Origin of the sequence: Microbispora catharanthi (genome assembly GCF_006334915.2) — a bacterium.
In the GTDB taxonomy this organism is placed as follows: Bacteria; Actinomycetota; Actinomycetes; order Streptosporangiales; family Streptosporangiaceae; genus Microbispora; species Microbispora catharanthi.
Genome location: NZ_VDMA02000004.1, coordinates 226897 through 342239, shown reverse-complemented (window position 1 = coordinate 342239; position 115343 = coordinate 226897). Strand labels below are relative to the sequence as shown.

Sequence of the window (115343 nt, the reverse complement as noted above, 5' to 3'; positions counted from 1 at the left end):
TTCTCGTAAAGGCGCACATCATCCAGATCGCCGTTGAATCTCGCTCCCATGCTGAACGGACCTTGGGCTGACCAGGCCGGCGGAACTGAGATGGCGCCAAGCAGTTGGCCGTTCATGTACAGAGAGAGCTGAGCCGCATCTTGGTTATAAACACCGGCAAGGTGGAACCATTCCCCCACAGGAGCCGTTGTCTCGGAGGTTACTCCGACAGGCGCGGCATCAGTGGCGTCCGCAGGGAATACCTTGAAAGTTGGCCGGTTACTAGAGTCTGTTCCGAAGTAGAACGCTGACTGGTTGAGGCCCTTCTGTTGAACTACTTGATATGCATTGGAAGAGTCCTTGAGACGAACCCAAGCAGCGATCGTGTAGTTGCTGTCGGTCACAACCACCGGTTCGTCAGATTGGGCGCCATCGGAATTACCGGTTGTCGAAAGTGCCTGACCAGAATGACCTGTAGTCCAACCGGCACCCTCTCGTAATGTCGCAATCCGCCCGTAACCCGACGAATCCTCCGCCTCGGCTCCTTGCCCTTCGTCGAACTTCCAGCGAGCTAGAAGGCAGCCATCTGGTCCATCCTCTGGAGGGGCTACGTCTGCTACCGCTTCATCTATCTCTTCTTGAGTCGCCCATGGGGGAGGCGCGGCGTCCGCAATACTTGCTGCCACGGTTGTATCGGTTTCAGCTTCGCCCTCCTCAAACGCCTGCTCTGCCGTCACGGGATCTGGGTCTGGGCCCGGGGTGGGACTGGCATCGTTCACATGGGCGAGCACTTCTTGCAGCGTGGGCTCGGTCCCGTCGTCATCACGGAACCAGAAAGCCCGCACCTGCTGGGCCGGCTCGTACTCGATCATCAGTGTGGGAGGGTGACGGTAGCCCGGGTATGGGTTGCCGCCGCCGTACTCGCTGGAGTAGTACTGGCGCCAGTTGGTCGTCGCGGTCTCGCTGTAGGCCCGCAGTACCAACCCTTCGTTGGCCACCCCCTGCTCGACCCAGCCGCGGACCATGGTGGTCACCCGGTGCACCAGCGCCTCGTCCTTGGCACACCAGGTGCCGGAGTCGTCGTAGTTGTAGCCGGCCTTGTTGAGCCCCTCGGTGGCGCTGGCTCTGGTCGGCTGATGGTCCCAGTCCAGATCCCAGGTGTCCCAGTAGGAGGTCACTTGCTGGGCGACGATGCCGGACCCCAGCGTGTCGCCGCACAGCACTCCGCCGGGACCGCTGGACTTGTAGTTCCACATGTACAGGTCGGCGTCTTTGACGGTGGCGCCCTCCAGCACCGGGTCGTCAAGGTTGTACCACAGGTACACCCGGGCGATGTCCGCGCTGGATTGGGTCGTCCCCGCGCGCAGCCAACCGTCCGCGGCGTGGTTGCTCCAGGGGTCGTTCTTGTTGACCCAGGCGTCATCGGGTAGTCCGCCGCCGAACCACTCGGAGGAGGCGGCGACCGTCACCGGGTAGGTCACAGCCGGGTCGGCCAGGAACTTCTCATCCGGGGTGAACACCAGCTCCGAGGCTGTGCCGGAGGTCTCCACCCGGGCCTCGACGCGGGAGGTCTTGCCCTGCTCGGGCGAGGCCTCCACCTTTGCGTCCATCGCGGTCAGCACGACCGGCGCCGCCGCCGCCTTGCCCTTCGCGTCCTTCAGCTGCGGCAACCCCTCGGGCGTCTTACCAAACGTCCTGCCCTTGGGCAGGGTGAGGGGCAGGCGTACAGTCACCGGCCCGTCCGGCTTGCGCCGGAAAACCACCTGGGAGACGAAACCTTCGGCCTGGGCGATCACCACCAAGTCCGCCCCCGGCGCCACGGCGTCGGGATAGGTCACCGTGCTTCCGGAGACCTTCGGCTCCGGCAGCGTCCGGGTCACCTCCAGGCCGCTGGTGCCCTGCTCCCCCTTCGCAGATACCAGGTGCTTTGACCCGCGCCCGCCGAAGGTCAGCGGCGACTTGACCCGCGCCGCCTGCAGCTTGCCATCGCGCGCCACGATCTTGGTGTCGATGGGCTCCCATGCGCCGCTGGCCGGGTTCTTCAGCTGTACGGGCCGGGTGGACAACTCGGCGCGCAGATGCTTGCCGTCGGGCTGCGCCCAGACCTTCATCCTCTCGGTGAATTTGCCGGGGACCTCGACGGGTTTACCGGATTTGGCTGCCTTATCCCACGCGGCCTTCAGGGCCGGATCCGAAGATGCCTTCGGTTGGGTTGCCGAAGCGGAGGTCGGGGCCGGAGATGGTGTTGGGTCTGGGGCCTGGGCGACCGCGGGCGCGCTCAAAAGCGAGAGCGGCAGCATCAGAGTCCCAATCAGGGCAGCACGGCGGCGCGTCCGGACGGATAAACCGGACGCTGATCGGCGTCTGTTCACTCACAGCCTTTCGAACAGTGTGGGCAAAACGCCGTTGATCATCACATAAAGTGAAGATAAAAGTAAAGATCGTTTCTAGTAACGGGAAAGTCGTGCTCCGTTACAGCGGCCAAGTAGGGCAGGTCTTCGGCATGGAGCGGCGACGACACGAGCGCTTCAGGCGGGCCGGCGAGTGGCGGTGAGCTGACGGTAGAGCGCTATGGTTTCGGGGTGGGGGTCGCCGTCGGCGCTGACTTCGGCGACCGCTTTCAGGCAGGCTTTCCACGCCTCGTGGACGCGGCTCATGTTCCCGGCTTCGTACTCGGCTCGCATGAGCGCCCGCCAGAGCTGTTCGGCGTAGGGGTCGGAGGCGAGTCCTTGGCGGGCGGCGCGTGCGGAGCGGTCGGGGCGGTCGGCGTCGAGTTCGAGTTCGGCGAGCAGGTCGGCGGCGTCGACGATTTCGGCGCGGATGTTCTCGATCACGGGGGTTTCCAGCCACCAGTGGTAGCACCCGTCCAGCACGGGCCCTCGAACGGCCGAAACAGGAAAGCGGAAGGCGTCCGAAGCGAGACCGCGCCGACGATCTTGTACCCCTGCGAAGGCGCAATCGCCGACGTCAACGGTGCCAGCCAAACGATCAGCTCCGCACACCACCGTCACCATGGCTGCCAAGAGACGCGAGGCCGCGATGCGGCTCATGGAGCGTCTGGCCACCGAGCGTACGGTGGTGATCAGTAAGCCGAGCGAGGATGAAATCGGCGAATGGCGACGCGTGGTGGACTTCGCGAAGCGGCATGGGATGGTCCCGGACGGCCATTACCTCGAGAAGCAGAAGCAGTGGAACGGCGACCTCCGTATCCAGCTCATGCCCGGTACGCACAGCAATTCGAGGCCCCGGATTGAGGAACTCCCCGCCGTACCAGTGCCGAACCAACTGCGGTCGCCTCACCCGGTGGTGGCCAGCCTGCGAGACGACGAGCGCTGGCTCCGGATGCCCAAGGATTTGCGTCGCCGTTCGCTCCTGATTCTTCAAGCCCTCGTGGCCGAGGCGGTCCGGAGAGGACATACGGTTCGCGAGCGTCCCATCTCCCAGGAGGCGAACAGCGGGTACTACTACCAGGGGCGTTACCACGAGAGGCACTACTCGCGTCGCGATGGCGAGATTCAGATCGGCATCGAGGGCTACTCCTACGTGGTCACCATCCGGGAGGAGTCCCCTCAGTCAACCAATGACGAGCGATACGGGCGTCTGGCCATTGAGTTGAACTACCACTTCCAGAGACGGCAACGGCGTTGGGCCGACCGCAAGCGGTGGAAGCTGGAAGACGTCCTCGGCGCTGTCCTGGAGGAACTTGAGACCCGCGCCCGCGACGACGAGCAGCGCAAGATCGACGAAGAGATCGCCAAGGCCCAGCGCAAGGCGCGCTGGGAGGAAGCCATGGCCGTGGCACGGGTCGCGGCTACCGAGGCCTACTACGCCACGTACCTGACTGAGCAGGCTGCGAACTGGAGGAGGGTGCGAGAGCTCCAGGAGTACTGCGAAGAGTTGGAGCAACGGATCAACCAGGCGAGGTCGAACGGCAGCGGAGTCTCCGATGCCGAGCAGTGGCTGACATGGGCTCAACAGCACATCGAGCGAATCAACCCCTTCAAGGAGTTGCCTACCATGCCCACACCGCCCGAACTCACCCCTAAAGATCTCGAATCACACCTGGAGGGTTGGAGCCCATACGGCCCCGAGGAGTACCGCTCCAGATGGGGGTGAGTACCCCAGGGTGATCTTTGCGTTGGGCACGTGGCAGATGCCATGACAGCCGCTGCTCGTAGCCTCGCAATCATGGAGGGCCCCGTCTGTTGAGCGACGGGGCCCTCATAGGCTGCGGACTTTCAAGCGTTGGAGCCAAAGGTGCTGTGTACGTTCTCTTTGTCGGCTCCGATCAGGACGAGCAACTCGATGGTCGGCACGCGATAGGTGTCGCCGACCTTGATGACGCGACAGGGGAACTCGTCCCGCTGGACCAGGCGATAGGCGGTATTCCTGCTCAGGCCCAGAGCGCGAGCCGCCAGAAGGAGCGGTATGACGGCGGGCAGGGCCTGCACCTCTGCCAGGGTCAGCGGCTTCATGGAGTGTCCTTCTTGGCTCCGCCGTCGGGGATCGCGCACCTGTCCGCAGGACAAGGCTGCGTGCTGAAACGAGACGTGATCACCGGACTTGTCGGTCCCCATGCGTACGGTTCCGTCGGTGGTACCACCCCGATGAGGGGGATTCGCGACCCGTCGATAAGTGAGGACCCGGCATGATGGACGATCTCTTGCTCCCTGCGGAACTCCCCCGGCTGTTTCCCGACGGCGGCCCAGGTCGCAGCTTGGCGGTCCCTCTCCCGGATGGACGTCTTATGACGGCGGATCCGCCCTTTCAGGGCGAGGAAGCCGAAGCCCTGTCGCACACGCCGGTCTTCTGGATGAGCAACCACCCGGTCGACGGTGAGATCTGGGCCGCCTTCCACGCCGAGCACCCTCGGTCGGGACTGTGGCCATTGCTCCTGCTGCACGACCTGAGCGGCGGCGATGACCGGCCGTGGGAACAGGGCGAGCTGACGCCGATGCCTGTGTCTGAGATCGACGAGCACGACGCCGCCGGCTTCATGGCGGAGGCATGGGCGGAATGGGCGGAGGATGACGACGAAAACGACTACGACTTCGAAGATCTCGAACCGTTCCGCCGCGACTGCCCCGGCCTCGCACCGCCCGGCGAACCCACCGCGGATCCGGCCGAGGCCGCTGACTGGTATGCCAAACAGCTCGACGACCAATGCGGTCATCTGGGCCTGGTGCCGGCCGCCTGCGGCGCGGACGCCCTGACTGCGATCGGCTGGACAGGACCGTGCAACTACAGCGATACACCGCCGCTGTCTGCGATGCTGCGCAGTTGGGAGAGCCGATTCGGCGCGCGCGTGGTCGCGGTCGGATTCGACACCCTCTACCTCAGCGTGGCCGCGCCGCCCCGCACGCTGGAGCACGCCTTGCACGTGGCTGCGGAGCATTTCGCGTTCTGCCCGGACAACATCCAGCAGGGGCACAGTCCGTGCACACTGCGGTCCTATGCAGAGGAGTTGATCGGCATCAACACCTGGACCTTCTGGTGGGACTGACGTCCAACGGACGGCGCACCAAGCAGCACCGAGCACCGTAGAGCGAGCGTCGCGTGAGCCCTCGCCGATAGGACGGACGGCCTCTCCGATCCCCCTGCCTCCGGTAGCAGCGCGGACAAGCCCTGCAGCGTACGCCTGCGAACGGAGCTCTGAACAGGTCCTTTGCAATCGTTCAGTCATCCTGGCCTCCTGCTGGGAGTGCTGCCTCCGCGGCAACGAAGAGCCGGGTTCGGGCGAGTTCGCAGTAGTCGGCGTTGAGCTCGATGCCGGCGAACTTCCGGCCGAGTTGCCGGGCGGCAATGCCGGTGGTGCCGCTGCCGGTGAACGGGTCCAGGACGGTGCCGCCGGGGCGGCAGCCGGCGGCAATGGCCCTGAGCGGGATGTCGACCGGGAACGCCGCGAAGTGAGCCGCCCGCAGCGGTCGAGTGGGGATTGACCAGACGTCCCCAGGATTCCTGCCGTTAGGGTGCGCGGCGGCATGCCGCGCACCCGTGGGCCGCATCGCCGCGCCGTGCCGTGGGCCAAGCGAGTCCTCCCCATACTTGCCGCTCGGAGGCCAGGCCGTCGTGATGCTGTTCGGCTTGTTGCCCCCGGCTCGTGCCCGCCTGGAAATCGGGCGGTCGCCGGTGTAGGGCTGGCGGACCGGGTCGAGATCGAACCAGTACCGCTGCTGTTTGACGAACAGGAAGATCAGCTCGTACCGGTTGGACATCCGGTCCCGGACCGACTGCGGCATCGCGTTCGGCTTGCTCCACACGATGGCATTGCGGAGGATCCAGCCGTCCTCTTGGAGGGCGAAGGCGACCCGCCACGGCATGCCGAGCAGGTTCTTCGGCGGCACGGCCAGCCGCGCCTTGGGCCGCGCCTCAGGCTGGCGCCCGTTGTAGTGCTTGCCGCGGGCCCAGCCGTCCGAGTTGGCCGCGTAGCAGTCCCCGAGGTTCAGCCAGCAGGTGCCGTCGTCGGCGAGCACCCTTCGGGCCTCAGCGAAGGTGACCCGAAGGTTCTCCACGTACGCCTCCGGCGTGGCCTCCTGCCCGGACTGGCCCTCGCAGTAGTTCCGAAGCCCCCAGTACGGCGGACTGGTGACGATGCAGTCCACCGAGCCCTCGTCCATCTCGGTCAGCACCTCGCGCGCGTCCCCGTGGTAGATCGCCGCGTGCTCGTCGCGCCAGTACGGCGCGCGCAGTTTCCTCATGCGCGACCTCCGGCGACCCGGATCTCCCACAGAACGCGGGCGACCTCGCCGGTACGGCTGGTGTCCCATCCGAGCGGGCTGGGGACCAGCCGGAAGCCGGCCGCGCACAGGCTGGTGCCGGGCTCGTCGAAACGGGTGTAGGCGATCAGGCGCCGGTAGCCCTCAGCCTGGGCGGCCCGCCAGGCGGCACCCAGCAGGGCCGAGCAGGCGTTGAGCGTGCCGTCAGTGGACAGGCAGACGACCTCAGCCGTACTGCCGACGTCGAAGGCCCAGAAGGCGGGCCTGTCGACAAAGGCGACGCCGACCAGGGTTGTGTCGCTGGTCTGGACGCCGATGACGAACTCCGCTGCGGCCGGTGGGGCGAGGTAGCGGTGCGTCCAAGCGGTGAACGCCCTCGCGGTTTGAAGCGCGACCGGCGAAATCAGCAGACGCGGCCTTTTCGTTGCGGCTAGGCCGCCGCTGCCGGCGTTCTTCTGGATGCCATTCCTTTTCTCCATTGATCTGTCGGGACACGTTTTCCGGATGCGGGCCGCCGAGGCCGTGAGCACGGCTCCTGTGGCGTGCTACCAGGCAAGCAGCAGGCTCAGAGTCTGCTCAGAAGCCGGGCGACTGAGCTCAGAAGGTCGCTCTCAGAAGCCGTCGAGCTACTCAGAATGCCGAGGCTCTGAGAAATTTCTGAGCGACTACCCGGCTTTTCTCTGAGCCGTTTCTGAGGCGGCGCGTACACCGGTTTCGAGACCACGAACTCCTTCTCGACCCGGAGCACGACATGAGCGCGCATCGCCTCACCGAATCACCATTGGACACCGCGGAGACGTCATTCCGGTTGCTGACGACCGGCCCGGGCGCCCTGTCACTGGACTGCACGGCACTCGCCCCCGGTCTGCCCCGGGGAGCGGTCTGCCTACGGGAGCTGCGCGTGCTGCTCACCAGCCGGACCGTCACCGACGAAGCGCGGGATGCCGTCTGGCGGGAGTTGGTCGCACGCGCCCAACAGGCCAACTCGAGCTGGACGGTCGCGGCCGTCGGCATGGCCATGCCGGCCCTGCACACGATCGCGATATCGCTGACCCGCGACTTGGTCCGCGGGGACCCCGTGGACGTCGACATCGCGATCATGGCGGCCTTCCTGCGGGCCCTGCACCGTGTGGACACTGGCCTGCCCCACATACGTGCTCGGCTGTGCGAGGCAGCCCGATTCGCGGGTGAGCGCACCCGGCGTCACATCGCGGCCACGGCTGAGCGCCGCTGTGCGGCCGGCGAGCCGATGCCTCCCCCGCGTCCCTGGTACCACCCCGATCTGGTGCTCATCGACGCAGTGGCCCAAGGCGTACTCAGCGAGCTCGACGCCGAGCTGATCAGTCTGACGCGGCTTGAGAACGTGCCGCTGCGGGACCGCGGCCCGGTGAGTGGGCAGCAGAACCGCCGGGAGCTGCCGCTGATCAACGCCCTGCGGCGGGAGGAATGCGAACCCGCCACCCTTCCCCTGACCGCTTCTCCGATCCCGGGAGAAGCGCACTCGGCTTCCGCGCGGAGCCAGGGAACTCCGGATGCGCAAACAGCAACCGACCCGAAGGGAGGCAGGGACACAACCCCTGGCTCCGCGCGGTTCTCTCCCAACCACCCCTCTGTCGTGGCCCGCTGTCACCGCGCCGCCCGGCAGCGGCATCCGGTACGGCATGCCAGCGGCAGCCGTCCCTGCCGCAGAAGACCGTCCTCGCCGGGAATCGCCGTCTGGGGCCTGGCCACTGCGGCAATCGCCATCCTCGTTATTGCCGCAGTGGCAACCGGTGCCTTCGCTGCTTCCCCGGTGGCCGCCGCTCCCTCGGATCTCAACGCGGTCTTCACAAACCTGCGGAACTGGCTGATCGGCCTGCTGGCGACGCTGGCCACGCTGATGCTGACCATCGGCGGGCTTCGCTACCTCGTCGCCGGCGGTGATCCCGGCGAGGTCCAGAAGGCCAAGGCGGCTTTAAAGGCGGCAGCCTTCGGCTACGCCCTGGCCGTGCTGGCTCCGCTCTTCGTGAGCATCCTCAAGCGCGTCGTCGGGTGAGAACGATGACCTCCTCACCCCGGCCCCGGGTCACCGGCTCAGCCAACGTCAGTCGGCTCGACGCCTCGTTCCGCGCTGCCGCGATTCCCCGGCCCGCTGCCACGGCGGCAGTCGTTCGCCTCTCATTTCCACGTACGGCCGTGCTACTGATCATCACGGCGGCCGTCGTCACGGTGTCGATTGCCGCCATGACGGCAACCGCGAGCGCCATGCCAGTGCCGTCTCCTTCGCCCTCACCGTCAATGCCCGGACCAGTCGACATCCCGGTCGACAGTCCCGGGTCCGGATTCGGTATCGGCGACTGGATCAACGGCCAGATCAATTCCTGGTTCGCCAATCTGGTCGCGCTCGCGATCAAACCGCTGCTGGACGTGCTGGCCGCGACACTGCTGTCGACCCCGGACGTGTCCGGCAGCGGCAGGGTCTTCGACCTTTGGAAGGCAACCGCGGCCATCGCGAACACCGGGTTCGTCCTGCTGGCCACGATCGGTGCGATCACCGCGATGGGGCATGAGACGGTCCAGACCCGATACGCGGTCAAAGAGGTCCTGCCGCGCCTGTTCGTCGCGGTCTTGGCCGTCAACGTCAGCTTCGGCATCTGCGGTAAGGCCATCGAACTCGCCAACCCCCTGTCACACGCGCTGCTCGGCCAGGACTTCGACGAGAGGCGCGCAGCGGCGACCCTGCGCCTCCTGGTTGTCGTCCCCGGCCAGCAGGAGATCTTCTACATTCTGCTCGCGCTGGTCGCGGTCATCTTGCTGATCCTGTTGCTGATCGCGTTCGTCATGCGGGCCGCGTTGATAGTGCTGCTGGTGGTCGCCGCGCCGCTCGCGCTGGCCTGCCTTGCGCTGCCGTACACCGACGGGCTGACCCGGTTCTGGTGGCGAGCCTTCACCGGGCTGTTGATCGTGCAGGTCGCTCAGTCGCTCACGCTGGTCATGGCGGTGAGGATCTTCTTTAACCAAGACGGCCGTCTCCTGCTCGGGCTCATGCCGACCGGGCAGCTCGTCAACCTGGTCCTCGTCCTGTGCCTGCTGATCATCTTGGTACGCATCCCGGGCTGGGTGTCCCGCCGCGTGTTTGCCCAGACCGCCGGCCGCGGCTCAACGGTCACACGGATCGTCAAATACGCCTTGGCCTACAAGCTCACCTCTCCGGTCGTGAACGCTCTGCACCTCGGCAGAGGTGCACGCGGCGGCAGGGGTTCAGGCAGGGCCAGGGGTGCGCCCGTCGCCATGGCGAGCAGGGCGCAGCCCGCACTCGCCGCAGGTCCCGCCGGTACGGCTGCCGCCACGACAGCGACCACCGCCTCCACGGCCAGGGGCGGCACCGGCCAGCCCCACCACGCGCCCGGGGCAGTTCGCCGCCCCGGCAATCCTGGCAACTCGCAGCCCGGCCCGGTCAAGCATCCTTCGTCCGGTCCGCCGGCCCAGGGCAAGTACCCGACGCCGCTGCGGCCATCGGTCCCGATTCGCCCCACCACGCCGGTGTACGGCTACCCGCGCGACACCTACTACGCCAACGGCCCAGCAGGGCTCGCGCAGATGTACTGGCTCCGCGCCCAATCCACTCCATCGACGTCCAGATGGCCAGTCCAGTCGCCTGGTGCACCGGCTCCCGGCGGCATAGACCGGCCTCAGAACCCTGGCCGTCGTGGGCCGCAGCGGCATGGCCGCCCCTCCGGCGGAGGTGACAACCGATGAGCTGGGCGCAGCCGGTACGCATCCCCGCCGATGTGGACCAGGAGGACCGAATCGTCGGCGGCTTCACCGCCCGGCAGGTGGCCATCCTCGGCGGCACCGCGGGCCTGCTGTACGCCGCCTACATGCTCCTCGGAGAGCACGTGCCGCTAATGGCGTACGGCGTCGGGGCCCTGCCGATGGCGCTGACCGGCATCCTGCTGGCGATCGGACGGCGTGACGGTGTGAGTCTCGACCGGTACGTGCTGTCCGCGCTCCGCCACCAGCGTTCCGCGAAGGCTTTGGTCTCCGAATCAGGGAACATTCCTCCGGCTCCCGCGTGGATAGCCGCCAGGCCCGTTCCCCGGCTGGCGCCGCTACGCCTTCCGGCGCGAGGAGTGGCCGATGACGGGCTCATCGATCTCGGGCCGGACGGGGTCGCCGCCGTGGCGGAGGTGTCCACGGTCAACTTCGCCCTTCGGACGCCGGACGAGCAGGACGCCCTCGTCTCAAGTTTCGGCCGCTGGCTCAACTCACTGTCCGGCCCGGTCCAGATCCTCATCCGTGCCGCGCCGGTGGACCTCAGCGAGACGATCAACAACTTGGTGGACAGCGCTGGTGCGCTTCCTCACTCCGCGCTGAAGGCCGCCGCGCACGAGCACGCGGCCTTCCTCACCGGCCTTTCGGCTAGGCACGACCTGCTGCGCCGCCAAGTCTTGCTGGTCGTCCGGGAGCCCTGCGCCGGGGCGGGCGGCCGGGACGCGGCATCAGCCCGGGCGCTGCGCCGCCTGGAGGAGGCCGCCCGATTGCTTTCGGGCTGCGGACTCACCGTCCGCCCGCTGGACGCCCCGGCAACACGGGCACTGCTCGCCTCCTGCTTCGGCCCCGCCGACCCGCCGCTACCCACCGACCAACTCGCGACCCCAGACGAGGTCATCACGACAGGAGAACACCGGTGAAGCTCTTCTCACGCAGGCGCACGGCCCTCGCCACCGCGTTCGGCCCGGACGCCATCCAGGTCCGGCCGCGGGACCTTCGAATCAGTGGCGCACTGTGCGCCACCCTGGCCATCAGCGGGTATCCGCGCGAGGTCACACCCGGCTGGCTGGAGCCGTTGCTGACCTATCCCGGTCGCCTGGACGTGTCGCTTCATGTCGATCCGGTCCCGTCCCAGGTCGCCGCCGATCGGCTGCGCAAGCAGCTCGCGCGTCTGGAATCCGGGCTGCGCAGCGACCAGCAGCACGGCCGGCTTCTGGATCCCGGAGTGGAGGTCGCGGCAGAAGACGCCCAGGATCTCGCCTCCCGCATCGCGCGCGGTCAGGCCAAGTTGTTCCGCGTCTCGATCTATCTCACCGTCCACACCGCTACCCAGGATGAGTTGGACGAGGCGTGCGCCCAGGCACGAGCGCTGGCCGCGTCGCTGTTGCTGGATGCCCGGCAGGTCGCCTTCCGACAGCTTCAGGGCTGGGTGTCCTCGCTGCCGCTGGCCTTCGACAACCTGGCCATCAGCCGTACGTTCGACACCCCGGCGCTCGCGGCGGCGTTCCCGTTCACAAGCCCGGACCTGACCACCGACCTGGGACCGACCGCCGTCTTGTACGGCGCCAACGCCGCCAGCCCGTCCCTGGTGGCCTGGGACCGATTCGCCCAGCCCAACCACAACTCGGCCATCATCGCCAGCAGCGGGGCCGGGAAGTCCTATCTGGCCAAACTGGAAGCGCTGCGATCCCTCTACGCCGGGGTCGAGGTTGCGGTCATCGATCCCGAAGACGAATACGCCCGCCTGTGTACGGCCGTCGGTGGGGCCTACCTCCATTTGGGCGCGCCGAACGTCCGGCTCAACCCGTTCGATCTGCCTCTTGAGGGGCGGCGGGACGGGGACCCGCTGACCCGACGCTCGCTTTTCCTGCACACACTGATCGCGGTCATGCTCGGCGGGCCGCTGGACCACGCCGGTAAGGCGGCACTCGATCGAGCGATCCTCGCCGCCTACAAGCAGGTCGGAATCACCTTCGACCAGCGCACATGGAAGAAGCGCCCGCCCCTCATGAGCCATCTGGCAAACACGCTTACCAGAGACGACGACCCCAAGGCCGCCGAGATAGCGGCAGGTCTCGCGCCGTACGTGACTGGCAGTCACCGCCAGCTCTTCGACGGCCACACCACCACCCAGCCCGACTCTCACCTGGTCGTCTTCTCCCTCCGGGACCTGCCCGAGGAACTCAAGGCCGTCGGCACCCTGCTCACCTTGGACGCCGTTTGGCGAAGGGTCTCCGACCCGCGCAACCGTCGCCCGCGCCTCGTCGTGGTCGACGAGGCATGGCTGCTCATGAAGGACCCCGAGGGCGCCAAGTTCCTGCTTCGGATGGCGAAGGCGGCCCGCAAACACTGGGCCGGGCTGTCGGTGGTCACCCAGGACGCTGCCGACCTGCTCGGCTCCGACATCGGACAGGCGATCATCGCCAACTCTGCCACCCAGATTCTGCTTCGGCAGGCTCCCCAGGCCATCGACGCGGTCAGCGACGCCTTCGGCCTGTCCGACGGCGAACGCCACCTCCTGCTCTCCGCCGAGCGCGGCTTCGGCCTGCTGGCGGCGAACTCCGGCGCGTCCCGGGTTGCCTTCCAGGTCCTGGCCAGCGAGCAGGAACACCGCCTGGTCACCTCCTCCCCGCAGGAACTCGCCGAGTACGCGGAGGACGACCTGTGAAGACGATGATTCAGGGTCCGCTGTACGATCCGGATGCCTTCATCGTCTGGCTGCTGGCCTGGGTGAGCGGCCGCGTCTGGCAGCTCGCTCTCGCGCTCTCGATCGCCGTGATCACCCTCGAACTGCTCCACGTCCTGGTTGTACGGCTCCGCCACCGCGCCGCGACGAACGGGGCACGATGCGTGGAGATCTTCGCCCCGCCCACGGCAGACATGGCGGGTGCCGAGGCACTGTGGGGCAACCTACTCGGACTCCTGCGCCCGGCCTGGAAGCGCATCCTATTCGGCCAGCCGCATCTGGCATTCGAGTACGTCTTCGGCACCGGCGGAGTCCAGATCCGGATGTGGGTCCCCGGCACAGTCCCTCAGCACCTGGTGGACCACGCGATCGAAGCCGCCTGGCCGTCCGCCCGCACCACCGTCGTGGAGGCCGCTCCGCCGATGCCGCTCAGCGGGCAGGCCACAGGCGGACACCTGGTGATCGCACGCAGTGAGCGGCTGCCGCTCCGGCACGACCATGACCACGACCCTCTTCGCGCCCTCCTCGGAGCCGCGGTGGGCATGCCTGGCTGGCAGCACGCCGCCGTACAGATCCTCGCCAGGCCCGCCACCGGTCGCCGTCTTTCCGGCGGTGCCGGCGGCATTCCCGTCTTCCTACTGCGAGCCGGACTCGACCTCTTCGCGCCGGGCCCGGCTCGCGCTCACCACCAGCCGAACCATGGGTTGCAGGATCACGCTGCCCGTCTGGAGCAGTACGCCGAGGCCCGCGCCATGAGGGACAAGGCCCTACAACCCCGATACGAGGTCGCCGTCCGCTACGCCGTCCAATTCGACGAAGGCAAGGACCGGGCAGCGCGCAAGGCACGCCGGAAGATCATCCGAGGTCGCGCGCATGCGATCGCTTCGGCATTCGCTCTGTTCTCCGGGCACAATCATCTGGAGCGGCGCCGCCTGCCGCTCCCCGCTCGCCACCTCGCCTCCCGCCGATTCGGGCGCGGCTACCTCCTGTCGGTCTCTGAGCTGGCCGCACTCGCGCATCTGCCGATGGACCCCGCCGTACCTGGGCTGCAACGAGCCGGAGCGAACACGGTGGCGCCTTCGCCGCAGGTCGCCCAGAACGGGAAGGTGCTTGGCCTGGCCGACGCCGGTCACGAGCGGCCGGTCGCTCTGCGTGTGATCGATTCCTGCCACCACGTGCACGTCCTCGGCCCGAACGGCACCGGCAAAAGCACGCTGCTGGCCCAGATGATCCTTTCCGACATCGAGGCCGGGCGCGGCGTCGCCGTCGTCGACGCAAAGGGCGACCTCATCGCCGACCTGCTCGGTCTGATCCCTGAAGAAGCAGGCGAGCGCATCGCTCTGATCGACCCGGACGACCGCCAACCCCGGCCGGCACTCAACGTGCTGAGCGGCCCGGACCTGGAAACCCTCGCAGACAACCTCGTCGGCATCTTCCACAAGATCTACGCCGACTCCTGGGGCCCGCGCAGCGACGACATCCTGCGCGGCTGTGCCATCACCCTCTCCCGTAACGGCGGAACTCTTGCCGACATACCCGCGCTGCTCACCGACCCCCTCTACCGCAAGCAGCTCACTGAACGCCTCAACGACCCCTTCCTGATGGGGTTCTGGAACTGGTACGAGCACCTATCCGAACAGGCCCAGGCGCACGTCACCGCGCCCATCATGAACAAGCTGCGGGCGTTCCTGCTCCGCCCGTTCGTCCGCGACATCCTCGGCTCGGCCCAGTCCACCTTCGACGTCGGCGACGTCCTGGACGGCAAGATCCTGCTCGCCCGGCTGCCTAAAGGCGTACTCGGCGACGACACCGCCCGCCTGCTCGGCTCGCTTCTCCTGGCCCAGGTATGGCAGGCCGCCTCCCACCGCGCTCGACTCGGCCGCAGCCGCGCGCCCTCAGCCCTGTACGTGGACGAGACGCAGAACTTCCTGAACCTCCCGCACGCCCTGTCGGACATGCTCGCCGAGGCTCGCGCCTACCGGCTGTCCATGGTGCTCGCCCACCAACACCTGGCGCAGCTTCCCCGAGACCTGTGCCAGGCGATCAGCTCCGACGCCCGCAACAAGATCTACTTCTCGCTCTCGCCCGAAGACGCCCGCGAGGTCGAGCACCACTTCAGCCCGTACCTGACCCGGCACGACCTCGCCAATCTCGGCGCCTTCCAGGCCGCCGCCCGCCTGGTCGTCCGCTCTGCCGAGACCCCGCCCTTCACCTTGCGCACGCGGCCACTGCCCGTTCCCGACCCCGACCTGGCGCGACGCGTCCGCGCCGCCGCCGCCAAAGCCCACGGCCGGACCCCCGCCCAGCCCGAAGTGCTTCCGCACGACGACCCACGACAGCAGCCCAGAAACGGAGAGAACACATGAACGAGCACTACACACCCAGCGTCCTGGCCTCGCTCGCCACCCAGCTGACCAGCCGCGACCGCCACCTGCTGCGCCTGGTCTGGACCCACAAGGTCCTGACCGGACACCAGATCACCCACATCGCTTTCGACAACCCGATCACCGCACGGCACCGCTTGGTCAGACTGCACCGCATCGGCGTCCTGGACCGCTTCCGGCCCAAGCCACCCGTCGGTTCAGCGCCCTGGCACTACGTGCTCGGCGAATCCGGCGCCGCCGTACTCGCCACTGAGGACGGCGTCGACCTGAGCGAGTTTGGCTACCGCCGCGACCGCGCCCTGGCCGTGGCCTACAGCCAGCGCCTCGCCCACACCGTCGGCGTCAACGACGTCTTCGCCCGCCTGTATGGCACCGCCCGTCAGACGAACGGGTGTCGCCTCGAGACCTGGTGGCCAGAGGCGCGCTGTGCCGCACAGTGGGGCAAGCACGTCCGCCCCGACGCCTACGGCAGGTGGACCGAGAACGGCCACACCGTCGATTTCTTCCTCGAGTACGACACCGGCACCGAGACCCTCGACCGGGTGCTGGGCAAGCTGCACGGTTACGCCGCACTGACGGCGGCCACCGGAATCACCACCCCCGTCCTGTTCCTGACCGCCTCCAGGCGAAGGGAGAGCACCCTTCACGGCCGGCTACAACTCGGTGCGGCTCAAACCGGGGTGCCGTGCGCGACGGCCGTTGCCGGCGCTGACCCGCAGGGCCCCATCTGGCTGCCCCATAACCGCCGAGAAGCACGCTTGCGCCTGGCCGAACTCGCTGAGCACTGGCCTCAGCCCGCAGCGGAGCGCCTTTGATCGAAGAAGCCGCATTGGCGAAGATCCTCGCCGCAGGCGCCAGCCTCGTCGCAGGGATTGCCCTCCTAATCGGACTGGCAGGAGGCGCGCGGTACGCGGCCATCTCGGCCAGCGCGGTCTGTAACTACCCCAGCCCCTCAGCGTCCGAGCTGAGATCGACGCAGCCCCGAGAAACACCGCCCGCGGCCGCCGGACTGTGCGCGGAACTATCGCCCGGAGAGATCCCGGCAGAGGCACTGGCTGGAGCGGAGCGCGGGATAATCGCCGTTCAGGCGGCGTTGCGCATGCGCGGCACCCCGTACTCCTGGGGAGGCGGCGGACCGGCCGGGCCGAGCTTCGGCATTGGTCGCGGTGCCAGAACGCGAGGGTTCGACTGCTCCGGCCTGGCCGAATACGCCTGGTCCAGAGCCGGGGCCCGGATCGGCGGAGACACCTCCGCGCAATGGAACGCGGGGATCCACGTGCCCAGAAGTCAGATCAGGCCAGGAGATCTGATCTTCTTCGCCTCCAACCCGGCTAGCCCCGCGACGATCCACCATGTCGGCATCGCGATCGACGCCACTCGCATGGTCCACGCGCCGTTCACCGGCAGCACCGTGCGCGTCGACACCTGGGCAGGCGTACCAAGCCGGGAGCGAGAGTTCATCGGAGCCGTCAGACCCGCGTGACGTGAGTTTCAAAGGTGCGACCGTTTCTCATCCGATCCAGTCAGCCACCAGCACGTCACTGCCTATGCGAAGAACCCGTCGGCTAGGCAGCCACAGCGCGATTTTACCGCCCTCAGGATCAGCTCCCGGCCGAATAGGCGGACGCCTTCCATATCTGTTGTCTCGGCCACAGCCGGGAAACCTTCATCAGTCGAACGCTCACCGACGGCATGCGTGGTCTCCGGAGCAGTGGCATCCTGGTGCCGATGATATGCAAGATCCGTCTGTCCGAAGCTGGCGTGCACCTGTTCGACCGGGTTTCCGGGCTGAACGTCCTGCTCGATGAGGTGGAGGTGCCCGCAGAGCAGGTCTCCCGCGCTCCTCGGTACTTATCGATTGCGTTGACAAACGCCTGCGAGCTTCGCTGCTCCTACTGTTATGCGCCCAAGAATGCCGCCACGCTCGATATAGACCGCGTGGTCGCCTGGACGGTTGAGCTCGACGGCGCCGGGTGCCTGGGTGTTGGCTTCGGAGGCGGGGAACCGACCGCTTACCGTCGGTTTGCCCAGCTCTGCGCTCAGATCGCTGAGTCGACGTCGATGGCGGTGACCTTCACGACGCACGGACATCGGCTGACTCCGCGACTCGCTGATGCGCTGCGAGGGTCGGTGCACTTCGCGCGTCTGTCCGTGGACGGGGTCGGGGCCACCTACGAGCGGCTCCGGCATCGGCCATTTACGGCGGTGATTTCCGCTGCCGACCTGCTTCGTTCAGTGGCACCGATCGGCATCAACACAGTTGTGAACGCCGACACGATCGGCGAGCTCGATGATCTCGTCGAGTTCGCCGCCAGCGTCGGAGCATCTGAGCTCCTGCTCCTACCAGAGCAGCCGACTCCGGCAACGCCTGGTATCTCCAATACCGATGCGGAGCGCCTCGTTCATTGGATACGAACGGCCAGGACCGAGGTTCGGCTTGCGATCTCACGCTCTGGGCTCGAAGCCTCGGTGCCGGCCGTTGAGGCTATTCCCGGTGAACGTCCTCTTGATGCACACATGCACGTTGATGCGACCGGTGTCCTCCGACCCAACGCGTACGCGTCAATGGGAACGCCGATCCAGGGCTCCATTCTGGATGCCGTCCAAGCCTTGAGGGAGGCGGCGTGAAGATCTGGCACAGCTACGGTTCCGAGCACTCGATGGATCTGGTGCTGATCGGCAAGTTCGAATCGGTATCCGGTGCGGAGGCGGCGATCGAGCGGATGGAGGCGCTGAAGGCTCTCGCGGAGTCCGAACGGTCCGACGATGATTGGCGGTGCCGGGACGAGCGTATGCCTGACGCTCTCGTTGACGAGCTGGTGAGGCTGAAGCTCTATGAGTTAGGGCGATCCGATGTCGACATCTACGCCTTCGACCACTCGGTCGAACGTAACGGATCAATCATCCGCATTTGGACTGAGGAGTCCGAAATTCAAGGATTTCTGAAGGTGCTCCTTCACCTTGGTGCACGGGTCGAAGTGTTCTCGCGCCATGACTGGAATGAGGACGGGACTCCGCGGAAGGCCGCGGGCGGCTGAGGTGGCGCTGGACCTGACCGAGCTGGCGCTCTTGCGGGGTGCAGCCGATGAAAACTTCGAGGCGCTCACACGAGCGATCGTGTCCCGTCGCTTTGGCGCGTTGGGCACTCTCCGGGAGCGGCGTCAGCAGCCGGGCGTCGAGTTCTACCTGCGAGTCGAACACCGCGGTGAACTCGGGGATCCAGGCCGGGTATGGGGATGGTCATGCAAGTGGTTCATCCTTGGGCCTAGAAACGAGCTCACCCCGGGCCAGCGGACGCAGATTGAGGAATCCTTCGAGAAGGCCAGCAAGCACGTTGCGGGGTTGACCGACTTCGTGCTGTGCCTTCCCCAGCGTCCCGCGAAGCAGGACGTGGACTGGATTTATGATCTTGGATCGGCCAGGGGGATCTCGACGAAGCTGTGGGCGGCGGAAAACTTCGATGCGCAGTTGTCCGGGCTCGATGAGCTCCGTTCCACCTTCTTCGGAGAGCTCGTCCTGTCTCCGGACGCGCTCTCACAGGCTCATAAGCGCTCTGTCGCCCCAATCAAGGCCCGGTGGATGGCGCCGCTGCACACTTCGAACCATGTCGAGCACCGGATTGAGCGGGCCTTACTCCATCCGGCGTCGTTCGACTGGCTTGATGAGCACATTGCCGCCATCGCTGTTCGTACTGAGGCACTCCATGACGCACTGCCCGCCATTGACGATGACGCGACCCGCGTAGATGCTCAGGGAGTCGTCGATGACCTGGACCGGTTCGTCGATGACCTGCGAGCCATCGCCGAAGCCGCGCGAAACCGTCGGCCAACGGAGGCTCGTGAGCGCATCGCCGATCAGCAGCCACCAGCGACATCGCCTCGCAAGCTGCGCTCGCTCGTCTTCGGCTTGAGGAAGCGGCGCCTGCCAGCTGCCCTTGCTGTCACCGGCCTCGCTGCGGAAATCCGTGACGTCGTCTGTTGGCTGCAGGACTTGCACGCGGATCTGCAGGCCCCGTTGACCGCGATCGTTGCCGCTGCCGGAACGGGCAAGACCCACCTTTCTGCCCAGCTGACTGCGCCGACCGAACGACCGACAGCTGGAGTGTTCATCCAGGGCGGGCACCTGCGGGCCGGTGGGACCCTGGACGATCTGGCGCGTCGGATCCCTGGATTAAGGGTTGATCGCTTCGAGGATCTCATCTTGGCGCTCAATTCCGCAGGCGGCCGTGCCGGCACTCGGATCCCCCTGATCCTCGACGGCTTGAACGAGGCCGAGAGACCCTCGGAATGGCGTGCGCTCCTTGATGAGCTGACGCCAGCACTCGACCATTACCCCAACGTTCTGGTTATCGTCACTCTCCGTGAGGCGCTAGCTGAGCGTGCTCTTCCGGACACAGCCATAAAGCTTGATCTCAAATGGAACCGGACTGAGGTCGACGACCTCATTGCCGCCTACTTCGACCACTACTTGATCGACGCCCGCGGTGCGTGGCTGCCGACTCGGATGTTCCGTTACCCACTGTTCCTCCGTATGTACTGCCAAGCCGCAAACCCCCTCCGCAAGCAGCCGGTCGGAGTGGAGGCGCTCCCGACATCCATGGTTGGTGTGTTCGAGCTGTACCGCGACGCCGTAACCAAACGCCTTGCCGAGGACCCCGCCCGCAAGCCGGTACCGGCTGACCAGATCAAGCGGCGTCTCGCTGAGCTCGCTCGGGAGCTGTGGGCACGCGGGGTCCGTCGGCTCCCGTCCGATGATGCAAGGGGAATCCTCGACGCTGGTGAGACTAATTGGGATGAGAGCCTGTTCCGGCGTCTTGAAGAGGAAGGGGTCTTGCTCCGCGATGAGGTCAACGGCGGTGACGATACCGAAACGGGGATTCTGTTTGACCGCTTCGCTGGCTACCTGATCGCTGATGCGCTCCTTGTGCGCATGACTTACGCCGAGGTCGAGGAACGGCTCGCGGAGGCGACTATGTGGAAATCCCTCCTCGACAAGGATGGCCATCCCCTCGGCGTAGACGTCGCCATCAGCCTTGTCGGGCTGGTGCCACGCCGGTTCGCCGCGCACCACCTTTGGCGCCTCGCCCCAGAACAGCACCGATCATGGGTACTCGCCCAGGAGCTCGACTCGGAGTCCGAGCTCCTCGATGACCAGACCGTCGACCAACTCGCGACGCTGATCGTTACGAGGAACTGGAGGACTTCTGGGCCTCGCGGCTACAGGCGCCAACATCCGTTCGACCGGCTATGGGAGGTCCGCAGATCTCCCGCCCACCGCCTGAACGCCCACTTCCTCGACCGGGTCCTCCGCCTACTGCCTCTTCCGGAACGTGACCGCAAATGGACCGAATGGGTCCGCCATCGCGCCGATGACCTACTTGTGGACAACCTGAAGCAGATGATCAGGCGCTGGACCGGAAGCCTGGACCGGGTCGAGGCCGACGAGCTAGATGCAGTTGCGATGGCGTGGCTGCTGACGTCCACAAATAGGGACGTGCGGGATCTGGCTACGAAGGCCCTGCAGCGCTATGGCCGACCGGAACCGAAGCGATTGTTCGATCTCGCTACCCGGATGCTCGATGTTGACGACCCATATGTGGTTGAACGCGTCGTCGGTGCCGCGTTCGGTGCCGCCACTGCTCACCAGATGCCTGATCCCGGCGGGCCGTTCGAGCATGCGCTAGCTGGGTGGCTTGTCGAGCTGCGCAACCGATTCCTCGCCGGCGGATCGTCCCCAACATCCCATGAGCTGCTGCGCAGCTACGTACGGGCAACCTACGAGCTCGCCGGGACTCTCCACCCCGGTGCGGTACCCACTGGGATCGATCCATTCGCGCTGACGTTCGCGACTGTGCCGACTGCACCGGTGATGGCTGACGACGACCCGAATGCCAAGGAGTGCGACAGCACCTTCGGTATGGACTTTGAGAACTACGTCATCGGGTCCGTCATCGAGGGCAGACGCAACTACGACTTCGACCACGCTGAATTTCGTCGAGCGCGTGGCGAGGTCATGGCCCGCGTCTGGGAACTTGGGTGGCGTGCCGCGACGCTCGGCGACATCGACCGGGCAATCGCTGAGGCTGCGAGACGGTTCGGGTCTACACGCACGAAGGTGGAGCGCTACGGCAAGAAATACGGGTGGATCGCCTACTACGAGCTAATCGGCCGTCTCTCTGAGGCCGGGCACAAGCGGGATCGGTGGGTTGGAGGCGGGCGCCACGTGACGCCCGACATCGACCCTACCTGCCCCGATGAACCACCGGTGGCGCCCGTCCAGCTACCGGATTGGGCACCTGCTAGTCCGGTGGACGACGAGGTTTGGCTCCGCACCGGTGCGGTGAACGTGCCAGCGGAGCTGTGGTCACCCGACCGTATCTACGGCGTCACTAACGAATGGCTGCTGGTCGAGGGTTTTCTGCAGCATCGGCACGACGGGCGGAAGGTGTTTGGGTTCTTCCGCACCCTCTTGCTGGAGCCGGCCGACGTGAACTCCGCACTGGAACTCGCCAGCAGGATCGAGTACCCAGGGAACCACTTTTTCCCGCAACTCCCGATGATCCGGGACGTATTCGCCGGAGAGATGCCTTGGAGCCCCAGATTCAAGGCGCGTCTCGACGCCGATGACAATGAGTCCTACTCCCGTCCAGCACTGCGCCGCGACTGGCGGGAGGAGGGCATCGGGATCGGCCAGGTAGCCGTGGAACTCGCGACGGGCGAAAGCGGTTCACCGACGGAGCTGGAGCGGTCTTATGACGTGCCGTCCTTCGAGTTCGCCGCCCGCTTCGGGCTTCGCCAGCTGCCCGGCACGTTGGATCTCGTCGGCATGGACGGTACTCGTGCCTCGGCCATCTTCCGCGTAGAGGAACCGTGGCGCGGGCAGCTGCTGTTCCTCCGCCGTGACTTGGTCGTCGATTTCGCCGGTGATCGCCGGATCGTGCAGGTCGCCTGGGGCGAGCGCGAGGTGACCGTTGAATGGAACTCCGTGCCTTCCTGGGTCCGTTCGGTGCACGAAAACTACGAGCATGTCTGGCGCGACATCGGGGTGCTCCATGAGCCTTAAATCTTCAGCGATGGCAACGTGTAGGTCGTAGGATCGCGATGACCGATCTCAATCTGCCTTTGATCACAGAGTTGAAGTTGGTCGGAGGGCCGGTTCTTTGCGAGCCGGCCCTCACTCCTCTCCCAGACATCGCTGCAACAGCAGGAAGCCCGGCATCTCGTTCCTCGGCCGGATCCCGACTTCGAAGATCTCTGGTTCCTCGAAGACGGGCTCTCCGCCGGGGCGACGCGCGTAGGCGACTCGCCCGTAGTCGACGCCGTCACCCCGGTCGAAGCTCATCCAGGTGATGGCTTCCTGCTCACCTTCCCGGAGAGGGTGATTGGAGACAGCTCGCACTGCGATCGTGCTCGGCGGCTTGAACACCCACACTTGTGGAACCGCCAGCACCCATCGAGCCGCGTCGATCTCAACCGCCTTCTCAGCTGCCCTGGCCTCGAACGCCGCCGCAGTCGCGCTGTCGCGTAGGTAGTCGTAATCGCTCAGAATCAGCTTCCGCCCGCCCTCGAGCGCGATGATCGCTGGGCACTCGCGAGCCACGATGTTCTTCTCCAGACGCTCCACCACGTCGAACAGTAGATGCGCGGTCGCCTCGTTCATGTCGCCTCTGGCCCCCTCGCTCGCGGCGTTTACAGTGCACCAGGGTTTCAGAAACGGTCGTACGAGGGGCAGATCCCGGAGAAGCTCTACCGTTGCGGTGGCACCTCAGACGGCTGGTGGCCTCCAGCGCGTCGAAGACACGGGCGCCGATCTGTCCCGCCGTGATGGCAGATTTGCGAACGGCTCACACCACGTGCCCTACGGGCGCGAAGTCCTCGCTGCTCCGTCCGCCGACGCCATTTCTCACGCGAGCGTGGATTGCGGCGCCCCCTTCGGCCGACGCTCCGACGATTTTTGCTGGGTGCTGGCAGCCCTTGCATGCGGGAGCGTTTGGGGAACACGCAACCTCCTTCCGTTGACTACGGATCCCCGCCCCTTGCGGTACGGGGAACCGGGTGAGTGTGATGTCAGACAGCTATGGCGAGCGGCTGATCCAGCACGGCGCCCAGTGTGCACAGGGTGCCGCGGTCGAGCTCGTCGATGCCGCCCGTCACCGCACGGAGCATGTTTCGCTCAGCTCGCTCGGCGCCGCGTACGTTCTGCTCGTGGTGCGTGAAAGTGTTCACCGCCTGGACCACGCCCCAGGCCGTACCACGCCACGGAGCCACTCGGAGGTCGTGGTTCCAGAGCTTGGCCAGGGCGTCTCGCTTACTTTCCGCCATGGTGCGGCTGCGGCCTCGCTCTCGCGGCATCGGTGCGTGGGCGTCCAGGAATGCCTGCCACTGCCGCTCGGTGACCTCAACGCGGCACAGTTCGCGTACCGCCGTTGAGAATTCGTCGGCCAGTGCATACACGATGTGCAGCGCCTCGCGGGCCTCGGCGAGCCGGAACTTCGAATGCCGAGAGTGCTTGATCTTCACCTGCTGCCCGCGCTCGGCAAGGCTGGCGGCCATCGTGTTGTCACAGACGATGTTGGTCACCGCTCGCTTGAACGTCGTGGCCAGCGAGCCGTCAAAGGACGTCGCCCCGAACAGGTGGGGTCGGAACTCGACGCCTTCCGGCGTGATGACGTTCTCGGGCACCTCGACCGACACCCAGGCGACCGCTCCGCCCTTGAGCAGCCCGGCGGAGCCGATCGACAGATCGGCGTCGAGGAGCCGGGAAACGGTGTTGATGAGCCACTCCACGTAGGGGTGCGGTTCGTAGCCATCGGAGAAGATGCCCATCACGTGGCCGTTGTCGCTGCATAGGATGGCCTGCCTTCCGGGCACCTGGGCGAGCCCACCTCGCGGGTCCTCCACGTAGACCGGGCTGCTCAGCGCCTCCCAGCCGAACAGCCGCCGCTTGACGTCGTCCACAGGGATCGGGCCTGGATAGTGGTTCGGCTCCTCGCCCTGCATGCTCGCCCGGTAGTGCCAGGCCGTACCACGCTTCTCGGTGAAGCCGATCAAGGTGTTGGCGTTCAACCACTCCAGAGACTCCTTGGACATGTTTTTTCTCCCCTTCGATGGAAATGAAAAGGCACCGGCCGTAGCCGGTGCCCTCAATACTGTCGATACTTTCGGTAGGTCGACTTTCCGGATTCGCCCGCCTCTCCAGCGCGAGCGCCGAAGCTCGGGCGAGGTCACGTGGAGCGATGCTGTACGGCGTAGGCGATGCGTTCGGTCAATTCACGATCGGCCGCGCGAATCTCAATTGCGCTCGTGGTGTCGCCGTACACGGTGAACGAGCCGGAAGCGCCGTCCAGGCGCCACCGGACGACGGTCTCTCGCTCGTTCTCGGTGAGTGAGGCTTCCGGTAGCAGCTCTACCAGGGTTTCGACGATCTCGGCCCGCGTGCCGTTCTCAGCCGCCCTCTTTGCCAGCCGCTCGCGGCAGGCCAGCAGATCTCGCCGGTAGTCGGGCAGTAGGCGGCGCTCGATCCTCTTCGCGACGAACTTCGCCCCTCGCGCCGCCGTCACCGTAATCTCATGCCGCCGCAGGCCAGGAAGCGTTCCTCTGCTGCCGCCGGGGTAGACACCGAGCACCCTAATCCGCCTCCGCTGATTCCAGATCGGATGCACGACGAGCCGGGCGCCGGCCGGTCCCGTCAGGTAGGCCGGATGACCGGGCCGCACCAGAGGGCTGAAGCCGTCCAGATGCTCGGCGACCTCTATCACCAGTTCCTCGATCTCCCATTCGTTCACTCAGAGACTCCTTTCGCATTATTGATTGACGGGCTCAAAGCAGGCCCGCCCAGAGCGCAGACTGAGCCAATCGAGCGTCATCACTTCGACCGAATAGACGCTCATTGCTGGCATATAAATACGGGGGCCGTTGCGGCCCGAACGTCCGCCCCCAAGGCCCTGACGCGCTGCAACCTGATTCGGTGCAGGCGTAAGAGGTTTAGCGGATTTCCCGAATCGGGACAGTGCCCGCCGATCGGCAAGCGGCTTTATGGCTGCTCTTCGTTGCGCATGCGTTCTTGGTCGGCGCGGAATCGGTAGATGTCCCGGCCGGGCTTGGCGCACTCCTGGCAGCGGCAGCCGTATCTGTGGATGTCGCTGATGTGGAAGAGCTGGGTTCGGTCCTGCCACGTTGTGGGATAAAGCGACTCATCCAGTTCCACGTGGGCGCGTCCGCGCTGCTCGTTGACCTTGGTCACCGTAGCCGGGTAGTAGAAGGGCGATTGGTAGGACTCCGTCCACCATGGCCGTACCGGGATGTGGAAGAAGGGGCGGACCAGGACGCGGTCACCGGGCTCCATCGCCGTCTGCCCCCTTCCACAGCTCAAGGGCGCCCGCCGCATCGTCGAGCTGTGGGCGGTCGGCGCCGCGCAGGTCTGCCAGCGTCCAGGCCACGCGCAACAGCCGGGCAAGCCCGTCAGCCGTCACGAGCCCGGTGTTGACCGCCGATCGGAGCAGCTCGGCGGCCTCCGGCGCGACGGGAAAGCGCGTGCGCAGGTCTGGCGCGGGTACCTCGGCGTTGGTCCGCCATGGTGTGTCGGCCAGCCGGTGAGCCGCCCGCACTCTCGCTGCGAGCACCCGCGCGGCCACCGCCGCGCTCGACTCACCCGCCCGTGCCCCGCAATCCCCCCACTCGACAGGCGCGCGTACGGCGACGCGTGACAGGAGCAGCGCGAGGCGTGCCCGGTAGCGGCGCTGGGCCTCCGGTGTGCAGGCGCACTCCCGCTGTTCGAGGCATGGGCAGGGGCGGGCGTCGAGAACCAGGGTGAACCGCGCCGGGTAGCGGACGCTGCGGCCTCGCTCTGTGAGGTGGACCTGTCCGCTGTCCAGTGGCCGGCACAGGCCGTCCAGGACCGGGCGGGTGAACTCCGGCGCGTCGGCCAGATGTAGCACGCCACGGTGGGCGAGCGAGACCGCACCGGGACGGTTGCCCGCCACGCTGCCGAAGATCGCTGCAGCGGTCGCCGTATGGTGCGGCGCGGACAGCGGAGGCGTGGACCCCGGCGCCCCGTCAAGGCGTCCGGCCAGCGAGTAGATGTCGGCGACCTGGCGGGCGGCCTCGTCGGTCAGCGGCGGCAGGATGCCCGGTAGGCGTTCGGCGAGCATCGTGGCCGGGCCTTCGCCGGACAGGAACAGGTGGTGCCCGCCCGCCGCGCAGACCTCCAGCGCGTGGCGGGCCGCCTGGTTGCCGGGCACGTCGGCCAGGTCGACGGCGAATGACGATGACAGCGCAAACTCAGACTCCGGCTCCTGATCATGGTGATCGCGGAGGGTCCCGTGGCGGAGCTGGTCGACGACGTCGGCCAGCCGGGTTACGGGCATCACCACGGCGCCGGGCACCTGCGCAGCCTCCCGCGCGCATTCGGCGGGGACGACGACTCTGCTGAGTCCGGCCCGGACAGCGGCTCGCACCATCGGCAGGACGCCTCTGACCGGGCGGATCCCGCCGTCCAGCGCCAACTCGCCGAGGAACACCCGCCCGGCGATCCGCTCGGGCGGGATGACACCAGTGGCGGCCAGCACCGCTACAGCCAGCGCGAGATCGGCCGCCGCGTCGTAGACCGGCGGGATCACCGGTGACACGCTCACCGTGATCCTGGCGTCCGGCCAGGCTGTTCCGCTGTTGAGGATCGCGGCCCGGATCCGCGCACGGGCAGGCCAGACCGACGTCTCCGGCAAGCCGACCAGATACAACTCCGCGTCGCCGGGCACAGCGGCGGCTTCGATGTCCACAAGCTGTGGATGCAGGCCGACCAGCGCCACTGATCGGGTGGAGGCCTGGCCCATCCCGTTCACCACCCCACCGGTAGCACCGGTCGCGCAAGGTCCGGGCACTGCGCGGCCTTATCCGCGATCTCGTCGGCCATGCCCGCACAGTCCATCCCGGCGGCTGCCTCCGGCGGCAGACCGCAGTCCAGGGCAGTGCGGATCAGGCCCGCCAGGCTGTAGCGGGGATCGACCGACAGCGCCCGTTCCACGGCGACGCGCGCCAAGGGCCCGTCTCCGGTCCGCAGTGCGAGGAACGCCAGCAGCGCGGCGGGAGGGGCGGCGAAATCCGGTTCCACCCGGCGGGTGAGTTGGGTCCACAGCCTGATGTGCGTGTCGTCGTCGTATCGGCCGATCAAGGTCATCGCCGCGTCCCGGACGAAGATCGCACTGAGCCGCACGCCGAGCCAGGCGACCTCGTCGGCGGACAGGTCCTGCCCGGCCTGGGTGCGGTCCAGCGCGGCGGCGACCTGAGTGAGGCCCTCGTGATACCAGTCGCGATCTTCTTCATCAGTGAGCAGACTGCGCCGCCTGAGCACAGGCCTCCCGTGTGGCGGCGCGCACCTGTTCCCGGTCCTGCCCGCCGGCCGGGGCGAGCATGGCTTCGAGTGCCGCGCGGTCGGGCCGGGCGACGTACCCGGCGAACACCGCCGCCGCGGCGGCCGGGTTGCTCCCGGCGTCGTACGGGACACCGTTGGGTGAGCAGCAGTCGGGATCGGGGCACGTGTACGACCAGTAGCGGCCGCCCTCGACCCGTAGCGCGTCGATGGTGTCGATGCCTGCCTCGGACAGGGCGCCGCGTACCGCGTCGATGACGGGTGTGACGTGCCAGCCGGGCCCGTACCCGATCAGCATCGCCCGCTCAGCGTCGTTGCGGGTGAGCAGGTCGGCGAAGTGCTGGGCCAGGTCCGGTGTGTCCTCCGAGCGGTCCGGCAGGTCGACACGCATGCTGAACCGCAACCCCCGCGCCGTGGCCTGAGGGTCAGCGGCGGGTTCGAACGCCATCGCGACGATGCTGCGCTCCGGGTGGAATCCCAGCATGTAGGGCACGATCGCGATGAAGTCCGCCGGACGGGTCAGCCGAACGGTGTGATCCAGACGAGAGGTCATAGGTGTTCTCCTGAACATGAAGAAACCCCCGGCGCGGTCAGCCGAGGGCGATGGAATGAAGAAGGGCGGAGTCAGCAGCGTTCGATGCGGACACCGCCGCGCGGTCCAAGGAAGATCCGCCGATCGGGGTAGTCGAGCCCGTCGGCGGAGCCGTACAGCGTGATTTCGCAGTCGTCCCCGACGCACGGGGTGAGCACGTTGGCGGCCTCGCGACGGGTGAAGGCGAAGTGCGAGCGCTGCCAGTAGCCGTACCGGTGCCGATCAGCTAGCTTCGCGCGGGCCTCGGCCAGGCTGGCGAACTCCTCCAGATCATCGGGCTCGGGCGGGCCGTACCCGTTGCCGCCGTGCCAGAGCCCGTACCAACGCGCCACGCTCATCCCCCGCAGCGGGACGGGCAGCCGGGCGAGGCGTGGTCGCCCCCGCAGTAGCCGCACCACTCATCCATCGCATAGATCGACAGCTCTTCGGCGTACCGGTCGCGCCACCCCAGCTGAGCCCTGGTGTAAGAGTCGAAATAATCGGCGCCGACCTCGCCCGGTCGCAGTGTCAGGTAGTGCAAAACCGTCCGGGCCGCGCTGATCAGCTCACCGGGCGTCAGAACCGCGCCGACACCCGAGCAGATGTCGGACGCGGCGAAGATCGTGCGGCGGCGCCGAGACAGCCGATAGCGCCAGCGGATCCGGCCCTCATCGGTCCGCCCGGCGGCCTCCACCTCCAACAGGTGATCGGCGTCGATCTGCCACGCGGGCACCAGCCGGGAGCTGATGATCCACCCGGGTGGCAGGGGCAGGGCATGCGTCATCGCCATGGCGACTCCAAAAGGTTCAAAAAGGTGGAATGGCGGCCGTCAGCACGGGCGACGGCGGCTCAGATGATGCGGTCGCACAGTCGCGCTGACCGCATGGATCTCGCAGTCCCGGAAATCCAGGGCATCGACGAAGCAGCGTGAGCAGCGGATCAACCGCACGCATGCCCCGGAAGTCCGGTTGGTGTGCGTGGCGTCGATCCACAGATGGGTCTTGGCCAGACAGCCGTAACAGGTGATCACCTCGGCCGCCGTGGGCATCGGCGTGAGCGCCACCGTCACCACGTACTCACGCACGCCACCGGGATCGGCGGCGGAAACCAGAGTCGCGGTGTCCGGGCGGACCTCACCCAACGCGGCCACCCGCATCACGCGGCCCCCGCCGCAGACCGTCAGGTCTCCCACGGACCAGCCAGCCCGGACGGCAGAATTCACCTCCATACGATTGCCTCCCTTTTCGCGGCGCCTGTCCGGCGGCCTTCCGTACGGTCCGGCGGATGCGGGAATCAGGACGGCGGTTAACGTATGGCGCAGTCCGGTGTGTCCGGCGCTCTCGCGGCGCGAATTACTCTCACTTAAATACGGTGGCCGGAACGGCCCGACCGTCCGCACGCGGCAACATTTCCGCAGCATTGCCGCGCACGCCGCACCGACAGCCCGACCGTTCCGGCCCCCTTGCCGTCCTGTGACACGGCTACGCGAGCCACAGAACAACAGGTGAGAACGAACATCGCGCCGAACGCGTCAAACGCGCACCGGCGGATTTCGCTCTCACCTAAATACGGTGACCGGAACGGCCCAACCGTCCGCGCCCGGCGACGTTTTACCAACGTCACCGCGCGCTCTGCGAACGGTCAGGAACTCCGGCCTGTTGCCGTCCTACGGCGCAGCAACCAAGCCGTAGAACAGCACCATAAGAGCGAAAATCACTCCGAGGGCGGCAGGCGCGCACCGGCGGATCTCGCTCTCACTTGAATACGGGACGTACAACAGCCCAAGCGTCCACACTTGCCCGGATACTTTGTGGCTCTGAAACGGGCTCGGCGCATCCTGAGGGCATGAAAAAGGGCCTCAGAACGCTCTCTGAGGCCCTCTCAACGGGTTGTGTCAGTCCTCTACGCCGTTGGTTCCGCCGTGCACCATCGCGCTCCTGACGTCGTCAAGACGCTCCGACAGTTCGCGCCACTCCGCGCGTGCGGCATCCCGCACCCGGATCACGTTCCGGCGAGAGCCGTACGCGCCCCCGTAGCGCTTCTGAGCTACCTTGTTCAGGACCCCCGCACGGCCCAGATCATTGGCCTGACCCGCTACCTCCATTACATCCGTGATGGTTGGGAAGTCCTGACCGTCTCCGAACGCCTGACGGAAGATGACGGCGCTGTTCAGCGCAGTGCAGAAAGCTACGGCCGCCCGTGAGACGTTCTCGGCGTGTGGCAATCCACGCATGAACTGAGCGCCGGGCGTGGCGTCGACATCGCTCGGAGGAACATCGATGCGGTATCCGTTCCGCGCGGCGGCATCGCGAACCGCCCACCTCTGCAGGGTGGTCCGCGTGATTGTCATCTCTCCGCCATCGCGCCGGACGTAGACCCATGCGGGGGATTCTACCGTGCCTTCAGGAGCCATACGGCAGGAAGCGATTATTTCTCGGATCCGCTGAGCGAAGAGAAGAACGGCATCCTGTGTGACGTCATCCGACACGTCATCGGTGCCGTACGGCGCGTGTCCCTGCTTAACTATCGTGGCGCTTCCATCCATGCGCTTACGGGATCGCGTCGCGTCGACCGTTCGGCAATAGCCGCGCGCCAGCCGCCGGATTTCCGCCCAGTCTTCCGGCGTCACCCTTGCCATGTCTTCCGGCGTAAGCGTCTCCCCGGGAACGTTGGCGGGAACACACTTTCCAGGAGCCACCCCGTTGGACATCTTCCATCTCCGATCTCTTCTATAGGAGCGCGCCTTTCGCGCCCCTACTGCCTTTGATCGGTTCAATTCAATCCCAGAACGGCGTCCAACTCAACGACATTCGGCGTTTCTTTACCCTATTTGATTGATGATAGGCTGGCCAGATGGGGAATCCGATTGGCAATGAATTGACACTCCGGGGAGGGGGTCGAGCAATCCAGCAAGCCGGAGACAAGAGGTCAGCCAGATTGAGGGAGAGCTTTAATTGACCTCTAGGCAATGCAGGAAATCGAAGAATATATATTGCGGCACCTCCGGAATCTAATAATAAAAATAGAATTACCGCGCCGGCCCCCGCCGGTCCTCTGATAGGTGGTGTCTGTCAGTCAGTCGGGCCGCCGAGTGGCTGGGGTTCCACATCCCTGACCTGGGGTTTCGCTGCCCTGCCGTCAGCCGCTCTCAATCGGCTGCCCACTGGCTTGTCATTGGTCATCTGAACGGTCATCGCCTCTGGAAACGGCGCGGAGCGCTGCCGGTTCAGAACGGCAAGCACCTCGCGGCAGCATCCGCCCTGGCTTACGCAAGAGACGGGACCTGCTGCAATAGGCAGCTCCTCATCCCTGGCGTCTCGGCACTGACGTACAACCCCTGCTGATAGTGCAGGCTGCAGGGGTCAGGCCCAGGCCATGACCAGTTGTGTGTGCCGTTTGCGGAAGATCCGGCCGACAGTTGGATTCGGCACTGTGGCGTCGGCGGGGTAGAGGCTGAAGGCCGGCTCGGGATGGTGGCGCCAGGCGTGATCCCAGACCTTGATCTGGTCATGGAGCCGGCGAGCGAGCTCGGCGCCGTGGTGGCCGTGTCCGTATACCCCGAGCTCGTAGTGCACCGCCGCGGTCGCACGTGGCTGGGCGTCGCGAAGGGTGAGGTAGGTGAAACTGTCACGGGTGATGAGGGCCGGGCAGTACCAGCGCAGAGCGGTCTGGACGAGATCGCGGTCACGATCGGGGTCCTGCCAGATCATGCCGAACCTGTCCTCGACCGTGCCCAGCCACAAGTTGAGCGTGTCGAACGGCTCCCCAGAGACACGATGACCAGCCTCAGGACCACCGTCGACGTCGTGGTCCTCACTATGAACGATCGGCCCGATGCGTTCCGGGAGGCAACGCGTCCCTCCTCGCTCAGCAGGGCGTCGGCCTCCGCGTAGTCACCCTGGGCAACGGAGTGGAACCCAACCGTCTGAGAGAGATCCACATCGATGATCAGATCATCCCGGCCGTCCCTGTTGAGGTCGTCGGCACGCCGCTCGCCCTTGGCCAGGCGGGCTTGCCTGCTGGCAGCGCGCCGGTCTCAGTACAGTGTCGGGGGTGTCGGGTGAGCAGGTGAGTGCGCGGGTGGACATCTGGATCTGGTCAGTACGGCTGACCAGGACTCGTTCGATCGCGTCCGACGCCTGCACGGAAGCTCCTGGCGATAAACACTCTTGGTCGACGTGGCGATCGCGGGTTCTACCAGGGCTCGGATCTCGCCCTGCGAGCGGTTCACGGCCTGCTGCCCCTCGGACAGGTTGTCCCACCGACCTCGGTACGGCACACGGACAGCCGGTCCGGCCTCCTGGTAGCCCTTGTCCGTCCAGCAGTCGGCGATTTTGAAGCAGCCGTGTCATTCCCGACTCCGTCACTGCCAGAAATCAACCGGTGGGTTCGGGCTCATTCACAGCTACTTCCCTCCATTGGAATCGCTTTCATCTTCGCCGTTCTCCAGATTGGCGCCATCCGATTTCATAGATTCCTCAACTTTAGTCTTCAGCTGTTCTTTTGCCTCGTTGACCAGTGCTTCGCGAGCCTTTTTATCGCCGAGGTAGCGTTTCACGGCGACAGCTACAACTCCGCCTGCTACTAGTGTGCCTAGTACCCCTGCTCCGGCGCCTTTCCTAAATATTTTTGGGGATGCAGTCACTACGGCGGCCTCTTCGATAACTTGGATTAATTTGTCGACACCGCCCGCTTGTTTTGCTGCTGTCACGATGTCCTGATACTTGCCTAGGTTCCCCATCTTGTGCCCTCCTCGAATTATTCCTGTTCGCTGCGGCAGCAGCGTGGATCCTCCTGGTCAGCCGATCCCGGGTGCGGAGCACCAATCATGCCCTTTGCCGGTCGGCGGCGAACCGGTAACTGCAACTTCGTCACTGCCGAACGGGAACAACCCAGGTCAGTAGCGATCTCCGTACCTGTGTCCGGGACGGCGATGGTCAGCACGTTCCGGCGCGGGCTCCTGACCAGGGCCTTCCACAGTCTGTTGGCGTCTTCGAAGAACTGCTGCGGGCTCCTCCGAACTACGCGCACCAGGTTGGAGAAGGCTCACTGGAGAAGTACTGACCCAGCTTCGTCACGCGATGTGCATGCGCCGGGAAGGCGCCGGAGGCGTCTGTACGAAGTGCTAGAGCTCGCCTATTCGGGATCGACCGGCCGCGATCACCCGCCTGGTCGGTGCCGTGCTCGCCGAGCAAACCGACGAGTGAATTGAAGCCCCGCCGTTACCTGGGCTTGGACGTCGCCCCTGTTGGGGGACTGTCCAAGATTACGGGACGGACCCGTTTACTGGACAGGCCCGGTGATCAGGCCGGTGGCGCGTAGCAGCTACACCGCTCGGAACGGCGATCCCAACGAGGCCGGGTGCGCGGGAGCGTTCCATCTGGGCTCCCATTGCGATACTTTCAGCGCCAGTGCGAGGTGATGCCCGAGTGCAGGAAGATACGCGAAGAGTCCAGACTGCTGTTCTTGGCGGGCCGGGCTCCTATGAGCCGGTGCTCATGCCCCTCGACCGAGCTGAAGCTCTCCGGTTCCGGGCCCATCATGATCTAGTGGGCGATACGTTCTGGTGTGGAACGCACCTCGGTGGGTGCGGCAAGCAGCTGATGGACCGGATCGGCCAAGTCAAGGTTCCGCATTTCGCGCATCACGCTGACCGAGTCCTCCACGGCTGCCGCCGAGTCAATCTCGGCGTCGACTCTGCTGATCACCTCTATATCCATCAAGAACTGTCGAAGTGGCTCAAGAGCCAGGGTATGAAGCCCGCCGACAATCCCGTCATCGACGATGATTTCGCCTCAGGCGGCGGTTGCACAGCACTGATCGTCGCTCCGCCCCGGCCGCTCCCTCTGCTGGCCGTCCAACTCATAGGTGACGACGCAAGCTGGCGCGACCGGGATAGACAGCTCCGTACTGAAGACCGAGCCGTACAGTGGATCTTTGGTACGAGGTCTCGTGCATCTCATGTCGCGCTCGCCCGAGACGGGTATGCACTGCGTGTTCGCTGCGAAACCCACGGGGGAACTCGAAGGATCTCCGTTGGCGCCCAAATTCCAGGACGGCCAGTCGAGTGGGAGCTCATCTCCGGTTGGCGGCTGACGCAATCAGGAATTTCCACAGGTGACATTGATCACCTCCGCACGTCACGTATAGATACAGTCGGCGCCCGTCAACTTGCGGATAGAGGCGAGCACAAAGTCGTCGGCTTCCCTCTCGACGTGTCTGATCTTTTGATCGCTCCAAAGGAAACAAAGACGCGCCCATGGCTAGGTGATAGCGAGAGGGGCAGTCAGTCGCTCCCGGTCAGGGTACGGACGGGCGCTGGAGCCGTCATCGGTGATGCGCTTGTCGTATTTCCTAGCGCCTACGCCGAATTGGCTATCGGCCAGCAGTATCAGATTTTGGGGCCGGCTTCGGTGCGGGCCCGCGTAGACCCCGAGCAGCTGACCCCTTATTCGATAATTGACTGCAGTGGGTTAGCGCTCCTTCCGGCGATACGAACGCCGCTCCTTGCACCAGAGGTTGACACCCGTCCACGGACGTCCCCCAAGCGACTCACGAACACGAACGATCAGGAAGAGCCCGTGGCGACTGAGGCGAGGGATGCGGTTGTGGGCTCGGACGACCAGCAGACCGCTCACCTTGACCGCCGGAAGGAGATGCGCATCCGTGAGTCCGCTGCGAAAGTGATCCAGCGGCTTGAGCAAGCACGCAGCGTCGGCAACCGGAGCAGAGGACGTGAGCTTCTCGACCGGCTCGGGAACATGCTGAAGTCGTTGCCCTCGGAAAAATTCCGGCACGAACTGCGCCAGTACGCTGAATACAGCGCCTGGCTTTCTCCCCCCATCAAGGACGGCAGGATTCAGATTGGGCGCCGAAGATAATTCCAGTACCCTCTATGCCTCTTTCACTGCCTGGCTACCGGCAGAATTGAGGCGAGGCCAAGGCATCCCTCCACCTTTTCGCACGCCTGACGGCGCCCTCGAACCCCGAATCTGAATTAAATGTCCAGAGCGCCCATAATCTTGTTGTTCGCTTGGAGCGCCTGACTGTCCACGCACTTGGCATAGACACGTTGCAGGACCTTCACGCTGCGCCCGGCCCTCTGCGCGACCTCGGTCTCCGGGATGCCCGCGTTCAACCAGAGCGAGACAGCCGCGTGCCGCATGTCGTACGGCCAGAGGGGACGCCGCTTGTTCCGGCGGGGATGCGATCGCTCTCGCCTCCTTCCCAGATCCGGGAGATACCCGAGGTGTGTAAGGGCGGCCCTTGGCGGTATGCGGAATGGTCGAAGGTGTGCACCCAGCTCGCACACAGCAAAGCAAGAGGGGCCCGGGCAGCCCGGGGCCCTCCTCTTGATGGATCAGGCGCGTGCGAACTGTGCTATCACGTGCGCGCTGCGACGACTGTTGCCCGACGCATAGTTCGAGACGTCAGTTACGGCCACGGTGCCGTCCTTGAGCTCCACCTTGATGCGACCGTCGTCGTAGAGGAACAGGCCAAGCCCGTTGGGCCAGTCGTACTTGTCGTGGTCCCACTGGTCGTTGCGGCTAGCCTGCGGCTGACCGTGACGCAGGTCGACATGCTGTCCGATGGTCTCGCCGCCGCTGTTGAGAGTCCTGTCGAACCAGTCGATGAAGTCGGCGACGGTGCCAATCTGGGCGATCCGCTCGTGGAGCGCCCGCTGATCGTGACCCGGAACGAAGCTGCTGCGCGAGACTTCACCGCACCCGCACTTGCATCTCCCAAGGTCGAACGAGGATTCGAGGTAGACGACCGGGTTGCGAGCGCCCTCTATCGGCTTACCGACGTAAGTGTCGTAAACGGGGTGCCCGGCCTCCAGTATGCGACCTTCGATTGCCTTGCGGCTGGCCTTGCCGGGGACTTGGACCGGAACGATCTTGTCGATGTCGACAGCGAGGACGACGACGCGCTCCCCGTCGACGCCGATGCCCGAGAAGATCGCGTAGCGCTCGCGTTTCTCCGCCTCTGAGCCAATGGCGTAGTAGCCGCGGTTGGCCTCGTAAATTTCTTGCGGTGTCATCTCCGGTGCAAAGCCGTACGTGCTGCGGTTAAGCGGGTCACCGGGGGGACATGGCCTGCAGGCGCCCATGGTGATGTGGATCATCGGATACCTCCATACACGGGGAATCCCTCTTATCGGGGTATTGCAATCATGGCATGTGTCACCGATACTTGCAATATAGGTTTCCCTTGGTATCCAGGTATCCCGGCGACGGGAAGCCCTTCGGCATAGGGTGCTCTGTGCAGTCGAGAGCAAGTTCAACGAGTCGCGGTTGAGCAGGTCGTCGCAAGCACACCAGTTGCTGAGAACAGAGAATGGAGGTTCCCGTAGCAGCGGAAGAGCCGAGGCCCGGCCAGAGTCGCCTTCAATCAGTCGCTCAGCGCGTTTATGATCTTGTTGTGGGCGCGGAAGGTCACCGCGAGGCATGTACATGCGAACGACGGCTCGACCCCAGGCGTCCGGCCCGGCATGGCTGCGCCTGCTTCGAGAGGTGCCTGATCGACTATCAAGAACAGAGCGACTCCCAAGGCAAGCGGGCCGGTCCGGGGAACCCCGTCTCCGGTGACTCTGATAGGCGCGTCGAGGTCACCGTGCCAGGGGCAGCGGAAGGATCAGCACGTCCATCAGGGGTGCATCAGGCCAGCCGGGGCGCAGACGGGCGACAGGCTGCCAACCCCATCGAACATAGGCGGCGTAGGCCGTGGTGTTCTCCGGGCGGACCAGCAGTGTGGCGCGTCGTTCGCCTCGGCCGGTCAGGAGCTCATCGTGCAGGGCGTGCGCGATGCCCTGTCCGGTCCACGCCCGTCGCACCATGATCTCCGAAAGGGCGAAGGTACGGCTGCCATCCTCAACGATGAAGCCCGGCTCTGGTTCGGCCTCCAGCCCGTTCCACCACCGTGTGTCAGGAGGCAGAGGCCAGCCCCAGGCCTGGCCCACCGGCTCGTCGCCGACGTACGCCATGACGAGGTCGAAGCCGTCTCGGCTGGTGTAGGCGTCGAAGCGGGTCATGAAGGCCTGGTCACTGGCGAATGCGTCACCGGTGGCGATCCGCTCGCCGTAGGCGTCGCGGTGGATCAGCGACACGACTTCACGCTGCTCGCGGGCGCCGGCGGCGTCGAACCGTTTGAAGCCCACAGGTTCGGTCATGCTGTTTCTCCATGTTGTAGCTCAGAAGGGGGCCAGCGCACGGGCGGCCTGGTCGAAGCGTTCGCAGAACTCCTCGTCGAAACCCTCCGCCTCGTGCCGGACGGGCCGCAGTTCATTGAGCACCCGGACGGAGGTCAGCCGTTCTCCCAGATCCGGAAGGAGCCGCATGCCCTCCTCGACGGCGGTCCGGTGGTCCCCGGCTGCAGAGGTGGCCGCGGCGAGCCGGGCGCGGTAGTAAGCGCGGTCACGGGGCGAGCGGGCCGGGTCGCCCAGAACCGACCGATACAGGCGGGCGGCGCGCTCGGGGTCGCCCAGGGCGATCCTGCCCATGGCCTCGTAGCCGGTGATCTCGGACTGGGTGACGAAGGTGCTCCAGGGGTGGTCGGTGTCGTGGGTGCCGCGGTCGAGTTCGTTGCGGGCCCGGCAGATCGCGGCACGGAAGGCGACCTCGTCGTCGAGCTGGGCGTGGGCGAGTGCCTGGCGAAGGGCGATCAGCGCGTGCAGGGTGGCGGAACGGGCGTGCCGGGCGGCGTCGGCCGCGCGGTCGGCGAACCGCAGCGCCTCACGTGCAGTGCCCCGGCGGCCGGTGATCCTGGCCAGATGGGTCGCCTGCTGGGCCATGTTCACATACACGTGCACGATCAGCTCGGTGTCCCCAGAGCTGCCAGCCAGCAGCGCGGCCTGACCGTACAAAGCGCGGGCAAGGGGCTGGTTGCCGGAGTCGTAGGCGAGCCAGGCAGTGACGATGCCGAGGTCGGCGGTCGTAACCAGCAACTGCCTGCCGACCTGATCGGTGTAGTCGGACTCGTCCAGCATCGCCCGTGCCCGGGTGAAGGTCTTCATGGCCTGGCGCAGCAGGCCGGCGCCGCCGATGGTGCGGTCCTGGTTGCGCAGCCGCGACAGGACGGCCTGCAGATAGCGGACGTGCGCGCGATCGACCCGCTCGGGAGGGGGCAGCAGCGCGGCCACGACTAATCCCGAGGTCACGGCACCGAACTCCCGGCGGTCGAGGTCCACGTCGACTCCCCAAAAACCGGCCTCATCGTCGCTTTCCAGACTGGCATCCTCCCGCCCCAGGATGAGCGGCAGCAATGCCGTTCGGGGCATCCCGAGTTCGTCGCAGACGCGGAGAATCTCCCGTACGTCATGGAAGGTGTACCGCTGGCGTCGTTCGACTTTGGTCACCATGGATTGGGACCAGCCGAGCAGGTTGCCGAAGTCGAGCTGGCTCAGCCCTGACGCTCCCCGCAGGATCGCCAGCGCGGCCCCCATGTCGAGCCGGGCGAGCGCCTGCCGCAGAGGCAGGGAGTCCCAGACCCAGGTGGGGGTGACGCCGTTCGACTCCCGGGCCGAGGTAAGGCAGGGGCCACAGAGCGGGTCCGGGTTGTACCGGCTGAGCTTGGCGAAGCGGCATGCCGGGCAGACGCGGTCGCCGTTCGCACTCGGGTCCATTGGGGCCCTCCGCCAGCCAGGGTATGCGTCGTCTTAATGGTGTCCGCGTCGCCGTTGGATCGGGCAGAGCGTATCTCCAGCTCACCTTTCTCGTAGGCCAATCTGGCCTAACCCGCGACGGCCTGGCTGGGACACAACGGCGTTGGCTCTCGCAGCGGCAGAGGGCACGCTCGCAGGAGCAATCCCATGAGAGACCCTCTCGTCGCTCACGGTCACCACGACGGGGCGGCGTTCTCCCGGAAGACGCCTGCTCAGGAGACCTTGCATGGATGTGCTCCTTGCCCCGACCCAGACGCCACCACCAACACCCGAACAACCAGTGCAGATCCCCGCTGAGAACTGCCTGATCCGGGTCACTGCCTGGCGGTTGAGTCGCGAAGGCGGCCCACAGCAGGCTCGGCGTCTGCTGCGTTCGCATGTCGCCGAGCACGTGGACGGCCCCGCACTCGATGAGGCGGACGTCGTGGTCAGTGAGCTGGCGACCAACGCGTTCGTGCACACCGACGGGCCGTGCGAGCTGCGACTGGTCCAGTACGCGGGGTTCCCCATCGTCTGTGAGATCGCTGACGTCGGCGTCCAGGAGGACATCGTCGCCAAACGGCTCGCCGAGGCCCTGACGCCCGCGGTCGTGGCCGACGACTCCGATATCGCCCACCTTGACGAAGGCGGTTTCGGCCTGAGCATCGTCGCCGCCCTCGCAAAAGGCCACTGTGGCGTGCGCCCGACCCGGCTGTATCACAGCGGACAGGTGGGCAAGGGTGTCTGGTTCGCCGTTCCGGCGCTCGGACGCCGTTCGTGCGACTCCGCGACACCCGGATGAATCCACCGGCCCTCGGTCACCTCGGGAAAGGGCGCCCTGGGTCGCGATGCCGTTGAACCCGCTCGGCCGTGTAGTTAAGTGCCCCTGTCCGGGCTGGCAGGGCACGCCCCTGTCTCCTGCATCGGCGAGCACTCCGCCCGGCCCGGGCACACCACGGCGCGGAACGCCCGGGCCGAAATCTGTCCCATCCCCACAGACACGAAGATCGGAGACAGTCCATGCCGCAACCCTGCTTCGCGCTGTCCGGCGTTTCCTGGCGGAAGAGCAGCCGGAGCGCCAACAACTGCGCCTGCGTTGAAGTGGCCGTCTCGCCGAGCGGCGAAGTCGGCGTACGCGACAGCAAGAACCAGGACGGCCCCGTCCTGGTGTTCACCCCCGCCGCATGGGACGCATTCATCAACGGGGTGAAGGCCGGTGAATTCGACCCCGAGCAGTTGGCCACGAACGCTCAGGCTCCGTCCCTGCCGCTGTAGCTGCGGCAAGGGGCGGTGGTGGCGGCGTCGTCTTCCAGGACGCCGGCCACGAGCACGACCCCGGACCGGTGTGGTTCGGGGAGTCCACCGGGGAGGACGCGATCGCACGGGGTCCGGCTGCCCAGAGTCGGGCCATCGGGCGGTCACCGAGGGTCCCTCCACCAAGGATCAGGAGCAAAGGATGAGCACGCAGACCATCGCGCGGAGCGCCGAACCGCGCCAGCACGTCGGCGACGACGCCGACGACCCGTTCCAGCTCGACATCACCTTCATCGAGAACACGCCGGCGACCGAGACGGTGCTGTTGTGCAGCACCGGCGACAACTGCGGGAGCTCCTGCCCGAGCGCCTGCACCACCTCGTAGCCCAGGTCCAGCCCCGACGGCGCGGGCCGGACGGATGACTCCTCCGGCCCGCTCCCTTCCTGTCAAGAACGGAGTGTGGGTGATGACGCGCTTACGACACAGCCTGTACCGGGTTGCCGGTGAGGGGATGCTGCGCGCCGCGGTGCACCTCACCGGGCCGGACCTGCCGCCCTGGCCGGGCCCCACGGCGCCCCTCGAGTGCTGGCGTTCGTGGCTAGCTGCAGTGTGGGCCGATGACGCCTTACGGCAGACAGCGTCCTGCGCCAGCCCGGATCTGGACCGCCAGGTCCAGGCGATCCTCGGCGGGCTCTCGGTGAAGGTACGCCGGGCACGCCGGGCCGCACTGGCTACCGCCCGATACGCGATCAGGTACACGCGCCGCTTCGACACCGTTCGGCCTGTTCGCGGGCGTCGCCCTGGTCGAGTTCGGCGACGTGGCCGAGGTCCGTTTCGGGGAGTCGCACCAGGCCGGTGCCCGGCCGGAGCCGGTGGCTCTGGACGCGGCGATCAGCGACTGGGAGGCGGATGGCGATCGGATGGCTGACGTCGACGTGTGCGTCAACAATCTGGCACGTCAGCGGGGCGGGCGCGTCTACGTTCCGTCCGAGGGCGCCTCAGAGTTCTCCCTCGCGCTGACGCCCGCAGTCGAGCTGGTACTGGATGCGGCCCGGGTGCCGATCCGGTACTCGACCCTCACGGACAAGCTCGCCGCCGAGTTCCCGGGTACGGACGAACGTCACCGAACCGGGCTGCTCGCGGAGCTCCTGCGGGTGCGGCTGCTGCGGTCGTCGCTGCGTGCACCCGCCACCGTCGTCGACCCGGCCGATGCCCTGCCGGCCGCCCTGCGGGACTCCCGGAACCGCATGGCGGCGCCGGATCTGCGGCTTGACGCAACGGTGCGGCTGCCGACGACGGTCGTGACAGAGGCGGAGACCGCCGCGACGGTCCTGACCCGGCTCGCCATGTATCCGACGGGGGCTCCGGCATGGCGCCGTTACATCGAGCAGTTCGCCGACCGCTACGGCGAAGGGGTCGAGGTGCCGCTGGAGCTGGTGACGGACCCCGAGAGGGGCTTGGGCTTTCCCGAGGGTTTCGGCCAGGTGTCCGAGCCGCCCCGCCCGATGACCCGCCGGGACCGGCTGCTTCTGGAACTGGCTGGCACCGCGGCCGTCACAGGCAGTCGAGCGGTGGTCCTGTCCGGCGCGGTGATCGAGCGATTGGAGGCCGCCGCGGGCAAGCGTACGGTCACTCCGCCCCATCTCGAACTGTGTGTGCAGGTGCAGGCGGACTCGACACGGGCTCTCAACTCTGGGGACTTCCGTCTTCGCGTGTTCACCGTCTCTCGGGCGGCCGGTTCGATGACGGGGCGGTTCTGGCATCTGTTTCCACAGACCGGCGCAACGTACGCCGGTCTGCCCACGGTCGAGCCTGGCGCTGAGCTGGTCCAGCTGTCCTTCCACGCTGGCCGCGTCCCGGCCGATCTGCTCACCCGTGCCCCGCAGGTGCTGCCCCGGCTGGTCAGTGTCGGGGAGTTTCGGCACCGCGGGAAGGGCGTGCTGTTCCCGTCCGATCTGGCTGTCGGTCTCCGCGACGGCCGCCTCTATCTGGCCGAGGCCGCCACCGAGACGCACGTGGAGGTGCTCGCGCCGACCGCGATCAACTTCCTGTGGAACAACTACACCCCTCCTCTGGCTCGGTTCCTGGCCGAGATCAGCCGGGCCACCACTCCCCAGGTGACGTGGTTCGACTGGGGCGCGGCCTGGACCCTCCCATTCACCCCGGCGTTGCACTACCGGCGTTCGATCTTGGTGCCCGCACGATGGAAGCTGCAGGCTCACGAGTTGCCCGGTCGCACCGCGATGCTGGATGAGTGGGCCGTGCGCTTGCACGAGTGGATGGGCCGGTTCGGCGTGCCGGACCGCGTGCTCCTGGCCGAGGACGACCAGCATCTTCGGCTTGATCTCCGCCAGGACATGCACTTGGACCTGCTGCGCACCCACCTTGCCTCCAGTCCGACCGGTGTCGCGGTCCTGTACGAGGCGCCGCCACCGGATGCCGACGGCTGGATCAGCGGACGGGCCCACAGCCTCGTTGTCCCACTCAGGGCACGCTCATGACCGCGACGGCGACTCTTCCCCGCACGCAGGATTTGTCCGAGGGCGCGCTCGGGGTGGCGCTGCTGCACATCGAGCGCGGTGACCTCGCATCCGCTCGAAAGACCTTGGCGCAGGCGGTTGCGGGCGGTGTCAGTGCCGGAGGCAACGCGTCGTTGTTCCACGGCGCCCTGGCACTGGAGTTCGTGCTCAGCCGTGCCGGGTGCGCCGACCGCGACGTCCGGGACGCCGTCGACCGCGTCGTGGCCGCCCAACTGGCCGCAGCACGGCGGCGGCAGGCCCGCGGGGCGCTGCCGCATCTCGCGGAGTTCGACCTCATCCGGGGCTTGACCGGGCTGGGCGCGCTGCTGCTGACCCGCGACAGCGCCTCGCCACTGCTGGAAGAGGTGCTGGACTACCTGGTTTCACTGTGCCGGCCGGTCCGCATCCAGGGCCGGAAGTTGCCGGGCTGGTGGTCGGATGCCGGGCCCGCCGATGAGGAGATGCCCGGCGGACACGGCAACAACGGTGTCGCACACGGCATCGCCGGCCCCCTGGCGGTGCTGTCCCTCGCCGCCCGGCATGACGTCCAGGTGCCGGGACAGCACGATGCCATCGAGGTGGTCGCGCGCTGGCTGGACAGGTACGGCTGCTGCTACTGGATCACCCGCGACCAGCTGTCCGATCCCGAGCCGCCCACGCTGCAGGTCGCGCGCCCGTCGTGGTGCTACGGAGAACTCGGCATCGCCCGCACCCGGCAGCTGGCTGCCATCGCCCTGAACGACCCGGCCCGCCAGCTCGCGGCAGAGGACACCGTCGTGCGCGTCCTCGCCGACCCGGCCCGCCTTGACCGGGTCACCGATGCTTCGCTGTGCCACGGCTGGGCCGGCCTGCTGACCGTTGCCCGTGTCGTCGCCGACGACAGCCCCGACCCGGACCGGTACACGCCGCTGATCGAGGACCTGACAAATCGCCTGGCCGCTGACCTCGACCGGCTGTCAAGGCCCGGATTCATGGAAGGCCGTGCCGGCGCGCAACTGGCCCTGGACGGCACGAACACCACCGGCTGGGCCAGGGCCCTGCTGATCACCTGACCCCGCCCGTCATTCGACCCCAGCCCCCACTGAGAAGGAGCGCCCACGACCATGGACGTGGACGATGAGGACCTGCCGATCACGCCTGAGCAGGGCTGGTGGCATGCCAGCGTGTCGTTCCCAGGCGGTTCCGTGAGCCTGGAGGCTGCCCAGGCGCTGGCGTCCGCGCTGCACGACCAGCGGTTCCACTTCCTGCGCAAGGACGGAGGGCTGCGGCTGCGCACCCAGCGCCCGGCTGCGGACCTGCTGGACCGGCTCGTCGCCGACCAACTGGCCGGCGGCTGGGTCGGCGGTGTCTACGAGCCGGAGACCGAAGCGTTCGGCGGCCCCGAAGGCATGGATGTCGCCCATGAGGTGTTCTGCGCGGACAGCCGCGCAGCCCTGGCCGAGACGGGCAGTGCGGGTGCCCGGGAACGCTGCGTCCTGCTGATCTCGGCCATGAGCCGGGCGGCCGGCCTGGACCCGTTCGAGATCGGCGACGTCTGGGCGAAGCTCGGCTCTCTACGCTCATCCGTCAGCCCGCCCGCCGGCGCCTCGCATGACCGGGCAGTCGCAGCCATGCGGCGCCTGATGAACGCCGACGCCGCCCGGCGACCGGACGCCGAGCCCGGCTGGGCCGAACGCGTCGCCGCGTTCGAGGAGGCCGGACACCGGCTGAGGCGGCTGGCCGCGGATGGGCGGCTGACGCGGGGTCTGCGCGCGATACTCGCCCATCACGCGATCTTCGCCTTCAACCGCGCCGGAGTGTCCGCCGACGAGCAGGCCGCAACCGCATGGCTGGGGCGACACGTCGCCTTCGCCGACGAGGAGGCAGCTGACGTGTCTTCCCGCACGTCCACCTCACCGGACTCTAACCTCACCCGAATGGAGACCACCGTGACGCCTGTAACCGACCCCGCCGAGCTGCGCGAAGCGCTCGTGACCCGCCTCATCGACAGCGGCCACCTGCGCACTCCTGACGTCATCGCCGCCTTCCGGAACACCGAACGGCACCTGTTCCTCCCTGGCGTCGACCTTCAGGCCGCGTACGTCGACGACGCCGTGCCCATCAAGCACGACGAGACGGGCGAGATGATCTCCTGCATCTCCGCACCCTCGATCGTCGCCACCCAGTTGGAGCAGCTGGGCGCCAAGCCTGGACACAAGATCCTGGAAGCCGGGGCCGCCACCGGCTACAACGCACACCTGCTCGGCCAGCTCGTGGCCCCCGGCGGTCACGTATGGACCGTGGACGTCGACCAGGACCTCGTGGACGGCGCCCAGAAGAACCTCGCGCAGGCCGGGGCCCCGAACGTGGCCGTCGTGCTGGGCGACGGCGCCGCCGGCCTGCCCGAACACGCCCCCTTCGACCGCATCCAGTTCACCGTCGGCGCCGGCGACGTCCCCCTGAGGATCCTCGACCAGCTCGCCCCGGATGGACGCCTGGTCATTCCGATGCGGATTCGCGGCAGCATCTCGCGATCCTTCGCCTTCGAACGCGATGGTCGGACCTGGAAGGCCGTCTCATGCGAGATGGCGACGTTCGTACCCCTGCGCAAAGGCGTCTGCGACGACATCTACACCCTCGTGCATATGGCCGGTGACGGGAACGTACGTCTGGAGACCTTCAGCGAGCAGGACGTGGACCGCGAGGCGATGCGCACCGTCCTGGACCAGCCGCAGGCCAAGGTCTACTCCGGTGTGAAGTTCCGCCAGGGGGACCCCTGGCAGTGGCTGTATCTGTACCTGGCGTGCGTGCTGCCCAACGGCCTGTCGCGCATGCCCGGGTCCCGCCCCGGCTTCACCCCGCACTTCGGCTGGGGCTCCATGGCCGCGCTCGACGGCGGCACCTTGGCCTACCTGACCGTGCGCGAAGGCGAGGACGAGCAGGGCAGGTTCTGGGAGATCGGCGTCATCGGCCACGGCCAGCGCGCCGCTGAGCTCGCCGACCAGGTCGCCACCGAGATCGGCGAATGGGACCGCGGCTGGGGCAACAACGCCCCGGAACCCGGCTTCCGCATGGCCGTAGGTGAAGCCCGCGACCAGCTGACGACCGCCGAAGGGCGCTTCGTCATCGACAAGACCTACAGCCGTCTCGTCGTCAACTGGCCGCGCAGGAGCTGAGCCGATGATCCCCGCGATAGCCAGCCGGATCCCGCTTGTCCGCCGGCCCAAGGCGGCCGGGTTACCCCTGGCCGAACGCCTCAGCCACCTCACCGAGCTGACCGTCGAGCCCGCCAATGCGAGCCACCGCGATATGGTGGCCCGCGCCAGCGGGGTCCTCAACTACGCCGCGCTGATCGCCTCCGACGTCGGGATGCCGGACCTGGCCGCGCAGCTGTGCTGGAGGCAGCACCAGGTCTTCGCCGAAGCGGGCAACCTCACCGGGGACATCGCCGTGATGGCACTCATGCCTCTGGTGAACATCGCCCGGCTGCTGATCCGCGAAGGTGACGGCGAAGGCGCCTACGACCTGCTCACGCGGCTGTACCGCGCTGCTCAGCAGCGCGGCACAGCCGAGATCCGCAACCACAACGTGGATCTGTCGGTGCTGATCGACACAGAGGCGGACCACCGAAAGGTCTGCGAGGAGCTGTGGGTCACGGCGCTCATCGACGGCGCCAGGGCCTTGGCGCGGATCGGCCGCTGGACCGAGGCCGCCGAAGCCATGGCCGCGCATCGCGGCGTCGGCAATCGCCTCCTCGACGGCCGTCAAATCATGATCATGTCACTGATGGAACGCGGCCTCGACGAGCAGGCTCGCGCCACGATCGAATCCACCGTCCCCGCGGAACCATGGGAGAACGCCATCGCGGCCCTCCTGCGCATCTGCTGCCGCCCAGCGACGTCACCAGCGCCGCAGCCGGAGTTGGAGCATGCCCTGCAGGAGGCACTCGCTCTGATCGCCCCGCCCGACCCCGCGACCGCGGCGTTCCAGGCCCGAGTCGGACTGACCGCACTCGACCTGGCCCACGACCGGACCAGCCCCTGCCCCGCCCTTCTGCGGGACGCCGTCGTGGACGTGGCCATCCTCGACGCCTACGCCGCCCGCGACGTCCTGAACCACCACCCGGTCTGCTCCCGCCTGGCCAGTGAGCAAAGACAGAAACTCCACGACGTACTGACCGCGTCAGGGCTCGGTGCCGGGAAGCTCTCACCTGCCCACATGCACGCTCTCACCACAGCCGTGGACACGGCCGAAGTGACACTCCGCGGGCTTCTGTGACTCGCTCACGGTCTTCGTAGTAACTGCAAAGGCGTGACGTGAGCGGCCTCCAGCCAGAGCCGCTCTGGTCAGCGGCCCGTACCTTCTCGGGTACGGGCCAGATGCCTGGCGTACTCGCGGATCCGTGGTCTGTCCTCGGGAAAGGCGCCCTCCCAGTCGTGGTGCAACGGGACCCAGGCGGCCGGCTGGTGACTCTCACTGCTTAGCGGGAGCGACCCGTTGAGCACTGCGGCATACGCAAGGCCGAGCGTGGGCGCCCAATCAGAACGATAGGACCGCACGAAAACCGCCGTGGGGACGTCCGACAGGTCGCCGACGATGCCGGTTTCCTCATGCAGCTCACGGCGTGCGGCGTCCCGTGGGGCTTCTCCCTGCTCGACCTTTCCGCCGGGCGCCACCCAGCCTCTCCAGCGGTGCTTGACGAGCAGAACACGTTCAAGGGCCTCGTCGAACACCCAGACCTCAGCCGCGATCGGCTCGATAGCGCTGCGGCTGCCCAGCAGCTCTTCCAGCCAGGCCCGCGCGTCGTCGAACTCCGCCTCGGCGCGGTACGTGTCAGTCACAGCCGCACGCAGTGTGTGCTGGTCAGGGTCAGCCAGAATCACCGGCATAGGCTACTGACCGAAGAGCACCTCGCGGGAGGAACACAAGGAACGCGGGGACCGGACCGACGACGAAGGAAGCGCCTACAGGCGTCCGATGACGACCTACTCGTCCGCGCTGTCCTCGATATGTTCAGCCACGACCATCTCATTGAGCGCGATCGTGGGGATCATCGCGAATCGAGGCGGCCGTATGGTGCGGCGTTGTCACTGGTTGGTCTGCGTTGGAGTCAGGTTCCATATCGGCTATACCGTCCAGGGGGTGTGGTACCTGCTGCGGCGTAACGGCTGGTCGTGCCAGCGCCCCGCCCGGCGGGCGATAGAGCGTGACGAGGCCGCGATCGAGGTGTGGAAGGAGGTCTGGCCGCAGGTGGAAGATCCGCGGCGGCCACAGGCGCCTGGATCTGCTTCGAAGACGAAGCCGGTCAAGGGCTGAGGCCGCCTCGCGCACGTACCTGGGGCCGGCGCGGGCACACCCCAGTGATCCACGTCCGCGGGCGCGGCAGTGGGCGGGTGAACATCGCCGCACTGGTCTGCTACAAACCCGGCGAACGCTCCCGACTGATCTACCGCCTGCACATCTACCACGGCCGAAAGGGCGAGCCCAAGACCTTCGGCTGGATGGACTACCGCGACCTGATCCTGTCCGCCCACGCCCAGCTCGCAGCACCGATCGTGCTGATCTGGGACAACCTCAACCTGCACCTGGTGCCTGGGATGAAGACCTTCGCCGCCGAGCACGCCGACTGGCTCACCATCGTCCAGTTCCCCGCCTACGCCCCCGACCTCAACCCCACCGAAGGCATCTGGTCCCTGCTCAAACGCGGTGCCCCAGCCAACCTCGCCGCCGCCGACCTGCCCCAGCTCGTCCGCGTCATCAAGCGCGCGCTGAAGAAGATCCAGTACAGGCCCCACCTCATCGACGGATGCCTCCCACCTACCGGCCTGACCATGAGAACGGGAGTCGACATCACGAATTAAAGATCAGTAACCCGGCTGATGCTCTGCCCGCGCCGCCTGACGAAGCGGATTTCGATTCCACCGAGGAGTTCACCGAGGCCGAGGATGCCTACTGAGAGCAGCACGACGCAGTCGTCTACCACCCCCAGCATTCGACCGGGCTGCTGTACCTGTGTCATCTCGGCTGCGCACTGCGGGAGGCTTTAGTGGTCAGCGGCCCGGCGAGAGGCCAGATGTGGGCGGACAACACCGCTGACGACGATGGATTCCAACCGCTCTGCGACAACGAGCAGAAGACCAGGTCTCACGCGGCGTCCGCTGAGGTTCCGACCCGATCCCGGGTGGCTCCCCTCATCGGCGTAAACGCACCGACCGAGATCGAGTGTTGAAAGCTCCGCGCCAGCTGACCATCCGCTTTCAGGCGGAACAATCACCCTGCTCCCCCACGGGAGACCGAGGTCAGAGGGCGGTGGACGGCTGCCGCCGGCTGCCCACGGTGGCCTACGTTGCTGTCACCGCTGCTGTCATTGCGAGCCGCCGCGCCGCTCTCGTCGCTCTCCTGCAAGATCTCGCTTGCCTGGATTACGTCCGTGACCACGTGGCCAGCACCGGGCCCGAGTGCCTCGAGCGATCCAGATTGCCTGAAGACCTGCGGCGTATCCGTCAGCTACCGGGTAGTGGCGGCGGTGAGATTGTCACCCGTCGCGTAGAGACGAGCCACAAGACGATGAGAGGTCTCGATTAATCGTAGGGCTGCCGCATAAGGCAAGTACATGACTTGAGAAGGATGCGACAGGCGGTTCCTCAGATTTCGGCCATAATCAAGCAGATCGTCCGGTTCACGTTCCAGCAACCCCAACGAGACAGCACGCTGAAAGAGGTCTCCCCATGCCAGAGGCTTGCCGTGCCTATTGGAGACGGACTCGCCGCTTGCCTCGATTCGTTGCCGTAGGGCCGCTTCTACCGCATGAAGTGCTGAGAGGACACCATCCATCAGCAGCTCACGGCCAGCCAGGCTGCATAGTACGGCGATGCGACTCTTCTGGAGAAGGCTGAGGATGTTGTCCGGTGTGGTTGGCGCCACCGGCCAAGTAGCTATCACCTCCTGTAGCACAGTTTGATTAATACGTCTCGGAGAACCCTCGTCATCGACCCCGTAGCACATGCCATTGGTAACGGGGTCCCTGCGCAGTACAACGAACTCGTCCACATGAACAGTGTGATTCAGCAAGCGCGTCGAAATCATCTGCTTTCAGCAGGGTGCCGAAGCGTCCTCCCGCATCTCCCTCAATGGCCTGCAGTACATCGCCGACTACGTGGTCGGCCTGGTGGTCGACACCGAGTGACGTGCCTCGGTCGATCCAGATCGTACGGAGACCCACGGCGCGCCCGCCGGCTATGTCGGCGGTGGGGTTGTCACCGATCACCCATCCGCCCTCGGAGAGGGTCATGCCGCAACGCTTGGCCGCGATCTCGAACAGACCAGCCTCAGAAGGCGGACCGACGTGGTCGGCATCTTCCCCAACCGGGAGGCGATCATCCGGCTGGTCGGTGCGGTGCTGGCCGAGTAGAACGACGAATGGACCGAGCAGCGCCGCTACGGGCTTGGAGATCCTGGCTGAGTGTCGTAAGAAGACCGACTCAGAGAACGGGACAAACGGTACTAAAGTGAACATTGAGGCGATTGCTTCTCAATAGTCCACCGGATTACGGGTGGCCTTCTCAAGGCCACCTCCCCGGACGTGGCCTTGACCAGTCGCGGTCGGCGGCGCAAACGGCGGTCAACCAGCGCGCGCCTTCAGTGTAACGACTCGGCGGGATAACGCGATCCCCGTGGTGGCACGGTGCATGCAATCACCAACACCAGCAGCACTCGGCTCTCCTCGCCGAAGTCTGGGAAAGTCTGGTAAAGTCTGGAATATGCAGGAAGCGCCACAGCCGTTGGACATTGACGAGCTGCTACGTCAGCTGGCCGCGTTGACCAAGACACCCGCCCTTGACCAGCAGGCCGCCGAGCGGGTGGGCGCAGCACTCGACGCGGCCGCTCAGTCCGTGCGCCGAGCCACGACCGGCACGGCGAGCTCTGCCGCCACACCGGCGCGCCAGCAGGCGGTGGACGCATTGAGCGAGTTGGGGGTACCGGCGAATCCCGCGCTGATCGCCGAGTTCTGCCGCGCATACTTCGGCTCCGAACTTGCGCCGCGGGCATTGGCCAGTATTCGTCGGGACGAGCTGCGCGCCTATCGGGCGAAAAGCAGCACCCGGTCGATGTGGGTGGTTCCAGCCCTCACCACCCAGCTCATGCCGGCGCGCGGTTATCTGGCGTTGTCGTCCTGGCCCGCGTGGTTGCGGATCCACGGCACCCGGTCCGCCCGGGTCGACGTGCTCCGAGTGCTACTAGTGCTGCTCGACAGGCTGGCCGGGTTGCGGGCGGCCAGCAGCGAAGTGTTGCGGTCGAGTCGCGAACAGCAACGGGCCCAGATTTCCGATCTGGTGATGAAGCTGGGCATTGGGGTGCCTGGCCTGAACCACGGCATCGACCCGGCGACCGCCCGCGAGGCCATTCAGGACGAACTGGACCAACTCGCGCCCAAGGACCGCGCGGAAAGGGACGCTGCCGCCGCCGTTCTGTCCACTTTGGACGAGGAGCAGCGGCTTTTCGGACGAACCGATCAGTAGGTAGCGACATGGGAAGGCTTCTTGATGTTCAGGATCGATCCGGTGTTCACGGAGGCTGCGGCCGCGGTGTCCGGTCGCGAGGGCACCGTGCTGCTGGTCGCGGACGGACCTGACCGACCCGATCTGCTGCTCATCGATCGCATGGCCGGGCTGTACGCCATCGACCTCGACCCGAACGGGACGTCGTCGGATGACCGGCAGCCCTGGGTCTCGATCAACCGGAAACGCGCGGAGTTACGCGAGTCGCTCACCGGTCTCGGCCCACCCGCGGTCGGCGCGGCGGTGGTACTCGGCGCTGCGGCAGGACGGCTACTCGACCCGGACCAGCCGCATGCCAAGCGGATCGTGTTGTCCCGCCAGGACCTCACCGATCCGGCCTGGCCGGATCACTTGCCTCGGCGGCCGATCCCGGACGCCGAGTTCACCGCCATCGTCGACCGCCTCGCACCGTCTGTGGTGTTCAGCAAGTCCGGGCGCACCGGCGCCACCGACCCGGGGGCGGCGGACCGGGCCGCAGCCCGGTTCCAACTGGACACCTCGCAGGCCGTGACCGCGCTGGCGCCGATCTCCGACGTGGCCGTGGCGACCGGGCCGCCGGGCAGCGGGAAAACGTTGCTGCTCGCCGCCCGGGCACGGGAACTGCGCCGGGTTCATCCGGACTGGGAGATCGCCGTGCTGGTGTACAACCGTGCGCTGGTGCCGTATGTGACGCGACTGGTGAACGACCCGTCGGTGCTGGTGACCACAGTCGGCAAGTTCGCCCACCGGCTTGGTTTCCGGATGGATCTCAATGGCGGCGACGGCGCTTCCAAGGATCTGACCAAGGCCAGGGCACGCGGGATTCCGCAGGCCTTCGACGCATTGCTTGTCGACGAGTTACAGGATTTCGACCCGGCTTGGCTACAGTTCGCGCTCGACACCGTCCGGCCCGGCCGTGGGGGCGCGTTGCTCGTCGGTGACCAGGCGCAGGGGCTGTACCGAGACGTCGATCTGCCCTCGGCGCTAACTGGCCGCGACGTCGTCCGCCACACGCTGGCTCGGCCGTACCGCAGCACGAAACAAGTGCTGCGCGCCGCAAGCGTACTGACCGGGCAACATGTGGCCGGGATCGACGGTGCGCCGGACGGGCAACCGGTCGATCTGATTTGGGCGGACTCAAAGAACGCGCAACTCGACTGCGTCGTTTGGGAAATCGCCGCTCTGCTCGCCGACGGACGGCGGCAGCCAGGCGAGATCGCCGTCCTGCTCACGCAATGGCGCGGCCTTACAAAATTGCGTGCCGCGTTGACCTCGGCCAATATTCCGTTCCAAGTGTTCGACCGGAACGACCCGTCCGGATTCGACTCCAGCACGTCGACGGTGAAGGTAATCACCGTGCATTCCGGGAAGGGGTACGAGTTCCCGATAGTGTTCCTGGTCGGGCTGGAAACCTTACCGGCGGGGATCGACGAGCCGACCAGGCAACGCGAACGTGTCGGGTTCGTCGGCGCCACCCGCGCCGCGGACCAGTTGCTTATCACTTACACGAAGTCCACGGCCCACGTCGACCGACTGGCGGCCCTGAGCCCCGACGTCCGGCGCTGGACCTGGCCGGATGACTACAAGATAAACAATCACAAAGAGGTGAAGTGACGTGGCGCGGCTGCACGTGCTCAGCGACTGGCACGGCCCAGGCGAAGAAAAGACGGCCCGCCTGCTCGCGGCCGAGCTACCGGACGACTGGGACGTCATCGCCGGCCGCCAGATCCCGACGCACACCGACCCGGTCGATTTGGACCTGATCGTGGTCGGCGTCAACGGCATCTACGTTTGCGAGGAGAAATCCTGGGGCCCACACGTGGTCGCGGGCGAAGTAGCATGGTACGTCAACGGCGAGCAACGGTCCGATCCCGTCGGCCAGGTGGCGCACGCGGCCCGGGTGCTGGCCGGCCGACTGCGCGCGAAGGTCGGCGGGTGGGCTGCGGCGCAGGCCAACTTGCCCCGCGGGGTTCGCCCGGTCACCGGCCATGTGGTCATGTCTCACTCGTCGATCGACCTGTCCGGGACCGGCGATCTCGGCGAGGACAAGGTGGTCACGCTGGACGCTGCGGCTGCCATGCTGACCGCCCGGGACGCCGCCCTGCCGGACACGATGTCCGCACTGCGTCCGAAAGCGATGAGCTACCTGCTCGGTCTCGGTCCGCGAAACCCGGCCGAGGCCCCGAAGCAGATAATGCAGTACAAAGTCGCCGGACTACTTGGGACCGATGGCAACGCCCGGGTCTACGCCGGTAGCAACCCAGCGGGCGAACTGGTGTTCCTGCACTGCGTTTCAGTGGCCAACGCCACTGACCGGCCCGCTGCGGAACTGCTCGCCAAACGCGAGCATGACGCGCTTACGTTGTTGGCCAAGGAAGATCGTACCTGGCATGTACGCGACTGGTTCGACTGGGAGGGATACCGGGTCACCCCGATCGTGCCTGACCTGAGTGGCATCAGTCTGTGGAAGCTCAGCGGTGACCGTCCGACACCGACCGATCAGGAAAACCGGATTCCGCCGGAAATCGCCAAACCCGTCGTGCACGACGCGTTCGCGGCGTTGACCTCGGTGCACGCCAAGGAGATCATGCATCGAGCCCTCCGGCCCCGGTACATCGAGATCACCGGCGACGACCGGGTCCGCTTCCGCGACTTCAGCCGGGCGCGGATCCCCAGCGTGGAAACCATCGCCCCCAGCTTGTTCGACGACCATCCGTCGACGCCGTTTCGCGCCCCGGGCGCCACCATGGAATTCTTCGGCACCAAAGATGACGTCTACAGCCTGGCGCTGTCCCTGGTGCTGTGGATACACGGCGACCAGGACGAGACGCCGGACCACGACCAGGCCAGGGAACGCGCGGCGGCCTATCCGGAGATAGGTGAACTGATGGTCCGCTGTCTCGCGCCGGACTACAACGACCGACCGGAAGCCGCGGAAGTGGCCTCAGCGACCGCGCCGGACAAGGCGACGGCATTAGCGATCACCGAGGACGCGTCGACACCGATAGCAGGCCAGCTGGTAGCCGACAGATACCGGCTGAAGCACCAACTCGGCGAGGGCGCATGGGCCGTCACCTGGCTCGCCACCGACGAACAGCTACAGGGTGAGCTGCGCACGCTCAAATACCTGAAACCGGATCGCGTGTCATGGGCACAGGCATTCGACGAATATCAAAACACCGACACGCTGCGCAGCCGGTTCTGCGCCCGGGTGTACGATCTGCGCCCCGAACCAGAACCGGGCGTGCTGGTCCAGGAATACGTACCGGGCACTACGCTCAAAGAACTCGTCACGCGCGAAACCCCGACCGGGGACGAGTTCCGGCGTATCGCGCTGGACGTGCTTGCTGGCCTCGGCGACGCGCACCAGCAGGGCCTGTACCACAGGGACGTCAGCCCCGCCAACATCATCGTGCGGGACGATGGCGCCGCCCGGCTGATCGACTTCGGGCTGGCCGCACACGTCGACGACGCCCATTCCGCGGTCGGCTCGCCACCATTCACCGCGCCGGAGGTGTGGGAGCGCCGCGCTTGGTCCCCCGCCGCCGACCTGTATGCCGCCGCCGCGTCGATCCTGCACGCAATGCTCGGCCGCTACCCCTATGCCAGTACCGATCTGTCAGGCCGCAGGACGTTGGTGCCGCCGTCCGATGAGGACCGGCTACGGTTCGGCGGCGCCTTTTTGGACGCGCTCTACCAGGGCGTGTCGTACGACCCGGCTGACCGACCGCAGAGCGCCGCAGATTTCGCGCGACTGCTCACCGAGCCGGGCACTCCGTCCACTACGGACAAACGCAAGGTGAATCCCACGGTGGCCGCACTGCGTGGGCTGTACCGGGAAAGCGGCATCGGCAACGCCGGAAACCGCGGCCTGGACGACGTTTTCGCGCACGACACTTACGCGAAAACCCGGCTGGACACCGAACTGCTGCCAGCAATACTCAACAAGAAGCTCGACGTCGTGGTGCTGAGCGGTAACCCCGGTGACGGCAAGACCTCGTTCCTTGTCAAGGTGGGTGACGCACTGGACGCTCGGCAGGCGGAAAAGGTACACGAAGACAAGGCCGGCTGGGTCAAACGGCTCGACGGCCACACGTTCGTCGCAGTCTACGACGCCTCGGAGTCCAACGGCGCGCTGTCCTCCGACGAGATGCTGTATCGGGCGCTCGACTTAGCCGACGGCGAGGACCGGAACCGGTGCACGGTGCTGATCGCCGCGAACGACGGCCGAGTCACCCAGTTCTTCACTGAAAACGAAGACCTGTACCCGGACGTCGCTGCGGAACTGTCCAAGCAACGCCGAGGCGACGCATCCCCGGACTCCCGGGTGGTACTCGTCGACCTCAAGCAACGGGCGTTGGCGATGCCGAAAAAGGCCGACGCAAACGGCGAAGCGCCTGATCTTGCGGCAGCTATTCTCGATCTGTTCACCACCGACTTCCGCTGGTCGGACTGCGCCGACTGCGTGTCTCGAGACGTCTGCCCGATTCTCCGCAACGCCACGGATCTACGAGCACCGGCCACCAAGGCGGCGGTCATGGAGCTCGTACTCACCAGCCACCTGCGCCGCCGTCGGCGGGCGACCGTGCGGGACGTCCGGTCCGCATTCGCCTGGCTGATCACTGGCGACCTGTCCTGCGACGAAGTCCACTCGGAACGCGAGGCGGACGAAAACCCGGCCACCGACGCCCGGTTACTGCCTGGTCTGACCTTCGCCGGCGCCAGCAGCGACAACCTGCTCCAGGAATGGGCCGAACTCGACCCGGCCGGACTCCCAGCGCCCGGCGCCATCCGAGCCGCGAGAGCCAGAGAAGACCTCATCCCCGACCTGCACACTATCCTCGATGCGGATATACGTCGACTCAAGCGGGCATTGTTCCTCGGCCAGTGGGGCACTGTATCCGGACGGTTGGAGGTGCGTAGTTACCGGCATCTCGGTGAATACCTCGGTGCCCTGGACACGCCAGAGCAAGCGCTGCCACGGTTCCTCGCCGGACTGTCCAGAGTGCTGGGCTTCGTCGGCTACGACGGCGTCCGCCTCGCATTGCGGGACCAGATGTACGACGCGCCGGCGGTACGCGCCATCGTGGTAATTAAGGAATTGGATTCGACCGAGTTCGCGCTGGCCGCAAGCGGAGCACGCTCCCGCTACATCGAGTCGTTCCCCGACCTGTTGGTGCTGCGACATTCCTCCGGCGCGGAACTCCGGATCACCTTGGACACCGCGGAGTTGCTGCTGCGCGCCGCCGACGGGGAGATCCTCGGTGACCTGGCTTCGGAGGCGATCCGCCAGGAGGTCACTGCGTTCGGCAACCGGCTGCGTCGGGAACCAGCACACGCGGTACGGATCATCGACGGCTCCGGCCGTTCGCTGCGGGCAAAGGCCATCGGCGGCCAGATCGTGCGGGAGGACGCGCCATGACCATCAAACTGACCAAGGCGATGAGCACCTATCTGTACCGGCCGCTGACGATTTTCAGCACACTGGACACGGATGTGGACCGCGTGCTGCCCCATCTGTTCGAGGCGTGTGTCAAGGGCGGCCGATCGGCCAGGTTCTTGACCAACGAACGGGACTACGCCGGCTATCGGGACCGGCTGCTCAACAGCGAGCACATGACTGGCTTCAATTCACCGGACGCCCGGGAGCTGATGGACGGCTGGCTGCGCTCCTGCATCGTCGACATGGGCACTGTCGGCAAGGCGCACAATGACGAACAGATGTTGTCGGTTGCTCCCCTCACCCTGGCGGCCTATCGGGCGGGCGTACCCCGGACACGAACCCGGCACCGCTATATCGACGACTTCGCCTATCAACTTCTACGCACCCAGGTAGCCCGCCGAACAGCGGGCAACCCGACCGGTGAACTCCGCAGGCTCATCGCGGAGCATATTGGCCATGGTCTGGGGATCGGACACGAGCCGAAATGGCAACCCGAGCTGATCGACCCGAGCAGGCTGGACATCAGCGCACTCCTCGAGTTTCGTTTCCTCGAAGGATTCGAGATGGGCGATGCGCGGGAATTTAAGCAAGAATCGCAAGTGCCGAACCCGCTTCCCGGCGTAACGGAGCGTCTGGGGGAAATGCTTCTCGCACACCTCCTTGCCTATGCCAACCGGTTGCCGACAGCTGCGTTAATGTCCACCTTTGCCGGGCTACTCGCCCTCGGTGTCTTCACTCTCACACTTCGGGTTAACGCGGCGGGACGAGAACTGTTGCGCACCGGTACCCCACCTGCGGACATGGTTGAGGACCGCCCGAAGTCGCCGATCGAACTGTACTGCGACTTCACCGGCGGAATAAACGACGATTCGGACAGGCTGTCCCGGTTGTGTGTGGAGCGCGATCTCAATCAGATTAGGCTCACTTTCCGCGACCGCATGACTCTCATGATCGTCGAGTTGGCGATTCAGCGGATCCCGGACGAGCGAGAGCGACGTGAAGCGCTTTCCGACCCAGATAAATTGGCCCAACTTGCGGAACTACGCGAACACGACGTCACAGAAATGTTTGCGATGAGCCAACTCTACGACATCGCGGCAATCAACCAGCGCAGCGCTGAACACATCACGGAAGATGAAGCCGACTTCCTAGACAGAACACAACACTCCGATAAAAGCGAACTTAACAAACTGCTAGACGTTCTTGAGTTTGTCAACCAAGATCGCGCAACGGCAAACGCGGTAGGCTGGTTCAGATCGGTCGGCGGGCTGCGTAAGCCGTACGGAATTCTCACCGGGTCGTCCAATAGCCGCCGGTCGTGGCGATACGCGCCGACAGACGAACTACTGCAGATTCTGCTGATGACGGTGTTCGTCCGGCCCGATATGTCGGTCCGGCCGACCATATCGCTCAAGGACCTGTTGCGGGAGCTTCGCGACCGATTCGGCATTCTCGTTGACTCGCCTCCGGCGTTTCTGGACGGCGCGGAGGCACGCGCCGCCGCGGCGGCCAACCTGGCGGCATTCAAGCGCAGGCTGCAACTGCTCGGATGCTTCGACAGCTTGTCCGACGACTTTTCCGAACAGATCGTTCGCCACCCACTGGGGGATCGTGATGCCTGAGCCGACCGACACCACGCTGCCGGATCTGGTCATCGACCGGATCGCAACCACACTGACCAAGCGGATCGGTCGCCACGAACCCGGCCACTGTGTCCGGGTGGACAACCTACGCCACGCCGACGCCGAGCGCCTTGCCGACGCGGTGCGTCGAGCCCTCGCGCCCGGCAAGGCTGACATACACGTCCTGGTCGATGCCCGCGCCCAGGCCGACGACGAGTTGCTGATCCCGACCGAGCGCGCGGTAGAACTACGCAACCGCAAGGAGCGTCAACTGGTACTGATGGTCCCAGTGGGCGCCGGCGTTGCGGCCAGTTCGCTGGACAACAGCTTCGAGCGCCAGGATGTCGTCGAGCTGCTGCGTACAGCCAGTGCCAGGATGGTTGGCGAACTGCCAGACAACGATATTCGGGTCGGAGTGGACAAGGTCGCCAGCGTACTCGGCAGGAACCGGCCGGCCGAGGCCTGGGCTCGCTATGTTGCCGCAGTCACAGCCGAACCGACCTGGCACACCATTGGCGCATCGTTGCCGATGGTCGGCCTCATCCCGGATCTCGGCGGCCCAGACCTCGTAGACCGGCTCGCCCGCAATAGTGAGTGCGTCAAGGCCATCTCCCGGCCGGCCAGAGCGGTGTCCTCGGTGTCCGACCGGCTCAACAATGCCCGGCTGAAGGATGGTCCGGTACGCGTTGACCTTGCCACGTTCCTGTCCGGCTCGTACCGAGATCTGTCCAATCCCGCCGAGTGGACCGAAGAGCTGGCCGCCGTGCCCGGCCTCGACTTCAGTCAATGGCCGCTGACCGAACCGGAAACCGTTGCGGTGGATCAGGTTCGGGTCGACCCGTTCCTCCGGGAGAACGGCGCGGTGGTGAAAAGCTCGCGGCTCAAGCAAGACAACCCTGGCGACCTGCCCTATACCGAGGCAGGCGAAGAGTCCCCTGCCGTGGTGCGAGTGACGTGGAAGACCATCCCGGCTAAGAGCGACGCGATCTACCGGTGGCTGGTCGAGGTGCTCCCACCGGAGGACCTGCGCGACGGGGACGACACCGGGCCGAAGGCCAAGGTGACCGTTGCCGGTTCCCGGCGTACTGCCACCGTCGAGATCAAGCTCAACGAGTCCGACCTCGAACAGGGCTCACTGTTCGTGGTGCGCGTGACCGGGCTAGACACAGCAGGCCAGCCGGTGTTGCTGCAGGGAAGGGAGGGTGAGCTCGCTCAGGACGAGAGCCAGCAGTTCACCGTACGCTGGGAGGCCGACCTGATCACCGGGGAGACCCGGCGTGCCTCGGCGTGGGCGCTCGCGCTCGGCAGGCTGGACGCGGTTCTCGCCGGGCAGAACGACCTGACCGAGGACGCCTACAGCCTGGACGACACGCATACCGCGGTGTCGCTACGCCTCGGTGGCCGGCGCACGGTACTGCTCGGCGTCAGCCCGGTGCTGGTCAACCTGCAACACCAGTTGTTCAAGGACGGCAGCACAGCCACCGCGTTTCGCGCCAACGGACGCATGGGTGTGGTGCTACAGGCCGAAGACACGGAGCCCGTCGAAGACCCGTTGCCGACAGCACTGTCAAAACAACGCAAAGAGATCCACGCACTACTCGGCGCGCATCAAGCCCGTTGGCTCGTGGAGTCGCTCGACTGGACCGAGGAGCTCCTGGACAAGGTCCGGTCCTACTGCCAGAGCTACAAGAACGCGCTCGATCGCGCGGCGACTGACGCGACGTATCGGGGCGCGTTGCTGGCGATGGACACGCTGACACTGGACATTACGATCGCCGGCGGCCGGCCGATCCGGGCGGTCGTCGTGCTGCCGTTCCATCCGCTCCGGCTGACCTGGCTGGCCGAATATGACAAGGCGATCACCGGCTGGGCAAAAGAACTGGCGGACATCGAACCGAACAAGGCGAGACGGCGCGCGATGGTGGACGCCGACCTGGTACGCCGGGTGACCCCGGCCAACCTGCCGTTCGCCGTGCCCCACTCGACCTCCGGTGACATCTTCGTGCACGCCAGGGAGGCAACGGTCGGCACCGGGATCTACCTCGCCCCCGACGAACAGGAACCGGGCATCGCCATCCAGGCGGTGTTCGACGTGCTTGGCATGGACTGGCGGGACGTCGCCACTGACGTGCCGCCCGCGATGGTCGCCGAGCGCATTGAGCACTACAGGGAGACCCACTCGAAGCCGGACGCGGTCCGGCTTCTGGCGATCAACCCCGGCTCCGGCGAACTGCTGGCCCAGGCGCTGCGCCAAGCGGTACTGACCGACCGGGCCGCGGACTTCGACGCCACCAGACTAGCCGGACGCGCAGAAGTCACCGCCTACAGCACCCGGCCTGGCAATACCGATCCGCTGCCCGCGCTGACCGACCTGCAGCGGGCCGTCGGCGGATACCGGGTAGGGAGCGGACGATCGTACTTGAAGCCGCCGCTCGGGCTGAGCGTGCGGCCGTTCGGCCGACTGGCCAAGGACGACACGCCGGCGCATATAAGCGTGGTCAACGACCTGGCCGTGGTCGAGGCAGGTGGCGGCTCGACCACCCCGGCCGGCACCACGTCGTTCCGCAACCTGCTGACCCCGACCAGCAACCGGACGGTAGACACCCCGGACGGCCCGCATTGGGAAACCATGCCAGCGGTACAACTCCGGGAATACCGGGGCGAAAAGCGGCGAGACGGTGCGGCGGACGCGGTCGACGCGCACCGGGCACACCAGGCCGCACTCGCTGCGGCTCATGGACTGGCGACGGAAAACGGCATTGCGTTACGCGTCTCGCTCGGCGAGCCGGAACGCCGGGCGCTGACCGCGGCGCATGATCGGGCCGACTGGGTCATGACGATCGACCGCAACCTCGGACCGGAACTGTATTCGTCGAGCCCGAAGAAAAACCAGCCGTACATCTTGGACTACGCGCCCGATTTCCTGGAAGGAATCGGGCCTCGGCTAACCGTTACCACGAAACACCAGGCCGAGATCGAACGCCTGCTTGCCACCGCGATGCGCGGCCTGGGATTCGCCGACGATACCCAGTCGGTGCGCGGCACCCTGCGGGCCATGCAACTCGTGTCCGGGCGGTTGGCGCTGCGTCTCATCGGTCAGTCGGACCTGGCCGCCGAGGCGGTGAGCCTCGCGGCGTTGGTGTCCTGGTTGGAGAGCCGGGGCGATCTGAAGGACACGATCGTCGTACCGGTCGACATGCACCAGGAAATGTTCGGCATAACGCGCAAGAAATCGCAGGAGAAGGAGTCACCGGAGGAAAAGGCACGGTTCTGCGACCTGATTCTGGTCCGCGCCACCCGGCAGGCAATCAGGTTCGAGTGCGTCGAGGTAAAGCCGCTGAAGGAAGACACGTCGCCAGATCAACTCGCCGAGAACATCGTCGACAGCCTCAATGCCACGGTGACCATGTTGGAGGACGGTTTCCTCGGCAACGACCAACCCCGTCTGGATGCCGACCTGCAGCGGGCCCGGCTGGCGGGAATCCTGCGCTACCACGCGAACCGGGCCTTCGAAGCGGATCTGCTCAGTGCCGAGCGGCTGGCCGCAGCAGAACGCCAGTTCGCCCGGATCGAGGACGGCACTCGCCCAGAGATCTCTAAACAGGGATACGTGGTCAGCCTGGCCGGCGAGCCGGACCTGCCGAGCGAGCATCGCGGGATATCGATCGAGGCATTGACCGCTCCGAAACTGCGCACAGCAGGCATCGCCACGTTGACACCGAGCCGGGCCCCGGTGTCCACCGTGGACCTTACGAAACCCGTTGCCCAGCTGGCCGTGGACACCCCGTCCGAGCCGGTCCTGGCTACCCCGCAATCAGAGCCAGCATCCACCACGGAAACACCGGCGACACAGTCGGTTAAGAAACGGCCCGATGAGGTGCGGGTAGTGCTCGGGAAGGACGCGAACTCCGCCGATCTAACGTGGCGGATCAGCACGTCGGGCAGTCCGCATATGTTCGTTCTCGGCATTCCTGGGCAGGGCAAGTCGGTGACCACCCGGCGTATTCTCAACTCGTTCGCCGAACAAGGTTTGCCAGCGCTGGTCATCGATTTCCACGGCGACATGGCGGCCGACCCCGCGGCCGACGCAACGGTCGTCGACGCGGGCGACGGGCTGGACTTCTCCCCATTCGAGCTCCGGACCGACGTCAGCCACGAGAAATATAATCAGACGGCGTGGGAGCTGGCCGAGGTCGTCGGCTATGTGAGCGCGCTGGGGGAGATCCAACGGAACGTGGTCTACGAGGTTCTCCGCGAGCTGTACCAGCGACACGGCTTCGGTTCGGCCAACGGCCCGACGGGGCTGCCGACTATGGCTGAGTTCGCCAAGCTCCTGGAACAGAAGGAAAGTGCCGGGCACGGCCGCAACGTCGCGGCGCGAACTCGCCCGCTGAGCGAGTTCGGCCTGTTCCGGGACAACGCGGGCGAGGGTCGGTTCGGCGAATTGCTCACCGGTGGTGTGGTGCTCGACGTGCATACGCTGATGGAACAGGTACAGCTGGCCGCCGCCGCGTTCGTGCTGCGCAAGGTCTATCGGGAGATGTTCCACTGGGGAAAGACGAGTGAGCTGCGCCTGGCCGTGGTGCTGGACGAGGCGCACCGGCTGGCCAAGGACGTCACTCTGCCGAAGATCATGAAGGAAGGCCGCAAATACGGCGTCGCCGTGGTGGTGGCCAGTCAGGGAGTGGACGACTTCCACAAGGACGTGCTCGGCAACGCCGGCACTAAGGTGGCGTTCCGCTGCAACTACCCGCAAAGCAAGACAGTCGCCGGTTTCCTGCGCGGCCGAGCCGGCCAGGACATGGCCCAGGCCTTGGAAAAACTGTCCGTCGGCCAAGCTTACGTCTCGACCCCCGACTCCCCCGAAGCCAAGAAGGTCTTCATGGCCCGATGATCTGTCGGGTAGCCCGACGCGGGACCTCGCTGACCGCGGCCTTCAGGCGGTTCGAAGCGGCGACGGTCTCGGCGAGAACTCGTCGCGGTCGGCCACCAGGGGGCGCGAGGGGAGTTTGCTGACACCGATCTCGATCACCGTCCGTAGGAGGACGGGCCAGCCACGGCCGGATCGGTGTCGGCGACGAGCTTGGCACAGCACCTGCCGCACCGACGCTTCCAGCGGACTGTCCTCGCCGATGACCGTCTCGTACCCGTCCGGGAGCAGGTCGCGCTCGCGGTACCACTCCCGCATCTGGTCTGGGGTGAACTCCGACCGCTGGGGGCGGCTGTCATGCCGCCGGAGTGTCTCGGGAAAGGACACGTCCAGGTAGAAGAAGGCGTGGTCCCGGCGTGGTCACGGCGTAGGGACTGCAGCATCGCCCCGTACCGGCTGGCGGTGAGGATGCCTTGGAGCAGGACGTGATACCCGTGATCAAGAGAGTACCGGACGATCGTGTCGATGAGGCCGATGTTCACACCGCCATGTACGTCCCGCTCCCGCAGCAGCTCCCGCCGTACGACGTCTTGACCGACCAAAGCCAGGCCACGGCCATAGGCGGCCCGCACGGCCCGGGCGACGCTAGTCTTCCCAGAGCCGGAGTTCCCGCGGAGAACGATCAAACGGGTATCGAGAGAGCCGGTACGCACCGGCTCAGGGTACGAACAGTCCGTGGGTGACCCGCCGTCTTTCCTGCCTGGCCGGTGACGTCCCGCCCAGTGGTGTACGAGCTGCCTGCGCGTGAGGTTTGGACATATACCGGCGCCAGGCCGTGCGCGGCTCATAGTGTCGGAGCCGCAATGAGCGACTCCGCGTCATACCTGGCCTTCGTCGCCTCCGTACCCCGCCTTCGTGCTACGGCAGGCGCATTGCTCCGAGACAACGAGGGGCGGGTGCTTGTCGTGCACCCGGTCTACAAGGACGGATGGGACATCCCCGGCGGGATGGTCGAGGCAGGGGAGTCCCCGTCAGTGCCCTGCTCCGTGAGCTGCAGGAGGAGTTGGGCATCGCGCCGCCGATGGTTCAGCTCGCATGTGTCGACTGGGTGCCACCGGCACCGCCCTGGGACGCCGGGCTGATGTTCGTCTTCAATGCAGGCGTGCTCACTGACTCCCAAATTGCAGGGCTCCGCCTGCAGCCCGAGGAACTCGACGAATACGTATTCGCTCCTCCCACTGACCTGAACAAGCTCTTGCCGCCAGGCCTGGCGCGGAGGATGAACGCGGCCATCGTGGCGGCAGACGCCGGCCAGACCGCTTACCTGGAGGACGGCCTCATCCGCCTGCTCCCGTAGCCGGATCCAGGCGCGGGCTCGTAGGTTAACGCCGCCGTCGCGGTCGGCAAGCGCCACAGCCAGTACGTCGTGGGCCAGCGGGCGCAGTAAGTAGCCGCTGCGGACAGCGATGGCCGGACTGTTGGCAAGTCGGTAGCTGCACTCATGGCGGTTTATGCCTTGCCGCTCTCAAGGCTGCAGTTCGCGACGTTCGCGGAACTCCTGATCCCATTTAGGGCGCTATACAGAACAAGCACCCATTAGGGGGGGGAATTACTTAGTTTCCGACGATTTGGGCTCGACTCTCGCGCCGCAAGAAGACAACCGCCATAAGGGTTTAGCCGTCTTGATAAATCGCTGGTAATGATTGAATGACCAGACCGTTAGGCGCCGCACTTGGGCCACTACTCTAATCTGGCGACTGCTTGTAGTGGACCAATTTCTATGGTGAAGGTGCTGGCCGGTGAGGGTTGTTTCGCGATGCCCAAAACGAGCCTTGCCCTTGGTGGCGATGTTCGTCGTCACAGCAAGCGCCCTGGCCGCCTGCCAGTCCGGCGGCACCGCTCCAGAACCAATGCGTACCATGACGCCGCCCTCGCCCACCCCGACGGCCACCACGAGCGAGGAGGCCGTTCTTGCCGCATACCGCGACCTCTACCCCGCCGGCCAACGCGCCGAGCGGGCTTACCCAGCAGAGCGCAAGGCGATCCTTGAACAGGTAGCCACTCAGCCTCTCCTGAGCCGGATGTTGCGAGGAATCGCCGCGCTCCGCGCCACGCACCGTGTGACATGGGGAAATCCCGAACATCACCCGTTCGACGTACGGATCGATAGAGATCGCGCCACCCTCCACGACTGCCAAGACGCCCGGAAAGGCGGTCAGGCAGACGATCGGACAGGCAAACGCCTCACGCATGGAACGAGTCGCATTCATCTTGTCGCCACCCTCGCGAAGGGGACGGATGGCGCATGGCGAGTGTCAAAGGTAGAGCAGGTGAAAGAGCCTTGTTCGCCTACGGAATGACTTATGTCCTTGTCGCCGGACTTGCCATTTCCCCACTCGGAGACGGGGACGGAGATGGCGTCGGTGTGTCGAGCGACTACACGGGCTACATCATTTCGGCCAAGCGTCTGCCCCGTCCCGGGTCAGCGACTCCCGCTGGCAAGGGATCGAAGGTCAGATGTACTTACCAGCCGTGGTTCGCTGACGGGCGGGAGAACGGTGGTCTGGAGTTCGTCGATCCCGGCAGCAACCTGAGCAGCGAGCCGACCGGCAAGGGCGCCTACTACCTGGTCGAGTGCTCCGATGGCTATCGAGACGTTGTCTGGATCAAGAAACGACGTGATGCGGTAACCCCTGAGCAGCTCGCTCGTCGCGCGTACAAATTGATCCCGATCGCGCCGCCGACAGTGCTCACCGCTCCGCCACGCGGACAGAACGGGCTGGTCGGGCTCCCGCAGTGGTTCTTCCTAGCCGACGGGCAGTGGGCGCCCAAGTCAAAGAGGCTGCACATGGGCACCGTCTGGGCCGCGGCCACCGCCACTCCCGAGCGGATGACCATCAGTACCGGCGACGGCGAGACGCTCACCTGCGACGGGCCTGGAGCCGCGTACGACACCACTCGGCCTGCCGAGCAGCAGAGCTCCACCTGTTCGCACACGTACCAGCATCCGGCAAGTGCCTACCGGGCGACCGTGTCAGTGACCTGGAGCGGCACCTGGCGCGGCTCGGGTGGCACAGGCGGCACGCTGCCGCCCATCACGAAGTCCGTCACCTTCCCGATCCGCGTCATCGAAGCTCAGGCGCTCGTCACGAAGGGATAGCCGTATGCTCCAGCGCTCCATGCCGAGCAGGGAAGCGGGCCGGGCCAATACACCCGTGCGCCCGCTACCGAGCAGGCGCAGTCCGGTGATGCTTGCGGTGAGCGTCGCGCTGACCGCTCTCGGCGCGCTGATCTCCTGGCAGGTGTACGGCATCGCTGGGCACCGGACGCCGGTTCTCGTCATGGCGCGCGACGTTCCCATCGGCGAGCAGTTGCAAGCACAGGACCTTCGGACGGTCGCGCTCGGCCTGGACTCGGGAGTACGGGCCGTGGAGGCCACCGACAAGAGCGCGGTCATCGGCAGACGCGCCGCTGTGGACCTGAAGGCCGGCAGCCTGCTGGCACCCGCGCACCTGACCGGGACACTCGTTCCGGCACCAGGACAGGTCGTCGTGCCGGTGGCGCTCAAGCCCAGCCAACTGCCTGCCAGAGGAATCCAGCCCGGTGATCGAGTCGTGGCCGCCGCCGTGGTGCCCGCCATCTCGAACGGGCAGGGCGCCCCGGCTGATCACCAGGCTCGGGTCGACCGTGTCGGCGAGCCCGACGCTGACGGGCTCATCGTGGTCGACCTCGTCGTCCCGGCCGGCGAGGGCAGTGCACTGGCACGTCAGGCCGCAGACGGGAAGATCGCGCTCATCCTCCAGTCGCGGGCGAGGTGAACATAGATGCTGACCGTCTTGTGCTCGGGCGGCCACAGTCCGGGCGTCACGACGACCGGACTCGCTCTCACGCTGGCCTGGCCGCGTGAGGTTCTGTTCGCCGAGTGCGATCCTGCCGGTGGCAGCCTCCTGTCCGGATATCTGGTCGGCCAACCGCAGGAACGCGGCCTGGGCGAGTGGGCGGTCCAACTCCGCCGCGGTGCTGACCCCGGCGCCACGCTTCGCGAGCAGGTCCTGCATCTGGCGGGTGCCGCGTCCCGCCGGATCCTGCCAGGTCTCGCCGACCCTGCTCAGGTGGCCTCGGTCCGGCAACTCTGGGTGGACATCACCAAGACCTTTACCGCGACGCCCGGGGATGTGATCGCCGACGTCGGACGCGTCGGCGGCTCGGACACGCCTACCCCGCTGCTCGTCGACGCGGACCAGGTGCTCGTGGTCGCACGTCCCACGCTCGTGGACCTGTCCGCGCTGGCTCCCCGCCTCACTGAGATTCGAGCCCTGCGCGGTCGTCGGTCCGCTGCGCGGGCTCTGCTCGCCGGGGCCGGGCCGTACGGCCGCAAGGAGGTGGCGAAGACGCTCGGCGTGGAGGTGGTCGACCACCTTCCCCACGATCCGCGGGCCGCCACGGTGTTGTCGCATGGCATCGGCAACGAGCGATACGTCCCCCGTTCTCCACTGATTCGGGCCGCTCGTTCCCTGGCCGATCACCTCTCTGAGGAACCCATACGCAACGAGGTGACAGTCCCGTGAGCTTCGACGTCCAGCAGGCGGTGCGCGAGGTCCTGCCCATGGTCACGCAAGCGCTTGATGCCGCAGCGGTCACCGGGGACGAGGCCGTACGCGAGTACGCGAGAGCAGTCATCACCGACCTGGTCCGCGAGCACGTGGACAGTAGGGCGCTGGCCGGCAGGGATGCGCCGACGCTGCAGGAGGAGCGCCGGCTCGCGGAAGCGGTCTACAACGAGATCTTCGCGCTGGGGCGTCTGCAGCCGTTCGTCGACGACCCCGAGGTGGAGAACATCGACGTCAACGGCTGTGACCAGGTGTGGATTACTTACCAGGACGGCCGCAAGGTGCTCGGACCACCGATCGCCGACAGTGATGAGGAGCTGGTGGGCAACGTCCGCCGGTGGGCCGCCTACCAGGGACAGACCGCCCGGGATTTCTCGATCGCCCGGCCGCGTCTTCACCTGTCCGTCGGGCACCGGACCCGCATCGCCGCGCTGATGGGAGTCACGCCACGACCGTGCCTGTCCATCCGCAGACACGGCCTGCTCGAGGCCGACCTGGACGACCTGATGGTGAACGGCACCGTGGACAAGGGGCTTCGCGCGTTCCTCGCCGCTGCCGTACGCGCCCACAAGGACATCGTGATCACGGGTGGGATGGGCGACGGCAAGACCACCTTCGCCCGGGCACTGGCCGCCGAGATCGACCCGGACGAGCGGATCGCCACTGTGGAGAAGGAGTACGAGCTCTTCCTCCACCTGCAGACCGACCGGCACCGAGACGTGCTCGCGATGGAGGCCAGGGAGGGCAATACCGAAGGCTTGGGCGCGATCACGATGCGCCAGCTCATCGAGGACGCGCTTCGGTTCAACGCGCGCCGGATCATCGTCGGCGAGGTTCGCGGTGACGAGCTGGTGCCGATGCTGGAGGCGATGAACACCGGCGGCTCCGGCTCCATCTGCACGATGCATGCTGACTCGGCCGACCAGGTGTTCGCCCGGATGCTGATCCTCGCCGGATCGGGTGGCCTTTCCATCGCGCCGGGCACACTGTTCCGCACGATCGGCATGGCCGTTGACTTCGTCGTCCACCTGCGGCACGAACTCCGTCACGACATCGACGGCATGATCAACCGCCGCTACATCGCCGAGGTGAATGAGGTGCTGCCGCCCGGAGACGGACTGGAACCGGCGGTCAACCACGTCTATGTCCCGGGGCCGGACGGGCGGGCCGTACCGAACACGATCCCGCAGTGCATGGAGGAACTGGTGGCGGCGGGGTTCGACCCGGACCTGTTCGCGGCTCGTGCCTGGGATCGAGGGTACGCATGACCGGCTGGCTCGCCGCGCTGGCCGGCGCGGCGCTCGTCGCGGGACCTCTGCTCGCCATCGTGAGTGTGCGCCGAGCCCCGGTACGGCCTCCGCGCCCGGCACAGCGGCTGCCGCGGATACCGGCGATTCCCGCGACCGTGGCTGCGGGAGTTCTCATGCTGACGTGGTGGCTTACGGGCTGGCCGGTCGCTGCCCTCGGGGCTGCGGTGGGCACTGTGACGCTGCCGCGGATGCTCAGCGCCCGCGACAGCGGGCGGCGGATCGAGCGCCTGGAGGCGCTTCAGACGTGGACCCGTCATCTGGCCGACGTGCTGGGCGGCAGTGCGGGCATTGAGGAAGCGTTGCAGTCCAGCGCGGACAACCCGCCACCGGCGATCGCCGCCGAGGTGCGGGCGCTGGCACGGCGGCTCGCCTATCGCACCCCGACCGAGCAGGCCTTGCGAGCGTTCGCCGATGACCTGAACGACCCGACCGGGGATGTGATCGCCGCAGCACTGATCCTGGCCTGCCGTGCCCGCGGCAAGGGACTGCGTGAGGTCCTCCAGGGCCTTGCCCGTACGGTGGCCAAGGACGTGGCCGCACGGCGGGAGATCGACGCCGAGCGCGCCACCCATCGCACGACCGCCCGATGGGTCATCGGCGCGCTGCTCGGATACACCGCCTTCGCGCTGGTCAACCGGGCCTATGTCGCCCCGTTCGGAACGGTCGGCGGCCAGCTGGTTCTCGGCATCGTGATCGCGTTGTACGCGGGTGCCTTCATGTGGCTGCACCGCCTGACCAGGGCGCCGAAGGGACATCGCTTCCTCAACCCCACAGGTGATCCATCGTGATAGCGCTGCTTCTGACCTGCGGCGCATTGATCGGCCTCGGCGGAGCCCTCGCCATCGTGGCGGTCTTCCCCGCTCCGCCCGCGCTCGCACCGGCGATGGAACGGCTCAGGCCGGGTGGGAGCCGCAGCGAGCCGGACGGGGACTGGCGGTCGCGCATGGCGCGAAGACTGTCCGGAACGGTAATCGCCGCGCGGCTCCCGCAGGCGGATTTGGCAGTGCTCGGCAGGACGGCCGATGACTACCTCACCCAGAAGGGCGCGATGATCGGGCTCGGGGCGGCTGGTCCGGTCGTCTTCTGGGCGTGGTGTTCACTGCTCGGCGTCGCCCTTCCCTGGCCGGTCTCATGGGGAGCATGCCTGGCCTTCGCCGTCGCGGCGTTCTTCGCCCCCGACGCCTCGATACGCGGTCAGGCCGCTGAGGCGCGGGCGGCATTCCGGCAGGCCATCGTGGCGTACCTGGATCTGGTGGCGCTCGCTCGCGCAGCCGGATCGGGCCCGGCTGAGGCGCTGGAGTCGGCCGCCAAGGTCGGTGGAGGGTGGACCTTCCAGCGGTTGTGCCTCGCGCTGGACCCCGCACGCCGGGCCACCGCGAGCGCATGGGATGAGCTCACCCGGCTGTCCGAGGAGATCCGCGTTCCCGAGCTCGCCGACCTGGCCGCCATCGCCCGGCTCGCCGGAACTCACGGCGCCGGCATCCTCGACACCCTCATGGCCAAGGCCCAATCCCTGCGCGAGGTCGAACTGTCCGCCGAGGTGTCCAAGGCCAAGTCCCGCACCGAGACCATGACCGTCCCGATGGCCCTGTCGGTCCTCGGGTTCCTGCTGCTGCTTGGCTATCCCGCCTTTGCGCGGATGACCGGCGGCTGACCCTTTCGGAGGTACCCACAGATGATCTACAGAGCCATGCTCGCGCTGGCCGTACAGCTGGAGCGGATGTCGCTGGTTATCAATCGGTACGCGCAGCGGCGCGGCGCGAACCCTGAACGCGGTGGTTCGACGGTCGAATGGGTGATCATCGCAGCCGTGGTGTTCCTGCTGGCCATCGCCGTAGGCGCGAAAATCACGTCCGTCGTCAACGAACAGCTCGCCAAGATCAAATGAGCGGGCGTGAGCGAGGATCAGCGACGCTGGAGGCCGCGCTGGTCTATCCCGCGCTCCTCCTGCTGGTCCTGCTCACAATCAACGCCGCGTTGTGGTTCCACGCCCGGAACCTCGCGTTGGCGGCGGCGCAGGAAGGACTGCGAGCCGGGCGCGCGTACGGCTCCAGCCTTTCCGCCGGGCAGGCGACAGCCGAACGCTTCATTCGGCAGGTCGGCGGGTCGTTCCTCACCTCCGCGAAGGTCAGCGTCGAGCGCACCGCGGACAGCCTCAGCGTGGCGGTCAGCGGCCAGGCGATCAGCCTGATTCCGCTGTTGCCCCTCGATGTCGAGCAGGTCGCCCGGGCTCCGGTGGAGAAGTGGACATCCGGATGACAGAACTGCGTGAGCGCGGCTCGATGGCCTTGGAGACGGCGATCATCGCGCCTGCTCTGGTTGCTGTGCTGTTGATGGTGGTCGGACTGGGCCGCGTCACGCTCGCCCACGGTGCCATCGACGCCGCGGCGCGGGACGCGGCCCGGCAGGCTTCCATCGCCCGCGATCCAGCCGCGGCACGATCGGCCGCTCTGTCCAGTGCGCGGGCGGCGCTCGATCGTGAAGGGCTGGCGTGCTCGCCGTCGGTGACAGTCGACACGACAGGGTTCTCCACTCCGCTGGGGAGGCCTGCTGTCGTGGTCGCTCGTGTCACGTGTGACGTGGACCTGGCCGACCTCGCCGTGCCCGGAGTTCCCGGATCCAAGCGCCTGACCAGCAGCTTCAGCAGCCCGATCGACCCGCACCGCGCAAGGAGCGGACAGCCGTGACACGGATTGAGGAGCGAGGCTCCGTCACCGCGTTCACCGCGGTGCTCGGCCTGGCGCTGCTGATCTGCGCCGGACTCGTCGTGGACGGCGGAGCCAAGATCCAGGCATACCGAGAGGCCTACGCCGTGGCCGAGGAGGCCGCCCGCGCCGGAGCTGGACAGGTGGACATCGACCATGCCTACGCCGGCGGCCGATTCGAGATCGACGCTTCCAGGGCGTTGGCCGCCGCTCGGGCCTACCTGTCCTCCAGCGGGCACTCGGGCAACGCCTCCCTATCCGGCAACCGCACGGTCCAGGTGACCGTCACGGTGTCCCGGCCGACCGTGCTGATTTCTCTGATCGGCATCGGCAGCGTGACCGCCACAGCCAGCGCCTCAGCGCGCATGTTCCAGGGCATCGAGCAAGGACGATCATGACGATGTACGGGCTGCGTCACCCCATCCTCGCCAAGGCGGCGGCGGTCGCGGTGCTCACTGGACTGCTCGCCGGAATCCCCGCCATCCTGCTGACCTTCTTCTGGCCGGTAGACCTTCCCACTCTCGACGACCTGGCCACACCCGCCGAACCCGTTGTGATCAAAACGCTCCTGCTTGCGACCGTATGGACGTGCTGGACCCTGTTCGCCGGGGCAGTGATCGCCGAGTTGGTGGCAACGGCCCGCGCCAGGCGCGGGAGGGTGCGCATGCCGTTCCAGCGGCTGGCGGCTTACCTGATCACCACGATCACTGTGGCGACCACAGCTCCGGTTGCCGCATCCCGCGGAACCATTCCGGCAGCAGCGGTGGCAGTCGCACCGGCGGCCTTGCCTCAGCACCACCTGACGGCGGCCGAGCCGAAGACCTCTGAGTCGGCCAAGCCGTACGCGACCTACGTGGTCCAGCCGAGAGACACGCTCTGGACAATCGCCGACAAGCAACTCGGAGACCCGATGCGCTACCGGGAGATCGTCGCGCTGAACCAGGGACGCACCATGGACGACGGGCAGACCTTCACCCGAGGAGACTGGCTGAGACCCGGATGGACCCTACGTCTGCCCGACGACGCCGCCAGGAAGGGACCTCGCGCATCCCAACGCACCCACACCGTCAGGCCGGGCGAGAGTCTGTGGGAGATCGCCGAACAGCACCTCGGCGACGGCAAGCGATACAAAGAGATCTTCAGGCTGAACAGAGATCGCCTGCAGCCGGGCGGCGCCCGACTGACCGATCCTGACGTGCTGGAATCCGGATGGCACCTCGTCCTGCCCGAACGCGAACAGGAGACCAGGAAGGCCGATCCGACCCGCCATCGAGCCCCTTCGCTTCTTCCCACAGCTACATCGGCGACGCGGCAACCCGCTCACCACGAAGACGCCTCACCTCGTCCCACTGCGGACTTCTCGCCGCAACCAAGGAGATCGGCCGTCTGTTCCAGCGTGGTCGTGCTGCCCGAAGGCGGCATGATGGCCATCTCCTTCGCCGCGGGCGTGGCCGTCGCGCTCGCCTCCGCCCGGCTCCGCCATCGGCGACGCCTACCCGTCCCGGCCGTCGACGAGCCGCTCAGCGTGCCTGCTCCCGAACCGCAGGCGCCCGCCGTACGAGCGCTGGAGCAGTCACACCGCCGCGGCTTCGCCGAATCGGAAGATGGCCCGCCAGAGGATATCGAACTGGTCACCTCCGCGTTCTCCATCGACCCGCCGCTCATGCTCAAAGCCGGGGTCCGCGGCGAGGATCCGGTCTCCCTGGAACTCTCCGGGCTCAATCTGGCGCTGACTGGTCCGGGAGCTGACGACTGCGTACGAGCGATCGTGCTCGACCTCCTCGCCCAGGCCGACCAGCACCGCGCCGAGATCGTCATCCCCTCCCAGGACGCCGTACGGTGGTTCGGCGAGACCATCACCACGCTGACCGGCCACCTGCCAGGCCTCCGGCTGGTCACCACTCTGGACGAGGCCGTCGACCACCTGGAGGAACAGTTCGTCGCCCGCCGCCGCATACTCCGCGACCACGACACCGACGACATTCCCCAGCTCCGCGAGGCCGAGCCGGGCGAGCCGCTGCCCGCGCTGCTGTTGACCGCCAGCGCTGCGGATGGCCATGCCTACCTGGACACCCTCATGAGCTTGGGGTCCACCTTCGGCGTCGGGTCCGTCCTGATAGGGCGATCGGTTTCCGGAACCACCTGCAAGGTCGACCAGGACCATCGAGTGGCCGAGGCGACCGGCACCCTGGAGAAGGAACTCCGCGACGTCACGCTGTTCCACATGCCGACCAATGCAGCGGCGACAGTGCTCCACACACTCGCCGTGGGGAACGGCATGCCGGCCGAGCCAACCGAGAAGCCGGCAGAACTCGAGGTCCCGCCACCCAGCACCGCACCCCAGCCGGTCCGGTTCGCCATCCTTGGCGCACCGGTCATCGAGGTGAACGGCACGCCGGTGGACATCTCCGGCCGCGCCAAAGCGCTGGAGCTGTTCGTCCTCCTGGCCCTCCACCCCAAGGGCCTGGATCGCGAGGAGATCTGCGAGCATCTCTGGCCGGATCTGGAGGAAACTCTGGCCGGGTACCGTTTCCACGCCGCCCTCAAGGACCTGCGTGCCGCGCTGCGCGGAGCCTCCGGCCTGGGCGAGAAGGAAGCCAGTTTCGTCGAACGAAGCGGCAAGACGTACCGCATCGAGGCGCAGCGCGTCGACGTGGACCTGTGGGCCTTCCACCGTGCGCTCGCCGACGCGCGTACCGCCGGGAATGACGAGGCCAAGACAGCCGCGCTGGAAGCGGTCGCAAGCCTGTGTCGCGGACGCCTGTGCCAGGGCCTCAAGTACGACTGGCTCGATCAGGACCACCGCTGGCCGCTGACCGTGACCAGCGTGAAGGCCCTCCTACAGCTCGGAGTGCTCCACGAACGCGCAGGGCGGACCGAGCACGCGCTGGAGGTTTACGACCAGGCGTGCGCTCTCGACCCGGACATGGAGAGCGCAGCCAGGTCGGCCATCCGGCTCCTGATCGACCTCGGCCGCACTGACGAAGCCCGCATGCGCGCTCGCCATCTGAAGGCCCGCCTCGATGCCCTCGGGGTGCAGTGTTCCTCCGAAACCCAAGCCCTTCTGGACCGGATGAATACGGCTTCAAAGCCGCCGGTCAGGCTTCAGACCCCACGGGCTTAGGTTCGCTGTCGGTCGCGCCGGATCAGAGGGCGTTCCACCTGCGTGCGCTGTCTCCTGTCATGAGGGAGGACAGTCGATTGAAGAGCTCAGCGCGGGCGGCGGGGTTGTGTTCGGCGCCGCGGATGAAGGCGCTCAGGCTGCGAACCTCACGGATCTGTGCCAGCAGGTTCAGGTCGCTGTCCTCCACTGGGTCGGTTCCGTAGGCCATACAGAAGTCCTGCCATAAGGACTGCGGATAGCCGAAGCGGCGGGGGCGCAGGTAGATGGGCATGAAGTCGTATGCGGGCGGGCCGAGGCCGACGGAGTCCCAGTCGATGAGCACCCAGCCGCCTTCGTACTGAGGGAGAAGGTTGTTGGTGTGGGCGTCGCCGTGCACGATTCCCCACGGCAGCGTGGCCGCGAGCCGCGCGAAGCCCTCCTCCAACTCCACGCAACGCGCGACCAGCCAGTTCCGCTCACTCTCCGACAGGACGGTGGACACCCTCGCCTCGGCTGCGGTGCTCCCCACCGGGCGAATAGAGGGAAGCGGCAACGGAGGCAGCGGATGACTGTGCAGCACGCGCAGCAGGCCGGCGAGATGAGTGACGTCGGCCGACCGTCCGTCGAGGGGCGGCAGGTACTCCCAGAAGGTCACCAGGTGGGCGCCGACGATCACGGGCTGAGTAACGTCGAGTGGCCTTAGCGTGGGAAAGCCCTGCTCGGCGAGCCAGGCGGCGGTCTGGACGGCGATGCGCATGCGTTCCAGCGCCGAGGCGTTGCGGACGCGGGCGACGGCGTTCTCCCGGGGCAAGTAGTAGATCGCGTTGGCGTGAACACGCAGCAGCCGAGCACCATCACAATCGAGCCCGGCCTGTCGACAGGCGTCTACCAGGGCTGTCCTGTAGGGGGCGTCGACCGGCTGCGTACTCATCGTGAGAGTTGGCGCTCCCCGTGTTGTCCGGCTCACCAGACGGCACTTCGTCGTCTGGTCCCCGGAGCTCTACGCAACTCCGGCCAATTCATCATGCATGCGTTCATTGAACGCGACAACGCGAGGCTCCTTGGCCGGTAGCGATCGGCGGAAGCTCCGAAATCGGCTGCGGACCCGGGTGGAGGCAATGGTTCCAGCGGTGGGGAGGGCCTGTTCCGCGACGGCCAGGGCGGCGTCGAGGTCGCCGGTCTTGAGATGGGCTGCAGCCAGGTTGAGCTGGCAGAACAGTCTGTCGCGGGCGCGGTCGGTGCTCTTGCCTGTGAGTGCTGCGTCGAGATGAGGCAGTGCAGCGGTGGTGTCGCCGATCACGACCAGCGAGTGCGCTACCTCCGCCGCGAGTTCGGGCGCGTCGAAGTAGCCGATCCATGCAGGCTCACCGCCGGAATCGCCGGTGTCGAGTTCGCGTTCGGCCGCGAGGAGGGCCTGGCGGCAGGCCGTGGCCGCGTGGGCGTCGCCCTTCTCGTACAGCCGGGCGCACGCCCGAGCCTCTGCGGCGTAGGCGAGCGCGCGTACGGCCGGCGTCGTGGCGGACAGGGCGATGTCGTCGTGGGCGGCACGCGCGAGGTAGAGGGCCTCGTCGGCGTGGTCGCGGTTGAGTGCCTGCTGGCTGAGCCGTACCAGCACGAAGGCGTCGAAGCCCCGCGACTCCAGGCCGGACGCCTTTGCCAGGCGCAATGCCTGGATGTAGTAGCGCTGCGCCAGGCCGTGCCGTTCGAGGTCGTAGGCCATCCATCCGGCCAGTTGCAGCATCTCGGCGGCTACGGCGAACAGGCAGCGGCCCACGGCATCGGTGTAGCTGCCGCGCAGCAGAGGGGCCACGTGATCGTGCAGGTAGGTTGTCACCGCGCTGCGTACCAGCCCGCCTCCTCGGGCGTGGTCGAGCCCGGAGAACCATGCGCACGTCTCACGGATCTGGGCAACCTGGCGGTGAGTCACATCCCGGCTTTCCGTCTGCCTGCCGGTCACCGAGTCGACCAGGCCGTACCGCCAGCCGGTGATGGCCTCGGAAACAGCAGGTGGGGCGAAGTCCAACGCGGCCAGGGCCCGGGCGCGTGCATGGTCCACCTCGCACGCCAGCAGCTCGGCGACGCATTCAACGGTGACGGGAAGAGACCGCTCGTACCGCAGGGCGAGATCGGAGACCGCCGGGGCGAAGGCCACCGGCCACACGTCGTTCAGCGTGACCGGTCGGCCCAGGCGGGCCGCGAGCACGGCGACGATGACGCGGGCCACCGCGAGGTCCGGCACGGTCGTCCCGGACAGGTAGCGCCCGATGCTCACGCGGCTCACGCTTACCCCCGACTCCCGGGCGAGCGGGTGGGCGTTGACCGCCGCGGCAAAGCTTTCGTGCTTGCCGAAGCCAGCCTCCGCGTACAGGCGCGCAAGTCCGATCATTTCGTCCTTCCTTTCCTGATGAGGAGGACAACGGGGCCCGCAGGATAACAGGCTGCAATCACCCCATCACTGTCATGTTCACCGATGAACACGGCGAACTTTCTGAACCTGCAGCGGACGCGAAACGCCTGGTCAGGGCGCTGCGGATGAGATTTCCTTGGGCCTCGGCAACCGAGCGGGAGTGCGGTTGGCCCTTCATCCCGAGGAGACAGCAATGACCCCTGGCTGGTGCCAGCGCGCCTTTCGCGGCGAGGCGCGCCAACTCCAGGAGGTACGCCGTTATGTCGGCGGCCTGCTGACGGACTGCCCGGACCGCGACGCCGTCATCACCTGCGTGGCCGAGCTGGCCTCGAACGCCATCATGCACACCCACTCCGGAAACGGCGGCACCTTCGTCGTCCACGTGCAGCGCAGCACCAACGAGCTGCGCATCGCTGTTGCGGACGCAGGAGCCGCGACGCAGCCGGCCATCCGGGTCGCCCAGACCGAGAACCTCCTCGAAGGCGGCCGAGGACTTGCGATTGTGGCGGCCCTCAGCGAGCAGATGGGTGTCGACGGGGACGCGCGAGGCCGCACCGTGTGGGCCGAGTTCCGCTGGCCAGAGCAGCAGCCCGTCGCTCGGACGTCACCGGAGGTCGAGCCCTCCCGTGCACTCGTTGAACTTGGCGCCAAGTTCGGTGCCTGGGTCTGCTGGTTCGGCAATCAGACACGTCAGTGGTGGGCTATGCCCCGGATGCGACAGCCGCTCTTGATCTCCGCTCCGTCCGCGCACGACCTCGCGCGCCGAATTGCTGCCCTGGAGCAGAGCGGCGCATAGACCGCCGCGTGGCCAGAGAATCGTCCACCCCCGGGACGTATCCCCGACTCCGGCCACGCGGCCAGACCCTCAGTGGCCGCAGCCCCGAGCGCAGGCGCGAGACCGCCGATTTCATGGCCGACAGTCAGTCCTCGTCCAGGCGACGGAGCATCTCCTGAACTTCTTGAGTTTCAGGGTCGTCCGGTCCCAAGAGGAGGAGCAGGTCCTCCAACAGCGCTGCGAGGACTTCTCTAGCCTCCTGGTCGTCCCCCTTGACAACCAATAAAGCGCCGATACTGCGGCGGATCTCCCTCGCAGTCTCGGATGTGTCGCTCTCCTTGTCGTGGACCAGATCCAGCAGCTCGCGATACTGGCCGAGCGCGAGCGTGACGTCGCCGAGTTCCGCGCGGCAGGCGGCTGCTTGGTGACGGCAGATGATCACCTTTGTCCCCGCCGGCCCTTCACTTCTTTCATAGACGTTTGCAAGATCATCGAACTCCGGCAGAGACCGTCGATAGTCGCCACCTACGAAAAGGATCGCCGCCCGCCTCGCCCGCAGACCCAGTACGCGTTGGTGTCGAGCGCCGAGCGTCACCGATATCGATCTGATGAGTGACTCAAGGGCATCCGCCGCCTGAATGAAGCGCTCCTCTCGGAGGAGAGCCTCGACCTGGCGGTTGACCTCCGTGATGCTGGCCTGCATCCTCGCGTCGATCACGACACCCGGGCTGGGGGCGAGCGTAGAGCTGGGGCTGTCAGCGGGAACGTCGGGTGATCGTGGAGCGTTCGGTCGCCGATACATGTAGGTCGGGTCTGGACAGTTGCCCAGACCATGACCCGCCTCCGGTACCGCCGAGCCTGGGGACGGTAGAAACGGCAGCAGGCTGCTGTAGACCGCGTAGGCGTCGGCTGGGCGCTGCTCTGGTCTCTTGGCCAGGAGCTCGAGCACGAGTTTCTCTAAATCCTCTGGTACATCGGGTCGTAGCTTGCGAAGTGGCCGCGGCTGGGTCTGCCGGTGCTGTTCCCAAAAGAGTTCCTCGGTCGGACCGGGGAACACGGGCTGGCCGGAAAGCAACTCATGGAGCAGGCATCCGAGCGCGTAGAGGTCGCTTTGCGGGGTGACCTGGCTCGCTCTGGTCTGCTCAGGAGACATGTATCGGCTGGTCCCCATCGGGATGCCGAGCCTGGTCAGTCGGGGAGCATCGGGCCGTAGGATCGCGGCGATGCCGAAGTCGAGCACTTTGACCGTGCCGTCTGCGGTAACCAGGACGTTGTCCGGTTTGAGGTCGCGATGGACGACCGGGACGGCATGGGCGTGGGACAGGACGGTAGCAATCTGTGCGGCTATCGCGGCTGCCCAGGGCACCGGCAGGAGAGTGCCGGGGCGAATGTAGGTGCGGAGACTGGTGCCGTGGATGTACTCCATGACCAGATAGAGCTGGTCATAGGGCTCGGTAAGCACCGCGTCGTAAACCTGCGGGACGCCCTGGTGACGGATTCGGGCGGTGATGCGGGCCTCTCGCCGAAAGCGATCCGCAAGCTCCTTAGCGTCGCGTGTAGACGTGATGACGTCCGTACGGATCACCTTCACGGCGACCTCGCGATCGAGGACGGAGTCATAGGCTCGCCAGACTGTTCCCATTCCCCCGGTGCTGATTTTCTCAATCAGCTCGTATCGACCGGCGACAGATTCAGTCGGCAATCTCACTCCGCAAGCCTCGCTGGACACCCTCCATCAGCAGTGTGCTCTAAGCGGATCAAGACTGTCCAGCGAGGGCGATACGCCAAAATCAGGCTAAGTCGTCAAGCCCTTCCTGCGCACGGATCAGACGCCACGCTGCCCGGCGCGCCGTCTTGGTAAGGGCCTCACGGAAAGTCGGATCCTTGTCGAAGAACTTGTCCCCCAGGGTGCGCAGGTTGTCGACGTGGTCGGCGACCTTATCTTCGAAGATGTCGTTAAAGACATGGCCGAAGTTCTCGGGGTCGACATTGGCGACCGCGGCCTGCCGCACCTTCGGGTCGGCAACGGCTTCGTTGAATGGGACAATAAGGTCCTGCTCGGTGAAGTCCGTGCCGAACTTCTGATTGAATCGCTCGATCAGATCCGACAAAAGAGACTTTTCCTCGTCCTTGGCCTGACCAGATCCGTCGCCGAACCCCTTGAGGTCGGCTGCGCCTTCCGGAGTGAGACGAAGGTCGTGCACCCCGGTCTGCTCGGTCCGCACATGGGTGAGGTCGATTTCGCCGAGGTCCACGTCGCCTTTGGCCCCGTGAGGCAGTCGAGCCAGCAGATAGCGGCCGTACACGTACAGCAGCTCCAGGTCGACATCCCGGTACGGAATGACCTGGGAGAGGAAGCCGTACTTGCTGACGTAGCCGTCCAGGTCGCTCCGGAAGGTCTCCGCGTGGGCGCGGTCGTGCTCGTCGTCGCTGTCGAGCAGATCCTTGAATCGGCCGACCGCCGGGGCGAGCAGCCGGTAGAGCTCTGCGTGCAGTTTCTCAGCAGAGAGCTTCACCTCGTCGGCCTCCAGCAGCGCCGCGGCGAATGCCAGCATCTCCTGCCGGTACAGCAGCTCAGCCGACATCACCTTGCTCTGCGCCGTGTAGAGCAGGTTGGGGTCGGACGGCAACGTCATGGCCTCTTCGAAGTAGGGCCGGAACGACTCCTTGATCTGCTCTGCGTCGTTGACGAAGTCGATGACGGCCAGGTCCGTCTGTGACTTGCCTTGGCGTTCGGCGGTTCGGTTCAGCCGGGACAGGGTCTGAACGGCGGCGATGCCCGACAGCTTCTTGTTGACGTACATCGTCGTGAGCAACGGCTCGTCGAAGCCGGTCTGATACTTCTCCGCGACGACCAGGATTCGGTACTCCGGTCGTCCCTTGCCGCCGGCCTTCACCACCTTGTCGTCGGCCCGCGTGTACTCGAACGCCTTGGGCAGCGCGTCCTCAGACAGGCCGCCGTTCTCCTTGACCTCGGTGATGTCCTTCTCGTCGCCGTGGTTCAGGGTGCCAGAGAATGCCACGAGCACCCCGACGTCGGCCTTTCGGATCTCCAACTCCTCCTTGATGGCGCGCGACATCAGCACCGCGCTCAGCCGGGAAGCGGTGACCACCATTGCCTTGGCCCGCCCGCCCATCCGGCCACGCGTGTGCGCGAGGAAGTGCTCGACGATGACGGTCGCCTGCTGCGCGACGGTCGCGTCGTGGGTGAGGGCATACTTGGCCAGCAGTGGGCTGGCCTTGGACTTCTCGACCTCTCGGTCGTCAGGGTTGTTGTTGACGAGCTTCCAGTACGTGTCGTACGTGACGTAGTTGCGGAGCGGATCGAGGATGAACTTCTCCTCGATCGCCTGCCGCATCGCGTACGTGTGGAACGGCTTGTACTTCAGCTCGCCGCCGACCTTGACCGGGGTACCGAATAGCTCCAAGGTCTTCGCCTTCGGCGTCGCGGTGAACGCGAAGTAGGAGATGTTGGCAGCCCTGCCACGGTCGGCGGCGCTGCGCTCCAGCTTCGCCTTGACCGTCATGTCCGCCTTGGCCGTATCCACCGTGACCGAGGTGGCGCCCGCCTCTTCGTCCTCGGCGTCCAGGCCGAGATCCCGCAGCGCGGCCCGGACCGCCTTGGCAGCCTCCCCTGACTGGGACGAGTGCGCCTCGTCCACGATGATGGCGAACGTGCGCCCCTTGATCTCGGTCGGGTTCTCCTTCAGATACTCCACCAGCACCGGGAACGTGGCCAGCGTCACCGTGATGATCTTTCCGGTTTCGCTGGACAGCGCGGCGGCAAGCTGCGTGGACTTCGCCCCCCGCTTCTCGTCAATCTTCACGACCAGCCCAGCGGTCTGCTCGAACCTCCCCACGGTCTCCCGCAGCTGGGCGTCGAGGTTCCGTCGGTCGGTGATGATGATGGTCTTGTCGAAGACCGGCACCCCGGGCTTGAGGCCTCGGGCGACCGCGCCCGGGTCGAGCTCCCGGACGTCGGTGGACGTGTGCAGGGCGCTGAGCCGGTGCGCCAGCCAGGCGATCGTGTTCGACTTGCCCGACCCGGCCGAGTGCATGACCAGGTAGTTCTGCCCGGCTCCGTGCCGTACGGCATGCGCGGTCAGCTTCTTGACCGCGTCCCACTGATGGAACCGCGGGAAGAGGATCGAGCCCGCGGCGCTCTTCTTCGCCTTGTGCAGGTGAACGAAGCGCTCCAGCAGGTCCAGCCAGTTGTCCCGCTCCCACACCTGCTCCCACAGGTAGGAGGTCGGATATTTGCCCGACTGGGCCGGCACCGGGTTCCCCGCGCCGCCGGACTCGCCCGGTCCCTCCGATCCAGTGTTGAAGGGCAGGAACTGCGTGTTTCGGCCGCGCAGCTTCGGCGCGACGAACACCAGGTCCGGGTCGACCGCGAAGTTCGCCACCACCCGCTGTGTGAAGATCAGCTCGGTCGGGTCGCGCTCGTCTCGGTACTGCTTCTTGGCCTGCTCCACGCCCTGACCGGTCAGCGGATTCTTCAACTCCGCCGTGGCCACCGGGATCCCGTTGACGAACAGCACCAGGTCCAGTCGATGCCCCTGGTCGGCCTTCTTCGTCGCGTAGGCGACCTCCCGGATGACCGTCAGCCGGTTCGCCCTGTAGTTGGTCAGCACGTCGTCGGACTCGACCAGGTTCGGTTTGAAGTACGCCAGCCGGATCCGGATCCCGCGATCCTTCACCCCGTTGCGCAACACCTCAAGGACGCCATCGGTAGCGATCGCCTGGTTCAGTCGCCGTACGAATCCCTGCTGGGCCGCCTCGGCATCGTCGCCGTAGAGCGCCAGTAGTTCGTTCCACGCGTCGATCTGCGTGGCCCCGATGAACGTGAACAGCTCATCGGTAGCCAGGCCGAGGTCGGCCCGGTAGTCCGACGGCTGCCCGACCTCCCAGCCCCGCTCACGCATTCCAGCAAGGATCGCCTCCCGGAACGCCTCCTCCTTGTGCTTCGCCCCCATCACGCCCCCACCCCACGCCCACTCGCCGAAGCCACGTCAAACTGCCCAGTCACCGCCGCCGTAATCAAAGCCTGACGACGCTCGCTCAGAAGAGAGAGCTGAGATTGCATGGCAGCGACGGCCTTAGCTTTCCAAGCCTGAACATGATCGATGGATCTAATAATCCGATCCTGCTCATGGAGCTCAAGTTGTGGAATCTCAAGCGATAGGAGGTTTCCCTCGCTTAGACTCGGCATCGTTGTCGCGAGTGAGCGCGCAAGCAGTTGCGAGCGCACGAATTTTGAGCGCAGCGCGTAAGCCAGGTATTCCGACCTGACCTTTTCGGTGTTTGGATGAAGAGCGATACTGTCACTTCCACATACCCAGCCGTCCTGGTCTGGGCGCACGATTGCCGCCTGCCCGATGTCGCCCTTTCTGCCAACGATGAGGTCACCCGAGCGAAGTAGGTGACGATGAAGACGGGCTGCCATAGCGGGAGAAACTGCATGATTTCGATCGGGGACGATTTCCCCATTCTTAATATGCACTGGATTTATCATGGGAATGCCACCAAACTGGTATTCGGAGGCACTAAATACCGTTCCAAAGGGACCGGTTGTCACCCGGATTCCTAATCTACGAAGTTGCACGGTGATGGCACTTGATCGAACCAGCTTGTAGTAGAGAGTTGATTCCAGCTTCTCTTCGATCAGTGAGAGTTGCCTTAATCGGGCATTACGGATCCGGTCGATGCGGGCGGTCTCGGCGTCGAGGAAGTCCGCGATCCGCCGCTGCTCCCACAACGGAGGGACTGGGAGGAGAAGATTACGGAAGGCCTCAATGTCGATAGCCTGCCCCTGACGGATTCCCTGCGTGATGTTCGCGAGCTGTGAGATAAGGAGGCTCGACCTAAAGTAGTACTTGAGGTACCCGGCGTAGACGTCAGCCCCAGGGCGGAGGACCGTGTATGCGGGACTGACGTTGCCGCGGACCTCGGAATGAGAAATTCCGTGCTGGAATGAGCGCAAGCCGATTACGAAATCATCTGGTTCGACCAGCTTATAGCTGCTGGTATCCGAGAGTGGATTCCATACCGAGATCTCCAGATCACCACGGAGAAATACGCCATCCTTTGTCGCCGACGCGAGGGGAGCTTCCTCTCCGCGCACGTCCCGCAAAGAAACACAGAAACGGGAACGACGGATATCCCAAGATTTCGGGAAGTTCATTCGGTCACCTCGCTGAGGAGAGTCTGGATCTCGGCCTCGAGGGACTTCAGTTCAGCGTCGATCTCAGCGAGCGAACGCGGGGGCGTGTAGACGTAGAAGTGGCGGGTGAAGGGGATCTCGTAGCCGATCTTCGTCTTGGCGTGGTCGATCCACGCGTCCGGGACGTGTGGGTGGATCTCCCGCTTGAGGTACTCCTCGACGTCCTCATCCAGCGGGACGTTTTCGTAGTCGCGCAGCTCGGGATCCGGCTCGATCTCCTTCTTTTTGTGCTGCACCTCGCCCTGTGGGTCGCGAACGCCGACGACGTCCCGCAGCGTTGCCAGGAACGGCGCCTTTGCCGGCCACTGCAGGCCGGCCGCGACCGCCGCCTCCTGAATGGCACCAAATGCCTCCTTCTTCGTCCCCCACGTGGTGCCGACGAGCGGCTGAAGCGCGTCGGCCAGCGTCCAGGCGTCGAGGTGAATTTCGAGCTTGGCAGAGTTGCGGATGGCTTCGATGGTCTCCTCAGTGAGTTCGAAGCGGAGCTTGAGCGGGCGCTCGACGGTGACGCGACGGTAGCCGAAGTCTTCGTTGCGGAAGACCTTCACCTTGCCGTGCAGGGGGTGATCGGGGTCATCGGCCACGGTGAGGGCTTCGCCGTACAGCCGAGTGATCTCCTTGATTTGGTCCTTGCCGATCTCCTTGCGCTTGTCGCCGAGGGACTTGCGCATCTTCTGCCAGTAGTCCCGGGCGTCCAGCAGGACGACCTTGCCGCGGTGAGCCGGGGCCTTGCGGTTGGTGAGGATCCAGAAGTAGGTGGAGATTCCGGTGTTGTAGAAGAGCTGGTCCGGGAGCGCGACGATCGCCTCCAGCCAGTCGTTCTCCAGAATCCAGCGGCGGATCTCCGACTCGCCTGAGCCGGCCGCGCCGGTGAACAGCGGGGAGCCGTTGAAGACGATCGCGATGCGGCTGCCGCCGACGGCGGGCGTCTTCATCTTCGAGATCATGTGCTGGAGGAAGAGGAACGAGCCGTCGTTGATGCGCGGGAGGCCGGCCCGGAACTTGCCGTCGGGGTCGGTCTTGTGCTCGGTCTCGATCTGGTCCTTGATCTTCTTCCATTCGACGCCGAACGGCGGGTTGGCGAGCAGGTAGTCGAACTTCTCGCGCCGGTGGCCGTCGTCCGTGAAGGAGTTACCGAAGGCAATGTTGTCCGGGTTCTGCCCCTTGATCATCAGGTCGGACCGGCAGATCGCCCACGATTCGGGGTTGAGCTCCTGCCCGAACACCTTGACCGTGGCGCCGGGGTTGAAGGCGGTGATGTGCTCCTCGGCGGCGCTGAGCATGCCGCCGGTGCCACATGCCGGGTCGAGCACGGTGCGGACGACGCCGCTCTCTCGCAGCAGGTCGGCGTCGGGGGCGATGAGGAGGTTCACCATCAGCTCGATGACCTCGCGCGGGGTGAAATGCTCACCAGCAGTCTCGTTGGAGGCTTCAGCGAACCGCCGGATCAGGTCCTCGAAGACGTAGCCCATCTGCTGGTTGCCGACCATCTCGGGCCGCAGGTCGAGGTCGGCGAACTTGCCGACGATCTGATAGACGAGCTTCGCCTCATCGAGCTTCTTGACCTGCTGGGCGAAGTCGTACTTCTCCAGCACCTCACGGGCGTTCTCCGAGAAAGCTGCCACGTACTTGCCCAGGTTGACGGCGGCGTGCTGCGGATCGCTGGCGATCTTCTTCAGCGTGTAACGGCTGGTGTTGTAGAAGCTGTGCCCCGAGGCCCGGCGCAGGAAGAACTCCCGCTGCTCCCCGCCTTCGTAGGCGTCGGCGACCTTGTCGCGGGTCGGTTCCAGGACGCATTCAAGGCGGCGCAGGACCGTGAACGGCAGGATGACCTGACCGTACTCGTGCCGTTTGAAGTCGCCGCGCAGCAGGTCGGCGACGGCCCAGGCGTGGTTGGACAGCTGGGAGTGCTTGCCGAGGTCCAAGGGGGTCCTTCTCTTTGGTTGTCAGAGGGTGTTCTTCAACGTCTGGTTCCTAATGGAGACGCATGAGTGCGTCTACCGGATTGCACAATCAGGAGTCCGGGGGCGCGAGCGCACCCCGACTCAGGACATCGGAGATCGTCCGCGTAGTGTCAAAAGCCAGATTCCGGGCCTTACGGGCGGCGTGTTCCAGCCAGTGCAGGTTGTGGAAGGCTCTGCCGTACCTGTGTTGTTCGCGCAACGGCAACAGCGGCACCTTGAGTTTGCTGGGTTCGAGTGAGACGTCCTGCCGCAAACCCGTGGCGGCGACGAGGTTCTCCTCGGACAGCAGGAATCCGGCGAGGAACCACGGATCGATGCGGGCCGGATCAACGCGAAGCACGGTGAGGTTGGGTCCGAGCAGGCAGCCCGCGTCATCCTCATCAGCGACTCGGCAAGCTATCTGGTCACGCGCGGCGACCCTGGGCAGCAGCACATCACCGGTCTCTACAACAATCGGCGGCGCCGCTCTGTCCTCGTCAGCCGCACCGGTAGCGCGGCTGCCTGTTGCGACATCCCGGCTCCTGAGAACGGGCCGGGTGCGGTGTTCCTCTGGCAGAGGAGTGTCAGAGGTGTCACGTACCGTGCGCCGGATAGTGAGCATCCCACCTTTAGCGAGATCACTCACAGTGGCAGTGCGCCATGTCTTGCTCTCGGTTTCGCCGTCGGCCCAGCTCTGGGCATCTATCGCAGCAGAAAAATCATCAAGGCTCCGATGAAGCTGCTCGAGCAGCGCACGGGCCTGACGAGAGACCTCGGCGGGGTCCAGCTTCGTTCGGTGCAAATGCCGGACGGGGGTGAGGTCGACGTTGTCGCCGAACAACTCGACCACCGGCACGGCCCGAGCCAACTCAGGAACAGGCTCAAAGTGTGCAGGGTCACTCAGATAGGAGTGCCACGATGCAAGAACCGTATCGGTGAGGGAGGTCCAGTCGATCGTCTCACGGCGGTCCGACTGGCGACTCAGGTCCATCATCAGGATCGAGTCCGTGGGCGGGTTCTGGTCTGGGCGGCGTAGCACCCACAGGTGGAGGCCGATGTGCAGCGGGACGACGATGCCCGGCGGCAGGGCGATGACCGCACGCAATGCTCCCGCCTTGAGCAATTCAGTCCGGATCGATCTTCCGGGGGAACGGAAGCCCGTTCCCGGTGGCAGGAGCAGTACGGCATACCCACCTGGAGCCAGATGGGCCAGCGCATGCTGTACCCAGGCCAGCTCGCTCTCGCTGCGGGGTGGCACGCCATACGTCCAGCGTGGGTCGTAGATCAGTGTGTCATGGCCCCGATCCCGATCGGCGAAAGGCGGGCTACACAGAACTGCATCGGCTTGCAAGTCGGCGAAAGCGTCTGCGCGGATGCTGTCCCCCGATTGGATCACCGTGTGTCGGTCAGACAGGGCGATCTTGAGGCGGACAGCGCTACGTAGGGCTTGCACCTCGAGCAGATCCTGGCCCAGGAGCCGCATCGCACCTTGTCGACCTGCCGCCTCCAGGAGACTCCCGGTGCCGCAGGCCGGATCGAACACTGCTGCCGGATACGAGCCGTCGTCGGTATGGAGGAACCGTGCCATGAGATCGGCGAGCGGCCGCGGGGTGCGGTAGGCGCCGATCGAGTGGGTGTCTGTCAGTTCCCGCTCGGCCAGAACGTCGAGGACCGCTTGACCGCCTTCGGCAAGTAGGCCGTTCAGTACGGCCCGCAGTAACTCAGCATCGTCGGGGCCGAAGTCCTCGCCCTGGGTGACGGGCAGATCGGCGGCGTGAGCAGTGACTGCACGGGTCGCCGCGATGGCCAGGTCGTTGTCGGTCAGTTTCGCCAGCTTGGCCTGCTCGGCTGAGTCAAGTCGGGCTGTGGCGTACACGAATGGGAGCAGCCGCGTCGCGACCGGCGTGCCTATGCGCAGGCGCAGAAGGTTCCGGAGTTCCTCGATCGGCGTGACCGTGGGCGTCTGCCCGCGCGACTTCAGCCAGGCGCGTACGGCGGTGAGGTCGTAGAGAGGGCTCGCTTCAGAACCAGCAACAGGGCCAGGGAAGTCAGGGTGGCGCCGCCGCCAGTTACTGACAGTCGCTCGCGTGACGCCGGCGAAACGTGCGATCTCAGCTGCGGTTACGTGCACGGACGGCTGAGACACGGCACCTCCCTCTCGCTAAGCAACCGTCCCGACGGTATCAACTTGAAGCTTCGTTTGCCAAGATGGAACTTTTTAACGGTGCTTTCAGTCATACTCACTGCAAGCACATATTCCTCGAAGGCGGCTTGGCTGCCGCCGCTACCCCACGTCCTCTGGAGGAACAGATGGCACCCACGACCCTGCCTGCCACCGTGTACCGGCTCACCGGCATCACGCCGACCGTCGATGCGATGTTCGACGCCACGTCCGTCGACCGCCTCGCAGAACCCGGAGTCGACGTCGTGCAGATCGACATCGCCGGTGCTCCGGCTCTCCTCTACTTCCGGCAGCTCCCGACGGCCACGACCGGCTGGTGTGCCAGCCTGTCCCAGCTCACCGGCGTTCCGCTCGGCCTCAAGAGGCAGGACGCTGAAGCCGTGCTCATCGTCGGCGTGGGCGAGCACGTCTACGGCATCGGGTTCGGGCAGGGGTATCTGTCGATCACGGATGCGAAGGAGACCGGCTTCGGGCTTCGCTGCGCGTTGCGCGTCACCGACCCCCTCGATGTCCGGGACGTCGTCCGTCGGGCGCTCGGCGGCATCTCTCGGCAGGACTCCACCCTGGTCCCCGGCGGCATCCCCATCGGCGGCATCGGCCTGCGCGATCACGCCGAGCTGGTCAAGAAGCTCGGGGGAATGATCCGTGCATCTGACCTCGGCCTCTCCCATCGCAAGACGGTCTCCATCGAGGGTGCAGACGGCCTGCGCCTGCCCATCCCCGTAGATCCGCAGCTGTTTCTCGCCCTTCTGCACCGGCTGAACGAGATCAGCGAGCGGGAGGTACCACCCGACTTTGAGCGCCTCGAGGCGATTCAGCCCGTGCCCGCCGGTGAGCTGCGGGACAGGCTCAATGCCCTGTTGGGCGACGGTCTTCGCGGCCACGGCGATCTGCGTCTTCAGGTCGTGGCCCCGGTCGACCTTGCCGATCGGCATCACGAAACCCGCTCGTATCGCATCAAGATCGGCAGTATCGCGATCGTCAGGGAGGACCTTGATCTCGACGACCTGCGGCACCGGTGCAAGGTGCAGTACTGCCTGGACCCGGTCACCGCGCTGCGCGATGGGCACGTCGAGATGTGCGCCGACCGCGACGGCAAGGATCGGATCGCCGGTGCCAAGGTCATCCGGTGGATCGAGGCGACGGTGTCGATCGGGTCGTGCATCTACCAGCTCAGTGACGGTGAATGGTACGAGTGCGGCGCCACCTACGTGGAGTCGATCAGGCAGCGGCTGCATGAGCTCATCACGGACAAGCCGGAGCTTGAGATGCCGCCGTGGCGGCTCGGCGAGGAGGAGAAGAACTACAACCTCCGGGTCCAGGACCGCCTCGGGTCGGACAAGTACGTGTGCCTTGACCGGAAGTTCATCAGGACGCCGCAGCACCGGCGGGGTAAGGGATTCGAGGCCTGCGACGGCTTCACCGACAAGCACACCCTGGTCCACGTCAAGGCGGCGGACAGCTCTGAGCCGCTGAGCCACCAGTTCGCCCAGGCACTGGTCTCGACCCAGGCACTGTTTTTCCAGCCGGAGGCGAGGGCGAAGTTCAGGGCCAAGGTCGCCCAGTTCAGCGGCGGCCGGCTGACCGTGCCGGAGGACTTTCTCCCCAGCAAGATCGTCCTGGCCATCCTCCTCAAGGGCAAGGAGCTGACCCCCGACTCGCTCTACCCGTTCGCGCAGGTCGCGCTCGTGAGCATGGCCGACACGCTCAGGCGGGAGCATGGTGTAACCGTCGAGGTTGTCGGTATCCCCGCCGAACCCGCACGCAGCAAGAAGGCCGCGTAGCTGCTCTCTCCTGTTGGGGGCAAGTCCTCCGACAGGAGAGCAAGTACCTGTGCTCCTCGGCCCGGGAGCCCTTAAGAATCCGGCTTAGGACTGAGACCAGAACTACACCGGAGCCCTGATATACCCGGGGTCATCCGCATTCTGAGGCGAGGAGAACCGGTGACCGATCTGGATTTGAACAGACTCCGCAGGGAGTGGTCCGCGGCCTTCATCGGCAGTTTTCTGCCTAGGTCAGATGTCCCCAGCCCGCGTCCCGACCTGGGCGAATCGGAGCTGACCCGAGCGCTGCTCTGCGCGAGGATCGCCATGCTGGACGGCAGAGGGTACCGGGCCTCTGAGATCTTGACCTTCCTGTCGGAGAGCCATCTCTTCTCCACGCCCTATCCTGAGGAGCACGAGCTTGACGATTTGATCAGGGCGGTGTACTGGCAGACCCGCTTCAAGGGTAGGTTCTCGCTGCTGGACGGCGCGCTCTTGCCGCTGGATCCAGATGACGTCTATCTCCATCTCCTTGAGCACTGGGCAGCGCAACGAGGCCGAACCTTGACTCCCCAGCAGATCCAGCGGGAACTCACTCAATTTTGGGGTGTGCAGGACGCGCAGGTTCTGCACACCCTGAGCTCTCTACCCCCTGATCCTCTTAAGGACTACCAGAACCTCATCAGCCGGCTGAAGGCCGAGCCGGATGTCCCCGTCCGAAATCTCGCCATCGGCGCATACTCGCACCACTCCGCAGTGCGAGCTGCGGACTTGTGGTACGACTGGCTGTGCTGGAATCCCAACGGCATCCAGCACCTCTTTGAGCTAGGCGACGATCTCGCGCGGAGCCAGGCGGCTGAACGAGTCCTGAGCAACACTCTCGCTGGAACTGCTCTGGATTCCGCTTCGAGGACCACGGTTTCTCGCGCGCTCTCACTCGTCCGCTGTCATTTGGAGGCAGTCGCCGGCACGTTGAAGGGCCTCACCAGCCTGGAATGCGATCTGCTCCGCGAACGCACCGCCGACGAACAGTTCCAGGACGGCTGCCTGAAGGCGTACCTTGGCTGGGCGGACCCCGACTTCTGCGACAGCAAAGAGAACAGGACAACAACAGGGATATGGGGTCCGCTGCCCTGGTGGCGCCTCGCCACGGAAAATAAACGACAGCGGGAAGCCGCTGCGAACCTCCTGACCCGGCGAGGCGCAACCCTGTCGGTCGACACCAGTGACTCGCATACGATCGAGTTCCAGATCACAGAACCAGGTCTCGGTCCTTCCGACCTCAGTGCTTGTTATTCCTATTCTCTCAAGCACGTCCCCGACGTCTGCGAACTCCTCCTGCTCGCGCGGCGCGGGCGAATCAACATCGACATCGTCGGTGACACCGAGGAAAACGAGTGGGGCGAATGGGATGTTCTCCTGTACGGCACCCTGGTGCTCGACCTCGATTCCGAACTCGTCTCCGATCTCGCCAAGCGCGCTACTCGCGCGCTACGTGCGCGCCTTCCTCGCACTCGCGACGACGACCTGTACCCAGGTGCGGAAAATTCGCAACTGTCGGAGATCCTACAGAAAGCGCGCTTCTCGATGCCGGAGCAGGGACGATTTGAGACGTCCTAATACCTTAGCGACGAGGTATGCCATAGAGCTGCTAACCTTTTGCCGACTACACGGATAAATTAAACCACAAGGGAGATCAATCTGTTAGGCGGTCTTAGGCACTCATAACCACCGACGACAGTGCCGCCGGCACCAAAACCACCGGCTTGCGCTCCAGTCCCGCCCCCATCCCACGCTCGTTAAGCCCTTTGCACTCCGCAAATCAAGCCTGCTCGACTAGGTTTTCTTCTTACCCGCCTTTCCAACTTTGGCGACAGCCCTAACCTTCGCACGGTATCGCTGCACGCCAACACCAAGCAAGGCGAGGTTCCTAATCAGCTTATCCGCCTCCCTAAGAAAACAGTCTCGATCGACAGGCGACTTGGGCTTCTTACTTTTATACTCGCGACATAGTTCAGACAGCCGATTCTCAAGCCAAGTTACCCTATGCAGGTTGGCCGCGGGGATCACCCGCCCCGCACCTGTTCCCGATGGCGCATTGAGCGCAATTCTTGTAGTCCACCCAGACCCACTTGTACCTGTGACACGTCGCCTGGCCAAGATCAACACGGCCTCTCTCGGTCCATAGAGAACTTTGACGATACGGGCATAGTTTGGAGCGATCATTCGTCAGGCTTGGCTTCGACCGAAGTACGACTATCGTCAGCGCGCTGCCGATACTTTACGACGACGACCGCGCACGTTTTCCGCAGCCCACCCTCTGCCCGTCAACCGATTCGGTGTTTGCGAACACGCCTATGCACTCTTCAAGTTCAAGGCAAATTCAACGTTCTGGCCGTCCCAACCAGATTCTGTGCGCCAGATGATTGAGATACCGAACATACCGGATACTTTCTCGATAGCCCAGTTCTCGTCTGGGGTCTGAGGTAGAACGAGGAACATATGATCCGCCGGGCGGTCGAGTACCGAGGCGACCTCCTTCAGGTGCACAGCACCATCACGCAGAGCGGCGTACGTAAGGCCGCCTGCACCGATGACCTCGTAGAGAATCGTGCCGTACTTACCCGTCTGGAGAACGTCGACGATCGGCGAATCGGTGGGTGATGCGCCCGCTCTGAAGAGCCGCACCATCAACTCGTTGCGGATCCGCTCATGAACGTCATCTCGGCGGTTCTCCATCACCCAGGACTCCAGGAGTGCCAGATAGGGGTCTTCGATGGACGGCGCCGCCACAGAAGGGACACCCTGTGGAGGAATTGCCTCTTCCGTAGGCGCAGGGGCGGAGTCGCCGTTGAGTAGCCGGGCGGAGCTGAGTTGGAGATCGACAGTCCAACCTGACGTCTGTAGATCGGTCAGGATCTGTGGGAGGTGGGTCTCGGTTTCTCCCGTCAGCGATTCCTTCGCTCTTACCGTGAGAGCTACGAGCCTGTGAAGCCGCGCTCGGATAGGACGGCCGAGGACCTCCCACACGCGCAACCAGTCGGGTTGGTCGCGGTTCAGGCAGCGAGATCCCATGCTTTGCAGATCGGACAGGCGTTCAGCCGCATCGGGAACGCTGCCTGCTGAGAGTTGGTCGAAGACTGTGAGGGCGCTGAGGTAACGCTGCCGCATCCCTTCCGAGATTGAGACGCGACCGAACTCGTTCACGGACACCAGCAAACCGTCTGAGCTCTGCTGGAAAACCCATGCCTTGAGTTCGGAGCCGGGGGAAGGAACGGGGTCGTCGCCCCGTAGACAGAGGATGACCTGGCCAGGCGGATATTTATCCGTCTCCAGATAGAACCGTCCCGCCCCGGCAGGGTCCGCGACGGTGCCGCTTACCCATGTCCCGAGCAGGTCGGGGTCGGTGAGGTAAGTCGGCAGGCGGCCACCGTTGTCCTCCAGCAGTTTAATGGTTGCAAGATCAGCGGTGTGGTGGGGACGGACAGATTTGATCGCTTGGCCATCGAGAGTGACGATCCAGGTCAGGAGGTCCCCGAAGACGAGGAAGTGGTGATCTGTCGGAACCAACCTGTTTCGGTCGAGGTCCGTCCCGAGGCGTTGCCTCAGCATTGCGTCGAACTCCGGGTCCGGCAGATCCCGGCTTTCTTCGACCAGTCCTTCGAATGCCCCCGCGGCCGCCGGTGTGATGTGGACAGCGGATACATCGATGTCACGAAGTTGATCGACATCTGTGATATGCCCGCCGGGCTTACGTGGGGCGCCGAAAGCCGACCGCCGGTTGGCTTTCGCGTGCTTGCTGACCCGTGACGGAATCCCTGCTTTGTACTGCGCGTAGCTACGGTCCGCATGCACGGTTCGGTAGGCCGTGACCGTACCGCCGTCAGAAGACAGGACCAGACGATAACCGTCCTGATCAAGTAGCCAGTAGTCGCCTTGGCGTATGTGCCGCCCCGTCTGTAAGAAGTCACCCAGCATCGCGCGGAGCTCTACCTCGGCCTCGATCTCCTCGCCACCGTGCTGTTCGACGAACTGGTTCCTCGCGGCGACGCTTACCCTGACTCGCCGGAGCTGCTCGGAGGACAGGGTGAGTTGTGCGTCCAGATCAGCGCCAAAGGGAATCTTCAAGTGTGAGTACCGGGTAGGACCGGTGGGTGTGCTCTGCCGATAGCCGGCGCAGTCCTCTTCCCGGCACCAGCCATCCGACTCTGCGGTGATGTGGGTGCACCGCCGGCCGTTAGCGTGGAAGCGGCTACACTGACGGCCCTTGCGCGTCGACGACCCTTTGTTATGCCCGGGGAGCAGCTCCGCTGGTAGCGGTGCAGTGTGCACGATGGTCAGGGATTGTGTACAGCGTGTTATCGCGACGTATAGCTGGTGAAGACCCGTGGGTCCCTGGTCCGCGATAGACGCCGGGTCAAGAAGGATTACGTGGTCGAATTCCAGACCCTTGGTCAGAGCTGCCGGCAGAATCCGGATCGCCTGCGCATGACGGGACGGGTGCTGCTGCTGCTCCTGGGTTAGGCGCTGCTTGACCTCGTCGATCCACTCGGCGTTGTCGGGAACGATCAGGACGATTGATCGCGACTGCTCTCCGTCGTCATCGGTGCCGATGAGATTGAGCGCTTGCGCGATAGCCCTGTCGAGGAGCTCCCAGGGTTTGACTGGGATCATCGAGACGGCTGTCCCGCTGGCCTGCCGGATCGATGTAGGAAAGGGAACGGTGGGTGAGATGGCGGCGGCGAGTGGGGCTGCGAAGTCCAAGACCTCCTTCGGCACGCGGTACCCGACCGTCAGTTCTGCCAGGCTCCATCCCTCTTGACCGGCCAGAATGCCAGCCAGGAGGTCCCAGCTCCTGTAGACGTGAGGTCCAGTGGTCTGAGCGAGATCGCCGAGAACGGTCATGGATCCGCTGGGGCATCGTCGCTTCAGCGCCCTTGCCTGCATCGGGGTGAGATCCTGGGCTTCGTCGATCACCAGGTGCCGGTATAGCCGGGGAACCTCTCCCTTGAGGAGAAACTCAAGCTCGTCGAGCAGTACCAGGTCTGCGGCGGTGAACGGCTGGCTCTGTGGACGGCGTAGAGACTGCTGTTCCTCCTCCGTGAATGTTTTCTCCGCCGCCGCTGCGAGCAGTTTCTGGCTGCTGTACAGCTGTCGCAGTAGGTGCTGGGCCGCATGAGCAGGCCAGACCGTGTTCAGTAGCTGGGCGAAGCGCGGGTCCTTCTTCAGCGCGCTTCGCACGTCGCCCGGAAGCCGATCCTTGGGTTGGTCCTCCGCGTACGTCTGAAGCAAACGGTCTACCAGCAGATCGATTGCCTTATTTCGCCGACCCCAGAAGGGACCTGGCGAAGCGAGAGCGTCACGGAAGATTTTCTCGATCTCCTCGCCGGGGACCACCAAGGGAGCTCCGTTCAACTGAACGGTCAGCCTCCCAGTCTCCGCTGAGCGGAGTGCTTCGAAGTTGACGGTGAGATCCAGGGCCTTGCGGAGGACTCGCGCCATGCGAAGGTCTGATTTGACCCTGTCAGCGATGACGGTGTCCCTGCCCTGCGCTTCAGAGCCCCACAATCGGTCGATCGAGATGATTGTCACGTTCCGATTCCCGAGACGAGGAAGAACGGAACCTACGTAGTTCAGGAACTCCTTGTTGGGGCCGATCACGAGGACGTCTTGGGGCTTGAATCGCTTGTTTTCCGGGTTGAGGAGCCAGGTGACGCGGTGAAGCCCGACAGCCGTCTTTCCAGTTCCCGGGCCGCCCTGAACCACGAGCACGCCCCGCCGCTGGTCCGCGACGAGCATCAGCTGGTCACGTTTGATCGTCTCGACGATGTCACGCATCTTGCCATCGCGCGCCCGGTCGAGCTCCTGCAGCAGGAGCTTGTCGACTTGCACCATCCCAGCGGCTGGCGGTGCATTCGCATCCCTCTCGGCCGCCGAGACTTGCGGCTTGCCTGCCGAGATCACCTCGACGACCGACTCTGCACTGGAGATGTCGATGTCGTCCGTGTACCCCAGCACACGCCTTCGGTCACAGCGAAGGTGGCGCCGTAGCCGCACTTCCCCCGGGTCGCTTGGCAGAGCAAGGCTCCATCTGATAGCCGCAGGGCTCGACCAGTTGATCACAATACGCTGGTCTGTGGACAGATCCTTCACCGTCCGTCGACCGATATAGAAGGTTTCGTCATCGTCGCGTTCCTGAATGTCCACCCGCATGAAGACGAGAGACTCCCGCCCAAGGTCAGGGTAGGCATCGCGAAGTTCGGGCGCGGCCTCCGAAATGAAGGCCGTGCCGGACTCCGGGTCGTTCTGATCCCAGCGAGGCGGAGACATATCCGCCTCGTTGACCGATTGCTGACGGTCGTAGCAGTCGTATGCATGGTCGACCGCTGCCTGCTCTGCTTTGAGCACAGTGCTACGACTCGCCTGGCCCATTCACCCTCCGAAGGCTGACCCGCTACTCCAATCGCACGATAGGCCACAGGTGGGACAAATGCAGGGTCTGACAACGTTGCAGCCCCAGACAGTAAGAACGGTACTCAGGACCCACAGGCCAGCGCGCTCTTGGCCTACCACCGGAGGCGCTGGGCGAAGTGTTCGCCATGTTCGTACTGAGGGAAGGGCGCCTCTCGACGCTTTGTTGGATGGCCACCTCATGTGGTCCGCTCTCCACGTGCACCAGAACCTGCATCTCGGTCATGCACCCCTGACCGCGCACCTCGGTCCAGCTCACGTCAATTCAGCTCGCCAGCAAGACCCGCCTTTTGACGAGGCGGCCCCAGCGGGGGCTGCGAGCGAAGGCCCTGGCGATGGCGACGCCGCTGGGCAGATCTCCGTCCTCCTGACGGTTCTGCTGCGCCCACCGCCAGGCCTCTCGCTGCAATGTCCGGCCGCTTCCGCTGCGCTCAGCGAGCAGGTCGAAGTCCTCATCCTCGTTGTCTTGCTGCTCGACGGGGTCAGCATCCACGTCGATGGCAAGCTCAGGGGTGAGAACCGACAGGGCTTGTGCCTCTGCTTGAGCTCCAGAGCAGCGGCGGATTTGGGACATCAGGAGCTCATAGCTGCCGATCAAGGCAAAGGATGGCCAGGCCGCGACAATACGGCCGACCAGGCTGGGCTCGGCGACGGCGACGTTTGCCCCGAGGCTGGCGAGGCTACCGACCACGAGCAGGCTCCACGCCAGACTGCCCCCGCGGGAGCCGTACCGGTTTGCCAGAAGGATGGACATTGAGGCGACGACGATCAGCCCATCGACGGCGAGCGGAATGAGTACCGCCGCCAGGCGGTCCTCACCGTGCCGCAGGCAGAGCTCATGCATGTGCCTGAAAGAGACGACCGCCGCGATCAGCGCCAGCAGAAACACACCAGCGCTCGTCGTCCGCTGGATTCGGCGCACAGCAACCAGGTCCCCGGTCATCGCTGCGCACACCTTGCCGTCCAGGGAGAGGTCAGCGGAAGCGATCTGCGTCCGATCTGGGTCCAGACCCCCCACCGCCCTAAACCCGCATAGGCACCGGGGTCGATGGATCGACTGCCCAGCACCAATGAGCAGCGTCCGCAGACCAGCGAGAAACACCACCATGAAGGTGGTCGTGTCTGCGTGATCGCATCCAAAGATCCGGCCTTTTGCGGCCAGACTCGGCCTCCTGTCCTTTCCCTATTCAGATCCTCCTCCTAGTGAATCGAGATCGGGTAGGCCAAACGCGTCCTACTGAAGCAGGCCTGCTCACCGCGCGGATCGGTTCCGGATCTTCGAGAAGGCGTCCAGAGCTGTCTCGTCGGCGTTATCGAGGGTGTGCAGGTACTTCTCGGTGGTGGCGATGGAGGCGTGGCCGAGCCGCTCCTTGACCACCTGGAGGTCGGCGCCGCCGGCCAGCAACCATGAGGCGTGGGCATGCCGCATGTCGTGAATGCGCACGTGGATCCCCAAGTCGGCTTCCTTCAATGCGGGCTTCCAGACCTGGCGCCGGAACCAGTCAGCTGGGATGTGGCCGTCGGTCTCGCGCTGCCGCGGTTCTCGCGGGCTGTCCTTACCTGAGGACCGTCGACCGGCGCGGTAGATGGCGAACGCGGTACGACAGTGCTCGCAACGGCACTTGCCCGCGGTGTAGGCACTGAGCGTCCCGTGCCGGTAACTCCGCCCCTTCTCGTTCGGCTCGGTGAGACCCAGTTCGAGAGGATCGGGAGCGAGCCGGAGCTTCGGCTTGCCCTTGGGTTCGTGCCGCCAGACGAAGAAGAGGTCGTTCGACCCCAGCTTCTCCGCCTCGATCTTCGCCGCGATCTGTGCCGTGAGCTTGAAGCGCCGGAACTCCCCGTCCTTCGGATACTCCTTCACGATGAACCGCTCACCGTCAGGGTGGAACTTGGGGTTAACCTCGACGACCGCGCGGGAGACGGTCAGGATCCGCGACCTCGGCGCCAGATCCTTGACCCGCAGCTCGGTCAGCTCTCCCCACCTCAGTCCGGTCTCGATCGCCGTCTCCACGAGCAGCTGCGAATCGGCATCGGGAAGCGCCTGATAGAGCACGTCGAACTGCTCCGGTGTGATGATCGTGCGCGGCTTCCTCGGAACGGTGGGCGTCTTCACCCCGCGGCAGGGATGCAGATACGTCACCTGGTCGTTAAGGGCCGTAGTGAAGATCGCGCTCAGCAGGACCTTGGCGTACTTGATGGTCGCCGGGCTGGCGCCGTTCTTCTTCATGCTCGCGACCCAGGCGCGGACGTGCTCGGGAAGGATGTCGATCATCCGCATCGCGCCGAACTCGGGAATCAGATGCCGGTGGATCGTGTAGGTGTAGCTCTGCCGTGTGGTGGCCTCGATCTCGTGGTTCGGCAACCAGGTGTCCAGCACGTACCGCTCGAAGGTCTGCCGGCCCCGCCGTGGGTCGCCCACTCGCCCCTGCGCGACCAGGCTCTCGGCGTCCCGCCACGCCCTGTCGGCCTCTTTCTTACTGGAGAACGTACCGGCGGACTTCTCCATCCCCTTGAGATCCATGTAATAGGCCGTGTACCGGGGCTTGCCGTCCCTGCCGACCCGCTTCCGGGAGTATCCCAACCTGTCGATCACCTCCTTGATCGTTTGACCGTCGTTTGACCGTGACACCCAGCGTTATCTATGGGCACTCGTGGTCACCACTGGGCACTACAAAAGTGCCTTCTACCTGGGATTTTACGCGCCGGAAGCGATCTGACCAGGGGGTCGAATGAACGTGTCATCCCCGTTCAGGACGAAGAGGCCGTGGGTTCAAATCCCGCCACCCCGACCATGTAGTACCAGCTGAGAGGCCGGTTCCGAAGATCGGAACCGGCCTTCTGCATTGCTGAGTGAGTAACTGAGTGACTACGGCGTCGCTGGCGCACGGTGGCCGCATGTCGGTTCCCTTACGGGGGGATGCGGTGCCGCTGGGGCGTCCGGGTGAGGGTGGTCAGGAACAGAGGCCGGATCTTTAGGCCGCCTTTCCGACCCGCAGCCCCGATCTCGTGGACTGCCTCCGCCGCGCGGTCGTGAGAATCGCACCCGATTTGGGACGGCGGCCCGGGGAGACGGACCGGTGGCAGGACCGACACCGCACCTCGGGCCGACCACACAACGCCGCAATCCGGATCCCCGGCACCGAGCGCATAGCACGAGATCGGCACCGGGGAGGGATGTACCGCGGATCTGCGGTTACGTCGAGACGACCGTTAGACGGCCGTGCGCGACCACTGCTGGTTGGCGCCGGTGTTGCACGGATACTGCTTGAGGATCACGCCATCCGCGGTCGATGCGGACGGTACGTCCACGCATTTGCCGCTGTGCCGTGCCCGGAGCTGAAAGTAGCCACCGTTGGCGACCATCTGGAACTGCTGATTGGCGCCGGTGCCACAGGTGTACTGGATGAGCTCGGCACCGTCGGCGGTTGAAGCGCCCACCACGTCAAGACACTTCCCGCTGTGGCGGCTGACGATGCGCCAGTAGCCGCTGCCGGCGTCCTGGAACTGCCACTGCTGCCACGGGTTGCCGCCGTAGGTGTACTGGTCGACGCGCGCGCTGTTGTTGGTGCTCGCCTGTTGGACGTCCATGGCCTTGCCGCTGTGGCGCGCGTCGATCCTGTAGAACGTTTCCGGCTGCGGCGAAGACGAAGGCGTAGGCGAAGGCGTAGGCGAAGGGGTGGAGTCGCGGACGGTGTCGCCCCAGCCGTAGCGGACCCGGTCGGCGCCGGATTGGTTGCGGACGGCCAAGGTGAGGTTGGTGCCGCTGCCGCCGAGGGCGTACATCGAGTACCAGTCGTAGCCGATGTTGCCCGGCTTGCCGCCGAGGGCGGGCCAGTAGGTGCCGCCCATCTGGTTGTCACGCATGACCTGGGCCACGGCGCGGAGGTAGCGCACGAAGTTGTCGGTGCTGTTCGGGTCGGCGTAGTTGCGGCCGTCGTTCATCGGCGCGCCGAACTCGGTCATGACCGCGCGCGAGGCGCAGTTGCCCAGAAGCGTCTGGATGTGGCTTCGGAAGGCGTCGTAGGTCATCGCGCTGTAGAAGAAGGCGTAGTAGTGGAAGGACAGCAGCGTCGAGTTGAAGCGGCTGTCGTTGCAGATGTCCCGGAGGTCCTGGCTGAAGCCGGTGCCGCCGATGAGTACCCGGCCGGGCACCGCCGAGGTGTGAGTGCTGAGCCAGTTCGCCGCTACGTCGCGCCACTCCGCCGATGAGTAGCCATGCGGCTCGTTCATCGGCTCGAAGTAGACGTTGCCGTTCGAGCCGTACGTGCTGATCACGCTGGACCACATCGCGTTCCACGCGGCGAGGTTCGTGATCCTGCCGCCGGAGGCGGCGCCGTCCTCCCAATAGGCCAGGATGACCTTGAATCCACGCTCGGTGGCGGCGTCGATGGCGCCGCGGTAGGAGTTCCACCAGGTCGTGTTGGCCACAGTGTGGGTGTTGATGGGCAACCGGACGGTGTTGACTCCCATGATGTATTCCATGTAGTCGTAGAGCGAGTTGGCCTTGGCCCGTACTGTCGCGTTGCTGTCGGACTGGCTCAGGCCCTGCACGACGAGCGTGCCGGTGCTGAAGTTGTCACCCAGCACGGCCCAGTTCATGCCTCGGAACTGGCTGGTTGCGGCATTGGCCGACGGCGCGGAGACGAGGGCTGCCACTGCGGTGAGCGCGGTCACCACAAGGGCGATCAGCAACTGGCGCAACGACCGGATGCTCCGCGATGGTCCTGATGAGTGACCATCAGACGCCATGCTCAGTGCCATGAAGTGTCCCATCACTAGATCTAAATTGCTGGGCCGAACTTTCACTTATGCACTTTGTAAGCGATAACAAATTAAATGCCGATCACCCATGGAGGCCTCACGCTAGAGAGGAGGCGAGAGTGCGTCAACAGAAAGGGAGACGACTTGCTCGAACCGCTGGTCCGTGACGGACACCGCTGTAAATTTCAGGCAGACTTCCTGATCACGCCAACGCCCGATGGCGCCAATGCAACTCCACCGCGCCTCGGCCACACGTTCCACTCTCCGATCGCGGCCCGGTCGGTGCAGGGTACGAACAGGATCGCCTGCCGCCCGACGCGCTGCGGCCTACCAGGCCGAGGGCCGTCCCTGCTGGACGCCCGGAGGGACGCTGATCCTGGAGGAGGAGATCGGGCCGATGGGCGTGGAGGCCGACGGCGCGTTCAGTCGCGTCGCCACCGCCACACCGTTCGAGGCTTCCGATTTCGAACCGTGATCCGAGGAGCATGGCCACGGCGGGCCAGTGGCGATGCCTCTGTCACTGCCGCAGGCGGACATCGTCGACTGCTGGTAGGGCAGCCCTTGACTCACGCACCCCACCCCGGCGGCGGCGACCCCGGAGGACACCTGGCGGCCGAAGAGATTCTCGCCGAGTACCTCTACCAGGGTGAGGCTGTGGCCTATTGCCGTGCCGCCGCGGGTCTGCGGTTGGCTGACGCACGCTTATCGTCGGCCCGCCGGATCTCTGGTTGCGGCTTCCGGAACGAGACCGCTGAAGTCGGATCGAAGTCATGGGGCGTGGCCTGTGAGCGCCGAAAAGGGTGTTCCTTCAAGCGAACTGGATGTATTCGCGGATAAGGCTACCGAGTCCATTTCGCCGGAGTGGTCTTACTCGCTCTTACTCCGGCTCGGTGGACACCCGAGGGCTACGGAGAGGCGATCAGGTGTCGTAGGAGCCATCCCAGGGCTCGTAGAACCCGATCTGGTTGGGGTAGTACTCGACATAGCCGTCGCCGTCTTCGGCTCTATCCGTCTCGTCTATGAGACCGAACACGCAGTCGTGGGCATCCACACGGAAGAGACGAACGGCAATGTCCCCATACTCGACGTCCTGCAAGCAGGCCAGCATCCGTTGCAACGCCTGATCTGCCTCGGCGCCGTCCGCGAATGGGCCGATCTCAGAGCTGAGGTGCCGGCCATCGTGGTCGAACAGATGAAGGATCGCGAACCATGGCCCCGGCATCGGCTCACCATGCTCATCACGCCAGGGCCACTCCCCTACCTCTTCGTACGCCGCGACCGGCCATCCCCTGCACACCCCTCCGAAGAACAAGCCTCCAGCATGGGTGCCGATGGTGTCGGTGTGGAAATCGGGCTCGTAGGAAATGGGGATCAGGTCAGGTATCGGCATGGCAGCGACGGTAACCCCAGCCGATGACATTTCCTGGCAAGGCCGTGCACCAACACTCACTACTTGCTGACGGCGACGGACGGCAACCGGCGACGGCGACGCCGCCAGACGCGACCGGGCACGGCTGGACTCCCCTGAACACTTGACCCCGGTTCAGAGGCCATGTGCCCAGGGCGTCGATCGGCTGTGATCCATCAACGCGGGGTTCGAATCTCAAGCGCTCCAGCGGAGGCATCTCCGGGTGGAAGTACTGAGATGGAGGCAGAACGGCGAAGGAGGCGCCAGATGCCCACGGCGATCACGGGGATGGCTATCGCCCAGCAGTAGAGGGCTGCGATGATTCCCTCGTTCACGTGCTGCCCGTTGCCCTGCACCTCGGGGACGACGCTTGACGCGATCTCCGGAAGGAGTAGCAGCGCCACCCCTGCCAGGGCGAGCATCGAGTCAGTCGCGACGGACAGCCTTGCCGGGTACGGTTCCCGGATAAGGCGGCCGACGAACATGACAAGGCTGACGGCACAAACGACAGCCGGTGCCATGATCTTGCCGGACCAATGGATGAGCATGGTGGACCAATACCAGTGCTCATCCGGCATCGGCGGCATGAAGTAGACCATAGGTGCAGGTGGGCCGTTGAATTCTTTGATCGTGCCCAGAATCGAGCCGCCGACGAGGCCGCCGACGAAGGCGATGGACTTCGGAGTGCGCCGCGCCCACCGTGTCAGCCCGGTGGCGGCACCGAGTCCGGCGAGCAGACCGAGGAAGACACCTTTGCCGGCTCCGTAGGCGATCGGGACCCAGGCGTTCCAGGGGTAGTTGCCGACCGTAGCGGCTGTCCACGCACCAACCGCACCCCAAACGAGGATGCCGTCGGCGATCCCTGCCGCCAGAAGGTCCCTCACACACCTGCCCGTTGTCACAAAGGCAATATGCCCTCCACCGCCGGGTAAGGCCGGGAAAACCCGGGTGCGCGGCCACCCCGACTCGACAATCAAGGGCCTGATCACTGAAGACAGTGATCAAAGCCTTGACCGTTGATCGAATTCGTGATCAGGAATCGCTAGGGTGAGCGGCCCCTCCTCTGCTCGATCTCCTGGATGTGACGCGTGCGCCGTTATCGGTCGGTCCTTCCCGCCGTGCTCGTGACCGGTGGCTATGTGGCGGCGCTCGTGGTCGCCGCCGTGCTCGCGCGGACCGGTGGCGACGTCGGTTTCCTGTGGCGGCTGTCACTGTTCGTCGAAGCGGACGAGGACGCCACGGCCACGTGGCCGAACGTGCTCACCCTCGTCCTGGCGGGCGGACTGTGGGCCTGGGCGCTGTGGCAGAGCCTGCGGGGCCTGCCGTACGGGAAGACCCTCTCGGCCGATCCCGAGACGCGCCCGCTGCGAAGGGCTCTGTACGCGGCGGTGGCATTCTGGGTGTTCTACGCGGTCATGCCCATCTGGCCGTGGTGGGCGGTGGTGCTCGACACGCTGGTGATGTCGGCGGTCGTCGTGCTGTTCCACCCGGTGCTGCGCCGCGACGTACGTCACGCCGATCTCGCCCTGGCCGCCGGCCTGCTGGCCCAGGTGAGCCTGGCGGCGACCGAGGTGTTCGACGTGCTCGACTGGCACGCGGCGGAGCGGGCGACGGCGCTCGGCGGGTTCGCCGGCGCCGGGACTCTGGTGTGGTCCGTGCTGGTGCTCGTGGCGCAGTGGCGGGACGGCCGCTGGGATCGGACGACTGTGTGGTACGGCATCGCCTCCGTGCTGGTGCCGGTCGCGCTCCTGATCGGGGGCATACCGCTGAGCGGGACCGGTGATTTCCACGACGTCTACGACGAGGCCACGTCGGCCGCCGACGCGCTGATCGTGATCTGGCTGGCCCGGTCCGCCCACGAACTCGCCGGCACGCCCAGCGGGCTCGCGCCATACGTCCCGCCGACCGACCGGAGATCCGCACTTACGGTGGCGGCCCGGTTCGCCGCGTGCCTGGTCCTGCTCCTTCCGCCGCTGGCCAATCGCCATCCGGCGTGGATCAGTCCGCACGTGTCGATCGAGCGACTGCCTCCTGTCGTGGGTGACGTGGTGGGCGCCGTATCTCCGGCGTTCTGGCACGCTTTGGAGCTGTTCGTTGGCATCGGCGGCTTGGCCGTACTGGTGCTCGTCGCCCTGCAGCGGCGGGCCGCGTTCTGGGTGGCGATGAGCGGCCTGTTCCTCACCGCGCTCGGCGGGCTCGCCGCCGTGACCCTGGCGGACCGGGACGGCCTCGGCCTTCCCGCCGGTTGGGTTCTCACCCGGCCGGATGACCTGTACGGGATGATCACGACCTTCTCGAGGCCGACGACCGTCTCCCCGTTGTGGTTCACCGCCGCCTGCCTGATCTCGGCCGCCCTGCTCTGGTGTGAGCGGCACCGGCGCCTCGCAACGCCTGCAGTCGGATCCAACTCGACTCCAAGCCCGCGACTGTGAACTGTGCCCCGGTCCCAACGGAACGAGATCGGAGTCATCGATGTCGCGATTTTCCAGGACGGGCAAGCGGATGGCAGCCATGCTGTTCGGCGTGGTCACCGCCGCCCTGATCAGCGCCACTGCCGCCGCTCCCGCCCACGCGCAGCCCCCGTGGTGGTCCTACCAGGACGAACTCGGAGACGCGGGCCTGTACCAGGTCCATTACGAGGACGGGCGCCCCTATACGGTGGAGCTCTGCTGGACCTACGAATGGGGCCAGGTCCCCTGCGGCCGGTATTTCTGACCGATCGACCGGCCCCCCCCCGGCTCTCCTGCCCTCCGAGTGACCAGGCCGCACAAGCGCGTAGACGACCGGGAAGGTCGTGACGAGCGCAGCGGACGAGGTGTCCTCGGGGGGCCGGGACGAGACGATCTGCCTCGTCCCGGCCGACCCGTGGGTCATGCCGGCAGCGGGTGCCAGCCGTCGCGGTAGCGGACACCGTCGCGCCGGAGCCGGACCTCGTCGTGCCAGGTTCCGGGAACTGGTTCGGTGCGGACCAGTTCGGGCCGATCCACCACGATGCACACATCCTCGCCGGGCCACCACCAGCCGCAGGAGCGAACCAGTGCGGCCCAGTGGCCGAGGTGCTCGAGTTCGTCCGGCCCGTAGGAGGCCAGTCCGAGCCGGTGCAGGGCGTCGTAGTAAGCGACCCACGCCGCGTCCTGCTGCCCGTACCAACACGCCGGTAGGGGCCCGCTGCCGGCCAGCGCGTTACGAATCGGCATGCGGTATCCGTGCGCGAGGCTCCGGTGCAGTGCGGTGCGGATGCCTTGGTGCAGCACCACACCCAGTGGAACGCCGGCGTCGAGTGCCTTCAGCGGTGGCAGTTCGGGCCAAGGCTCACCCCGTTTACCCCTCCGCGTCGGGGACAGCTCAGGGTCGGCGTGGGAGACACCCGCGCTGAGCGCGCCGCGCAACTGGGACTCGAGCATGGCCAGATCACTGGCCAATGGCGGTGTCCCGTGCGGACGAGGATCCCGGATCCACCCGTAGAGATGGTCGAGGGTGGGCAGACCGGCGACAAGCGGGATCGCCTTGTCCGGTGAGTCGACCCATTCGAAACGGGGCTTCGGGCGAGAGATCCTCGCGTAGATCACGGTCAGGCTGTGTTCGACGGTCCGCCGGTCGGCCGGCTGCGTGGACAGACCGTGGTCCAGCCACTCCTGTCGGATCTTGACAGCTTCCTGCCACCGGTCGTGAGCGCTCTTGCTCCGGACGTCGGCCACAGGTTCAGCGGCGACATAGCGCCGCGTGGGCGCGGTCAACGCGCGTGGGCGTCGCCGCCCTTTCGGTTGGAGATCATGCCTCGATGATGGCCTGCGCTCCACGGTCTGCGCAACCACCCGGCCGATCCCCGCCCCAACCGCCGCTGCTGTTGCCGCTTGCTCCGCAGCGGACGGGCCGGTTGCGGCGAGGCAGGGAATGGGCCGGTGTCTCTTCCGGCGCAACCGAATGCGAACCGGCAGACGATTCGGCTGCGATCGCCGCACCAACAGTCGGCGGAGCAGTTTGCAACTAGGGGAGCGGCACTGAAATCCGACCTCCCGGTCAACGTTGATCGCGTGCATTCCCGGGATCCATTGCACGGCTCTGACCAGCCGGCAGAAAGCCGCCCGAAGGAGGAACCTCGATCGGGACAACCAGCATGGCTGCGGCCGGTGGCCGGCATTGAGGATGGCCGCTGTCGTCCCAGGTCAGAGAGGATAGGACGCTCGCGGCGTGGCTACTCGCCCAGCACGCCGACGCCTCGCCTGAGACGCAGCGCGAATTCCATGCGGCGCTTTCGGATGCCGCTGCTCGAAAGAAGACGAAACCCGCCCGCCTCGCATATCTTGCGAATCGAGTGCGAGTGAATTCCGGCCGTCCCCAGCTATATGGAACTCACTTTTTCAATGACGGCAACGGCTTCAGACCACACCCGATGGAGGATCCAGCGTCTACAGGGCGTCGGGGCGCCAGCCGGTGGCATCCCGCTCGGTGATCTCGCGCAGGACCCGGGCGGGGTTACCGGCGGCGACGACGCGTGCGGGGACGTCTCGGGTCACGACGGCCCCGGAGCCGACGATCGCGCCGTCGCCGATGGTCACGCCGGGGTTGATGGTGACCCCGCCTCCAATCCACACGCTGTCGCCGATGGTCACGGGCCTGGCGTAGCAGGCCCCGGCGACGCGCTCGTCAGGATCGATGGCGTGGTTGGAGGTGTAGATGCTCACGCGCGGCCCGAGCAGAACGTTGTCGCCGATCGTGATTCGTGCGCCGTCGAGCATGACGGCGTCGAAGTTGGCGTAGAAGCCGGCGCCGACGCTGATGTTGTAGCCGAACTCGCACCGGAAGGTGGGCTCGAAGTGCGCACCGGGGCCGACGTGGTCGAGCAGGTCACGTAGGAGCGCCTCACGCTGGGCCTGGGGAGCGCCGAAGCTGTCGTTGTAGGCGTTGGTGAGCAGCACGGCGCGCTGTCGGGCGGCGACCAGTTCGTCGGTCAGGTCGTTGTACATCTGCCCGGTGAGGATGTGGGCGCGCTGTGCCTCGAGGCTCACGGTTGTCTCCTGCGGCGTTCGGTCTTCGTCGGCTGCGCGACCTATCTCGGGCCTGGGCCGCGCGGACGCCGAATCGGGTACTCGTCGAGGACCTAGTGTCGCGGAACCGGCGACCGACGCCGATGGGACCTCTCCTGTGGAGAGCGTGATCTGCGGCGTTCGCGCGAGCACCGGCGTGGAAACCTGGGCCGCGCGGTGCCGGCGGCAGTCGGCGTCGCACAGCGCCAACGGCGGGCTGTCGTCTCTCGCCGGCAGGCGTCAGGTGAGGGCACCGGCGCGGGCCGCCGCCAGCGCCGCCGCCGCGGCCCGATCCGCCGCGGTCTCGTCCAGAGGTTCCCCGGTGTTGAGCAGGGCGTAGTACAGAGGCGCGGAGACGGCGGCGATCACCCGGCGCGGGTCGATGCCGGAGGGCAGTTCGCCTCGTTCGATCGCGTCGGTGACGCAGCCGGCCCATTCGTCGATGCGTACGGCGTAGAAGCGGCGCAACGCCTGCGCCGCCTGGTCGTTGCAGAGCGAGGCGGCGATCAGCGCCTTGAACAGCCGCCCCTGGCGGGGATCGGTGAGGGTTTTGAGGACCAGGCGGGCGTTGTCGCGCAGATCCCGGTCGATGTCGCCGTTGCGCGACCGGGGCAGGGAGCGTTCGGCCATGTCCTGGAGAAGGTCGGCGGCGAGCGCGCCGGGCGTGCCCCAGCGGCGATAGAGGGTGGTCTTCCCGACTCCCGCGATACGCGCGATCTCGCCGAGGTCGAGCCCGTCGAAGCCCCTTTCGGCCAGCGTGTCGGCGGCGGCTTCGAGGACGGCCTCGCGGACGCGAGCGGTGCGTCCACCTGGACGGACGGCACCGGGCGGTGGAGTGGCTGCCATGACGGCTCCTTCCCACAAGGCCACTATCGGAACCAGAGTTCCCTTAAGGCGGCATGGAGTGCTAGTGTCCTCATCAGTTTAACGGGACAAGAGAACCGTTAAGACCGCACTACTCCATGCCCGAAGGGACGTCCCTGTCATGTCCACCACGAAATCGCTGCAGGTGGCCGCGGCCGCCGCTCACGAGGCGCCACCGCGGCGCCTGACCGGCCGTCTGAAGGTCATCCTCGCGGTGCTGCTGGTCGCCCAGTTCATGCTGGCCGTCGACTTCTCGATCCTGAACGTGGCACTGCCCGCGATCGGCGACGACCTCGGGTTTCTCTTGGCCGATCTGCAGTGGATCGCCACCGCCTTCGCTCTGTGCGCGGCCGGCTTCACTCTCTTCTTCGGCCGCATCGGCGACTTGATCGGCCGCAAGCGCATCTTCCTCGGCAGCCTCGCGCTCCTGGGCGCGGCCTCGCTCGCGGGCGGGCTCGCCCCAAGCCCCGCGGTCCTCATCGTCGCCCGCATCGCCCAAGGGCTCGCCACCGCCGCCGCCACCCCGGCCGGGCTCGCCCTGCTCACCACGTCCTTCCCCGAAGGCCCCCTGCGCCAGAAGGCCCTGGGCCTCAACGGTGCGCTCATGTCCGCCGGGTTCACCGCCGGCGCGGTCCTCGGCGGCGTGCTCACCGACCTGCTGTCCTGGCGCTGGGCCTTCCTCATCAACGTCCCCGTCGCCCTGGCCGTGCTCCTCGTCGCCCCCGCCGTCATCGCCGAGTCGCGCCCCGCCGCCCGTCCCAAGGTCGATCTGCCCGGCGCGCTGTCGGTCACCCTCGGACTGCTCGGCGTCGTTTACGGCCTGACGCGCGCCGGCGAACACGGCTGGAGCGAGCCCCTCGCCCTGACAGGCCTGCTGGCAGGGGCGGTCCTGCTGGTCGTCTTCTATCTCGTCGAGCGCAGGGCCGCCCAGCCCCTGGTCCCGGTGCGCGTACTGCGCAAGCGCACCGTGGCCTGGGGCAACGTGCTCGGGCTGCTCGCCTTCGTCACCGAGACGTCCCTGGTGTACCTGCTCACCCTGTACATGCAGAAGACTCTCGGTTTCTCGGCCCTCGCCGCCGGGCTCTCCTTCGGCGTCCTGGGAGCCGGGACCGTGACCGGCGGCATGCTCGCTCCGAAGGCGATCGCCCGCACCTCCACAGCGGCCGTCCTGATCGGCGGCGGGCTGCTCCAGGCTGTCTTCACCGCCGTCCTGATCTTCCTGGGCGACACGCCGACCTCGATGGGGCTGCTGCTGCCCGCCACCTTCCTGGGCGGCGTGGGCAACATGCTCGTCATCGTCGGCTTCATGGTCACCGCCACCACCGGCCTCCCCGACCACGAGCAGGGCCTGGCCACCGGCCTGGCTTCGATGTCCCAGCAGGTCGGCATCACCATGGGGACCCCGATCATGTCCGCGATCGCCACCGCCACGGCCGGGGGCATGGCGTCCGCCGGGGCGATCCTGCACGGTGTCACCGCCGCCATCGCCGTCAACGCCGTCCTCGTCCTGCTCGGCGTCCTCCTCGCCGCGGCCTTCCTGCGCACACGACGCGACCCCGCGCACGCCTGACCGGCCCGCACGCGGCGGTCCGGACGACCAGGGCCGCGCTCCCGATCCTGGAGAGCGAGTACGCCTCCGGCAGCACGCCTTACCGGGAGGCGAGCCACCGCCAGCGGGGCAGTTCGAGCACCACGGTGATCGCGGCCAGCACGGTCACCGGCACAGCGGCGAACGCGGGCCAGGCGACCCACGCCGCCACCACCGCCGCCGCGAGCTGCACAAGGACCAGCGCGATGGTCACCGGCCCGGGCACCGCGACGATCACGTTCCGTTTGTCCCCCGGCGTGGACAACAGCGTCGGCAGCCCGATCAGCACTACGACCGACAGCACCGCCAGCGGCACGGACCGCGAGGCGACGGCCCACGGGGTCGCGATCCAGGCGACCAACTCGGTGGCGAACCGGAACACGGACGCGAGGCGATCGTCAGGCCGCGAAGTGGAGGACATGCGCGCAATGTACCGTTCCTCACGCAGGTGGCCGCGAGCGCCGCGTCACGCGCGAGTGATGCCGGACATCGCGCGAGCCAGTCGTCAGCCGATACGGGGGAGGGCGAACCGCTCGGCGAACGCGGACATCTCGTCCCGCTGCCGCTCCGGTTCCGTGGACGAGGGGCTGACCACGATGCGGGTCACGCCCTGCGCGGCGTACGTCTCGACGCGTTCGGGGGACATGTCGATCGACCCCCAGCGCGTGTACTCCAGCGCATCGGGATCGCGACCGACCTCGGCGGCCGCGGTGCGGGCCAGTTCCCACTGGAGGGCGCGTTCCTCCGGGGTGAGCGCGCCACCCGGGAAGTAGCCGTCGCCGCGCCGTCCGGCCCGGCGCGCGGCGGCCCGGCTCGACCCGCCCACGTGGATCGGCAGGTGGGTGACGCCATGGGGCTTGGGATAGCTGCACACGTCGTCGAAGCCGAAGAACTCGCCGGTGAAGCTGACGCCTTTCTCGTCCCCCTCCCACAGCAGCCGCAGCACGTCGATGGCTTCGTCGGCACGGCGTCCACGGGTGCCGAAGTCGACTCCCGCCGCTTCGGCCTCGCCGGGCAGGGTGCCGAGCCCCACGGTCAGCAGCCGCATCCGCCCTCTGGACAGCACGTCGATGGTCGCGAGGCGCTTGGCCAGGACCACCGGGTGATGGTACGGCAGCAGCAGCACGGCCGTGCCGAGCAGGAGACGTCGCGTGGCCGCCGCGGCGAAGCCCAGGCAGTCGAGCGGATCGGGGTAGGGCAGCGCCGGCGGGATCTCGAAGGGACCGATCGCGGCGCCGGGATACAGCACGATGTGCTCCGGCAGATAAAGCCCCTCGAAGCCGCAATCCTCGGCATGGCGGGCATAGGCCACGAGCCTGTCGGGGTCGAGCCCGTCGGCGGTGGAGTAGGCGATCGCGAATTTCATCGGGGGCTCCTCGGGCCGGTGTTCGCGATCACGCTAGAACCTTGTCGCAGGCGTCAAGGCAAGGGCCGTCGCCGCGTCGACGGTCTCTCATCTGCGAGCCAGCGCCAGATAGCGCTCCTCGGCGTCGTCGTAGCCGAGCAGGGTCCAGCCGGCGGCGTCCAGCAGGGGACGGAGGTTGTGCTCGGCCCGTATGTCGTCGGGGGTCAGGGTGCGGCCACGCCGTGCCGCGAGCACCGCACGGCCCACGGGGTGGAACAGCGCCAGCCTCCCACCGGGGCGGGTCACCCGGGCCAGCTCGGACAGCACGGCCACCGGCTGGAGAACGTGGGAGATCAGCCCGGAGGCCAGCACGCCGTCGGCCACGCCATCGCGGAGCGGAAGCCGCCCGACGTCGGCGATCACCAGCCGGCCGGACTCACCCCGTCCCCGTTCGCGGGCCGACCGGATCATCTCCGGGGTGACGTCCACGCCCACCACGTGCCCGGCGGCCCCGACCGCGTCCCGCAGCAGGGGGAACGCACGGCCGGTTCCACATCCGGCGTCGAGGACCAGACCCCCGGCCGGCAGGGCCATCTCGGCGATCGCGGCGGCGAAGGCCGGGCCGTCGTCGGGATACTTCTCCTCCCAGGTGGCCGCCCTCGCGGCGAAGAACTCCCTGGTCTCCTCAAGGGATCGATCGTTCATGGTCTTCGTCTCCTCAGCGGAAGGAGGTGGAGGAACGATTCGACCACGGTGCCGGCCTCGTCACGAAGCCGAGCGGCCGTTCGCCGCCCGGCCGGACGTCAAAGTGGCGACGTGATCCGGTCGACGCACCAGTAGAGGCTGACCGCCACGATGGGGACCGACATGGCGGCGGTCACCCAGCGCACCGCGGACGTACGGCGCAGCAGCACCAGCAGCGGGAAGACTACCGCGATGATCAGCAGCTGGGTCGCCTCGATGCCGACGTTGAAGCTCAGCAGCGACAGGAGTAGCTCCCACGACCCCTTCTCGTCGATGTCCAGCGCGCTCGCGAAGCCGAGCCCGTGCACCAGGCCGAAGGCGAAGACGATCGGCAGCCGCCACCTGCCCAGTTTGTCCTCGTCGCAGCCCAGGAGGTTGGCGACGGCCACGACGATGATCGACACCGCGACGACCGGCTCGACGATCCCCGCGGGAACGTCCACGATCCCCAGCACCGCCAGGAGGAACGTGATGCTGTGGGCGGCCGTGAACGCGGAGGCCGTGACGACGACGTCCCGCAGGCGGCGGGCGCCGACGAGCAGGGCGAGCAGGAAGAAGATGTGGTCGAGCCCGGACAGCAGGTGCTCGGCGCCGAGCAGGAAGAACTCCCCGATCTGGTGCGAGGCCCGGCGCTCGCCGACCCGCAGCGTCGGGTTCCCGGCGGTCAGGACCGCGGAACCCGTCGTGCCGTCGAGCGTGTAGCCGACGATCGTCTCCGTGCCGTGCACGAAGCTCTCGGCGTCGGGGAAGAGCGCGCTTGAGATCGCGTGTCCTCCCCCGCCGTCGCCCGCGCAGTGGAAGTCGAGGGTCAGCACCGCGTAGGCCACGTTGTCGCGGTCGCGCACGCCCGCGTCGCCCACCGGCGTGGGCGAGCAGGGTGTGTCGCCGTACGCCAGGGCGAAGCGGCGCGTGACGTAGTCGACGACGGCGGCGTGGTTCCTCTTGAGCTGGCGCAGCTGCTCGGCCCGCTCCTTCGCGTCGTACGCCTCGGCGTACAACCAGGCCGACTTCATGAGGAGGTCGTACTCCAGGTCGAGCACGACTCTGACGTCCGCGCCCGTTCCGGTCACCGTGGCGTGCGCCTTGGTGGTCGCGTTGTGTGCCGCCGCCGGAGCGGAGAACGCCGTCAGCCCGCCGAAAGCGAAGGCGAGAGCGAGGACGGCGGCGGACAGCCTGCGAGACATGTCTCGTTCTCCAGGTTTGAGGAGGTCCGGGATTCGAGGGGGCCCGGGTTCGAGGGGACCCGGGATTCGAGGGGCCCGGGTTCGAGGGGAAAGGCCGCCCCGGACGCTCCGCGTCGACGCGGGGGTCCGGGGCGGCGATGACGGTTACCTGCGCTGGAACCAGCGGTAGAGAGGCGAGTCCGGTCCCCACTTACCCGGGCGGCCGTGCTCGTCCTTCGTGACGAAGACGCTCGGCTCGGAGGCGGTCACGCCGCCGCCGGTGGAGCGTGCGGTGACGAACCAGGCGTAGGCCGTGTCGCCCTTGAGACGCTTCCAGGTCACCGAGGCCACCTGACCCGACGGGACCGTGCTCGTGCCGATGACCCGGGTGGGCTTGTAGATCGCCAGCGAGTCGGTCGTGAAGCTCGTCGTGCGGGTGGTGAGATCGACCGGCAGCACCATGTTGTCCTCGCGGCCGTCGTAACGGCGCAACGGGTCGAACTCGCCCGCGCCGAAGTCGTTCAGCAGCGGGGAGTAGGTGTCCACGGTCAGCTCGGCCCGCTTGACGTTGAACTGCAGCAGCCGGAAGAAGCTCGCGCCGAACTGAAGCTGGTCGTCCGGGTTGTATCCGCCCACCTGGGTGAGCCCGAGGCGGTCGGCCGAGACCGTGTAGAACTGGTAGTCCGCCAGCAGTTCGACGACGCCCTTGCCGACCTGACCGACCTTCGGCTTCACGTTGGTGGCCACGCCGTGCTCGTGCCCGGCGAGGATGAGGAAGACGTTCGGGTTCTTCTCGACCACCGTCTTGTACAGCATCGAGCCGTCCGGCGCCGAGAATCCCGCGCCGCGCCCGTCCGGGTTGGTGCTCGGCACGAGGTAGTCGTGCGAGAGCAGGATGCCGTTGCGGTCGGGGAACCGCTTGAAGACGGAGTCGGCCCACTCGGCCTCCTCCCGCGTGACGCCGTACGACAGGCCGACCACGACGAAGTCCAGCCCGCCGGCCGAGAACAGGTCGTAGTGGTTCTGGTTGTCGCCGTCCTTCCACGGCCCGCCGTACTCGGCGTGCTGCCAGCCCTGCGCCGCCGACTGGTAGCGGCCGGGGCCGTAGTACTTGTTGTAGATCGCCCCCGGCCCGTCCTCGGTGCCCGACTGGTTGTCGTGGTTGCCCGCGATCACGCCGTTCGGGATCTTCGCCTCGTCCAGGACGCTCTGCTGCTTGGACGACACCTCGAACTCGCCGACGACCTGTCGCTGTGTGGCGTCGTCCGCGGGCTTGCGGATGTTGTTCTCGATGAGGTCGCCGGTGTGCGCGACGTAAGAGATCTTGCGCGGGTCCTTGTTGTCCTTGATCCAGTTGACGATCCCGGCGTACGCGGACTCCCACACCGCGCGCTCTTCGGCGGTCTCCTGCTCCACCGCGCCCTCCGACAGATACTGCGTGTCGGTGAAGTGGACGATTGAGAAGTCGTACGTGGAGGGGTCGGCGAAGCCGTTCGGATCACCGGGGTCGATGTCGTCGGCGAACGGGTCCTCGCCCGTCACCATCACGTGGACCTGCTGCCCGTCGACGTACCGGTCGCCGACGACGGCGGTGAGCGCGGTCTGGCCCTCGGCGGCGCCGCGGGAGCTCGT

Annotated in this window: 91 protein-coding genes and 3 pseudogenes (2 of these 94 only partly in view); 47 read left to right on the top strand and 47 right to left on the bottom strand. The window is 66.2% G+C overall.

Features of this window, described 5'->3' with window-relative positions:
* Together FH610_RS09820 and FH610_RS09815 are read right to left on the bottom strand one after the other, a co-directional pair.
* Positions 1-2279 carry the 5' portion of a LamG-like jellyroll fold domain-containing protein gene (locus tag FH610_RS09820; RefSeq protein ID WP_139573985.1) on the bottom strand. It extends 1570 nt beyond the left edge of the window, so 2279 of the gene's 3849 nt are visible here — the first part of the coding sequence; it begins with the start codon at positions 2277-2279; the stop codon falls past the left edge of the window.
* A 228-nt stretch (positions 2280-2507) separates the two neighbouring features.
* Complete coding sequence (locus FH610_RS09815) at positions 2508-2993, bottom strand: bacterial transcriptional activator domain-containing protein (RefSeq protein WP_161627963.1); 486 nt, start codon at positions 2991-2993, stop codon at positions 2508-2510.
* Here FH610_RS09815 and FH610_RS09810 point away from each other — a divergent pair.
* A complete protein-coding gene (locus tag FH610_RS09810) occupies positions 2992-4095 on the top strand; it encodes a hypothetical protein (RefSeq protein ID WP_161627962.1) in 1104 nt (367 codons plus the stop codon). The genes FH610_RS09815 and FH610_RS09810 overlap by 2 nt on opposite strands.
* 122 nt (positions 4096-4217) lie before the next feature.
* Here the strand turns inward: FH610_RS09810 and FH610_RS09805 are convergent, their stop codons facing one another.
* Positions 4218-4454, bottom strand: coding sequence for a helix-turn-helix domain-containing protein (locus FH610_RS09805; protein WP_139573982.1), 237 nt, complete (start codon positions 4452-4454; stop codon positions 4218-4220).
* A 272-nt stretch (positions 4455-4726) separates the two neighbouring features.
* On the opposite strand from FH610_RS09805, the gene FH610_RS09800 reads away from it, so the two are divergent.
* A complete protein-coding gene (locus FH610_RS09800) occupies positions 4727-5482 on the top strand; it encodes a DUF4253 domain-containing protein (protein WP_240808862.1) in 756 nt (251 codons plus the stop codon).
* A 172-nt stretch (positions 5483-5654) separates the two neighbouring features.
* Here FH610_RS09800 and FH610_RS09795 read toward each other — a convergent pair whose 3' ends face one another.
* Positions 5655-6677: a DNA-methyltransferase gene (locus FH610_RS09795; protein ID WP_205825656.1), complete on the bottom strand. Its 1023-nt coding sequence runs from the start codon at positions 6675-6677 to the stop codon at positions 5655-5657.
* Positions 6674-7225 (bottom strand): XF1762 family protein, encoded by a 552-nt coding sequence (locus tag FH610_RS09790; protein WP_139573981.1) that lies wholly within the window; start codon positions 7223-7225, stop codon positions 6674-6676. Before FH610_RS09790 ends, FH610_RS09795 begins: the two co-directional genes overlap by 4 nt.
* Positions 7226-7596: 371 nt before the next feature.
* Here FH610_RS09790 and FH610_RS44345 point away from each other — a divergent pair, with 371 nt between their 5' ends.
* The 10 genes from FH610_RS44345 (at position 7597) to FH610_RS09740 (ending at position 22580) form a co-directional block, all read left to right on the top strand.
* A complete protein-coding gene (locus tag FH610_RS44345; protein WP_240808861.1) occupies positions 7597-8730 on the top strand; it encodes a hypothetical protein in 1134 nt (377 codons plus the stop codon).
* A 140-nt stretch (positions 8731-8870) separates the two neighbouring features.
* Positions 8871-10433: a conjugal transfer protein TrbL family protein gene (locus FH610_RS09780; protein ID WP_139573980.1), complete on the top strand. Its 1563-nt coding sequence runs from the start codon at positions 8871-8873 to the stop codon at positions 10431-10433.
* Positions 10430-11368 carry a PrgI family protein gene (locus tag FH610_RS09775; protein WP_139573979.1) on the top strand — a complete coding sequence of 313 codons (939 nt, stop codon included), beginning with the start codon at positions 10430-10432 and terminating at the stop codon, positions 11366-11368. The genes FH610_RS09780 and FH610_RS09775 overlap by 4 nt, the downstream gene beginning before the upstream one ends.
* Positions 11365-13116 (top strand): VirB4 family type IV secretion system protein, encoded by a 1752-nt coding sequence (locus FH610_RS09770; RefSeq protein ID WP_139573978.1) that lies wholly within the window; start codon positions 11365-11367, stop codon positions 13114-13116. The genes FH610_RS09775 and FH610_RS09770 overlap by 4 nt, the downstream gene beginning before the upstream one ends.
* Positions 13117-13121: 5 nt before the next feature.
* The gene (locus tag FH610_RS09765; protein ID WP_240808879.1) at positions 13122-15500 is read left to right on the top strand and encodes a type IV secretory system conjugative DNA transfer family protein; all 2379 of its coding nucleotides are present in this window, start codon (positions 13122-13124) and stop codon (positions 15498-15500) included.
* On the top strand, positions 15497-16333 hold the full coding sequence (locus tag FH610_RS09760; protein ID WP_139573976.1) for a replication-relaxation family protein: 837 nt from the start codon (positions 15497-15499) through the stop codon (positions 16331-16333). The genes FH610_RS09765 and FH610_RS09760 overlap by 4 nt, the downstream gene beginning before the upstream one ends.
* Complete coding sequence (locus tag FH610_RS09755; protein ID WP_139573975.1) at positions 16330-17001, top strand: C40 family peptidase; 672 nt, start codon at positions 16330-16332, stop codon at positions 16999-17001. Before FH610_RS09760 ends, FH610_RS09755 begins: the two co-directional genes overlap by 4 nt.
* Before the next feature lie 245 nt (positions 17002-17246).
* Positions 17247-18146 (top strand): radical SAM protein, encoded by a 900-nt coding sequence (locus FH610_RS09750; RefSeq protein WP_161627961.1) that lies wholly within the window; start codon positions 17247-17249, stop codon positions 18144-18146.
* Positions 18143-18556, top strand: coding sequence for a DUF6375 family protein (locus FH610_RS09745; protein WP_139573973.1), 414 nt, complete (start codon positions 18143-18145; stop codon positions 18554-18556). Before FH610_RS09750 ends, FH610_RS09745 begins: the two co-directional genes overlap by 4 nt.
* A gap of 1 nt (position 18557) precedes the next feature.
* A complete protein-coding gene (locus tag FH610_RS09740) occupies positions 18558-22580 on the top strand; it encodes an NACHT domain-containing protein (protein ID WP_139573972.1) in 4023 nt (1340 codons plus the stop codon).
* A gap of 111 nt (positions 22581-22691) precedes the next feature.
* Here FH610_RS09740 and FH610_RS09735 read toward each other — a convergent pair whose 3' ends face one another.
* From FH610_RS09735 to FH610_RS45845, 14 genes and pseudogenes are all read right to left on the bottom strand, one after another.
* Positions 22692-23177 (bottom strand): hypothetical protein, encoded by a 486-nt coding sequence (locus FH610_RS09735; protein WP_139573971.1) that lies wholly within the window; start codon positions 23175-23177, stop codon positions 22692-22694.
* 407 nt (positions 23178-23584) lie between these two features.
* The gene (locus FH610_RS09730; RefSeq protein WP_205825655.1) at positions 23585-24583 is read right to left on the bottom strand and encodes a DUF932 domain-containing protein; all 999 of its coding nucleotides are present in this window, start codon (positions 24581-24583) and stop codon (positions 23585-23587) included.
* A 158-nt stretch (positions 24584-24741) separates the two neighbouring features.
* Positions 24742-25302: a hypothetical protein gene (locus FH610_RS09725; RefSeq protein ID WP_139573970.1), complete on the bottom strand. Its 561-nt coding sequence runs from the start codon at positions 25300-25302 to the stop codon at positions 24742-24744.
* A gap of 248 nt (positions 25303-25550) precedes the next feature.
* Positions 25551-25862: a hypothetical protein gene (locus tag FH610_RS09720; protein ID WP_139573969.1), complete on the bottom strand. Its 312-nt coding sequence runs from the start codon at positions 25860-25862 to the stop codon at positions 25551-25553.
* The gene (locus FH610_RS09715) at positions 25849-27348 is read right to left on the bottom strand and encodes a YifB family Mg chelatase-like AAA ATPase (RefSeq protein ID WP_139573968.1); all 1500 of its coding nucleotides are present in this window, start codon (positions 27346-27348) and stop codon (positions 25849-25851) included. The genes FH610_RS09720 and FH610_RS09715 overlap by 14 nt, the downstream gene beginning before the upstream one ends.
* A gap of 5 nt (positions 27349-27353) precedes the next feature.
* Positions 27354-28368: pseudogene (locus FH610_RS45605) on the bottom strand (DUF4192 domain-containing protein).
* A 140-nt stretch (positions 28369-28508) separates the two neighbouring features.
* On the bottom strand, positions 28509-28814 hold the full coding sequence (locus FH610_RS09700; RefSeq protein ID WP_139573965.1) for a hypothetical protein: 306 nt from the start codon (positions 28812-28814) through the stop codon (positions 28509-28511).
* Complete coding sequence (locus FH610_RS09695; protein WP_139573964.1) at positions 28811-29245, bottom strand: hypothetical protein; 435 nt, start codon at positions 29243-29245, stop codon at positions 28811-28813. Before FH610_RS09695 ends, FH610_RS09700 begins: the two co-directional genes overlap by 4 nt.
* Before the next feature lie 39 nt (positions 29246-29284).
* A complete protein-coding gene (locus FH610_RS09690) occupies positions 29285-29683 on the bottom strand; it encodes a hypothetical protein (protein ID WP_139573963.1) in 399 nt (132 codons plus the stop codon).
* Between the two features lie 666 nt (positions 29684-30349).
* Complete coding sequence (locus tag FH610_RS09685) at positions 30350-31093, bottom strand: hypothetical protein (protein ID WP_205825654.1); 744 nt, start codon at positions 31091-31093, stop codon at positions 30350-30352.
* 724 nt (positions 31094-31817) lie between these two features.
* A complete protein-coding gene (locus FH610_RS09680) occupies positions 31818-32198 on the bottom strand; it encodes a hypothetical protein (protein ID WP_139573960.1) in 381 nt (126 codons plus the stop codon).
* A gap of 434 nt (positions 32199-32632) precedes the next feature.
* Positions 32633-32782, bottom strand: a pseudogene (locus tag FH610_RS09670) (IS5/IS1182 family transposase); the annotation flags it as partial.
* A 78-nt stretch (positions 32783-32860) separates the two neighbouring features.
* On the bottom strand, positions 32861-33196 hold the full coding sequence (locus FH610_RS09665) for a hypothetical protein (RefSeq protein WP_139573958.1): 336 nt from the start codon (positions 33194-33196) through the stop codon (positions 32861-32863).
* 805 nt (positions 33197-34001) lie between these two features.
* Positions 34002-34163, bottom strand: coding sequence for a hypothetical protein (locus FH610_RS45845; protein WP_240808860.1), 162 nt, complete (start codon positions 34161-34163; stop codon positions 34002-34004).
* Between the two features lie 873 nt (positions 34164-35036).
* Between FH610_RS45845 and FH610_RS44330 the strand changes: the two genes are divergently transcribed.
* Positions 35037-35336 carry a hypothetical protein gene (locus tag FH610_RS44330; protein ID WP_240808859.1) on the top strand — a complete coding sequence of 100 codons (300 nt, stop codon included), beginning with the start codon at positions 35037-35039 and terminating at the stop codon, positions 35334-35336.
* Positions 35337-35815: 479 nt separating this feature from the next.
* Here the strand turns inward: FH610_RS44330 and FH610_RS09650 are convergent, their stop codons facing one another.
* From FH610_RS09650 to FH610_RS45135, 3 genes are all read right to left on the bottom strand, one after another.
* A complete protein-coding gene (locus FH610_RS09650; RefSeq protein WP_139573955.1) occupies positions 35816-36580 on the bottom strand; it encodes a hypothetical protein in 765 nt (254 codons plus the stop codon).
* 483 nt (positions 36581-37063) lie between these two features.
* Positions 37064-37624 carry a GNAT family N-acetyltransferase gene (locus FH610_RS09645; protein WP_139573954.1) on the bottom strand — a complete coding sequence of 187 codons (561 nt, stop codon included), beginning with the start codon at positions 37622-37624 and terminating at the stop codon, positions 37064-37066.
* 21 nt (positions 37625-37645) lie between these two features.
* On the bottom strand, positions 37646-39076 hold the full coding sequence (locus FH610_RS45135) for a helix-turn-helix domain-containing protein (protein WP_139573952.1): 1431 nt from the start codon (positions 39074-39076) through the stop codon (positions 37646-37648).
* 265 nt (positions 39077-39341) lie between these two features.
* On the opposite strand from FH610_RS45135, the gene FH610_RS09635 reads away from it, so the two are divergent.
* From FH610_RS09635 to FH610_RS09605, 7 genes are all read left to right on the top strand, one after another.
* Complete coding sequence (locus FH610_RS09635) at positions 39342-39896, top strand: ATP-binding protein (protein ID WP_139573951.1); 555 nt, start codon at positions 39342-39344, stop codon at positions 39894-39896.
* Between the two features lie 218 nt (positions 39897-40114).
* Positions 40115-40369: a DUF397 domain-containing protein gene (locus FH610_RS09630; RefSeq protein ID WP_139573950.1), complete on the top strand. Its 255-nt coding sequence runs from the start codon at positions 40115-40117 to the stop codon at positions 40367-40369.
* 181 nt (positions 40370-40550) lie between these two features.
* A complete protein-coding gene (locus tag FH610_RS09625) occupies positions 40551-40733 on the top strand; it encodes an FxLD family lanthipeptide (RefSeq protein WP_036325216.1) in 183 nt (60 codons plus the stop codon).
* Between the two features lie 434 nt (positions 40734-41167).
* Positions 41168-42850 carry a lantibiotic dehydratase family protein gene (locus tag FH610_RS09620; protein ID WP_205825653.1) on the top strand — a complete coding sequence of 561 codons (1683 nt, stop codon included), beginning with the start codon at positions 41168-41170 and terminating at the stop codon, positions 42848-42850.
* Positions 42847-43920 carry a lanthionine synthetase C family protein gene (locus FH610_RS09615; protein WP_139573948.1) on the top strand — a complete coding sequence of 358 codons (1074 nt, stop codon included), beginning with the start codon at positions 42847-42849 and terminating at the stop codon, positions 43918-43920. Before FH610_RS09620 ends, FH610_RS09615 begins: the two co-directional genes overlap by 4 nt.
* Before the next feature lie 51 nt (positions 43921-43971).
* Positions 43972-46023: a methyltransferase, FxLD system gene (gene fxlM / locus FH610_RS09610; RefSeq protein ID WP_139573947.1), complete on the top strand. Its 2052-nt coding sequence runs from the start codon at positions 43972-43974 to the stop codon at positions 46021-46023.
* Positions 46024-46027: 4 nt separating this feature from the next.
* Positions 46028-47125 (top strand): hypothetical protein, encoded by a 1098-nt coding sequence (locus FH610_RS09605; RefSeq protein ID WP_139573945.1) that lies wholly within the window; start codon positions 46028-46030, stop codon positions 47123-47125.
* A 68-nt stretch (positions 47126-47193) separates the two neighbouring features.
* Here the strand turns inward: FH610_RS09605 and FH610_RS09600 are convergent, their stop codons facing one another.
* Complete coding sequence (locus FH610_RS09600; protein WP_276607644.1) at positions 47194-47730, bottom strand: NUDIX hydrolase; 537 nt, start codon at positions 47728-47730, stop codon at positions 47194-47196.
* A 94-nt stretch (positions 47731-47824) separates the two neighbouring features.
* Between FH610_RS09600 and FH610_RS09595 the strand changes: the two genes are divergently transcribed.
* Both FH610_RS09595 and FH610_RS09590 read left to right on the top strand, forming a co-directional pair.
* Positions 47825-48163, top strand: coding sequence for a helix-turn-helix domain-containing protein (locus tag FH610_RS09595; RefSeq protein WP_139573941.1), 339 nt, complete (start codon positions 47825-47827; stop codon positions 48161-48163).
* Positions 48076-48708 (top strand): transposase, encoded by a 633-nt coding sequence (locus FH610_RS09590; RefSeq protein ID WP_205825652.1) that lies wholly within the window; start codon positions 48076-48078, stop codon positions 48706-48708. Before FH610_RS09595 ends, FH610_RS09590 begins: the two co-directional genes overlap by 88 nt.
* 646 nt (positions 48709-49354) lie before the next feature.
* Here the strand turns inward: FH610_RS09590 and FH610_RS09580 are convergent.
* Entirely contained in the window at positions 49355-49897 is a 543-nt protein-coding gene (locus FH610_RS09580) for a hypothetical protein (protein WP_139573940.1), read from the bottom strand.
* Positions 49833-50138 carry an HAD hydrolase-like protein gene (locus FH610_RS09575; protein ID WP_139574134.1) on the bottom strand — a complete coding sequence of 102 codons (306 nt, stop codon included), beginning with the start codon at positions 50136-50138 and terminating at the stop codon, positions 49833-49835. Before FH610_RS09575 ends, FH610_RS09580 begins: the two co-directional genes overlap by 65 nt.
* 36 nt (positions 50139-50174) lie before the next feature.
* Here FH610_RS09575 and FH610_RS44315 point away from each other — a divergent pair.
* The 6 genes and pseudogenes from FH610_RS44315 to FH610_RS09545 form a co-directional block, all read left to right on the top strand.
* A pseudogene (locus FH610_RS44315) lies at positions 50175-50385 on the top strand (transposase); the annotation flags it as partial.
* A 222-nt stretch (positions 50386-50607) separates the two neighbouring features.
* A complete protein-coding gene (locus tag FH610_RS09565; protein ID WP_139573939.1) occupies positions 50608-51366 on the top strand; it encodes a hypothetical protein in 759 nt (252 codons plus the stop codon).
* A 24-nt stretch (positions 51367-51390) separates the two neighbouring features.
* Positions 51391-52998, top strand: a complete 1608-nt coding sequence (locus tag FH610_RS09560) for a 3'-5' exonuclease (RefSeq protein ID WP_139573937.1) — start codon at positions 51391-51393, stop codon at positions 52996-52998.
* A 1-nt stretch (position 52999) separates the two neighbouring features.
* Complete coding sequence (locus tag FH610_RS09555; protein WP_139573935.1) at positions 53000-56806, top strand: protein kinase domain-containing protein; 3807 nt, start codon at positions 53000-53002, stop codon at positions 56804-56806.
* A complete protein-coding gene (mads7, locus tag FH610_RS09550; protein WP_139573933.1) occupies positions 56803-58449 on the top strand; it encodes a methylation-associated defense system protein MAD7 in 1647 nt (548 codons plus the stop codon). Before FH610_RS09555 ends, mads7 begins: the two co-directional genes overlap by 4 nt.
* Positions 58442-63343 carry a helicase HerA domain-containing protein gene (locus FH610_RS09545; protein WP_139573932.1) on the top strand — a complete coding sequence of 1634 codons (4902 nt, stop codon included), beginning with the start codon at positions 58442-58444 and terminating at the stop codon, positions 63341-63343. The genes mads7 and FH610_RS09545 overlap by 8 nt, the downstream gene beginning before the upstream one ends.
* Positions 63344-63385: 42 nt before the next feature.
* Here FH610_RS09545 and FH610_RS43595 read toward each other — a convergent pair whose 3' ends face one another.
* Positions 63386-63637, bottom strand: coding sequence for a hypothetical protein (locus FH610_RS43595; RefSeq protein WP_205825651.1), 252 nt, complete (start codon positions 63635-63637; stop codon positions 63386-63388).
* 545 nt (positions 63638-64182) lie between these two features.
* Here FH610_RS43595 and FH610_RS45840 point away from each other — a divergent pair.
* The 13 genes from FH610_RS45840 (at position 64183) to FH610_RS09485 (ending at position 75068) form a co-directional block, all read left to right on the top strand.
* A complete protein-coding gene (locus FH610_RS45840) occupies positions 64183-64461 on the top strand; it encodes an NUDIX domain-containing protein (protein ID WP_476703413.1) in 279 nt (92 codons plus the stop codon).
* Positions 64383-64676: an NUDIX hydrolase gene (locus FH610_RS45835; RefSeq protein ID WP_205825649.1), complete on the top strand. Its 294-nt coding sequence runs from the start codon at positions 64383-64385 to the stop codon at positions 64674-64676. The genes FH610_RS45840 and FH610_RS45835 overlap by 79 nt, the downstream gene beginning before the upstream one ends.
* 1068 nt (positions 64677-65744) lie before the next feature.
* On the top strand, positions 65745-66479 hold the full coding sequence (locus FH610_RS09530; RefSeq protein WP_139573930.1) for a hypothetical protein: 735 nt from the start codon (positions 65745-65747) through the stop codon (positions 66477-66479).
* 88 nt (positions 66480-66567) lie between these two features.
* Positions 66568-67137 (top strand): SAF domain-containing protein, encoded by a 570-nt coding sequence (locus tag FH610_RS09525; protein WP_205825648.1) that lies wholly within the window; start codon positions 66568-66570, stop codon positions 67135-67137.
* Between the two features lie 6 nt (positions 67138-67143).
* Positions 67144-67887, top strand: a complete 744-nt coding sequence (locus tag FH610_RS09520) for a CpaE/TadZ family protein (protein ID WP_139573926.1) — start codon at positions 67144-67146, stop codon at positions 67885-67887.
* On the top strand, positions 67884-69197 hold the full coding sequence (locus FH610_RS09515; protein WP_139573924.1) for a TadA family conjugal transfer-associated ATPase: 1314 nt from the start codon (positions 67884-67886) through the stop codon (positions 69195-69197). The genes FH610_RS09520 and FH610_RS09515 overlap by 4 nt, the downstream gene beginning before the upstream one ends.
* Positions 69194-70027 carry a type II secretion system F family protein gene (locus FH610_RS09510; RefSeq protein WP_139573923.1) on the top strand — a complete coding sequence of 278 codons (834 nt, stop codon included), beginning with the start codon at positions 69194-69196 and terminating at the stop codon, positions 70025-70027. The genes FH610_RS09515 and FH610_RS09510 overlap by 4 nt, the downstream gene beginning before the upstream one ends.
* Complete coding sequence (locus FH610_RS09505; protein ID WP_139573921.1) at positions 70024-70893, top strand: type II secretion system F family protein; 870 nt, start codon at positions 70024-70026, stop codon at positions 70891-70893. Before FH610_RS09510 ends, FH610_RS09505 begins: the two co-directional genes overlap by 4 nt.
* Before the next feature lie 21 nt (positions 70894-70914).
* Entirely contained in the window at positions 70915-71127 is a 213-nt protein-coding gene (locus FH610_RS42790; protein ID WP_161627956.1) for a hypothetical protein, read from the top strand.
* Positions 71124-71498: a TadE/TadG family type IV pilus assembly protein gene (locus tag FH610_RS09500; protein WP_161627955.1), complete on the top strand. Its 375-nt coding sequence runs from the start codon at positions 71124-71126 to the stop codon at positions 71496-71498. The genes FH610_RS42790 and FH610_RS09500 overlap by 4 nt, the downstream gene beginning before the upstream one ends.
* On the top strand, positions 71483-71926 hold the full coding sequence (locus FH610_RS09495; protein WP_240808857.1) for a TadE/TadG family type IV pilus assembly protein: 444 nt from the start codon (positions 71483-71485) through the stop codon (positions 71924-71926). The genes FH610_RS09500 and FH610_RS09495 overlap by 16 nt, the downstream gene beginning before the upstream one ends.
* The gene (locus tag FH610_RS09490) at positions 71923-72342 is read left to right on the top strand and encodes a pilus assembly protein TadG-related protein (protein ID WP_161627954.1); all 420 of its coding nucleotides are present in this window, start codon (positions 71923-71925) and stop codon (positions 72340-72342) included. The genes FH610_RS09495 and FH610_RS09490 overlap by 4 nt, the downstream gene beginning before the upstream one ends.
* Positions 72339-75068 (top strand): LysM peptidoglycan-binding domain-containing protein, encoded by a 2730-nt coding sequence (locus FH610_RS09485; RefSeq protein WP_139573917.1) that lies wholly within the window; start codon positions 72339-72341, stop codon positions 75066-75068. The genes FH610_RS09490 and FH610_RS09485 overlap by 4 nt, the downstream gene beginning before the upstream one ends.
* Before the next feature lie 22 nt (positions 75069-75090).
* On the opposite strand, the gene FH610_RS09480 is transcribed toward FH610_RS09485, so the two are convergent.
* A complete protein-coding gene (locus tag FH610_RS09480) occupies positions 75091-75978 on the bottom strand; it encodes an aminoglycoside phosphotransferase family protein (RefSeq protein WP_139573915.1) in 888 nt (295 codons plus the stop codon).
* 69 nt (positions 75979-76047) lie between these two features.
* Positions 76048-77433, bottom strand: coding sequence for an NsdA family TPR-like regulatory protein (locus FH610_RS09475; protein ID WP_139573913.1), 1386 nt, complete (start codon positions 77431-77433; stop codon positions 76048-76050).
* Positions 77434-77647: 214 nt separating this feature from the next.
* Here FH610_RS09475 and FH610_RS09470 point away from each other — a divergent pair, with 214 nt between their 5' ends.
* A complete protein-coding gene (locus FH610_RS09470; protein ID WP_139573911.1) occupies positions 77648-78250 on the top strand; it encodes an ATP-binding protein in 603 nt (200 codons plus the stop codon).
* Between the two features lie 124 nt (positions 78251-78374).
* Here FH610_RS09470 and FH610_RS09465 read toward each other — a convergent pair whose 3' ends face one another.
* The 5 genes from FH610_RS09465 to FH610_RS09445 all read right to left on the bottom strand — a co-directional run bounded on the left by FH610_RS09465 (position 78375) and on the right by FH610_RS09445 (position 88541).
* The gene (locus FH610_RS09465) at positions 78375-79931 is read right to left on the bottom strand and encodes a serine/threonine-protein kinase (RefSeq protein WP_139573909.1); all 1557 of its coding nucleotides are present in this window, start codon (positions 79929-79931) and stop codon (positions 78375-78377) included.
* Between the two features lie 88 nt (positions 79932-80019).
* Complete coding sequence (locus tag FH610_RS09460; protein WP_139573908.1) at positions 80020-83205, bottom strand: type I restriction endonuclease subunit R; 3186 nt, start codon at positions 83203-83205, stop codon at positions 80020-80022.
* Entirely contained in the window at positions 83205-84413 is a 1209-nt protein-coding gene (locus tag FH610_RS09455) for a restriction endonuclease subunit S (protein ID WP_139573907.1), read from the bottom strand. The genes FH610_RS09460 and FH610_RS09455 overlap by 1 nt, the downstream gene beginning before the upstream one ends.
* The gene (locus FH610_RS09450; protein ID WP_139573905.1) at positions 84410-86377 is read right to left on the bottom strand and encodes a type I restriction-modification system subunit M; all 1968 of its coding nucleotides are present in this window, start codon (positions 86375-86377) and stop codon (positions 84410-84412) included. The genes FH610_RS09455 and FH610_RS09450 overlap by 4 nt, the downstream gene beginning before the upstream one ends.
* An 88-nt stretch (positions 86378-86465) precedes the next feature.
* Entirely contained in the window at positions 86466-88541 is a 2076-nt protein-coding gene (locus FH610_RS09445; protein WP_139573904.1) for an N-6 DNA methylase, read from the bottom strand.
* Between the two features lie 62 nt (positions 88542-88603).
* Here FH610_RS09445 and FH610_RS09440 point away from each other — a divergent pair, with 62 nt between their 5' ends.
* Both FH610_RS09440 and FH610_RS09435 read left to right on the top strand, forming a co-directional pair.
* Positions 88604-90361, top strand: a complete 1758-nt coding sequence (locus FH610_RS09440; protein ID WP_139573902.1) for a DUF6119 family protein — start codon at positions 88604-88606, stop codon at positions 90359-90361.
* Positions 90362-90520: 159 nt separating this feature from the next.
* The gene (locus tag FH610_RS09435) at positions 90521-91960 is read left to right on the top strand and encodes a hypothetical protein (RefSeq protein ID WP_139573901.1); all 1440 of its coding nucleotides are present in this window, start codon (positions 90521-90523) and stop codon (positions 91958-91960) included.
* 735 nt (positions 91961-92695) lie between these two features.
* On the opposite strand, the gene FH610_RS09430 is transcribed toward FH610_RS09435, so the two are convergent.
* The 6 genes from FH610_RS09430 to FH610_RS09400 form a co-directional block, all read right to left on the bottom strand.
* The gene (locus FH610_RS09430; RefSeq protein WP_161627953.1) at positions 92696-96748 is read right to left on the bottom strand and encodes a HelD family protein; all 4053 of its coding nucleotides are present in this window, start codon (positions 96746-96748) and stop codon (positions 92696-92698) included.
* 328 nt (positions 96749-97076) lie between these two features.
* Positions 97077-97754 (bottom strand): DUF2637 domain-containing protein, encoded by a 678-nt coding sequence (locus FH610_RS09425; protein ID WP_139573899.1) that lies wholly within the window; start codon positions 97752-97754, stop codon positions 97077-97079.
* 309 nt (positions 97755-98063) lie between these two features.
* Positions 98064-99404, bottom strand: a complete 1341-nt coding sequence (locus FH610_RS45130; protein ID WP_420813663.1) for a tyrosine-type recombinase/integrase — start codon at positions 99402-99404, stop codon at positions 98064-98066.
* Between the two features lie 617 nt (positions 99405-100021).
* Positions 100022-101512 carry an RICIN domain-containing protein gene (locus FH610_RS09415; protein ID WP_205825647.1) on the bottom strand — a complete coding sequence of 497 codons (1491 nt, stop codon included), beginning with the start codon at positions 101510-101512 and terminating at the stop codon, positions 100022-100024.
* 979 nt (positions 101513-102491) lie between these two features.
* Positions 102492-102962, bottom strand: a complete 471-nt coding sequence (locus FH610_RS09405) for a hypothetical protein (RefSeq protein ID WP_139573897.1) — start codon at positions 102960-102962, stop codon at positions 102492-102494.
* Positions 102963-103156: 194 nt separating this feature from the next.
* Positions 103157-103864, bottom strand: coding sequence for a hypothetical protein (locus FH610_RS09400; protein ID WP_139573895.1), 708 nt, complete (start codon positions 103862-103864; stop codon positions 103157-103159).
* Between the two features lie 204 nt (positions 103865-104068).
* Between FH610_RS09400 and FH610_RS09395 the strand changes: the two genes are divergently transcribed.
* Together FH610_RS09395 and FH610_RS09390 are read left to right on the top strand one after the other, a co-directional pair.
* A complete protein-coding gene (locus tag FH610_RS09395) occupies positions 104069-105412 on the top strand; it encodes a hypothetical protein (RefSeq protein WP_139573894.1) in 1344 nt (447 codons plus the stop codon).
* Between the two features lie 40 nt (positions 105413-105452).
* Positions 105453-105695, top strand: coding sequence for a hypothetical protein (locus tag FH610_RS09390; RefSeq protein ID WP_139573893.1), 243 nt, complete (start codon positions 105453-105455; stop codon positions 105693-105695).
* 155 nt (positions 105696-105850) lie between these two features.
* Here the strand turns inward: FH610_RS09390 and FH610_RS09385 are convergent, their stop codons facing one another.
* The 3 genes from FH610_RS09385 to FH610_RS09375 form a co-directional block, all read right to left on the bottom strand.
* Positions 105851-106717 (bottom strand): DUF6745 domain-containing protein, encoded by an 867-nt coding sequence (locus FH610_RS09385; RefSeq protein ID WP_205825646.1) that lies wholly within the window; start codon positions 106715-106717, stop codon positions 105851-105853.
* A 672-nt stretch (positions 106718-107389) separates the two neighbouring features.
* The gene (locus FH610_RS45125; protein ID WP_139573892.1) at positions 107390-107989 is read right to left on the bottom strand and encodes a sugar O-acetyltransferase; all 600 of its coding nucleotides are present in this window, start codon (positions 107987-107989) and stop codon (positions 107390-107392) included.
* A 258-nt stretch (positions 107990-108247) separates the two neighbouring features.
* On the bottom strand, positions 108248-108853 hold the full coding sequence (locus FH610_RS09375; RefSeq protein WP_139573891.1) for a TetR/AcrR family transcriptional regulator: 606 nt from the start codon (positions 108851-108853) through the stop codon (positions 108248-108250).
* A 139-nt stretch (positions 108854-108992) separates the two neighbouring features.
* On the opposite strand from FH610_RS09375, the gene FH610_RS09370 reads away from it, so the two are divergent.
* A complete protein-coding gene (locus FH610_RS09370) occupies positions 108993-110441 on the top strand; it encodes an MFS transporter (protein ID WP_139573890.1) in 1449 nt (482 codons plus the stop codon).
* A gap of 79 nt (positions 110442-110520) precedes the next feature.
* Here the strand turns inward: FH610_RS09370 and FH610_RS09365 are convergent, their stop codons facing one another.
* The 5 genes from FH610_RS09365 to FH610_RS09345 all read right to left on the bottom strand — a co-directional run.
* The gene (locus FH610_RS09365) at positions 110521-110880 is read right to left on the bottom strand and encodes a hypothetical protein (RefSeq protein WP_139573889.1); all 360 of its coding nucleotides are present in this window, start codon (positions 110878-110880) and stop codon (positions 110521-110523) included.
* An 84-nt stretch (positions 110881-110964) separates the two neighbouring features.
* Positions 110965-111825 carry a TIGR03619 family F420-dependent LLM class oxidoreductase gene (locus FH610_RS09360; RefSeq protein ID WP_139573888.1) on the bottom strand — a complete coding sequence of 287 codons (861 nt, stop codon included), beginning with the start codon at positions 111823-111825 and terminating at the stop codon, positions 110965-110967.
* Positions 111826-111912: 87 nt separating this feature from the next.
* Positions 111913-112509: a class I SAM-dependent methyltransferase gene (locus tag FH610_RS09355; protein ID WP_139573887.1), complete on the bottom strand. Its 597-nt coding sequence runs from the start codon at positions 112507-112509 to the stop codon at positions 111913-111915.
* Between the two features lie 98 nt (positions 112510-112607).
* Positions 112608-113732, bottom strand: a complete 1125-nt coding sequence (locus FH610_RS09350; RefSeq protein ID WP_139573886.1) for a HupE/UreJ family protein — start codon at positions 113730-113732, stop codon at positions 112608-112610.
* A gap of 144 nt (positions 113733-113876) precedes the next feature.
* Positions 113877-115343: the end of a metallophosphoesterase gene (locus tag FH610_RS09345; RefSeq protein ID WP_139573885.1), read on the bottom strand. Its footprint extends 2505 nt past the window's final position; the window shows 1467 of its 3972 coding nt (coding positions 2506-3972); its start codon lies beyond the right edge, outside the window; its stop codon occupies positions 113877-113879.

Bases quoted from the DNA above. Each gene is read 5' to 3' on its own strand.
- FH610_RS09810 (WP_161627962.1), top strand. From the start codon at position 2,992: ATGGCTGCCAAGAGACGCGAGGCCGCGATGCGGCTCATGGAGCGTCTG.
- FH610_RS09815 (WP_161627963.1), bottom strand. From the start codon at position 2,993: ATGGTGACGGTGGTGTGCGGAGCTGATCGTTTGGCTGGCACCGTTGAC.
- FH610_RS09805 (WP_139573982.1), bottom strand. From the start codon at position 4,454: ATGAAGCCGCTGACCCTGGCAGAGGTGCAGGCCCTGCCCGCCGTCATA.
- FH610_RS09800 (WP_240808862.1), top strand. From the start codon at position 4,727: ATGACGGCGGATCCGCCCTTTCAGGGCGAGGAAGCCGAAGCCCTGTCG.
- FH610_RS09795 (WP_205825656.1), bottom strand. From the start codon at position 6,677: ATGAGGAAACTGCGCGCGCCGTACTGGCGCGACGAGCACGCGGCGATC.
- FH610_RS09775 (WP_139573979.1), top strand. From the start codon at position 10,430: ATGAGCTGGGCGCAGCCGGTACGCATCCCCGCCGATGTGGACCAGGAG.
- FH610_RS09765 (WP_240808879.1), top strand. From the start codon at position 13,122: ATGATTCAGGGTCCGCTGTACGATCCGGATGCCTTCATCGTCTGGCTG.
- FH610_RS09760 (WP_139573976.1), top strand. From the start codon at position 15,497: ATGAACGAGCACTACACACCCAGCGTCCTGGCCTCGCTCGCCACCCAG.
- FH610_RS09750 (WP_161627961.1), top strand. From the start codon at position 17,247: ATGATATGCAAGATCCGTCTGTCCGAAGCTGGCGTGCACCTGTTCGAC.
- FH610_RS09735 (WP_139573971.1), bottom strand. From the start codon at position 23,177: ATGAACGAGGCGACCGCGCATCTACTGTTCGACGTGGTGGAGCGTCTG.
- FH610_RS09720 (WP_139573969.1), bottom strand. From the start codon at position 25,862: ATGGAGCCCGGTGACCGCGTCCTGGTCCGCCCCTTCTTCCACATCCCG.
- FH610_RS09715 (WP_139573968.1), bottom strand. From the start codon at position 27,348: ATGGGCCAGGCCTCCACCCGATCAGTGGCGCTGGTCGGCCTGCATCCA.
- FH610_RS09700 (WP_139573965.1), bottom strand. From the start codon at position 28,814: ATGAGCGTGGCGCGTTGGTACGGGCTCTGGCACGGCGGCAACGGGTAC.
- FH610_RS09695 (WP_139573964.1), bottom strand. From the start codon at position 29,245: ATGGCGATGACGCATGCCCTGCCCCTGCCACCCGGGTGGATCATCAGC.
- FH610_RS09690 (WP_139573963.1), bottom strand. From the start codon at position 29,683: ATGGAGGTGAATTCTGCCGTCCGGGCTGGCTGGTCCGTGGGAGACCTG.
- FH610_RS09685 (WP_205825654.1), bottom strand. From the start codon at position 31,093: ATGGCAAGGGTGACGCCGGAAGACTGGGCGGAAATCCGGCGGCTGGCG.
- FH610_RS09665 (WP_139573958.1), bottom strand. From the start codon at position 33,196: ATGGGGAACCTAGGCAAGTATCAGGACATCGTGACAGCAGCAAAACAA.
- FH610_RS09650 (WP_139573955.1), bottom strand. From the start codon at position 36,580: ATGATCCACATCACCATGGGCGCCTGCAGGCCATGTCCCCCCGGTGAC.
- FH610_RS09645 (WP_139573954.1), bottom strand. From the start codon at position 37,624: ATGACCGAACCTGTGGGCTTCAAACGGTTCGACGCCGCCGGCGCCCGC.
- FH610_RS45135 (WP_139573952.1), bottom strand. From the start codon at position 39,076: ATGGACCCGAGTGCGAACGGCGACCGCGTCTGCCCGGCATGCCGCTTC.
- FH610_RS09635 (WP_139573951.1), top strand. From the start codon at position 39,342: ATGGATGTGCTCCTTGCCCCGACCCAGACGCCACCACCAACACCCGAA.
- FH610_RS09630 (WP_139573950.1), top strand. From the start codon at position 40,115: ATGCCGCAACCCTGCTTCGCGCTGTCCGGCGTTTCCTGGCGGAAGAGC.
- FH610_RS09625 (WP_036325216.1), top strand. From the start codon at position 40,551: ATGAGCACGCAGACCATCGCGCGGAGCGCCGAACCGCGCCAGCACGTC.
- FH610_RS09615 (WP_139573948.1), top strand. From the start codon at position 42,847: ATGACCGCGACGGCGACTCTTCCCCGCACGCAGGATTTGTCCGAGGGC.
- fxlM (WP_139573947.1), top strand. From the start codon at position 43,972: ATGGACGTGGACGATGAGGACCTGCCGATCACGCCTGAGCAGGGCTGG.
- FH610_RS09605 (WP_139573945.1), top strand. From the start codon at position 46,028: ATGATCCCCGCGATAGCCAGCCGGATCCCGCTTGTCCGCCGGCCCAAG.
- FH610_RS09595 (WP_139573941.1), top strand. From the start codon at position 47,825: ATGACGACCTACTCGTCCGCGCTGTCCTCGATATGTTCAGCCACGACC.
- FH610_RS09575 (WP_139574134.1), bottom strand. From the start codon at position 50,138: ATGACCCTCTCCGAGGGCGGATGGGTGATCGGTGACAACCCCACCGCC.
- FH610_RS09565 (WP_139573939.1), top strand. From the start codon at position 50,608: ATGCAGGAAGCGCCACAGCCGTTGGACATTGACGAGCTGCTACGTCAG.
- FH610_RS09560 (WP_139573937.1), top strand. From the start codon at position 51,391: ATGTTCAGGATCGATCCGGTGTTCACGGAGGCTGCGGCCGCGGTGTCC.
- mads7 (WP_139573933.1), top strand. From the start codon at position 56,803: ATGACCATCAAACTGACCAAGGCGATGAGCACCTATCTGTACCGGCCG.
- FH610_RS09545 (WP_139573932.1), top strand. From the start codon at position 58,442: ATGCCTGAGCCGACCGACACCACGCTGCCGGATCTGGTCATCGACCGG.
- FH610_RS43595 (WP_205825651.1), bottom strand. From the start codon at position 63,637: ATGCGGGAGTGGTACCGCGAGCGCGACCTGCTCCCGGACGGGTACGAG.
- FH610_RS45840 (WP_476703413.1), top strand. From the start codon at position 64,183: ATGAGCGACTCCGCGTCATACCTGGCCTTCGTCGCCTCCGTACCCCGC.
- FH610_RS09525 (WP_205825648.1), top strand. From the start codon at position 66,568: ATGCTTGCGGTGAGCGTCGCGCTGACCGCTCTCGGCGCGCTGATCTCC.
- FH610_RS09520 (WP_139573926.1), top strand. From the start codon at position 67,144: ATGCTGACCGTCTTGTGCTCGGGCGGCCACAGTCCGGGCGTCACGACG.
- FH610_RS09510 (WP_139573923.1), top strand. From the start codon at position 69,194: ATGACCGGCTGGCTCGCCGCGCTGGCCGGCGCGGCGCTCGTCGCGGGA.
- FH610_RS42790 (WP_161627956.1), top strand. From the start codon at position 70,915: ATGATCTACAGAGCCATGCTCGCGCTGGCCGTACAGCTGGAGCGGATG.
- FH610_RS09500 (WP_161627955.1), top strand. From the start codon at position 71,124: ATGAGCGGGCGTGAGCGAGGATCAGCGACGCTGGAGGCCGCGCTGGTC.
- FH610_RS09485 (WP_139573917.1), top strand. From the start codon at position 72,339: ATGACGATGTACGGGCTGCGTCACCCCATCCTCGCCAAGGCGGCGGCG.
- FH610_RS09480 (WP_139573915.1), bottom strand. From the start codon at position 75,978: ATGAGTACGCAGCCGGTCGACGCCCCCTACAGGACAGCCCTGGTAGAC.
- FH610_RS09475 (WP_139573913.1), bottom strand. From the start codon at position 77,433: ATGATCGGACTTGCGCGCCTGTACGCGGAGGCTGGCTTCGGCAAGCAC.
- FH610_RS09470 (WP_139573911.1), top strand. From the start codon at position 77,648: ATGACCCCTGGCTGGTGCCAGCGCGCCTTTCGCGGCGAGGCGCGCCAA.
- FH610_RS09460 (WP_139573908.1), bottom strand. From the start codon at position 83,205: ATGGGGGCGAAGCACAAGGAGGAGGCGTTCCGGGAGGCGATCCTTGCT.
- FH610_RS09455 (WP_139573907.1), bottom strand. From the start codon at position 84,413: ATGAACTTCCCGAAATCTTGGGATATCCGTCGTTCCCGTTTCTGTGTT.
- FH610_RS09440 (WP_139573902.1), top strand. From the start codon at position 88,604: ATGGAACTTTTTAACGGTGCTTTCAGTCATACTCACTGCAAGCACATA.
- FH610_RS09425 (WP_139573899.1), bottom strand. From the start codon at position 97,754: ATGACCGGGGACCTGGTTGCTGTGCGCCGAATCCAGCGGACGACGAGC.
- FH610_RS09405 (WP_139573897.1), bottom strand. From the start codon at position 102,962: ATGCCGATACCTGACCTGATCCCCATTTCCTACGAGCCCGATTTCCAC.
- FH610_RS09390 (WP_139573893.1), top strand. From the start codon at position 105,453: ATGTCGCGATTTTCCAGGACGGGCAAGCGGATGGCAGCCATGCTGTTC.
- FH610_RS09375 (WP_139573891.1), bottom strand. From the start codon at position 108,853: ATGGCAGCCACTCCACCGCCCGGTGCCGTCCGTCCAGGTGGACGCACC.
- FH610_RS09370 (WP_139573890.1), top strand. From the start codon at position 108,993: ATGTCCACCACGAAATCGCTGCAGGTGGCCGCGGCCGCCGCTCACGAG.
- FH610_RS09365 (WP_139573889.1), bottom strand. From the start codon at position 110,880: ATGTCCTCCACTTCGCGGCCTGACGATCGCCTCGCGTCCGTGTTCCGG.
- FH610_RS09360 (WP_139573888.1), bottom strand. From the start codon at position 111,825: ATGAAATTCGCGATCGCCTACTCCACCGCCGACGGGCTCGACCCCGAC.
- FH610_RS09355 (WP_139573887.1), bottom strand. From the start codon at position 112,509: ATGAACGATCGATCCCTTGAGGAGACCAGGGAGTTCTTCGCCGCGAGG.
- FH610_RS09350 (WP_139573886.1), bottom strand. From the start codon at position 113,732: ATGTCTCGCAGGCTGTCCGCCGCCGTCCTCGCTCTCGCCTTCGCTTTC.